The following is a 115,343-nucleotide window of genomic DNA, read 5'->3' on the forward strand; positions in this document are numbered from 1 at the left end:
TCCAGCCCCTGCGACCGCGCACGCGCGACATTGTCATAGGTGCCGAACGGCCGGTTGACGCAGATGCCGGTCAGCGGACGGCTGCATGAGACGAACGCGATCAGGTCGAGCGAGGTGCGGTGGAACCAGGTTGCGCTCGCTTCCAGTGCGCCGCCCAGCGCCTTCTGCGCGACGCCGGCATCCCAGCCGTGCGATCGCTCGGGATCGAGCAGCGCGTTGCCATACTCGCTTTGCAGCTGGAACAGCGTCGGCGCCTTGAAGCCCTCCGAATAGCTGCCGCGGAACGTCGTAGCGCCACCGTTGGGCGACCATACCCCGCTACCCGAAAAGGTCGTCGCCCCGCCGAATATGTTGTGGTCATCGTGGCGCACCCCCGCGGTCGCGGTCAGGCCGTCGATCGGCGTCACGGCCAATTGGCCATAGACGCTGAACAGCCGTGCCCGCCCGCGCGCCTCGGTCCCGAAGCTGGCGGTGGTCGAGCGCGACACCTCGCGCTCGGCGCCGAAGGTCGCGAATACCGCCTTCGTCAGGTCGAGCGTACCCTGATATTCGATCCGATCGTTGCGACCCAGGCCGTAGAAGGTTTCGTCCGGACCGGCATCGCGATCGTAATTGCGGCGATCGGTCTGGGTATGGGCATAGCCGAAGCGGTTGCGGAAACGACCGTCGAACAGCGCGACGTTCAGGCCGCCATAGCCGGTCCACTGCTCCGTATCGCCATATTCGCGCGTGTCGCCGAAGCTGAAGTTCGGCGGCGGGAAACCGTCGAAGTCGGTGCGGCCATTGGCGTAGAATCCACGCAGGTCGACCGACACGTTGCGGGTGATCTCGATCCCGACGCTGCCGTTGGCGCCATAGCTGCGGAAGCCGTCGCGCTCGCTGCCGCGATCATAGGCCGAGATGCCGTCGGTCGTGTAATAGCCACCGCCCAGGCTCGCCGACACCGGACCGACCTTGCCCGAGACATTGGCGAAGCCCTGGCCGGTCTCGTGCCAGCCGCCCTCGGCACGGGCGTTGATCGCGACCTTTTCGGTCGGCTGGCGGGTAATCATGTTGACGACGCCGCCGATCGCCTGGCTGCCCCACAGCACCGACTGGGCGCCGCGCAGCACCTCGATCCGTGCGATGTTGCCGATCAGGAGGTTGCCGAAATTGAAGCCGCCCCCCGGCTGCGACGGATCGTTGATCTTGATCCCGTCGATCAGCGCGACGGTCTGGTCGCTCTCGGCACCGCGGATGAAGACCGACGTCTGCTGGCCCGGTCCGCCGACGCGGGCGACGGTGACGCCCGGCGTCTGGCGCAGCAGGTCGCTGACCGTCGCTGACTGGCGCTGCTCGATCGTCGCGGTGTCGAGCACGGTCACCGCCTGACCGACGGTGCCGATCGGCCGCGCGTCGCGGTTGGCGGTGACGACGACGTCGCTGCCGGCATCGGCGGCTTCGGTCAGGCCGGCGGTCGACTGGGCGCTCTGCGCCGCGGCGGGGCCGGCGGCGATCGCCAGCAGCGGCAGGACGAGGATGGAATGGAAACGGTTCACGATGGACTTCCCCTTTGGACGACAAAGAGCGCAAGGGCGCGCGTGACGGCACACCCCGGTCGCCCGGCTGTTGCTGTCACGCGAGGAAGTTTCCCCGTCCGCTCGGCACACCCCGTCCGCGCGAAAGACAACGGCGACGGGCAGGTCTCCTGGCTCCCGGGTCGTCGCTGTCGCTCCGGCCTTCCCGGATCGGATGATCCAGTGGCACACGAGGGAGCGGCAGCTCGCCGGTCACAGTTGCGGGGGCAGCCCCGGACGGCGAGCACGACGCTCGCTTCCGAGTTCCCTTTTCATCCCATTGCTGGGAACCTGTCGCGGCGCGGCCTTTAGGGGGCAGCGCGGGGAGTTGCAATCCTCCCCCGCCAGGGGGAGGTGGCTTGCGCAGCAAGACGGAGGGGGAGAAACCACCGCGCCGTCGATCGCGCCGCGCTTCCTCCCCCTCCGTCAGCCTGCGGCTGCCACCTCCCCCTGGCGGGGGAGGATGATTTAGGCCGCCAGGAACATCTCTTCCGGCAACGCCATCAGCGTCTCGGCGCCACCTTCGATCTTGCGACGCAGCGCGCCGGCGTCGGGCATGATCCGCTCGGCGAAGAAGCGCGCCGTCACCAGCTTGGCGTCGAGGAAGGCGGCATCGCCCTCACCCGCCGCCTTCAGCCGCGCCGCGGCCTCGGCCATGCGCAGCCACATCAGGCCGGTCGCGACGATGCCGGTCAGGTGCATGTACGCGGTGGCGCCAGCGCCGACGTTGTTGGGGTTCTGCATGCCATTGGCCATGAACCACATCGTCGCCGCCTGAAGCTCGCCCAGCGCCTTGCCGAGTGCGCCCGCGACCTGCTTCACCGCCGCGTCGTCGCTGGCGCCCGCGACTTCCTCTCCGACGATCTTGAAGAAGGTCTGGATCGCGCGGCCACCGTTCTGCGCCAGCTTGCGGCCGACCAGGTCCATCGCCTGCACGCCGTTGGTGCCCTCGTAGATCATCGCGATCCGGGCATCGCGGACGTACTGCTCCATCCCCCATTCCTGGATGTAGCCGTGGCCGCCGTATACCTGCTGCGCGTTGGTCGCGATCTCATAGCCCTTGTCGGTGCCATAACCCTTGATGACCGGGGTCAGCAGACCGATCAGGTCGCTCGACAGCTGCTTCTCCTCGTCGCTCGCCGCGCTGTGTTCCAGATCGACCTGAAGCGCCCCCCACAGGCACAACGCGCGCAGCCCCTCGGTCATCGCCTTCGCTTCCATCAACATGCGGCGCACGTCGGGATGGACGAAGATGGTGTCGGCCTTCTCGCCCGGCTGCGCCGGACCAGTCAGCGCGCGACCCTGGCGCCGATCGCGGGCATAGGCGACCGCGTTCTGATAGGCGGTCTCGGCGACGCCCAGGCCCTGCAGCCCGACGCCGAGCCGCGCCGCGTTCATCATGATGAACATCGCGGCGAGGCCCTTCATCTCCTCGCCGACTAGCCAGCCCTTGGCACCGTCATAGTTCATGACGCAGGTCGCGTTGCCGTGGATGCCCATCTTGTGCTCGATCGAGCCGCACGACACCGCGTTGCGCTCACCCAGCGAGCCGTCGTCGTTCACCAGTACCTTGGGCACCACGAACAGGCTGATCCCCTTCGAGCTGTCGGGCGCGCCCGGCGTCTTGGCGAGGACCAGGTGGATGATGTTGTCGGTCAGGTCATGCTCGCCGGCCGAGATGAAGATCTTGGTGCCGGTAATCGCATAGCTGCCGTCGGCCTGCGGCTCCGCCTTGGTGCGGATCAGGCCCAGGTCGGTGCCGCACTGCGGCTCCGTCAGGTTCATCGTGCCGCCCCATTCGCCCGACACCATCTTGGGCAGGTACTTCTCCTGCTGTTCCGGGCTGCCCTTCACCACCAGCGCGGCGATCGCGCCATGGGCGAGGCCGGGGTACATGGCAAAAGCCATGTTGGCGGAGATCATATATTCCTGGAACGCGGTCGAGACGACATGCGGCATCCCCTGCCCGCCGAAGGCTTCGGGCGCGGCCAACGTGCCCCAGCCGCTCTCGACGAACTGGGCATAGGCTTCCTTGAACCCCGCCGGCGTCGTCACCGATCCGTCCTCGTGCCGGGTGCAGCCTTCGAGATCGCCCGACTGGTTGAGGGGGAACAGCACCTCGGCGACGAAGCGGCCGCCTTCTTCCAGCACCGCGTCGACGGTGTCAGGGGTGGCCGCGGCGAAGCCGGGCAGGTTGGCGTGGCGGTCGAGGCCGACGACATGCTCCAGTACGAAGCGGGTGTCGCGGACGGGCGGGGTGTACTGCGGCATCTCTCTTCAATCCTTTTGGTCGTTGGCGGCCTCGATCAGGGCCACGAAGTCGGTCAGTTCGGCGATCGCCGCATCGATGTCGCGCTTTTGTTCGTCGAGCAGCGCGATCCGGGCGCGGCAGCGGTCGAGCGTCGTCTTGCGCTGCGCGCGCCGGCCGTCGCCGACATCGTACAGGTCGATCATCTCGCGAATCTCGGCTAGGCTGAACCCCACCCGCTTGCCGCGCAGGATCCAGGCAAGGCGGGCGCGGTCGCGATGCGAGTAAATTCGCGCTGTGCCGCGTCGTTCCGGGGCGATCAGCCCCTCGTCCTCGTAGAAGCGGAGGGCGCGTGCGGTAACGCCGAACTCGGCCGACAGGTCCGAGATCGAAAAATGCTCACGGTCCGGCCGTGGCGCTACCACGGCATGCGCGCTGATCGTCGCCATGCCCGGGAAAATACCTCGCGCTTACGTCAACGTCAACCGGTGCAGAGCGGCTTTCCGAAGGGATCGCGCATCATCGCGGCTTCGGACAGCGACCCACCGATCCGCTCGACGCGCAGCGACGCGATCGAGGCGCGGCCCCGGCACAGTGCTTCGCAGGCGTCGAGCACGGTCGCCGGAAATACCAGGCTGTCGCCATCGAAATGCGCCTCGACCCGGCAGTCGCCCAGCGCGAATCGCACCGTCTCGCCGACCCGCATCGCGGTGCCGCGGCCGACGCATTGCTGCCCCGGGCCATAGTCGACGCTGACGCCGACCGCGAAGCCCCCCTTGGCGGCGGGTAGCGCGCACATGCGATCGGTGTCGCGCGACCAGCTGCCGACCAGCGATCCCGCACGCGGATCGTGAATCAGGCCCGCCGCGCCGGCCGCCGCTTCCAACTGAGCGCCAGGTGTCTCGGCCGCCGACGGTTCGCGCGAGCAGGCGGCCAGCAGCAGCGCCGCGGCGAGCAGGACCTTCATTCGACGGGAACGAGCCGGTCGCCGTCGATGCGCCGAAAGAAACAGCTGGTCGCCCCAGTGTGACACGCCGGCCCCGCCGGCTCCGCGACGACCCAGATCGCGTCCTGGTCGCAGTCGATACGCAGATCGATCACACGCATGACGTTGCCCGACGTTTCGCCCTTCTTCCACAGCCGCCCGCGACTGCGCGACCAAAAATGCGCCTCGCCCGAATCGATCGTGAGGCGCAGCGCCGCATCGTTCATGTGCGCGACCATCAGCGGGTTGCCCAAGGGATCGACCACCACCGCCGTGACCAGTCCGGCGGCGTCATATTTGGGGTCGAGGGTCAGCCCCGTGTCGCGATGGTCGGCCATGTTCATGCGCTAACCAAGATAGCCCTCCGCCTCAATCCTCCCCCGCCAGGGGGAGGTGGCAGCGAAGCTGACGGAGGGGGCGGTGGGCGACTCGACTGGAGCAGGGCATCCTCCCCCTCCGTCATGCCCGCGGCATGCCACCTCCCCCTGGCGGGGGGGGGGATTGAGGGTCACCCCTTGCGGATCGCCTCGATCAGCTCGTCCTTGGTCATGGTCGACCGGCCATCGATGCCGATTTCCCGCGCCTCATCCATCAACTCGGCCTTCGTGCGATCCTCGAGCCGCGTCGAATCATGATCGAGCGTCCCCGCCGCCCTGGCGTTGGCGATGCGCGCCGCCTTCTCCTTGGAGTTGCCCTGTTTCAGAAGCTCCTCGTACAGTGCATCATCCTTGATCTGCGGTCCGTGATCCTTCGCCATCGCGCGTCTCCTCTGCCGCGCCAAACCCGCAATGCGACCGATCGCTCCCGGGTTGCGTGACAAACAGGCGACAAAGCCCGATCTCCTTCCTATATGCGCCTCGCACGACGGAAGCGGGCCCTCATGCTGACCACCAATCCATTCGATGACGACAAGCTGCGCGAAGAGTGCGGCATCTTCGGTGTTTCCGCCGCCAGCGGCAGTGGTGCCGCGCTGGTCGCGCTGGGGCTCCACGCGCTCCAGCATCGCGGCCAGGAAGCGGCCGGGATCACCAGCTTCGACGGCCATCATTTCCACACCCACCGCGCGATGGGCCATGTCGCGGGCAACTTCGACCGCGACGACGTGATCCGCGCGCTGCCAGGCAGCGTCGCCTGCGGGCATGTCCGCTATTCGACGACGGGCGAGACGGCGCTGCGCAACGTTCAGCCGCTCTATGCCGAACTGTCGACGGGCGGCTTCGCGGTCGCGCACAACGGCAATATCTCCAACGCAATGAAGCTGCGTCGCGAACTGGTACGCCGCGGTTCGATCTTCCAGTCGACGTCGGATACCGAGACGATCATTCATCTCGTCGCGACGTCGTCGTACCGGACCCTGCTCGATCGCTTCATCGATGCGCTGAAGCAGGTCGAGGGCGCCTATTCGCTGATCGTGATGACGCCGGAGGGGATGATCGCCTGCCGCGATCCGCTCGGCATCCGGCCGCTGGTCATGGGCAAGCTCGACGATGCGGTGATCTTCGCCAGCGAGACCGTGGCGCTCGACGTCTGCGGCGCCGAGTTCGTGCGCGATGTCGAGCCGGGCGAGCTGGTGATCGTCCAGGGTGGTGAGGTCCGCTCGATCAAGCCGTTCGGGCCGATGGCGCCGCGTCCGTGCATCTTCGAATGGGTCTATTTCTCGCGCCCCGATTCGATCGTCGGCGACCATTCGGTCTACTCGGTGCGCAAGGCGATCGGCGCCGAACTGGCGCGCGAGGCGCCGGTCGAGGCAGACCTGGTCATTCCCGTACCCGATTCGGGCGTCCCCGCCGCGATCGGCTATGCGCAGGCGAGCGGCATTCCGTTCGAGCTCGGCATCATCCGCTCGCACTATGTCGGCCGCACCTTCATCCAGCCGGGTGACAAGGTTCGCCACCTCGGCGTCAAGCTGAAGCACAATGCCAACCGCGCGCTCATCAAGGGCAAGCGAGTGGTGTTGATCGACGATTCGATCGTGCGCGGTACGACCAGCCTAAAGATCGTGCAGATGATGCGCGATGCCGGCGCGGCGGAGGTTCACATGCGCATCGCCTCGCCGCCGACCAAGCACAGTTGCTTCTATGGCGTCGATACGCCGGAGCGGACCAAGCTGCTGGCGCACAAGCTCGACCTGGGCGGCATGACCGACTTCATCCATGCCGACAGCCTGTCGTTCGTGACGATCGACGGCCTATATAAGGCGTTGGGCGAAGCGAACCGCGCCGACATTCGCCCGAAATATTGCGACGCCTGCTTCACCGGCGACTATCCGACGACGCTGACCGACCAGGACGAGAGCGGCCCCTCGGTCGATCAGTTCGCGATGCTGGCCGAACGCGTCATCTGAGCTACGGAATGTCCATGACCGACAAGCCTCTCGACGGCCAGCTGGCGCTCGTCACCGGTGCCAGCCGCGGGATCGGCGCCGCCACCGCCAAAGCGCTCGCCGCGGCGGGTGCGCACGTCGTCCTCACCGCGCGCACCGCCAAGGCGCTGGAAGAGGTCGAGCAGTCGATCTTCGACGCCGGCGGCTCCGCCACCATCGCCCCACTCGACCTGACCCAGACCGATAGCATCGGGCGACTGGCGACGGCGATCGGCGAGCGCTGGCAGTCGCTCGACGTCATGGTCCTCGGCGCGGCGACGCTCGGCAGCCTTGCCGCGGTGCCGGCGATCGACCCGAAGGAACTGGCGCACGTCCTGACCCTCAACGTCAGTGCGCCTGCCGCGATGATCGCCGCCTTCGATCCGCTACTGCGCCGGTCGCGGGGCGCGAAGGTGATCGGCATCACCTCCAGCGTCGGCCGTAGCCCCCGCGCCTATTGGGGTGCCTATGGCGCCAGCAAGGCGGCGTTCGAGACGCTGCTGGGCGCCTATGGCGACGAAACCAGCGAGATCAGCCGGCTTCGTGTCGCGATCCTCGACCCCGGCGCCACCCGCACGGCGATGCGTGCCCGCGCCTATCCCGGCGAGGATCCCGCATCGGTGAAGGAGCCCGAGGTCGTGGCGAAGCGGATCGCGGAACTGGCGATCCACGGCTTCGACGCCGGCTACCGCGAGCGGGTTGACGGCTGACGCCAGCCCCGAAAGGCCGTCATGCCGAACTCGTTTCGGCATCTCTCCGGTGGGGCGTGCAGGCCTCTCCTCAAGGAGATCCTGAAACGAGTTCAGGATGACTGTGGTGGATGCTCAGGCCTTCACCAGCGTCACTTGCGCCACATCGATCCCACCGCCGCGGAACCCGCCCTCGCAGTACATCAGATAATAGCGCCACAGGTCGCGGAATCCCGCACCGAGCCGCGCCGGCAAGCGCCCCTCGCGATCAGCTGCGTCGAAGGCCTCGCGCCAGCGCCGTAGCGTCTCCGCGTAATCGAGCCCGAAGTGATTCGGCGCCTCCCACCGCAGGCCGCGCGCTTCGGCAAGCGCGCGAAAGCGGCTTTCGGACAGCAGCACCCCGCCCGGGAACACGTAGCGCTGGATGAAGTCGACGCTCGTCGCATAGGCCGGAAACACGTCGTCGGCGATGCTGATGTACTGGATCGCCGCCCGCCCGCCGGGCTTTAGCACGCGCGCGATCGTGTCGAGATAGGCGGGCCAATATTCCTGCCCCACGGCCTCGACCATCTCGATACTCGCTACCGCATCGAAACCGCCGGTGACGTCGCGATAGTCGGTCAGCGCCACCTCGACGCCGGGCAGCGCACGGGCATCGACCATCGCCTTCTGCTCGGTCGACAGCGTCAGCCCGGTGACGTGCCGCCCCTCGCCTGCCGCCAGGGCCGCGAACGAGCCCCATCCGCAACCGATCTCGAGGATGCGCTCGCCCGGTCTCGTCGCCGTGCGATCGAGGATGGCGCGCAGTTTCGCGGTCTGTGCCGCCTCAAGCGACTCGTCCGGGGAGGTAAACAGCGCGCTCGAATAGGTCAGGCTCTCGTCCAGCCACTCGCGGTAGAAGTCGTTGCCGAGGTCGTAATGCGCCGCGATGTTACGCCGACTGCCGCGGCGGTCGTTGCGGCGGAGCCGATGCCAAAGCCGCGCCGCGAGCCGCGCCGCGCCCCCCGATCGCGCCGCCATGCCGAGGGGCATGCGATTGCGCATGAACAGATCGAACAGCGGCACCGGATCGGGGCTCGACCAGTCGCCGGCCGCCCAGCCTTCATACCAGCCGACCGAGCCCGCCATCGCCAGCCGCAGCAGCGCACGCCAGCGGCGGACGACGACGATCGGCGTTGGCCCCGGCCGGCGCCCGCCGAGCAATCGCTGGGTGCCATCGGGCAGGAACGCCTCGATCCCGCCGTCGTCCAGTCCCGCGTCGATCCGGTCGAGCAGGCGGTGGAACGGTCGCGCCAGGGTGCGCGCCACCAACCCGGGCTTCGTCGTCATGCCCGTCACCGCGCGGCGCGTCCCGCCGCCAGCGCCCGCTCGCGTGCTTCGCGGTGACCGATGATCTTGGCGGGATACTCGTCGGGCCTGCAACCTGCCTCGTCGGGATCGTGGATCGCCGCATCCGATAGCTTGGCAAGCTCGGGCACCCATTCCCGGATGTAATCGGCTGCCGCAAACTTCTCCGACTGGGCGAGCGGCGCCATGATCCGGCCCCACATGTTGGCGTCCACGCCGGTCCCCGCGACCCACTGCCAATTGACCGCATTGTTGCCGTAATCGGCATCGACCAGACAGTCCCAAAACCAGCGCTCGCCCTCGCGCCAGTCGATCAGCAGGTGCTTCACCAGAAAGCTGGCGGTAATCATGCGGACGCGATTGTGCATCCAGCCGCTCTGCCACAGCTGGCGCATCCCCGCATCGACGATCGGATAGCCGGTCTGGCCGGTCTGCCACGCCTTCAGGTCGCGCTTCGCCGCCGCCCCGTTTCGCCAGGGCAGCTTGTCGTATTTGGGCCGCCCGTTCTCGTCGGCGTAACGGGGTAGCGCCAGGGTCACGCCATCGGTGAAGTCCCGCCAGCCCAGCTCACGCGCGAAGCTGTCGTCGGGCGCGTCGTCCTCGACCATGTGCCACACCGCGCGCACCGATATCTCGCCGAAGTGGAGATGCGGCGACAGGCGCGACGAACCGTCCTGCGACGGCAGGTTGCGGTGCTCGTCATAATCCTTGCGGTTGGCGGCGAAGGCCTTCGCCTGCTTCTGCGCGGTCGCCTCCCCCGGCGTCCAGTCGGCGAAGCCGGTCGACCAGTCAGGCTTGGTCGGCAGTAGGTCCCAGTCGGCCAGGTCATCGCTCTTGGGCCATGCATCCGGCGCCTTGATCGAGCGAGGCATCGGCACTGGCTGGTCCGGCGGCAGATGCTGGCGAAGCGCCTTCCAGAACGAGCCGTAAATCTTGAACGGCTGGCCAGCGCCGGTGGTGATCTGCTCGACGGGAGCGAGGTGGTTGCCGTCGTGCAGTACCAGCGCCTCGCCGAGCGCCTCCTCGGCCTTTCGCGACCAGGGCTCGTAATGCTTGATAGCGTGGATGGCGGTCGCGCCGGTTTCCTCCAGCAATTCCTTCAGCACATCGACCGCGACGCCGCGACGTAGGATCAGGCGGCTGCCCTTTGCCTTCAGGTCCTTCGCCAGCGAGGCGAGGCTGTGGTGAAGCCACCAGCGCTGCGCCCCGCCGATCCGCCAGTCGCCGGGCGTCTCGTCGTCGAGGACATACACCGGGATGACCGCCCCTGCCGCAGCGGCCTCGACCAGCGCAGGTTGATCGCGGAGGCGCAGGTCCTGTCGGAGCCACAGCAGGTTCGTCTCGGTCATTGATGCAAGTGCTCGTACAAGGGGTCAGACGGCTAAACGTCGTCGGCCGTCAGTGCGATCCTAGACGCCATCGCTCAACCCCGTTTCTCCACCCCGACCAATCCGACTGGCAATGCCAACGCTTGGTTTGACGGTCGCGCAAGGCCGACTGATCGCTGCAGCATGTCGAACGGCCCAGTACCGTTCTTGCTATGTTCCCGATAAGACTTTATCGCAATGCCATGGCCGACAAGCGACCCGTTCGCGGCGCGACGATCAACGAGGCGAGTCGCCGCTTCAACTTGCCCGCGCGAGAGGCGGACGGCGATTGGCTCGATGCGGTCGAGGCGATCGACGGCATCGCTTCGCCGCTGCGGACGAGCGTGACGATCGAGCATCCACGCACCATCATCAGCCGCAACCAGTCGCCCGACGTGCCGTTCGATCGGTCGATCAATGCCTATCGCGGCTGCGAGCATGGGTGCATCTATTGCTTCGCGCGGCCGAGCCACGCCTATCACGACCTGTCGCCAGGCCTCGATTTCGAAACGAAGCTGTTCGCCAAGCCCAGCGCCGCAGAGCTGCTGCGCACCGAGCTCGCCAAGCCTGGCTATGAGGTGCGGCCGATCGCGATGGGGACCAACACCGATCCTTATCAGCCAATCGAGCGCGACTGGCGGATCACACGATCGATCATCGAGGTACTGGCCGAGACGGGGCACCCGTTGTCGATCACGACCAAGTCGGATCGCGTGGTGCGCGATCTCGACCTGCTCGAGCCGATGGCGCGGCGCGGATTGGCGGCGGTCATGGTGTCGATGACGTCGCTCGATCCCCGTATCGCGCTGACGGTAGAGCCCCGCGCGCCGCATCCCGAGCGGCGGCTGACCGCGGTGCGCCGGCTCGCCGATGCGGGGGTGCCGGTCTATGTGTCGATCTCTCCCGTAATCCCGGCGATCACCGACCATGAGGTCGAACATCTGATCGAGCGCGCCGCCGAGGCGGGTGCGCGTGGCGTGTTCTTCCTGCCGGTGCGGCTCCCCCACGAGGTCGCGCCGCTGTTCCGCGCCTGGCTCGACGACCATTTCCCCGATCGCGCGGGCAAGGTGATGGCGACGATCCGGTCGTTGCGCGGCGGGCGCGAAAACGACCCCAATTTCTTCACGCGGATGCAGGGGCAAGGACCATGGGCCGAACTGCTGGCGACTCGCTTTCGCATCGCCTGTCGCAAGCACGGCCTGCCGCATGGGGCGGAGGCGAGGCTGGCGCTGCGGTGCGACCTATTCCGCGCGCCGGCGGGGGCGCAGGGGGAATTGTTCTGATTGTCGCGCTCGTGCGTTGGGCGAGCGAGGAGAAGAGCGATGATCGATCCCGAGACGGAAGAGCAGTCGGACGGCGAAGCGGAATCGGGTGGTGGCTATGGCAATCATGCTCCCGAGACGGAGAAACTGGAGACGGAGGAACTGGAGGGGGAGTAACGCTTCCCACCCCCTCGTCATCCCGGCCTCGAGCCGGGATCCATCCGTCGGCAAGCGGCTCGGTTCAAGCCGAAGGTGAGCCGCCCGGACAAGTCATGGATCTCGGCTCAGGGCCGGGATGACGAAGGATTGCAAGGCGCCCGACCTGCATTCCCACCCTCACGAGGCGGGGCTGGACACCCCCACCCAGCCCCCTAGTCTCTCCGGCATAGGAGAGAGGCATGCCGCATTACGGCGACTATCAGAACCAGATCTATTTCGCCGGACTGTCGGGAGTCCTGCCGTCGCTGCCCGTCGACACCGCGACGCTGGAGGCGCGGGCCGCGGCGGCGATGGCGCCGTCGTTGCTCAGCTATGTCCAGGGCGGTTGCGGCGACGAGACGACACAGGGCGCCAACGCCAGCGCCTTTGCCCATTGGGGGATGGTGCCGCGGATGATGGTCGATGCGACCAGTCGCGACCTGTCGATCGAACTGTTCGGGCACACCCTGTCCTCGCCGCTGTTCATGGCGCCGATCGGCGTCACCGGCATGTGTACGCAGGACGGCCATGGCGACATCGCCGCGGCGCAGGCGAGCGCGATGACCGGCGTGCCGCTCTGCGCCTCGACGCTGGCCAACGATCCGCTCGAGGCGGTCAAGGCGGCGTGCGGCGAGACGCCCGCCTTTTTTCAGCTCTACACGCCGCGCGACGAGGACCTGGCGGCAAGCCTGGTCGCACGGGCGGAGGCGGCGGGCTATGCCGCGATCGTCGTGACGCTCGATACATGGGTCACGGGCTGGCGACCGCGCGACCTGAACACCGCCAGCTTTCCGCAGCTTCGCGGCCATGTGCTGACGAACTATTTCAGCGATCCCGTCTTCCGCAGCCGGCTGGCCAAGCCGCCCGAGGAGGATGGGCCGGCCGCGGTGCGTCACTGGGCGGCGACGTTCGGCAAGGTGCTGACCTGGTCCGATCTGCCCTGGCTGCGATCGCTGACCAAGCTGCCGATCGTGCTGAAGGGCATCTGCCACCCCGACGATGCGCGGCGCGCAGTCGATGCAGGGATCGATGCCGTCTATTGCTCCAATCACGGTGGTCGCCAGGCGAATGGCGGCATCGCGGCGATCGACCTGCTCGCCGATGTCGTCGCGGCAAGCGGGTCGACGCCGGTGCTGTTCGATTCGGGCGTGCGCTCGGGCACCGATGCGATCAAGGCGCTGGCGATGGGCGCACGCGCGGTCGGGGTCGGGCGGCCCTACAGCTATGGCCTGGCGCTGGGTGGCGCGGCGGGGGCGGCGCATGTGCTGAAGTGCCTGCTGGCGGAGGCGGACCTGCTGATGGCGGTCAACGGCTATCCGACCCTCGCCGACGTGCGCGCCGCCGGCACCCGACGTTTGACATGATCGCCCCGTTTCGGGTCAGCCTGACCCATCATGAGCCACTTCTGGTCGATACGAGGGTAAACGAGCCGTTGAGGAATGCCGCCCCTTCTGGCGTATCTGGCGCCATTGGGGGAACGCATGGGTCGGCTAATGCATCATGATTTCTGGTTCGAGCCGGCAAAGCTCTATCGCGTGGCGACGTCGGGACGGCGGACTCATCTGCTGACCGGCTCAGTCAATGCGCTGATAGATGCTGCGCTGGCGGACGAATCGGGCACCATTCTAATGATCGAGTCGGACAGCGGCGGCATGCTGGTCGATCGCGAGATCGTCCGCGCCGCCTGCGACCTGACCCGCCCGCGCCGGCTATTGCCGACCGACAGCGGCTGGTACGGCGGCCGCCTGCGCCTGATAGACGGCGAGTTGCCGTCGGGCAGCGAGGGGCTGGTCGCGCGCGCGGCCGACGATGGCGACGGCTTGCCGATCACGATCCTGGTCGATCGCGACCATGCCGAGGACGAGCAGGCACTGATCGCCGCCGCCGACGAGCATATCCGAGCGCACGGCCTGCCTGCCGACCGAGTCGTCCGGCTGTCTGGCACCGACTTTCCGGCATAGGGTCCGTCTTCGATCAGCGCGCGGCGACCGCGATCGAGTCATAGCCCGGACGCGACCGCTCGAGCGGCCGACCGTCCCGGGTACGCGCGACGTCGATGACGCACATCGTCCGATAGACCGGGTGCGGTCCGCACGACACGCCGGCAAAGCGGATGTCGTCGGCGAATACCAGCAGGCGATGGCCGCGATCGGACACGCCGTCATCGACGATCAGCTGGCGAACGACGCCGGCGGCATCGGCCGCACCATAGGTGATGACCTCGCCGACGTAATCGCCACCACCGCGCCGCCGCATCCGCTCGCCCGGACCGCTGCCGTCGGCGCTGGCATGGCCGACGCTCCCATCGGACGCCTGTTCGGCGCAATGATCCAGCGCGGCGCTGGCGAGCGGATGACTGTCGGCGAGCGTCGCGACCTGGTGTTGCTGCGCCAGGAACGCGATCGCCTCTTCGACCGGGGCGACCCCCTCCTCCGTGACGACCGCCGGACGGCCGGGCTCATAAACGAGATTGGCTTGGAAGAGGCGGCCATAGCCGCGCAGCTCCGCGGCATAGCGGGCCGGGTCGGCACGCGCGCGATTGAGCTCGGTTAACACTTCCTTTTGGAAGTTCGTGCATTGCGCCGCAACGTCCTGCTGCGCGTGCGCCACAGTCGGGGCGAGAAGCGCCGCAGCAGCTACCAATTTGGCCCGAAACTTGCTAAGCATCGGGGAATTTCCCTCGGCGCTTCCGCTCGCGACCGTCGCAGAGCGTACCCAAGCACCGGGGTTTCTTTTCAATTCATCGCGTTAATATGCTTCCACGATTGCCAGTTAACGCGATCTTGTCCATCATCGGGACGATCGGGGAGATTCTGCAACTCAAAGCCCTTTCGATCGTTGCAGAATCACGTCATGGATCGAAACCATGGCAACAGGGAGTTTGGGGACATGAAAGCCGCGCTGCTATCCAAAGCTGCGCTTTGCGTTTGCCCGCCGGCGATCGTCGCGGCTTCGGTCGTGGCTGTGCCGCCGGTGCGCAAGGCCGTGCATCATGCGACCCGCCCTGCGCCCGTGAAGAAGGCGCCGCCGAAGCGTCACGCCGTGTCGCAGCAGACCGCTGCGCTGCGCCCCACGCTGCCGCCCTGCCCGCCGCTTGCGACCGAAGTGCCGCAGGAGATTCTGACCTATGCGTCGCCGGTCCCGCCCGAGACGCGGACGCAGACCCCTCTCGCCCAGACCGCGACGACCCCGACCGGCGGCACGCCGGTCAACGGTGGGATCACGCCCGTCGTCGGCGGCTTCGTGCCCACCACCGGCGGCGGTGGCGGGAACCCGTCCAACCCGGGTAATCCGTCAAACCCCGGCACGCCCGTGACCGAAACCCCGACGCCGTCGGTTCCCGAGCCGGCCAGCTGGATCCTGATGATCAGCGGCTTCGGCCTGATCGGGGCGATGATGCGCCAGCGTCAGGAACAACGCTACAACGCGAAGCGCAGCAAGCGTCGGCGGATCAAGCGCCGGCACGCCGCGGCCGGTGGCCTGATGGCCGCTGCCGAGCTGAGCGCGCCGCTCGACATTGCCAGCACCGCCTCCGCCGCTGCCAGCTCGACGAAGGTCGCGCTGCTCGCCAAGGCCGCGCTGTGCGTCTGCCCGCCCGCACTGATGGCCGCCACGGTCGCCGCGGTGCCGCCGGTCCGCCAGGCGGTCTATGCCGCGACCGCGCCCAAGCAGGTGGCGCCGGTTACCGCGCTGGCCAATGCGCCGTGCGATCCTACGATCTCGACCGCTGCCGTCGAAGCGGCGCCGCCGATCACGCAGCCGGCCGCCGTCAAGGCCCCCGAATCGATCGCCGAGGCACCCGCAGTGGTCGCATCGGCAGCCGGCGTCATTCCGGCCACGGCGGCGATGGTCAACTGATCCCCCGCTATCGATAGCATGCTGAGGGCCGCGCTGGACACGTTCCGGCGCGGCCCTTTCGCTTGGCCTCGAGAGCATGTCATGGCGGTAGATCCGACGCGGCATCGTCCCGGCGGGTAAGCCTGACCAAGCCTGCTCGGGGATCGGCGACCTTGGCAAAAGCCACCGCAAGCATTCGGCACCTCCCCCGCTAGCGGGATCGAGCCTCTGTCATCATGGGGTTGAGCCGTAACGTGGAACCGATCCACCGTCACTCGTCCCGAGCGACGTCGATCGACAAGCTCCACGCCTATTGGCTGCAGACCCGTGCTTCGGAGTCCGTCACCAGGAACAGGTCAATAAGATGCCATCACACTCTGGCAACGCTCGCGGTAGCGCCCGCGCCTCAAGCATGCCGCGCACGACCGCCACCGGCCGCCAACCGCCTCAATAGACGTTGGCCCTCGGGAACAGCACCACCGCGCAGGTGCGCAGGATGATGTAGAGGTCGAAGCGCAGCGACCAGTTCTCGATGTAGAACAGGTCGTGTTCGACGCGCTTCTCCAGCTTGTCGCTGGTGTCGGTTTCGCCGCGCCAGCCATTGACCTGCGCCCAGCCGGTCATGCCCGGCTTCACGCGGTGGCGCGCGGCATAGTTTTCCATCGCCTCGCTGAACACGCGATCACCGACCCGGGTCGAGGGTGCGTGCGGGCGCGGGCCGACCAGCGACATCTCGCCGCGCAACACGTTGAACAGCTGCGGCAATTCGTCGATACTGGTCGAGCGCAGGATGCGGCCGACGCGGGTGACGCGGGGATCGCGCTTCTTGGCCTGTTCGATCGCGTCGAACTGGAGCATGTCGGTCTTCATCGTCCGGAACTTCCAGATCATGAAAGTGCCGTTGTTGAACCCTTCGCGACGCTGGCGGAAGAAGACCGGTCCCTTGCTGTCGAGCCTGATGAGCAGGGCGATGACCGCGAACAGAGGCGCCAGCAGCGCCACCGCCAGCCCGGCGATCACCATGTCCTCGCACCGCTTGATGACCCGGTCCATGCCGTTGATCGGACGCTCGAACAGCGTCATCAGCGGCAGCTCGCCCAGGATAACGATCGATCGGCCGGCGAAGGCGAAGGTCGACAGATCGGGCGCCAGGCGGATCAGCACCGGCAGCATCGATAGCCTGGCGACGATCTCTCGCACCCGCCGCTCGGTAGCATGGGGCAATGCGATGATGACCTGGTCGATGCCGCCCGCGCGGACCCGGGCGACGAGCGCGTCGAGGTCGCCGAGATGGGGCACGACATGGGTCGCCGCCATGCCGCGCGACGAACTGCGATCGTCGAAGCAACCGACGAGGTCGATCGTCAGCCGCGGGTTCGACAGGATATATTCCGCCAGCTTGTCCGCCGGCGCGCCCGTGCCGAGGATCGCCACGCGCTGGTTGAAGACGCCGCGGCTCTTGAGCGAGCGCGACCACAGCACGCCGGCACCGCGGACCATGACGAGACCGCCGGTGCCCAGCGCGAACCATAGGATGGTCCAGCCGCGCGAGAAATCCTCCGACGCCTTCAGGAAGAAGGCGAGCGTCAGCATGCCGACGGCGCTGCCGAGCCACGCCGACAACAGGCGTGCGAGCGCGACGCGCAGCGAGAAACGCGCGTCGATATCGTAGCAGCCGGCGAGTTCGGCGATCAGCGCGAAGAAGGTGCCGCCGAGCAGGGCCACGCGGCCATAGGGCTCGATCGGGCCCATCGGGGTCACCGACGCCATCACGATCGTCAGCACGATGCCGATGACGACGACGACGAGCCACTCGCCCATCCGGATCACCGCACCCGACAACTCCATCGCTGCCGGCGGTCGTTCGACGGGCGCATCGGCATCGAGGATGGTCTGGTCGATCGATGGAATCACCACCGGTGCGGCAGGCCTGCCGGTCTTCTCACCGATGTCGAACCCCTGATCAGTCACGCTCGGTCCTTATCCAGTTACGCTCGCGGCGCGCGAGCACCCCGAGCGACAACTTCGCCTTCCATAGCGCATAGCGCGGTATTTCTCGCCATCCGCTTACCAGATCGGCGCGGCCATGTAACAAAATCGACAACGGCACCGTAACGATCAGAGCTGTCGTCAAAATTCCCAGCAGGATGAACGGCCCGGGCGATGCCCCGAACAGCGCGGCGACCATCAGCAGCGCGGTCAGCAGCGAATCGAGCAACAACAACAGGATCAGTGGGGGCACGCACAGGTCGAGCGCGAGCCACAGCAGCCCCGGCCGCCGCCGGGCAAAGGCGGCGCGCACCAGCTTGGGCGCGAACTCGCGCGCCGTCGCCTGCGCACCCGATTCCCAGCGTCGTCGCTGGGTGACGGTGCCGGTGTCCGACGACGTCGCGCCGACGATCAGCACGTCGGCGGCGAAGCGCGGCGCATGACCATCGATCGCGGAAACGACGCCGAGCATCATGTCCTCGGCGACATGACCGGTCGCCAGCGGCAGCGTCGCAAACTGGGTCCAGGGAAAGGCCATGCCCGAACCGACGAGCAGCGCCGGCGCGCCCAAGCGCCTCGTCCCCAGCTGTCGGACAAGGTTCTTCACCAGGAACGCCGCGGCGGAGAAGCGGGTCGCCACCGACGCATCGCTGCGCGGTTCGAGCAGGTAGCAGCCCTGCACCGGGCGGCCCCGCGCCACCGCGTCGGCAGCGAGACGGCGGACCCCCTCGGCATCGATCGCGGTGTCGGCGTCGAGGACGACGACGCAATCGGGCGGGTCGGCGGCGAGCTCGTCGCGTCCCCGCGCCAGGGCAAAGCCCTTGCCGCGGTTCACCGGATCGGCGCGCTCGACCACCCGCGCGCCCGCGCCCCGTGCCACCGCAGCGGTGTCGTCGCTGCAATTGTCGGCGACGACAAGCAGGTCGACCTCGTCAGCAAGCGGCGCGACGATCGCGGCAATTCCCGCCGCCTCGTCATGCGCGGGCACCAGCACGACGATCCGCACCGGGTGTGCCGGCGCCGGCACCATCCCGCGCCGCCGCGGCGGCACCGCGCCGAGCAGCACCTCGACGAGCATCACGCTCGTCGCGAGGATGAAGGGTGCGCTCAGCAGGTAGAACAGGACGAACACCGGACGATCCTTAGCGCGTCGACGCCGCGACGACCTCATCGATGCCGTGCCGGATCATCCGGTCGCGATCATGCACCGGATGCCAGTCGAGCGTCGTCTCGGTATCGGTCGCATCGTAGCGCGACTGATGCCCGCGCGCCGCCGAGTCATGCAGGCTGGGGAAGCGACGATTGGGGTGGCGGATCGCATATTTTGCGCCTTCCTTGACCGCATCGGCGATCCAGGTCCGCCACGCCGGCTTGGCCGCGGCGACACTGGCGGTGCCGGTCGCACGGCTGAGCGCGTCGACATACTCGCGCGCACTGAGCAGTGGCGGGCTGGTCAACAGGAACTGGCGGCCGCCGATGCCCGGCGTCGTCATGCCCTTGACCAGTCCGGTCGCGACGTCGTCGACCAGAACGAGCGGCAGCTTGTTGGTGCCGTCGCCCCAATAATGCAGCCGGCCCTCGGTGGCGAAATTGGCGACGCCGATGTGCGCGGGCGGGCTGCCGATGCCGAGCACGATGCCGGGCCGCATCACGACCAGCTCCATCGCCGACTGGCTTGCGATGTCGCGCAGTACCGCCTCGCCAGCGGCCTTCGACCGGGCGTAGAGGTTGCGCGTGGCGATCGCCTTGTCGACGGGCGTCGTGTTGTCGATCGTCGTGGCAGCACTCGCCGAATTATAGGAGTCGATCGTGCCGGTGAAGACGAAGCGACGAACGCCGGCACGCGCCGCCTCTTCGCCGAGCACGCGCGTCGGTTCGATGTCGCTCTGCTGGTAATCGGCCCAGCGCTTGCCGACCGCTTTTGCCAGGTGGAAGACGGTATCGATGCCGACGAGCGCCTGCTTCACTCGCTCGCGGTCGCCGTGCGACCCTTCGAACAGCTCGACCGGCTGGTCGCCGAACTCATGCGCACCCGACTGGGCGTTGCGGGTCATCACGCGGACGGCATAGCCCTGCGACACCAGCTCACGGACGAGGCGGCGACCGATGAAGCCCGTGCCACCGACGACGAGCACGGTCGGCGTCTTGGGCGGTTGCGGCAGCGGCAGGCGTTCGACCGCCATGCTCGGCGGTTCCAGACCGGCCTTGGCAACGATCCGCTCGCACGTTTCGATCACGCGGGCGGCAAAACGCCCTTCGTGCCGCGGATCGACCGACGCGACGCCGCCGTCATAGAAGGCGCTGATGCTGCGATGGATGCTGTCCTCGAAGGGGTTCGCCCACGGCCGCTTCTTTAGCGCCAACACCGTGCGACGAAGGCGATCGGCCCACGCCTGCCGCCCTGCCGGCGCCGCCATGGCGCGCCGTGCCGAAAAGGATTCGATCAGCGGGTTATAGTCCTGCGTGTCGTCGATCCAGCCGAAGTCGCGGCCGAAGTCGATCTGCGCGTTCGCCGCCGATGCGCGCAGGCGCAGCGAGCGGTCGGCATAGCCCGGCGTCAGCGATAGCGTGACCGTCACCGCGGCGTTGCCGGCATGGCCGACGACCTGCCAATGGCGATAGGCGGTCTTGCCACCGGGCAACGTCAGCGAGCGCGACGTCACCACCGCCTCGATGTCGACGTCGCCGGCGAGGTCGATCACGCTCGCGATCAAATGCGGCGACAACTCGAACAGGATGTTGGCCGGGCGGTCGAGCATCCAGGTGTCGAACGGGCCGAACTGCAGCTGCGGCAGCGGGAAGAGCCAATTGGCGGCGATGCAGTCGATCGCGCCCAGCTTGCCTGCCTTCGCCGCCTGGCGGACGTCTTCATACGCGCGCGAGAACAGGAAGTTATGGTTGACGCCAACGGTGACGCCCTTCTCCTCCGCCAGCCGGCACAGCTCGACGCACGCGGCACCGTCGAGGCCCATCGGCTTTTCGAGGAAGACCGACTTGCCCGCCTCCACCATGCGGGTCGCCGCCTGCAGGTGGAAGGTCGGCGGAACGAGGATGTGGACGACGTCGCAATCCGATGCAGCCAGCTCGTCCATGCTGGCAGCCCAGCGCGCGAAGCCGAACTGCTCGGCCGCTGCCCTGGCGCGGCCCGCCGACACGTCGCAGACCATCGACAGCTCGACGTCGGGCAGTGCCGCCACCGCCGTCGCGTGTGATTTCAGGATGTAGCCGGCCCCCAGCATCCCGACCCTGGTAACCGCGCTCATGCCTTCACCCCTTCAGGTCCCTTGTACTCGATAATGCGATAGCTGCCTCGCCAGCGATTGCGCGCGTACTGCAAGACTCCTTGCATATTCGCGAACTTCGTCAGCAATCCGAAGCCCGCGACGCGCAACGCCAGCGACGATGGGCGCCCTGCCCTCAGCGCGCCGCGGTACATGCGATAGCCGATCACGCCGTAAAGGCCGAGCAGCAGCAGCGACGCGCCATGCGTCGGGATCGCCAGCCCCAGCGAGATCGCCGGGATCGCCGCGCCCCACACCAGCGTGCTCGCCAGCTCGCGGCGACAGTCCGCCACCCGGCTACGGCCATGCAGCGCATAGCGCTGGGCCAGCGCATGGCCGGCGCGCACCGCCCGCCGCCACCACGGTTTGAAGCCGGTGATGCCGTTGTCGTGGCTGGCCATCGGCGCGTCGATCTTCATCACCGACCAATCGGCGAGCGACATTCGCACGCCCAGCTCCGAATCCTCGCCGGCGATCATGTGCGGGTCGAATCCGCCCACCGCCCTGAACGCCTCCGCGCGCACCAGCATGATGCCACCGAGGTTGCCAAAGTCGGTGATCGGACCGGCGCCCGACGCCCATTCGAGCGCGCTGAGCTGGCCATACACAGATGTATCGGTGCTCGCCTCGGTCAGGTGGCCGACGACGATCGCGCATCGCGGTTCCACCTCCATCATGCGCCTTGCCGATGCCGGGAAGCCGGGATGAAGCTCGCAATCGCCGTCGAGGAACATGACGAAGCGGGGCGCATCGGGGCCGGCCGCCAAGGCCTCGAACCCGGCATTGCGCGCGCGGGCGGCGGACATCGGGCTGGCGGGGTCGAGTTCGACGACACCAATTCCCGCCGATCGCGCAATCGCGACGCTGCCGTCGCTCGACGCACTGTCGACATAGACGACCCGTCCCTCGACTGCCCGGACCGAGGCGAGCGCGGCGGGCAGATGATGGGCCTCGTTGCGGCCGATGACGACTGATCCGACGGTAGCCATGCTTAGAATTCTTTCATCCACGCCGGCTCATGTCCGGTGGGGCTGTCCCAGGGGGAAATGACGGGGGCAGAGTCTCGGCGGGAGGCGTAAAGGCCTTGGCGGATGAGGTCGATTTCCTCATGCGGCGCATGAGCCCCGCGCGGCCTGATGCCAAGCGCAAACAGCGGCCGCCACACCAGCGCGCCCGTCAGCCATGCCGCCGATGCCATCCAGGCGTGAAGGCGCCCGCCGGTCAGGGCGAAGTACCGCCGCCGCGATCGATACCAATAGCCAGGCAACCGGCGCGGCGCCGAACCGCCGTCGGCCACCCCGGTTGAGACGCCGCCGATATGGTGCACCCGGCTATCGGGCACATGGAGCACCTGCCACCCGGCATCGGTCAGCCGGTGCATCAACTCGACCTCCTCAAAATACAGGAAGAAGCCCTCGTCGAAGAGCCCGGCTTCACGCAGCGCCGCCATCCGCAGCATCACGCTCGCGCCCGTCACCCAGCCGACACGGGTGGTTTGCGCCGAGGCGATGAACGAGCGGCTGCCGAGCAGACGCCTCACGCGGTCGATGCCGAGCCCACGCACAAATTCGGATCGCATCGACGGAAAGTCGAACGCCGACCCCTGTGCCTCCCCCCCCTCGCCGACCAGCAGGCTACCGGCGCACGCGGCGTTGGGCTCGTGCTCCAGCGCGGCGCGCAGCGCGGCGATCGCGCCCGGCTCGATGACCGCATCGGGATTGAGCAGGTGAATGAACCGCGGCGGCGTCGCACGCGCCATCAGCCGCCTGATCGCCTCGTTGTTCGCATAGCCGAAGCCACCGTTGATCGAGAGCGGCAACAGGCTCACCCAGTCGCCCGCCCCCAGCCCAGCAACGCCGGCGGCGATCGTCTCGACCGAGGCGTCACCCGATCCGCCATCGACGACGACGACGTCGAACGAAGGCGAGCGCCGGCGCTCCTCGGCAAGTGCACCGAGGCAGTCGAGAACATGGCCGGGCGTGCGATAGTTGACGATGACCACCGCGACGTCCGCCAGGACGCCGTTCGTAGCCGTCATCCGCCCGACCCCACGGCGAAGGTCGACGTTTCACCGGGAACGGGGCGACAGGCGGGAAGGGAATGATCATCGCGCATCAGAGCAGCCTATATCGCGCAAACATGTTACGAGACCGTATGGTATTTCTCCGCGAAACGCGCCGTTCGCTCATTGCTCTCGCGGCATGCCTGCCGCTGACCGCAGCCGGCGGCAGGTCGGCGACCCCGCAATCGCCCGTCGCGACCGCCGACGCAAGCGACGCAACGCCGCTCCAACGCCGCATTCCGACGATCGGCATGAACCTCGAATCGGCGGACCTGACGTATTACGGAACGGCATTTCCCTTCATCGACCGGATGCGGACGTCCCCGGGGTGGAGCGCCAAGGATCTCAATTTCGACAATCTGCCCCAGGGTACCGTCGTCATGAACCCGAAGACTCACCTTCCAGCCGGTCAGGCCAGCAACATATCGCAGGTCTCCACCGTGATCGGGCTCGACCCCGCGCCACTTCCCGGGCCCGATCGCTACGTCATCACATGGGAAGGCGCGGGCGTCGTGCGGATGGGCTACAAGCTGGCAAGCAACGAAAAGGCCGGCGATCACCGCTACACCTTCGATTATACCGGAACAGACGTCACCGCGAACGTCGTGGTGACCAAACTCGACGATCGCGACCCCATCCGCAATCTCCACCTCGTCCGCGCGGACCAGCTGGACCGATTTGCAGCAGGGCAGGTCTTCTCTCCTGAATTCCTCACCCGCGTTGCGCAATGGAGCGTGATCCGCTTCATGGACTGGGGACGTACCAACGGCAGCACGATCGTCGACTGGAGCCAGATGCCGAGCGACGCGTCGATCTGGCAGGAAACGGGTGCGCCGATCGAGACCATGGTAGCGCTGGCGAATGCCGCCAAGACAGACATGTGGTATTGCATCCCCGCTCACGCCAACGACGTGTTCGTCCGGCAGGCCCTGACATACGTCCGCGATCATCTCGAGCCATCGCTGACGCTTCACCTCGAATATTCCAACGAGGTCTGGAATGGCGCCTTCGAGCAGTTTCATTATGCCCAGGCGCAGGGTGCGGCACTGGGCCAGCGGCTGAAGCTGACGAAGCCGATCGGAACGATGGAATGGTACGGCTATCGTTCGGCGCAGATCGCGAAGCTGACCGATGAGGTCTATGGCACCAGCTCGCGTCGACGCGTCAAGAACGTCGTCGGGACGCAGACTGCGTGGCTTGGGCTCGAGGATGCGATCTGGGACGGCGTGAAGCTGTCGCGGCTCGGCACGCCGGCCAGTCTGTTCGAAGAATATGCGGTAACGACCTATTTCGGACACAGCATCGGCGGTGGATCGGATGCCGACAAGGCCAAGGTACTGGGCTGGGCGCGCCAGGGGCCGGCAGGGCTCGACGCCGTGTTCAGCGAATTGTCGACTGGTGGGCAACTTTCGGACGATTCATCCCTCGACAATTTGAAGAAGCCCCTCGCCTATCACGCCCGCGTCGCGAAGCGGCTGGGGCTCGACCTCGTCGCCTACGAAGGCGGGCATCACCTGACCGCGCTCGGCTACGCCAACAAGGACCAAGACGACGTGGTCGCGTTCATCGGCCGCATCGTCAACGATCCGCGCATGGGTCGGCTGTACACCCAGATGATCGACGAATTTGGTGCAGTGGGCGGCAAGACGCTGGTCGCGTTCAACGATGTCGGCGGGGTGACGAAGTTCGGGGCCTGGGGCGTCAGCGACACGATCTACCAGGAACATTCCCCCCGCTACGACGCCCTCGTCGCGGCGCAGCGGCGGGCGACGCAAAAGCCCTGATCAGCGCGGCGCGCGACCGCCGGTCAGCGTCAGATAGCGGTCCAGCAGCAGCAACCGCATCGCGATCCCCTGGCGATAGGGAGCGTTGGTGGGGGTAAGCGCCAGCGCCCTCGCCCACAGCGGCCGCGCGGCGGCGAAATCGCCCGCGCGAACATAGACGAGCCCGGCGAAGAACGGCGGCGCCGGATGGTCGGGCGACAGCCGGCTGGCATGGCAGAAGGCGAGCAACGCCGGCGGCGACATCCGCTCGCCGTCGTTTGCCGCCAGCGCGGTGCCGAGTGCGGTCCATAGCAACAGGCTGTCGGGAATGCGGTTGATCCCGCCCAGCAACACCCGCACCGCCGCGGCCTTGTCGCCCGAACGCCGCATCGCGTCGGCCGCGATCACATAGGCACCGTCGCCGGTGAAGCGTCCCAGCATCTGGTCGCGCAGCACGGCAAGTTCGGGATCGTCGCTCTCCGCGGCCACCTGGGTCGGCTGCGCCGGGCTGGCGGGCAGCATCGCGCTTCCCTGCAACGCATAGCCGACGGCGCCTAGCGCCAGCGCGGCACCGGTCATCATCCACAGGATGCGCGGCAGCCGCGCGACGATCATCGCGCCCATCGCCAGGGCGACGATCGCCAGTAGCGCGATCCACCCCATCAGCGCCGCCGCACGAAGCTGGCGCGCGCGATCCAGCCGCCGATCGCCAGCAGCACGAACGGCGCGATCCACAATGGCCAGGTCGCGGCATTCAGCGGCGGATCATAGCTGACGTAATCGCCGTAACGGTCGACCAGCCAGGCACGGACCGAATCGGGCGACTCACCCGCGGCGATCCGCCCCCGCACCAGCGCACGCATGTCGCCCGCCATGTCGGCATCGCTATCGGCGATCGACTGGCCCTGGCAGACGACGCAGCGCAACGTCTCCATCAACGCCTTCGCCTTCACCTCGAGCGCCGGGTCGCGCAGCTGGGTGTTGGCCAGCGCGGCGGGCGGCTGGTTGGTCTGCGCCGATGCCGCGACCGAGAACAGCAGAATGAAGAGGAGGCCGCGCTTCACCGGGCGTTCCTCACTGCCTTGGCGATCGCATCGACCTCGTCGGCGCGGATGTCGCCGACATGTTGGAGCACGATCCGCCCCTGCCCGTCGATCACGAAGCTTTCGGGCACGCCCGACGAGCCGAGCGCGAGCTGGACCGAACTCTGCCGGTCGCTGCCGATGCTGGCGTAGGGATCGCCATTGCGGGCGAGGAAGCTTTGCATCGCGGCCGCCGTATCGCGCACGGCGATGCCCTCGATCGGCACGCCCATCGCCTTCAGCCGCATCAACTGCGGCGCCTCGGCGATGCACGGCAGGCACCAGCTGGCGAAGATGATGAGCAAGCGCGGCTCGCCACGCCGGAAGGTCGCTGCCTGCAAACCGGGCTTGCCGGCGACGAGCGCAGGCAGGCTGAAGTCGGGCAGCGGCTTGCCGACCAGCGCGGAGCGGACGGTGCGGTCGGCGGGGCGGATCAGGCCGGCGGCGACCACCGCGAACAGCAGCGCAAAGACACCCAGCGGCAACCACAGCATCACCCGCTTCAAGCCCACGCCTCCTGCATCGCCACGCGCCGGTCGCGCCGCCAACGGCCGTAGAGCGACAGTACGCCGCCCAGCGCGATCAGCCCGCCGCCCAGCCAGATGAAGGTCACGAACGGCTTCCACCACAGGCGCAGCTGCCAACGGCCATCGTCGTTCTGCTGCCCCAGCACGGTGTAGAGCTGGCCGTCGAGCGTCGTCAGGATCGCGCTTTCGTTGGTGCTGGTCACCGGGTCGGTGAAGAAGCGTGACTGCGGGCGCAGCACGCGGACGTCGCCGCCGCGGGTGACCGTCAGTCGCGCCTCCAGCGCCGACCAGTTGTCGCCGATTGTCGGCCGGATGCCGTCGAGCACGACCTGATAAGGCCCGACCGCCACCGGCTGGCCGACCGACGCCGCGACGAGCCGCTCGGTGGTGAAGGCGCTGTCGCACGCCATGCCCGCCATGCTGACCGCGATACCGAGATGCGCGACCGCCATGCCCCAGATCGTCAGCGGCGTTCGTCGCCAGTTGCGGCGAACCAAGGGCTCGACGCTGGCGACCGCGAGCCCAGCCGCGAGCGCGATGCCGAGCAGCGGCAGGAGCCCGACGTCGAACCCGTTGAATACGATCACCCCCGCCGCGGCGAAGCAGGTCGCGGCGATCGGCCACGTCATCCGCTGGAGCAGCCTGCTGCCATCGTCGTGCCGCCAGCGCAGCAGCGGCCCCACGGCCATCGCCACGACCAGCGCCAGCGCGATCGGCCCCGCCGCCTTGTTGAAGAACGGCGGCCCGACCGACAGCTGCACCCCGAACGAGGCGGCGACGAGCGGGTAGAGCGTGCCGATCAGCACGATGCCCAGGATCACCGACAGCAGCAGGTTGTTGAGCACCAATGAGCCTTCGCGGCTCAGCAGCGCGAAGACGTTACCCGCCTTTACCGTCCCGATCCGCGCGCCGAACAGCGCCAGCGCGCCGCCGACGTAGAGGACGAGGAGCGCCAGGATGAAGGCCCCGCGCCTGGGATCGACGGCGAAGGCATGGACGCTCGTCAGGATTCCCGACCGGACCAGGAAGGTGCCGACCATCGACATCGAGAAGGCGACGACCGCCAGCATCACCGTCCAGGCGCGAAGCCCGTCGCGGGTCGCCAGCACGCTCACCGAATGCAGCAGCGCGGTCGCCGCCAGCCACGGCATCAGCGACGCATTCTCGACCGGGTCCCAAAACCACCAGCCGCCCCAGCCCAGCTCGTAATAGGCCCAATAGCTGCCAGCGGTGATGCCAGTCGTCAGGAAGATCCAGGCGCCCAGCACCCAGGGCCGCATCGCCTTGGCGAACGCGGGGCCGACCTCTCGCGTCACCAGCGCGCCGACCGCGAACGAGAAGGCAACCGAAATGCCGACATAGCCCACGTAGAGCGTCGGCGGGTGGAAGGCGAGGCCGGGGTCCTGCAACAGCGGGTTCAGCCCCAATCCGTCGAGCGGCGCCGGATCGACGCGCGCGAAGGGGTTGGAGGCGAAGAGCAGGAAAGCGTAGAAGCCAAGCGCGATCAGTCCCTGCGCGCCCAGCGTCGCGATCAGCGTCCGCTCGTCGAGCCGCCGTTCCAGCAACGCGACGGCGGCCCCCGCCACCCCCAGGATCGTCACCCAGAGCAGCATCGATCCTTCGTGATTACCCCAGGCGCCCGCGAATTTGTACAGCCACGGCTTCATCGAATGGCTGTTCTCGACGACCAGGCGCACGCTCATGTCGGACGCCAGGAAGACCCCGATCAGCGCCGCCATTGCGATGGCCGTCAACAGCCCCTGCCCCACCGCCACCGGCCGCACGCCGGCCGCGACGTCGCCGCGCCCACGCGCGACGACGAGCGCCGCCAGCGCCACCTGCAACGCCGCCAGCGCAGCGGCGAGCCACAGCGCGGCCAGGCCAGCCTCGGCCATCATTTCGTGAGCGACTTTGTCTCGTGCATCGTCCCGGCGGAAGTCTTCGCCAGTTCGGGCGGCATGTATTTCTCGTCGTGCTTGGCGAGCAGGTTGGTCGCCACGAAGGCGCCGTCGGGGCGGAAGCTGCCCTCCGCGACCACGCCCGATCCCTCGCGGAACAGGTCCGGCACGATACCGGCAAAGGTGACCGGCGTCGTGGCCTGGCCGTCGGTGACGGTGAAGCGCACGGTCACGCCGTCCTCGGCGCGCGCGACGCTGCCCTTCTCGACCATGCCGCCCAGCCGCACCGCGCGGCCGACCGGCACGCCGTCGCGCTTCACGTCGGAGGGGGCGTAGAAGAACGCCGCCTGGTCCTTCAACGCCGACAGCGCCAGCAGCGCCGCCGCGACGATCGCCGCGACCGCGAGCAAGGCGAGGACCAGCCGCTGATTCTTGGCCGTCATCGCTCGCTGCGCCGCATCTGGATATAGCTTACCAGCGCCAGCACCGCGCCGCCGCCAATCGTGACGGCATAGGCCGCGATCACGAACGCCCACTGGTTCACGCGCGCGCCATCCGCCGCAACCGCGCTTCCGCCTTGGCACGGGCGAGCAGCGTGCGCATCCGCATCAGGACCACGCCGGCGAAGAACAATGTCGCACCGGTCAGCACGATCGGCAACGGCCACAGGATCGCGCCCGCGATCGTCGATTTGGTCAGCCCGATCGACGGCCCCTGGTGCAGCGTGTTCCACCACACCACCGAATAGCGGATGATCGGCAGCAGGATCGTGCCGGCGATGCCGAAAATCGCGGGGATTCGCCCGTCCCCCTCACGCTCCGCGTCGGCGCGGGCGAGCGCGAGATAGCTGACATAGACGAAGAACAGCAGCAGCATCGACGTCAGCCGCCCGTCCCATTGCCACCAGGTGCCCCAGGTCGGTCGCCCCCAGATCGATCCGGTGACGAGGCACAGCGCCGCGAACGTCGCTCCCGGTGCCGCGATCGCGCGTGCGGCGATCGCCGCCAGCGGATGCCGCCAGACGAGGAAGGCGATGCTGCTGATCGCAATCCCGCTCCACCCGCCCATGCCCAGCCAGGCGGTGGGCACATGGATGTACATGATCCGCACCGTATCGCCCTGCAGATAGTCGGGCGGCGTCAGCGTCAGCCCGACCCAGCTGCCGATCGCGACCAGCGCGATGCCGAGCCAGGTCAGCACCGGCGTCAGCGGCTTGGCGATCCGCAGGAACCGCGCAGGATTGGCGAAGGCGTGGAGGGCTGGCACGGTGAAGGTGCTGATATGGCAGGGCGCGGGAAAAGCAACGTTCGCGTGCACGTGCCGCAACGGCCACGGACTGAAATCAACCAATCTCGTCATCCCGGGCTCGACCCGGGATCCATCTATCCGCGAGCGACTCCGGCAGTAACGGAACCAGCCGCCTAGCCGCGCGATAGATCCCGGCTCGAGGCCGGGATGACAATAGCAATCAACCCCGCCCGATCAGACGCTGCGCGATCGTGTCGGCGACCTCCGCCGCGGGCCGTCCGGTACGGTCGCTCTCGTTCCACACCTCGTTCAGGCGATCCGGGATCTTGGCGATGCGCGCCATCACTTCGGCCTCGTCGCCGCGACCGAGATACTCAAGCCCGACGTTAATGATGCCGCCGGCGTTGATGACGTAATCGGGCGCATAGAGGATGCCCCGCTCGTGCAGCCGGTCGTAATCCTCGAGCGTCGCCAGCTGGTTGTTGGCCCCGCCCGCGACGACCTTCACGCCGAGCGTCGGGATCGTCGCCTCGGTCAGGATCGCGCCCAGCGCGTTCGGGCTGAAGATGTCCGCCTCGACGCCGAGGATCGAGCCCGCAGCCACACATGCCGCGCCGAGCTCGTCCGCCAGCTTCTGCGCCCGCACGCCATCGACGTCGGCGAGCGTCAGCACCGCGCCGTCCTTCGCCAGCAGCTTGGCCAGGCCGCCGCCGACCGAGCCGACACCCTGGATCGCGACGCGAACGCCCTTCATGTCGTCGGCACCCAGCCCGCGCTTCGCTGCCGCCTTCACGCCCAGATAGACGCCGTGCGCGGTATAAGGCCCCGGATCGCCGCCCGCCTCACCGCTTTCGACGGGCAGGCCGGAGACGTATCTGGTCTCGCCGGCGATCACCTTCATCCGCTCTTCGGACATGCCGACATCCTCGGCGGTGACATAGCGGCCTTGCAGCGACTCGACCGCGCGGCCGAATGCCTTCAGCTGCTCGGTGGTGATCGTCTCGCCCGGCTGGCTCGCCAGCACGACGCCCTTGCCGCCGCCCAGCTCCAGGTTGGCCATCGCGTTCTTGTAGCTCATGCCGCGCGACAGCCGCAGCGCATCGGTGATGCCCGCCGCGTCATCGGCATAATGCCAGAAGCGAACGCCGCCCGCCGCCGGGCCGAGGTGAGTCGAATGGATCGCGATCACCGCGCGAAGCCCGCTCGCCGGATCGGTGAAGAGGTGAACGCCCTCGTGATCGTCGAAATCCGCGAAACCCCAGCCGGCCATCATGCTCTCCACCCGATGAAGAAAATTGCGTGGCTGCGTAATATTCTTCCAGACAGCGGAATGCCAGCCTAGAAACGCTATGCGGAGTGAAAGCTAGGGAAATGGGGCGACCGACGGGACTTGAACCCGCAACATCCGGCATCACAAGCCGACGCTCTAACCAATTGAACTACGATCGCCGTGAGGATCGCGGCCCTAGCGGGGCGGATCGGCCCGCGTCAAGACCGTGCGACGGCTTTTAGAAGCTGCCCTCGATCGACAACCGATATCCCTGCGGCCCCTGGACGAAGCCCGCCGCCGCCAGCCGCTGCGCCGCCAGCGGATCGGGCTGCGCCAGCGTCAGCGCCGCGGTATAGCGACCCTCGCCCGTGATCCGCAGCATCACGCTCTCCGTCCCCGGCTGGCTCGCGAGCGGCAGCAGCAGGGCCCCGCCTTCGCACCGCGCGGTCCCCGATACCGAGCCCGGTAGCGCGATCCCGGCGGCGTCGCCGATCAGCGTCGCGCGCACCCGGCCCTCCGCATTTTCGCAGCGGCCGTCGACGAAGCGGATCGACACATCGTCGAGGTCGAGCCGCGTGACCGGCACGGGCGCGAAGACCCGGCCCGTGGGCAGCGAGGCGGTCATGTGATCGATGCCGCTGACGTGGCGGCTGACGAGCAGCGACCCGGCCAGCGGCTGCGTGCCCCGCCCCGCCAGCGTGATCCTCGCCCGCCCGATCAGCAGGTCGAGCGGCGACAGCCCCGCATCGACATCGCCCAGCATCAGGTCGCCGAACCGCGCGTCGTACAGCCGCCCGTCCCACACGATGCCACCGACCCGCCTTGCGGTCAGCCCGGCCTCGCCGACACCCGCCCAGCCAAGGACCAGCCGAAGCGGCAGGAAGAACAACAGCGCCGCCAGCATCATCGCGCCGAACAGCGCCGCCGGGCCGGTGGAGAGGCGGAGCCGCATCATGCGACGCGCGCTTTGAGCACCAGGTCGACCGCGACGGTGCGGTCGCCATTGTCGCGCAACGTCGCAGCATCGACCAGAATGCCCGACCGCTCGAGTCCCGCAAGCCAGTCGTCGAGCGCCGCCGGGCGGGCCGACGGGATCGTCAGATGCACCCGATCGCCGCCCTGCTCGTCGAGCGTCGCAATGGTGAAGCCGGCGGCATCGGCGCGGCTGCGCACCGTATCGGCAAGGCTGCCGGTCAGCGCACGTCGCTGCCCCGCCGCCTTCAGCGCATCGACCGCCGCCGCGGTTTCGCCGAGTCGGTCTACCGCCGCCGCATGCCGCTCCCGCGCGGAGGCGAGGCCGTCGCCGACCGGGCGGATGATCCCCGCCCACACCAGCGTGATCGCGGCCAGACCCAGCATGACGAGGATCAGCCGCTGCTCGCGCTTCGAACGCTGGACGAACCATGATCGGAGAGACGTCATGGCCGTCGCACCGTCATCTCGCCCGTGACCCGGCCGTTGGCCGACTGGAACACACCGGCGGTCACCGCGAATCCGGCCGCCTCCAGCGCGCGCTTCAGGTCGGTCGGCAGCGATTCGCGCGCCGCCGCGACCGACAGCCGCAGGTCGCCGTTGGGCGAGAAGTCCATCCCCGTCAGCTCCGTCCCCGGCACCGCTCGGACAGCGGCATAGACCGCCGCCACCGCCGCGCTGAAGCCAACGCCCGGCCCGCGCACGCCCGACAGCCGCTCGCTAAGCTGGCGATCGACGTCGGTCACCGTCTCGCCACGCGCCAACGCGGTGCGGCCCAGCGCATCGGCACGGGCATCGAGCATATCGGCGCCGATACTGTACTTGGCGATACGCACGACATCGATCGCCAGCGTCGTGAGCAGGATAGACGCGGCCAGCACGCCGAGCCGCCGCACCAGCGGCCAGTCGATCGCGCGCCGCCGCCGCCGCGCGAACGGCCCCTGCCGCAGATCGAGCGGCACCCGCGCCAGCACGGCGTCGCGCGCCGCCGCCACCTCGTCCGCCGTCAGCGCCAGCGGCTCGACATCGCCGGTCACCAGCGGCGTGAGCAGGGGATCGTCGGCGAAGGCGACCGATCGGCCGCGCACCATTCGTTCACCGCCGATCTCGGCAATGACAAAGCCCTCCTCGGGGCGTGGGAGCAACAGCGGCGCAGGCACGATCGCGATCGGATCGATGCCGTCGGCGGCCAGGCTTTCGAGCCAATCGGTCATCGCCGCCGCAGAGACCACCGCGATCGGGCGATCGGCATCGCCCTCGTCCCCCACCGCGACATGCAGCTCGCCGATCGGCGCGGCGCTCGCCTCCGCGACGAGCAGCCGCGCCGCCGCGACCGCCTGCGCCGGGGTGCGCGCGGGCAGCTCCGCCCAGTGCAGCGTCACCGCCTCGGCCGGCGCCACCGCGATCACCGGGCCGTCGGGCGGCGGCGCGTCGCCGCGCACATGGGGAAGGAAGAGCAACGTCGTCATGTCGGATCGCCCCATTGCCGTGCAACGAGCCGCGCGGGAAGACGCGTTGCGTCGATCAGCGCCTGTTCCTGCAATCGCGTCGGCCCGTTGGTGACGTCGATACGCAGCGCGAACCAGCGCGTCGTCACCGCGGACTGGCGTTCGTCGGCGGTTACGCCCTGAAGCGACGCCTGCTTCCAGAATTCGCTGGCGCTGGCGAAACCAAGCGGCGGGCGGCGCAGGATCAGGCCACGCGCCATCGCGACGCTCATCGTATCGGGCGCGAGCATCGCGACGAGCGGCGCCTGCTCGGGCGTCAGCGTGTTCACGTTGATCGCCGCCGGCTCGGCCCGCGGTAGCGTGCAGAGCCAGGGGCGAACCGCGGCATAGACCTCAGCCGTCACGCCGTCGATCGCGCGCAGCTCGCTGGGATCGGCCATCAGCGTGCCCGCGGTGCGATAGGCGGGAACCCGGCCGAGATAGGTGCCGTCCTCCGCGCCGCTCGGCTGCTGGTCCTGATCGCTGTCGATCCAGTCGGCGGCGCCGGCGGACACCCGCTCGGCGACCTGCGCGCCGACGCCGGTCAGGCGCAGCAGGCGGGCGAACTGGACGCGCTGGACGGGATTGGTGGCGTAGAGGCCGGGGCCGGTCGCGGTGACGAGACCGTTGAGATTGAAGCAGTTGCCACCGTCGCTGACGCGCGCCACCGCCACGCCGCCGCCGGGCAGCGGCAGCGCGAACGGCCGCCCACTCCACCCACCCGCCAGCGTCACCCGATCCTGGCTGGGGCCAAGTAGCGCGGTAACGCGCGTCGTCGCCAACGTCTCGGCCGCCTCGGCGAACGCACGCGCCTGCTCGCCAGCGGCGGCATTGCCGGCAAGCCGGGTGGTGAGGCGCAATCGCTCCAGCATCGTCCCCGCCAGCACGGCGACGACGGCGACCAGCATCAGCACGGTGAGCAGCGCGGCGCCGCGCTCGCGCTCAGGCGGGCGCACCGGGCACGGCCCCGAACAAGGGCGGCGGCACATAGCCGCTGCCGACGAGCATCACGATGCGATAGGCGGTGCTATCGGCGCGCGTCAGCGACAGTTCGACGGCGTCGGGCAGGCTCGCGCCCTGGGTGCCGTCCCAGCGATCGCTCCACGCGCCACGAAACCGATAGCGGGCGGACACCGCCGACACATTGCCGAGCAGCACCGCCGTCACCAGCGGCGGCGCGCCATCGACCTGCGGATAGCCGATCCGCTCGAGCGACTTGTCGCCGAGGCGATAGGCGACCTTCTGGATGCCCGGGCGCGGCGCCGCATCGAGGTTGCTCCATCCGGCGCGCACGAAACGCATCGATCCGTCGGCGGCTCCGACGAACGCCGGAAGCATCGTCCCGCCCTCGTCGCGCGAAGGGCGGTCGCGGGCCTGCGCGAGATCGGCGGACAGGATCGCCATCGTCCGGGCCAGCGCACCGATATCGTCGAGGCGCTTCGACTGTGCCGCCTGCGCGCGGACGCTGAAGGCCAGGATCGCGATGCCGCCTGCGGCGAGCATCGAGAAGATCAGGAGGGCGATCATCACCTCGACGAGCGTGAAGCCGGATTCTCCGCGCGCCCCGTCATCCACACCGCGCTCGGCATCCACAATACCCTCGTCATCCCGGCCTTGAGCCGGGACCCATGGCTCCACGGGCGGCTTGCTCGCCATCGACTGAGTCGCTCGCCGCACGATGGATCCCGGCTCAAGGCCGGGATGACGGGATTGGGGGGCAACGTCGGTCATCGCGATGGCGTCGGGCTTGGTGCCGGCACCGCCGCGACGACCGGCACATCCGGCGGACGGATCGCGGTCGCCGTCCCCACCACCTGGCCACGCGCGTTCGCCACAGCGACATCGACCCGGACTACCTCGGCGTTACCCGTCGGACGCACGACCCGCCTCCAGCGCCAGCTGCGCCCCCCGCTCGTCTCGACCCCAGCGGCGGTGCCCAGCGCCGGCGCGCGGGCTTCGGTGATCGCCTCCACCGCGATGGTCCGCGCGACCATATTGCCGACCAGCGTATCGTCGAGCGTCGTCGCGCCGCGGATCGTCGCGCTCTCCAGCCGCACCAGCGCCAGCGCGGCCAGGCTGAACACCGCCAGCGCGACCATGATCTCGATGAGGGTGAAGCCGCCCTCCTCGCCGCGATCAGATCGCATCGGCGCGCACGCTGCCATCGGCGCCGATCGTCACGCTCGCCCGGCTGCCGCCCCGCGACAGGGTGAGCTGCGCCCCGCGATCGGCGAGGCCGGTCTCGTCGAAGGTTACGCGCACCCGCTCGCCGCGGCTGCCGGTGTCGGCGGCGGTGCCCTCGCCCCAGCGCGCGACGCGCAGGCTTTTGTCCTCGGCCGGTGTCCAGGCGCCGCCGACGCGCCGGTCGAAGCCATAGCCGGCGGGTGTGATCCACAGGCTTGTCGGCTGGGCGTCGATCACCGCCAGGTCATGTGCGGCACGCACCCGCGCGGCGAAGCGAGTCGCCTCGTCCATCACCCGCCCGCGCGGATCGGGCATCACCCAGACCGCGACCGCGGCGGCGAGCCCGATGATGGTGACGACGACCATCAGCTCGACGAGGGTGAAGCCGTTTCCCCCCTCACTGGCGCGCGCCCTCCCCACCGTTCGTCCTGAGCTTGTCGAAGGACAGGCCCGGGACAGGTGCTTCGACAAGCTCAGCACGAACGGGAGGGGACTGGGGCGCGACACCGGCCGAGGCTTACTGCCAGCTGCCGATATCGGCGTTGATTCCCTCGCCGCCCTCCTTGCCGTCGGCGCCATAGGTCCACACATCGGCCTCGCCATGCTGGCCCGGCGACGCGTAGTTGTACGGCCGGCCCCAGGGATCCTCGGGCAGCCTCTTGATATAGCCGCCACGCTGATAACGCGAGGCGTCCACGCCGGCAGGCGCGGTCACCAGCGCCTGAAGCCCCTGCGACGTCGTCGGAAAGACGCTCATCTGCAGGCGATACAGTTCGAGCCCGCCCTCGATCTGCGCGATATCGGCCTTCGCTTTCTCGATCCGCGCCTTGTCGCCCGAGGGCAGCACGTTGAGCGCGACGATCGTGGCGAGCAGGCCGATGATGACGATGACGACCATCAGCTCGACCAGGGTGAAGCCGTCTTCGCCGTCCCTTTCGTCACCCCGGACTAGACCCGGGCTCCCGCTGCTCTGCGGCGCGGGAGATGAAACGGGACCCCGGCTCAGGGCCGGGGAGACGGGGGTGGATGTACGCATCAAAAACCTCATTGACCGGCCAGCGTGTTGAGCTGGAGGATAGGCAGCAGGATCGATAGCACGATCGTCGCGACGACGCCGCCCATGACGACGATGATCGCGGGTTCGAGCAGCGACAGCGCGGTCGCGGTGAAGCGGTCGAACTCACGCTCCAGATAATCGGCGGCGCGCTCCAGCATCTCGTCCAGCCGCCCCGCCGCCTCGCCGCTCGCAGCCAGATACGTCAGCAGCGGCGGAAAGACGCCGGCGCGGCGCATCGCGGTCGACAGGCTGCCGCCGCCGCGGATGCTCTCGACGATCTCGTCGCTGGCGACGCGCAGACGGCGGTTGTGGATGGTGCCGGCGGTCAGCGTCAGCCCTTCGAGTAGCGGCAGCCGGCTCGCCACCATCGTGCCGAGCGTCCGCGCCATCCGCGCCGCGTGGAGATCGCGCAGCAGCCGTCCGAGCAGCGGCAGGCGCAGCAGCCAGCTGTCGAACGATAGCCGGATCGCAGGCTCCTTCAACGCCCGCCATGCGCCGAAACCGGCCAGCACCGCGACCAGCAGCATCGCCCACCACCAGCCGACGAGCAGGTCGGACACGGTGATGACGATCCGCGTCAGCAGCGGCAGCTCCTGGCCGACCGTGTCGAACTGCTCGACGACCTGCGGCACGACGAACATCATCAGTGCGGTGACGACGCCCAGCGCGACGATCGCGAGAATCGTCGGATAGGCGAGCGCGGTGATCAGCTTGCCGCGTATCTCCGCCTGCCGCTCCAGCAGCGCGGCGAGGCGGTCGAGGATCGTCGGCAGCGTGCCCGAACTCTCGCCCGCCGACACCATCGCGCGATAGAGCGGCGGAAAGCTCTTCGCCTCGCGCGCCATCGAATCGGCCAGGCGCCGGCCCTCGACGACGCCGGCATGGACCGTCTCGACGATGGCACGGACACGGTCCTGCTCGGTCTGGCGGGTGATCGTGCGCAGGCTCTCCTCGAGCGGCGAGACGCGGCTGAGCGTCGCAAGCTGACGGGTGAAGAGGGTCAGCTGCTTGCCGCTCATCTTCGGCCGCCCGAGTTGCAGGCCGAACAGCGGTCGGCTCGCCGTGGGACGAGGTGAGCCGGGGTCGAGTCGGACGACGTAGAGCTTGCGCCTGTCGAGCAGCGCCCGCGCGGCGTCGGCGTCCGCGGCGGCGAGGTGCCCGCGCGTCTCCTGCCCGCGCGTGTCGATCGCGATATAGTCGAAGTCAGCCATGACCGGCTCCCCTCCCTGCTAGGGAGGGGTTGGGGGTGGGTCGGAAGGCTCGCAGAAAGCAACGCGCAAGGCGGCCACCCACCCCCGGCCCCTCCTTTGCAGGGAGGAGGGAAGACGTGCCCCTACTCACCCGCCACCGGCACCGCTTCGATCACCGGTTCGGCGGCATCGCGACGCGAGACGCGAATCGCTTCCTCGGCGGTGGTCTGCCCGGCCTCGACCAGCGCCCGCGCCGACTGCGCCAGCGTCGGCGCCCGCGCGAAGGCGTGTGCGGCGATCGCCGCCTCGTCGCCGCCCTCGTTGATCAGGCGGCGGACGGTGTCGTCGACACGCACCGCCTCGAACACCCCGACCCGGCCCTTGAAGCCGCTGCCGTTGCACAGCTCGCAGCCGCCAGCCTCATACACCGTCGCCTTCGGATCGACATCGAGCAGCGCCGCGACCGAATGCTCTGCCGGGACGGGCCGCCGACAGGCCGCGCACAGCCGGCGTACCAGCCGCTGTGCGATCACCGCGCGCAGCGTCGAGGCGAGCAGGAAAGGTTCGACCTTCATGTCGCGCATGCGGGTGATCGCACCGATCGCATCGTTGGTATGGACGGTCGACAGCACCAGGTGGCCCGTCAGCGACGCCTGAACCGCGATCTCGGCGGTCTCGCGGTCGCGGATTTCGCCGACCATCACCGTATCGGGATCCTGGCGCAGGATCGCGCGCAGGCCGGCCGCAAACGTCAGCCCGACCTTCGCATTGACCTGGGTCTGGCCGACACCGTCGACGGCATATTCGACCGGGTCCTCGACCGTCAGGATGTTGCGGCTGCCGTCATTGAGCAGGCGTAGCGCGGCATAGAGCGTCGTCGTCTTGCCCGAGCCGGTCGGCCCGGTGACGAGCAGGATGCCGTTGGGCTCGGCCAGCGCCTCGCTGAGCAGCTGGTAGATCCGCGGCGTCAGCCCAAGCGCGGGCAGATCGATCCCCGCATTCTCCTTGTCAAGGATACGCAGCACCACCCGCTCGCCCGCCCGGCTCGGCAGCGTCGAGACGCGGACGTCGAGCAGCTTGCCGCCCAGCGTCAGCCCCATGCGCCCGTCCTGCGGCACGCGCCGTTCGGCGATATCGAGCCGCGACATAACCTTGATGCGGCTGACCACGACCGGCGCGACATGCGCCGGCATGCGCAGCGTCTCGCGCAGCACGCCGTCGATGCGCATGCGGACGACTAGGCCTGTTTCGTATGGTTCGATGTGAATGTCGCTCACGCCATTGCGCGCGGCATCGGCGATGATGCCGTTGATCAGCCGGATCGCGGGGGCGTCGTCCGCGGTGTCGAGCAGATCCTCGGCGGTCGGCAATCCTTCTGCCAGGCTGTCGAGCCCGCCGACGTCGACCGCGGCGAGCGCATTGGCCTGGCCGTCCATCGCGTAATTGTCGGAAAGCAGCCGGTCGAAGGCAGGCGCCGCGACCTGGGTTACCGCAAATGGCCGGGCAAGGAAGCGGCGGACCTCGATCAGCGCCTTGGGATCGGCGCCCTCGCGCAGCGCAACCGTCACCGGCGCGTCGGGTTCGCCATGTTGGACTGCGACGCCGAACTTGCGCGCGAAGGCATAGGGGATGGTGAGTTGAACAAGCCCCTCCCCTTCAGGGGAGGGGCTGGGGTGGGGCGTCGCGTCGGGCGCCGCGCTCTGCGAGGCTCCCCCCACCCCTTTCCCCTCCCCTGAAGGGGAGGGGCTAGCCGAGCCCATCGGCATCACGGCCGATCCCTCGGGATCACCACGCGCGACCGGTTCTGCACCACCGGCGCGCCGATGCGCGGATCCTCGATATTGCCGGGGATCGGCGCCGAGGGGATCGGTGCCGCTGCGCCCATATAGTCGCGGACCAGCTCGTCGATCGACGGTTCGCGCGTCGGGTCCTGCAGGCCCTGCTGCAGCCGCAGATAGCCGTAGCGCTGCTCGGTCACCTTGCGGCTGTCCGCCGCCGAGCGCAGGATCGTCGGGCGAATGAAGATCATCAGGTTGGTCTTGGTCCGCGATCGCGCCCGCGACTTGAACAGATTGCCGAGCACCGGAATGTCGCCGAGCAGCGGGATCTTTTCGATCGTCCGCCGCTCGTTGTCGTCGAGCAGCCCGCCGATCACCGCGATCTGGCCGTCGTCGACCGTCAGCGTCGTCTGCACCTCGCGCTTGTTGAGGATCAGGTCGCTGTTGTCGCTCGATACCGGCCCCGCGATCGAACTGACCTCGAGCCTGAGGTTGAGCTTGATCGCGCCCGAGTTGTTGACCTGCGGCTTCACCCCCAGCTCGATGCCGACATTCTCGCGCTGTGTCGTGCGGAAGGTGTTGTCGAAATTGTTCGACAGCGCCTGGCCCGTCGTGATCGGGATTTCCTGCCCGACCAGGCTGTGCGCCTCCTGATTGTCGAGCGTCACGATGTGCGGGACCTGAAGCAGGTTCGACGCGGTGTCGCTCTTCACCGCATTGATGATCGCGCCGAAGATGGTGTCGCCGATCCGCCCCCCGAAGCCGCCGAAGCCGCCCGACGAACCCAGGATCGAGTTGAGCGCCGACTGCGCCAGCTGGTCGGACACCGCGCTGTTGGTGGAGGTGACGATCGTGCCGTTGGTCGTCGTCGTCGTCGTCGTCGCCAGCTGGCGTGCGCCGATCGCGCCGGCGATCTGGAGGATGTTGGGCGCCGAATTGGCGAAGGTCGACGCCGCGAACGCGCCGCCCGAGGTGTTGCCGAGCAGGAACTGAGCGCCGAGTCGATTGACGGTGGCGTCGGATACCTCGGCGACGATCGCCTCGACCAGCACCTGCTCACGCCGGGTGTCGAGCTGACGGGTCACCTCGGCGAGCTGGCGCTGAATTTCGGCGGGGGCGGCGATGACGATCGCATTGGCGCCAAGGAAGCGGGTGATGACCGCGGCCGTCCGTCCGCCCTGGGTCGTGACCGCGGGCTGGCCGTTGGCATTGCCGCCGCCGCCGCCGCTGGTCGGCTGGCTGACCGGCGCGGCGGCGGGCATCGAGGTGCCGCCGGTCGAATTGCGGCTCATCGACGTCGATGTCGACAGCTGCAGCGTCGACGGCTGCGGCATCTCCGGCGTCTGGCCGACAAGCTGCTGGAGGACGGGGAGCAACTGCTCGGCATCGGCATTCTCGAGGAACACCACCTTGATCTCGGTCCCGCTACGCGCCTTCTGGTCGAGCTCGGCCGCGACCCGTGCCAGCCGCGCGACATTGCCAGCATCGCCGCGCAGTGCGACCGCGTTCGAGCTGTCGATCGCGACCACCGACACCACCGCGCCCGTCGACGGGCCAGCACCCCCCGCTCCGGCGCCGAGCAGCCCTTGGAGCGCCGCCGCCACTTCCTTGGCGTTGGCGTTCTTCAGCGCGATCACGCGGGTCGTCGCATTGTCGGTATCGACGCGGCGCAACACCTCGCGGATGCGGCGGATGTTGTCGGCGAAGTCGACCACCACCAGGCTGTTGGCACCGCGGTTGGCGGTGACGGAGCCCTGCGCACTCACCAGCGGACGGACGGTGTCGATCGCCTGGGTCGCGTCGACCGAGCGCAGGCGGATGATCTCGGTCACGAACGCGTTGCGGTTCGCGCCCGCGGCCCCCACCCGGCTTGGCTGCGAGGCGGCGTTGTCGATCGGCTGGATGCGGAAGGCGCCGTTGGCGGTCGGCACCGCGACGAGGCCGTTGGCGCGCAATGTCGACAGGAACGCCTCGAAATATTCCGACCGGCTGAGCGGTCGGTCGGTGACGACGGTCACCTTACCCTGGACGCGGTTGTCGACGATGAACGTACGCCCGGTCACCCGCGCGGCATCGGCGATGAACGCGCGGATATCGGCGTCGCGGACGTTGAGCGTCTGTTGCGCGGCGATCGGCGCGGACGGCAACGCCAGCGCCAGGGCGGAGGCGAGGAGCAGCTTGGGGCGGAACTTCATGGACGCGGTGCAATCGTGAGGGAGAGCGGCAGCGTCTGGCTGCCGCGCTCGACGGTGATGGGGATGGCGCCGCCGCCGGCGAAGTCGCTGGCGATGCGGTCGAGGTCGCCGGGGCCGGAAACAGGACGCCCGCCGATCGAGGTGACGACGTCGCCCTCGCGCAAGCCCGCCTGACGGAACAGCGCCCCGGTGCCCTGTGGGCGGACGACGAGGCCGCTGACCCGACCGCCGTCGATCCGCGGGATGAAGCCGATTTCCTGGCGGATCTGCGCGGCGCCGACCGCCGGCTGTGCCGGGAACGATGCGGCTGGCGGAACCGACGACGCGTTGGGCGCGGGCGCTGCGCCGGGCGGCGGCGGGGCCGTGTCGCCCTGGACGATGAACAGGTCCTCGTCGGCGCCGCCACGGTCGAGCGTGACATGGTCGAACGCCACCGCCTTCAGCTTGACGCCCGGCACGATCTCGTCGCCGACCGCATAGCTCAGCTGCTGCTGGTCGGGCCCGGCGATGATCGCCGATCCGCCGCCCGACGCCTCGTTCACGCGCGTTCCGAACAGCGTCAGCTGAAGCGAGGTGACGGTGCCCGGCTGGGTCTGGACGGGATCGAGGCGGAAGAAGGGATCGAAGCCGGCGATGACGTCGCCCGGATTGCCCGGCACGGCGAGCGCGGCGGGGCGCCAGTCGCCGAGCGGCGCGACCGGCGTGACGATCGTCCAGAACAGCCGCGAGCCTTGCACCGCGAGCAGCGCCAGCAACGCGAGTTCCGCGATTGAGTAGACATTGACGACGGGAAGGCGCCGCAACCAGCGGCGCGCCCGGGCGTCGAGCTTCAGTTGCATGTGATCGTCAGTCCCGCTCGGCTGCGGCTACGCTTGCCATGTTACAGCGGTGCGTCAAGAAGCTGACACGAAACCGTGACATGCCTGAAGGCAAGGAAGAGCCATGAATACCAGCTTCGCCCCCCGCCGCGACACCACGCCGATCGGCAACGGCCTGGATGGCGCCGCGATTGCCGAGCGCATGATGACTCGCCAAGGCGTGCAGAAGCTGCCCAGCCCCAAGCTCGACCTGTTCGTCCTCCGCGGCTTCCTGCCGAAGGAAATCTGCGACGTCGTCATCCAGCAGATCGACGCGGTCCGCCGGCCCTCCACCATCTCCGACCCCAATGGCGACGCAGCGTTCCGCACCAGCGAGACCGGCGACCTCGACGGCCGCCACCCGCTGGTCCGCGAGATCGAGCGCCAGTTCACCGCGCTATCGGGCCTCGCCCCCGAATATGGCGAGCCGCTTCAGGGGCAGCGCTATGCGGTGGGGCAGGAGTTCAAGGGCCATACCGACTATTTCGAGCCCGATGGCGTCGACTTCGACCGCTTCTGCAGCGTCGCGGGCAATCGCACCTGGACGATGATGGTCTATCTCAACGAGCCCGAAGCGGGCGGCGCGACGCGATTCAAGGCGGTCGACAAGATCATCCAGCCGGAGACGGGCAAGCTGGTCGCGTGGAACAACCGACGCCCCGATGGCAGCCTGAACCCGGCGACCCTGCATCACGGCATGAAGGTGCGGGCCGGGACGAAATACGTCATCACGAAATGGTATCGCGAGCGGCCGTGGGGGTGACCAGACGATAGCAGGCGATATACCGATCTGAATTTTTCTATCGGCAACATCGCTTATGCTAAGTTCACCAATACAACTGCTTTAGTCACGTGGTATCGCCCGATGACATCGACGATGCTATGATTTGCCATTCTCACGACGGGAGCGTGATTATGGCATTGGTAACCGGGACTAATGGCGCCGATATCCTGGAGGGGACATCGGGAAACGACACCATCTTTGGATTGGCCGGCAATGATCTGATTCGGGCGAGCCTCGGTGTGGACAGCGTCGATGGCGGGGATGGCGTCGACACGCTCGACCTGTCGCAGGCGTTCATTTTGTCACTGCCGATCGGCGACAGCTTCTTTGGTCGAGATCTCATTTTCACGAGCGACAGCGTGCGGGACGGGCTCAACGGTTTCAGCACACGATTGAGCGGGATCGAGACGATCAACGTGATCGAGCGAAGCGGCAATCGCATCGATATCGATACCGGCAATTCCCGCTACAATTTTAATATCGAGTTGGGAAACGGCACCCATCAGGTTGTCGGCCAGACCGACGCGGCCAACGAAACCGTCACCATATACTTCACCAACACGACCGATCGCATTTTCGCGACATTCGACAGCGGGTCTGTCAGTGCCAGGGACCGTGGTAACATCGACGTCTTTCAGTTCGGGACGTCTCAACTTCCCAGCCCGTCCGTTGCTACCAAGGCAGTGGAATCGATCGTCGTCCAATCGCTCGATACGGCCCGGGGGTTGGTCTTTGACTCTCTCATTGCGAACGACACGGCCACGTCGCTCACCATCTTCGCCTCCGACTACACCGACCTCATCACTGGCGGGTCCGAGCGCACGACCATCTGGATTCGTGGATCGGCGAGCGATTCGGACCTCTATCGCGGCGGCCTTGGCGCGGACACATTCGCGATTCGGGACGTGTCGAAGATCGGGTTGAACGGGAAGATCACCGACTTCGAGAACGTCGACACGATCGCGTTGGGCTCGCCGGGCGCCGGCGCTGTCTCGCCGACGTTTATAGGGACCAATCGCTTCAGCGGCGCAGCCGGCCAAGTCCGCTACCAGTTCCGTGATTCGACGACCATCATCGAGGCCGACAGCAATGGCGACGGGATTGCGGATCAATTGCTGACCATCGCCGATGGTCGGTTTGAGCTGACGGAGACCTCACTGGGACAGATCCAGGGCAAGTTCCTGTCGGCGGGAATCAACACCATCACCGGAACCTCGGGTGCGGATCGTCTTACCGGGACAGCCGATCCCGACATTATCAACGGCTTGGCCGGCAACGACACGATTGACGGTGGTAGCGGAGACGACACCATCGATGGCGGCACCGGCGCCGACACAATGCTAGGCGGCCCCGGCAATGACGTTTTCTATGTAAACGAAGAATCAGGCGTTCAAAACGGGCGCCGGACAGGCGATCAGGTTGACGGCGGCGACGGTTACGACACGGTCATCTCGTATGTCGACATTACAGTTGGTGATGCGAATGTTGAGGCGATTCGGGCAGCAAGCGGAACCGCGCCAATTAACATTCAAGCGATAGCCAACCAACTGGCGGTTGGAAACGATGGTGATAACAGACTTAGCACTTATGCGTTCAATGATTACATCACCCTTCAGGGCGGCAGAGGGAACGATACATATATCGTTTATCAAACCACGGCTTCGATCGTCGAAAACCCCGGTGAAGGCACCGACACCTTTCTAGTATCCACTAACTATACCAGTTTTGACTATACTCTTCCGTCGGGCGTCGAGATCGAGTTGCTATCGACAGCGACGAATTCCGCATCGAGCACCACGGGCCTCACCGGCAACGCGTACAGCCAGGTCATCGTCGGTGACTATGGCAACAACCGCCTAGCGGGCGGCGGTGTCACCTCGGGCGGCGGTGACGTGCTGATCGGGCTGCGCGGCAATGACACCTACATCGTCGATGCCACCAAGCTGTTCATCATCGAGAACGCCGACGAGGGCAACGACGTCGCCATCGTCACCGCGGCGGCGTCCAACTTCGTGCTCAACGAGAAGACCTCGGTCGAGACGCTCCAGGCCGCAAGCGGCACCGACGCGATCAACATCACCGGCAATCCCGATGCGCAGGTCATCATCGGCAACGAAGGCGCCAATATCCTGTCGGGCGCGGGCGGCGGCGATACGCTGATCGGGCTCGGCGGCAACGACACCTATCAGGTGCGCTCGATGGGCGACCAGGTGGTCGAGGCGAATGGCGGCGGCGTCGATACGGTGTTCGCGACGGTCAGCTATTCGCTCGGCGCCAACGAGATTGAGGTGTTGTCGACCGTGGTGAACGCGGCGACCGATCGGATCGACCTGATCGGCAATTATGCGACCCAGCTCGTCATCGGCAATGACGGCAATAACATCCTGAACGGCGGATCGGGCGGGGTCGACACCCTCATCGGGCTGTTCGGCGACGACACCTATGCTGTGGGCGATGCGCGGGTGACGATCGTCGAAAATGCCGGCCAGGGCACCGACGCCGTCGTCGCCTCGGTCAGCTACCAGCTGCGCACCGGCGTCAGCGTCGAGACGCTCGCCGCGCAGAACCGCGACGGCACCGAGGCGCTGGTGCTGACCGGCAATGAGGTGGCGCAATTCGTCGTCGGCAACGACGGCGCCGACACGCTTGATGGCCGCGGCGGGGCGGACACGCTGATCGGCGGCGGCGGGGCGGACGTGTTCGCCTTCACCACCGCGGCGGCGAGTGGCAATGCCGATACGATCTTCGACTTCCAGGCAGGAATCGACCGCATCGGCCTCGCGACCGACGTCTTTGCGGCGGTGACCGATGGCGGCATTCAGGCGGGTGAGTTCGTAGCTGGCACCGCGGCGCAGGATGGCGACGACCGGCTGGTCTATGACCAGACCACCGGCCGGCTGTTCTACGACGCCGACGGCAATGGCGCGGGCGCGGCGGTGCTGCTGGCCCAGCTGACGGCGGGGACGGCGCTGACGGCGGCGAGCTTCGTCGCCGTTGCACCGGTGGCGGATCTCGCGGCTTAGGCCTCCGGTGACCGGCGAGGTGCGCGGCGGTGGAGGGCATTCCCTGAGGGCGCATTGCCCGGCGGCATGCCCTTCCACCACCGCCTTCGTCGGCGGCCCCCCTCCCCAGCCGAGCTGGGGAGGACGAGCGACGGTCAGAACGTCGTGCTCACCCCCAGCGTGAACAGCCGGCCCTGAATATACCGGTTCGCGAACACCTGGTTGCCGTTCGCGAAGGTCTGGCGCTCCTGATAGCGGGTGCGGGTCAGGTTGCGCGCTTCCGCCTTGATCTCGAATTTGCCGCCGAACGCCTCGACGCCCTGACGCGCGACGAGGTCGAGGCGGATGCCCGGCCGTTCGATGACGTCGGGCTGGAAGCCGACACCCGATAGGTTCGCCGGGCCGCGGTTGGTGACGCGGTCGCTGGCGTAGTTGAACAGCAGCGTGACCTGCGAAAGCCGCGTCGTGTCCTCGATACCCAGTTGGACGTTGACGAGATGATCCGACTGCCCCGTCAGCGGCGCACCGTCGCGGAACTGGAGCGCCGCCGGCCCGAAGCCGCGGGCGCAGCCGCCCAGCGTCTGGTTGAGCACGTTGGGCACGCAGGTCGCGTCAGCGTCGATCGCCGACTTGGTATAGGTATAGTTGGCGACGATCAGCGCCCGGCGGGTCGCGAAGAACTCACCCAGCGTGTGCAGCGGCAGATATTTCTGCACCTCGACTTCACCGCCGTACAGCGTCGCGCGCGGCAGGTTGGTGAAGCCGGTCTGGAGGCGGTCGTCGGCACCGGTGTAGAAGCCGACCTGCTCGATCGGATTGTCGATCCGCTTGTAGAAGCCCGCCGCGGTAATGCGCTGGTCACGCGCGAAGAACCATTCGTAGCGCGCCTCCAGGTTCCACAGCTCGGAGTCGCGGAGCAGCGGGTTGCCGAAGAACAGGCGATCCGAATCGGGGTCGCGGAACTGTTGCGGCGCCAGCTCGCGGAATTGCGGGCGCGAGATCGTCTTCGACGCCGAAGCACGAAGCTGCTGGTCGGCCGCGAAATTCCACGTCAGCGTCGCCGACGGCAGGAAATAGCCGTTGTTGAGCCGCGTGGTTGCGACGCCGATCGGGGTGACCGTCTCGTTACCCTTTTCATAGCGCACGCCGATCACCGAGCGCAGCCCGTCGGTCGCCTCCGCTTCCGCCTGGATATAGCCGGCGTGGACGGTGAGCCCGGCGTCATAGGCATAGGCGCCGAGCGGCGTGTTGAACTGCAGCTGGATCGAGCAGGCGTTCTGGCCGATCAGCGGGCAGGCGTTGTTGAGCGCGTCGGGGCCGAGCAGATAGTCAGGCCGCAGCAGGTTGACCGGATATTGCGGCGCAGTGCCGCCGCCCAGGCTGGTCTGGTAGTTGAACTGAAGGCGGCTCGAGCTGCGCTTCGTGTCCGAATAGAAATAGCCCGCCGAGACGGTGAAGGGCCGCTCGGTATTCAGCTTGTAGGCGGCGTCGGCCTGGCCGGTCCACAGATCCTCGTTGAGGTCGCTGAACACGATCGAGGCGAAGGGCGTGAAGCGCTGCGTCACCTGGAAGGCGCCGTCGCACTGCAGGCCGGTCGCCTGGTTGCCGCCGTCGTTCACGATCGGCAGGCCGTTGGTGGTGCGATTGGCGCACAGATAGTCGAACTGCCGCTCGTAAGGCGCCTTGCGCTTCGAATTGGCATAGGCGCCACGGGCGTCGACGCGAAGCTGGTCGGTCAGGCGGAATTCGCCGACCAGCTGCGACTCGATCAGCTGCCGCTCGAACCAATTGGTGTTCTGCTGGAAACGCAGCCCCGATGGGTTGTTGTAGAGCGTGGCCGCGCTCCCGCGCGCCTGCTTCAGCGTGTCGTGGATGTAGACGTTGGTCCAGCGGACGGTGTTCTCGCCGAACTCCAGCCCCAGTCCGATCAGCGCGTTGGCGACGACGCGGTTGTCGGTCAGCAGCGTGCGATAGTCGTTGCGCAGCGTGCCGTTCTCGGTGACCGAATCCTGCTGCGTCGTCAGGCGGCTGCGCCAGGTATTGCTGGCGGATACCGAGGCGATGACGCCGAGGCGGGTCGAACCGATGTCGTAGACCGATCCGCCCGAAAGCTCGCCCGACCAGTTCGCCGGCAGCTGGTTGTTGCGCTGAAGCAGCGTGGTCGAGGCGTTGTTGAGCAACGCAACCTGGTTCGCCGGGATCAGCCCGGTGCCGTTCGGCGCGTTCTTGATGAAGGCGGGCGTCTTGCGCGTGCCGTCGTCGAAGCCGATCCAGTCGAAATCGCCGCCGTAATAGGTGTAGCCGAGCTCGCTGGTCGTATAATCGTCGGCGCCGATCGTCGCGCCCGCGGAGATGAAGTTCTTGTCGGGAATCGCCTTGGTCGTCAGGTTGATGACGCCGCCGCCGAACTCGCCGGGATAGTTCACCGAATAGGTCTTCTGCACCAGCGCCGACCCGACGATCGTCGTCGGGAAGATGTCGAGCGGCACCGAACGGCGCAGCGGCTCGGGGCTCGGCAGCGGCGAGCCGTTGAGCAGCGACGAGGAATAGCGATCGCCGAGGCCGCGAACGAAGACGAAGCCGTTGCCGACCACCGACAGGCCGGTAACGCGGGTCAGCGCCCCGGCGATGTCGCCTTCGCCCGTCCGCGCGATGTCGGCCGCCGACAGGACGCTGATGACCTGCGGCGTCGCGCGGATCGTGTTGGGGATGTTGCGGCCGACGACGACGATGTCCTCGGCATCGGTGCCGCCCGCGCCGGGCGCCGAAATCTCCACCGCCTCTTCGTCGGCAGCCTGGTTGGCCGCGTCCTGCGACTGCGGCGTGCCGCTCTGCGTCGTCGGCGTCTGCGACTGCGGATTCGCCTGGCCGTCGGGCGAGGTCGCGGTCGTGCTGATCGGCGGCGGCGCCGGCGGCGCGGTCTGCGCGAGCGCAGCCGGCGCGACAAAGGTCGTCGTCAGCAGGAGGAGGGCGGCATAGGGGGAGCGGCGCTGCATGTCCGGATCATCCAGATAAGGGCAATAGGAAAATGCCGGGGCGATCGCGTGCGACCGCCCCGGCACTCAAGGTCCGAGGCGGTCGGCCTCAGCGGCCCTGGCAGGCGAAGTAGACCGAGTTGAACGATGGCGGGCCGAAGTCCTGCTTGGTCGAGTCGGCGGCGCGGATCGTCGAGCGATCCGACTGGCTGACTTCCTGCGCGATGAAGTTGACGCAGGCGACGTTCGCCGGGGTCTTCACCACGCCGTTGACGAAGCGCATGTCCGAACCGCCGCGCTGGCGGATCGCGGCGGGTGCGTTCGCGGTCTGGATGAAGGTGAAGTTGGCGAAGGTCGAGAAGGTGCGCGGCAGCAGGTCTTCGGCGCCGTTCGAGTCGATCTCGGTCGAGAAGCTGTCAGCGGTCGCACCGATCGTCCGCTGGGCGGCGATGATGAACTGCATGAAGCCGCGATAGCCGTTGTCGATGTCGAAGCCGTCGTCGTCGGCACCGGTCACGACGAAATAGCGGACGTTGGTGTTGCCGCCGAAGATCTCGACGCCGTCGTCGGCCGAATTGTGGCTCTGGACGTGATCGATGACCGTGCCCGACCCGGTGCCGCCCAGCGTCAGGCCCTGCAGCTCGTTACCGTCGGAGATGGCGATGCCCGAATAGCGGATCTGGACGTAGGACAGCTGGCCCGACGAGTCGGCCGCGGTCGGCCCGCCGTAGAAGCGACCGGTGACGCCCTCGATCGCCTGCTGACAGGTCGTCGAGCTGCCGTTCGCATTGTTCGGGCCGGTGCCCGCGGCGCAGACGCCGGTCGGTGCGCGGCCGAGCATGATGATGCCGCCCCACTGGCCCTGGGTCGCGTCGGACACGCCGTTGTTCGCCAGATTCTGCTGCGAGGTGAAGATGATCGGATTGTCGCGAGTGCCGACGGCGCTGATCTTCGAACCGCGGTTGATGAGCAGCAGGTCGTTGGTCGATTCCGACGAATCGGCGGCGATGGTCACCCCCGCCTCGATCGTCAGCGTGATGCCGGTGTCGGCGCCGGTGGTGCCGACGTCGTTGCCGACCTCAGTCTGGCCGCGCAGGCGATAGAAGACGCCGGCGATCTTGGGCAGGCGCAGGCTCGACGTGATATTCTGCGGCAGGCGGCACGCCTTGAAGCCCTGGACCAGGCCGTCGTCGATCGTGCCGGTCGGGCATGACGCGCTCGACCCGCCCGAACCGACCGCCGGCACCGCGGTGCAGGCTGCGCCCGATCCGCCGAATTGCGCCGACGACGAGTTGCAGGTCCAACCCTGGAAGCTGGTGTCGCTCGGCCCGTTGAGCGCGCCGACATAGTTGGTGCTCTGGAAGAACGAATTGATCGCCGACGGATCGGCCGCGGTCGTCAGCGAGGTAGCCGCGACCGGATAGACGCCGTTGATCGTCGAACCGACGCCGCTGACGTTGTTGTTGGTGCCGGTGTTGACGATCGCCAGCTGCTCATCGGCGGTGATCGTGATGCCGGCGCTGCCGCCCGCTCCGCTGGTCGAGGCGAACTGCGCTGCGGTGATCGCGCTCGGCGCCGGGGTCGGCGCGGGGGTCGGCGACGGCGACGGGGCCGGCGTCACGATGCTGATGCTGCCCGCACCCGGCGATGCCACGTTGTCGGCGCCGCCACAGGCCGCCAGCGTGGCGCACGACGCGCCCGTCATAAGGATGAGCGCAACGCGCTTGATGCTCGCCATGTCGAAATGCTCCCGGTCTCGAATCTCGTGACGGGCCGCGCAGCGGCGGCCCGGCGGTCGACCTGGAAACAGGTTCCCCCCGTCGACCCCCGCCGGGGCGTTAGGCGATGCGAATGACGGTTCGATGCCGAAACGACGACGGTTCCGCGACAGAGCCATGACGGTTGCGTGACAGTTGCCTCGGTCGATCGCTGGTGCTGGACAGCGCCGCTATTGACGTTACCGTAAGCGTCATGACCGTTCCTGCCATTTTGTCACGCCTGCGGCTGCCCGTCATCGGATCGCCGATGTTCATCATCTCCGGTCCCGAATTGGTGATCGCGCAGTGCAAGGCAGGGATGGTCGGCTCCTTCCCGGCGCTGAATGCCCGTCCGCAGTCGCTGCTCGACGAATGGCTCCATCGGATTACCGAGGAACTGGCCGCGCATAATCGCGATCATCCCAATCGCCCCGCCGCCCCGTTCGCGGTCAACCAGATCGTCCACAAGTCGAACGACCGGCTGGAGGCAGACCTGGAAACCTGCGCCAAATGGCAGGTGCCGATCGTCATCACCTCGCTCGGCGCACGCGAGGATCTTAACACCGCCGTCCATGGCTGGGGCGGGATCACGCTGCACGACGTCATCGACGATCGCTTCGCGCACAAGGCGATCGAAAAGGGCGCCGACGGCCTGATCGCGGTCGCGACCGGGGCCGGCGGCCATGCCGGCAAGCTGTCGCCGTTCGCGATCATCCAGGAGATCCGCCAATGGTTCGACGGACCGTTGGCGCTATCGGGCTCGATCGCGACCGGCGGCGCGATCCTCGCGGCGGAGGCGATGGGCGCGGACTTCGCCTATATCGGCTCGCCCTTCATCGCCACCGAAGAGGCGAACGCGGTCGACGGCTACAAGCAGGGTATCGTCGAGGGGCGCGCGGGCGACATCGTCTATTCTAACCTCTTCACCGGCGTCCACGGCAACTATCTGCGCGCCTCGATCGAGGCGGCGGGCCTCGACCCCGACAATTTGCCCGAGGGCGACCTGTCGACGATGAACTTCGGCGGCGGCAACGGCAGCAAGGCCAAGGCATGGCGCGACATCTGGGGATCGGGCCAGGGCATCGGCGTGGTCGACCGGGTCGAAAGCGTCGCCGATCGCGTCGACCGGCTGGAGCGGGAGTATCTCGCCGCGAAGGAGCGACTGAGGATTTAATTGCCTGACTCCGTCCCATTTTACTCGCTCGTTATTCCCGCAAACCTCCTTGATGTGCCCGCTCCCGTCATCCCCGCGAAGGCGGGGATCCATACTGGCTACCCGTCGTGAGCCTCACCACTCTCCGAGGAATAGGGATTCGCGCCTTCGCGGGAATGACGGGGGATGCGGTAATGACGGGGAGCACCTGCCCCCTCAGAACGCCAGCGTCAGCCGATCCTGCAACTGATGCACCGGGCTGACCGCGCCGCCCGTCAACTGCGCCTCGTCGAGCATCGCCACCCGGCGGTGCAGGTCGGCGCTTGCCGCCACCAGTGCCTGCGCGCGCGAGGGCAGCGCGCCGACCAGATTGGCGTCCAGCATCGGCCCCTGCCCCAGCCGCCGCGCGCCGTCCTGGGCATCACGCGGGCCAAGTTCGCCCGCCTCAACCGCGCGCTGCGTCAACAGCCAGGCGATGACGTGCATCAGCCGCGTCGTGACCTTCAGCGACTCGCAACTGAACCCCACCCGCACGAGCGGATCGAGCGATTCGCGTTCGCGCCGGCCCTCCTCGTCGAAATAGTGACGCGCCTCGTCGGCCAGCACCATCGCCTCGGTATACAGCGAGTCGATAAGCCGGCGCTGGATCCGGGAGTCTGGCAGGCGGACGGTCATGGTCTGTCGATCATGCCAGAGGCGCGCATGCGGATACAACGACGCGATTCGAGGTCGTTGTACCGCATCGGGGCAGGTTCAGGCGATGATGTCGGGGATCAGTTCGTCCTCGAGCTGAGCGATCTCGTCCTTCAGACGCAGCTTGCGCTTCTTCAGACGCGCCAGCTGCAGCGCATCGGGCATCGCCGCCCACGCCAGCGCATCGATCGCATTGTCGAGATCGCGGTGCTCGCTACGCAGTGCCGTGATCCGCGCGATGATCTGCGTTTCGTCCATCGTCCCGTCGACCCTTCACTCAACCGGAGCGGCCGATAGCAAAGCGCGGCCGAGACACCAATCGTCGCAGACATCCCATCGACACGTCGATTCGGGGGTGATCGGGACAAGACATTTTAACCCGACGGGTGTTTACTGCGTGTCCCCAAACCGAATGCATAGGAGGAATTGCCATGCAGACGACGCATCAGACGGCCCTGGAGACCAAGCATGCCGCGCTCGACCGCCGCATCGCCGAAGAGAGTCACCGGCCGCTTCCCGATGCGGTGGCGTTGGCCAATCTCAAGAAGCAGAAGCTGAAACTAAAGGAAGAGTTGACCAGCCTCTGACCAATCGACTCCCGGCGTCCGTGGTCACGGTCGCCGGGAGCGAAACACCATCGACTTGGCATAGATCGGCGTCGAATCGCCCCCGCCGACCGGCTTGCGCGCAAGCTTCGGATCGATCGGATCGTCGAGCGCCACGCCGACACGCCCTTCGGCACACCAGGCGATCTTGCCCTCGACCACGCCGATCCCGCGCAGTCCGACGACCACCGGCGTGCCGATCGGCACGACGCGGCCGATCTCGGCCATCAACCCACCCGGCGACAGATTGCGCACCCGCACTTCGGTGACGTCCGTATCGCCCTCGAACCGGATCGGCGCGACGAGGAACAGGCTGTCGCGCTGGCCGGCACGCTTGCCGGCGTCGCTCGTCGTATCATCGTCGACGGGAAAATCGCGGTCGATGCGGTCCATGGCTGATGCGGTCGTCTCTACCCGAAAACTAGATGCCCGACCTAAGACGGCAATGGTTGCCGAGACCTTAAAATCGAACGATTTCCGTCAGGCGATCGTCCCAACCAGGAACAGTTCGCCGCGTCGGCGAATCAATCCTCGCGGCTGACCTTTTCATGTCGCTCGTGACGCTCTTGCGCCTCGACCGTCATCGTCGCGATCGGCCGCGCCTCGAGTCGGCCCAGGCTGATCGGCTCGCCGGTGACCTCGCAGTAGCCGTATTCACCCTCGTCGAGGCGGCGCAGCGCCGCGTCGATCTTTGCGATCAGCTTGCGCTGTCGGTCGCGGGTGCGCAGCTCGATCGACCAGTCGGTCTCGCTCGATGCACGGTCGGTGATGTCCGCCTCGCGCAGCGAGTCGATCTGCAATTGTGACAGCGTTCCTGCCGATTCGAGCAGGATGGCGTCGCGCCATGCGCTCAGCTTCCGGCGAAAATAATCCTGCTGCCGAAGGCTCATGAAGGGTTCGTCGGCACTGGGCCGATAGCCATCGTCGGCGTCGTTCGCCGGCGGTGGTGTCATTCTAGATTCCGTTACGCGATCGATCACCGTTGCCATTGCCACTCTCCCTTCGACCCCACTGTGTCGCGGGACCGCCCCCAAATGGTCAGGGGCCTATAATCGTGCGCGGCTGCGGCCACAAGCGAGCGACCTTACGGAATTGAGGCGGAAATTGATGGAATCTTGCGTTTATCGTTGAACGTGTCGTCGGCGTCACGGTCCTGGCGCCGACGACATCGGTTGGACCTCAGGCCTTTTGCAGCGCGGCCTCGATCTCGGGGATCGGATGGCCGGTCAAATCCTTGTCTAACTCACCCTTCAGCCGCTTCTCGACCTCGACGTGATAATGCTTGCGCATCTCGCCCAACGTCTTGGGCGGCGCGACGATGATGAGCGATTCGAACTGGTTGTTCAGCGCGCGCTTCTTCAGCAGCTCGGCCGCCTCCGCGGCGAAGCGGTCTTCCTCGAGCTGGTGGAAGTCGGTTTCGGCCATCGTGCCGCGCGACGGCGCGAAGCCGGCACCCTGGCCACGCGAGCCGCCGGTGCCGCCGCCCTGCGCCACGCCGGGAGCGCCCGCCCCCATCTGCGATCCCGAGGCGCCGCCGGCGGCATCGGTCTTCTGGTCGCGGTCGGCAGGGTTCACCTGCTCCTGGGCGTGCTCGACGACGAGGTTGAGATACTGGTCGTCGCCTTCGTTGCGCAGGAACAGCATCTTGCGGCCATCGGCCACCAGCACCATCGCGTTGTTGGGAACATGCACGTCTCTGTCTCCTGCTGTTGTTCTCGTCCTGTCCGACCAACGCCCCGCCAGCCGCCGGGTTGCGCGCCGCGGGCCGCGCCGCCATAGCGCGGCGATGCACGACATCCGCGCGATCCGAGACGATCCGGCCGCCTTCGACGCAGGGCTCGCCCGCCGCGGCGCCGCCCCCCAGGCAGAGGCGCTGCTCGCGCTCGACGAGCGGCGCCGCGTCGCGATCACCGCGGCGCAGGAGGCGCAGGCCAAGCGCAACGAGCTGTCGAAGGCGATCGGCCAGGCCAAGGCGCAGAAGGACGAGCCGCGCGCGCAAGCGCTGATGGCCGAGGTCGCGGCGCTGAAGGACGCGCTGCCCGCGATCGAGGCGGAAGAGGCGGCGCTGTCGGGCGAGCTCGACACGCTCCTTGCCGCCCTGCCCAACATTCCGGCCACCGACGTGCCTGAGGGCGCCGACGAGAGCGGCAACGCGCTGGTCGCCGAGCATGGCAGCCGTCGCGACTTCGCTTTCACCGCCAAGGACCACGATGCGATCGGCCCCGCGCTGGGCATGGACTTCGACACCGGCGTCGCCATCGCCGGTGCGCGCTTCACGCTGCTGCGCGGCGGCATCGCCCGGCTGTCGCGCGCGCTGGGGCAATATATGCTCGGCCGACTGGTCGACGAACACGGCTATCAGGAAGTAGCGCCGCCGCTCCTCGTCCGTGACGAGGCGGTCTACGGCACCGGCCAGCTGCCCAAGTTCGCCGAGGATCTGTTCAGGACGACCGACGGCCGCTGGCTGATCCCCACCGCCGAGGTCAGCCTGACCAACATCGTCCGCGAGCAAATCCTGAAGGAAGGCGAACTGCCGCTGCGCTTCGCCGCGCTCACCCCCTGCTTCCGCTCCGAAGCGGGCGCGGCGGGGCGCGACACGCGTGGCTTCATCCGCCAGCACCAGTTCGACAAGGTCGAGATGGTGTCGATCACCACCCCCGACCAGTCGGACGCCGAACACGAGCGGATGACGGCCCTTGCCGAGGGCGTGCTCGATGCGCTCGACCTGCCCTATCGCCGGATGCTGCTGTGCGCCGGCGACATGGGCTTCACCGCGCGTCGCACCTATGACCTCGAGGTGTGGTTGCCCGGCCAGGCGGCCTATCGCGAGATTTCGTCCTGTTCGACCTGCGGCGACTTCCAGGCGCGGCGGATGAATACGCGCTACCGGCCGGAGGGTGAGAAGGCGACGCGCTTCGTCCACACGCTCAACGGCTCTGGCCTGGCGGTCGGTCGGACGCTGGTCGCGGTGATCGAGAATTACCAGCAGGAGGACGGCTCGGTCGTCGTGCCCGACGTGCTTCGCCCGTGGATGGGCGGCATCGAGCGCCTCGAGCCGCTTCGGTGAAGCGCGCCGCGCCAGCGCTGGGGCTCGCGTCGGCATTGCTCGCCGGCTGCATTCCCAGCGTCGAGCGCGGCTACGACCAGCCCGCCGTCGCGCCACCGCCGATGCAGACCGTCCAGCCGCTGCCACCGCAGCAGCAGGACGACGAGCCGGTCCGCCGCTCGGTGAATGACGATGCGGTGACCAGCCTCCCTGCCCCGCGTCCCGCCTGGGAGGCGGCGCCGGTCTCTGCCGATGCGCGCGAGGTCGCCGCACAGAGCTATACCGTGCGCCCCGGCGATACGCTCCGCAGCATCGCCGAGCGGACCGGCGCCGGATCGGAGGCGATCGCGCGCGCCAACGGCATCGACCCGCCCTTCGTCATCCGCGCCGGCCAGCGGCTACAGATCCCCGCGGGCCGCTATCACCTCGTCCGCCCCGGCCAGAGCGGCATCGCCATCGCCCGCGCCTATGGCGTCGAGTGGTCGCGGATCGTCGCCGCCAACGACCTGACCGAGCCCTATATCCTGCGCTCCGGGCAGCGCATCGCGATCCCCGGCAGCACCGACCGCCCACCCAGCGTCGCCGAGCGCGCCGCCGCCTTCACGCTCGACATCGACGACATCCTGACCGGCGGCGAACCCGCGGTGGCCGCCAATCGTGCGCCCGCCAGGCCGACGCCCAACGCCAGCCGCGTGCTGTCGCCGACCGTCCCCGTCGCACCGCCGCCGCGGCTGGCAAGCGGCGGCTTCGTCTGGCCCGTCGACGGGCGCGTCGTGAAGCGCTTCGGCCCGGGGGCCAGTGGCGAACGGTCGAACGGCATCAAGATCGCCGTGCCGATCGGCACCCCCATCCGCGCGACCGGCGACGGCATCGTCGCCTATGTCGGCACCGGCATCGCCGCGCTCGGCGGGCTCGTCATCATCAAGCATGGCGGCGGCTGGGCCAGCGTGTACGGCCACGCGTCGAAGCTGACCGTGCAGCGCGGCCAGTCGGTCAAGCGCGGCCAGGTGATCGCGCTGTCGGGCGACACCGGCCTCGCCGACCGTCCCGAGGTCCATTTCGAACTGCGCCGCGGCCGAACCGCGGTCGACCCGCAGCGGGAATTGTCCGCCCCATGATCCTCCCCCGCCAGGGGGAGGTGGCAGGCGTAGCCTGACGGAGGGGGCGGTAAGCTCAGCGAGAGCGGGTCGCTTACCTCCCCCTCCGTCACGCCTTCGGCGCGACACCTCCCCCTGGCGGGGGAGGATAAGGAGGAGCCGTCATGCTGAACGTGTTTCAGCATCTCCTGCCCTGCGCGACCGGGATGACGAACCCCAAGATTCGTCCTATGCGCCCGCGCATGCAGTACCAGTCCGATCTCCTGCGCCTGCTCTCCGAGCGCGGCTACATCCACCAGCTCACCGATGCGGACGGGCTGGACAAGCTCGCCGCGACGCAGGTCGTCCCCGGCTACATCGGCTTCGATCCGACCGCGCCGTCGCTCCACGTCGGCAGCCTGGTGCAGATCATGCTGCTCCGCCGGCTCCAGCAGACGGGGCACAAGCCGATCGTCCTGATGGGCGGCGGCACCGGCAAGATCGGCGATCCCAGCTTCAAGGACGAGGCGCGCAAGCTCGCCACGACCGACACGATCGCGGCCAATATCGCGTCGATCAAGGCGATCTTCGCGCAGTTCCTGACGTTCGGCGATGGCCCTGCCGACGCGGTGATGCTCGACAACGCCGAATGGCTCGATGCGCTCGAATACATCCCCTTCCTGCGCGAGGTTGGTCAGCACTTCAGCGTCAATCGGATGCTCAGCTTCGATTCGGTGAAGTTGCGGCTGGACCGCGAGCAGTCGCTCAGCTTCCTCGAATTCAACTACATGATCCTGCAGGCGTACGACTTCATGGAACTGTCGCGCCGCACCGGTTGCCGGCTGCAGATGGGCGGCAGCGACCAATGGGGTAACATCGTCAACGGCATCGAGCTCGCTCGCCGGATGGACGGGACCGAGGTCTATGGCGTCACCACGCCGCTGATCACGACCGCCGACGGCGGCAAGATGGGCAAGACGATGGCGGGTGCGATCTGGCTCAACGAAGAGTCGCTGCCGACGTTCGATTACTGGCAGTTCTGGCGCAACACCGACGACCGTGACGTCGGCAAGTTCCTGCGCCTGTTCACCGACCTGCCGCTCGATGAGATCGCCCGGCTCGAAGCGCTCGAGAGCGCCGAGATCAACGAGGCGAAGAAGGTGCTGGCGACCGAAGCGACCGCGATGTGCCGCGGCCGGGCGGCGGCGGAGGCGGCGGCGGACACCGCACGGCAGACCTTTGAGGAGGGCGCGAGCGGCGCGTCGCTGCCCAGCGTCGCCGCCGGCGCCGACACGATCGGCGTGGTCGATGCGCTGATCGCGCTCGGCTTCGCGGCGTCGAAGGGCGAGGCGCGGCGCAAGATCGCCGAGGGTGCGGTCAAGGTCGACGGCGAGGCCGTGCGCGACCCCGCCCACGTTTTTCACGTCACCCAATCCCTGCGCCTGTCGCTCGGCAAGAAGAAGATTGGACTGATAACGCCTTAGAATATCGAGGCGTTTTGGGTGCGATTAATCTCCCGATAACCAGGCCGCTTGTCGAAGGCTTCATGGGTCTTCCGGTATTTTCCTTATCCTAGGTAAAGGAAAAATTGCTCGATGGCGTCGCAGCCTGCATTGAAGACGATCGAAGCGCGGCAGCAACCGCGCGACGAAGTTTGCTACCGGGCGCGGGGCTTCACGGCCGCCCGGGAGCGACTGCCTCTGCACGTCGTGAATACCTCGGTCGGCGGCTTCATGGCGCGGACCGAGGCAGAGCATGCGCAAGGTGAACGCGTGTCGCTGATCCTCCCCGTGGTGGGCGAGGTCGATGCGACGATCCGCTGGGCGCTCGGCGGCCGGATCGGGTGCCAGTTCGATCGGGCGATCGAGCCGCTGGTCTATCGCGCCATGCTGACCGCGTTGCAGCGCTAGGGGCCTATCCCGAGCGGAGCAGCGCCACCCCCGAATCGCGATCGAACAGGTACAGCGCGATCCGCGCCGCCTGTCCCCGCGGTCCCTCCAGCCCGCCGTCGCGATCGATCAGCAGCCGGGCGTCGTCCTGCGCGCATTGCATCAGGTCGTGGATCATCTCCGGCGTCGCCAGCCGGAACGCCGCCTCGCCCGACTGGCGCGTACCCAGCATATCGCCGGCCCCGCGCAGCCGCAGGTCCTCTTCGGCGATGCGGAAGCCGTCGTTGCTCTCGCGCATCAGCGCCAGGCGCGCGCGCGTCGTCTCGCTCATCGCATTGCCGCGGATCAGCAGGCACACCGACTTGCCACCACCCCGTCCCACCCGGCCACGTAGCTGGTGCAGCTGGGCAAGGCCGAAGCGGTCGGCATGCTCGATCACGATCAGCCGTGCGTTGGGCACGTCGACGCCGACCTCGATCACCGTCGTCGCCACCAGCACCCCGAGCCGTCCGGCGGAAAACTCCGCCATCACCGCATCCTTCTCGATCGGTTTCATCCGGCCGTGGACCAAGCCGACGCGATCGCCAAACCGCTGCCGCAGCGCTTCCGCCCGCATCTCGGCGGCGGCAAGGTCGCTCTTCTCGCTCTCCTCGACCAGTGGGCAGACCCAATAGGCCTGGCCGCCATCGGCCAGATGCCGGCCGAGCGCATTGACGACCTCGTCGAGCCGGTCCTCGCTGATGACCCGCGTCTCGATCGGCTCGCGTCCCGGCGGCATCTCGTCGAGCCGACTGACGTCCATCTCGCCATATTGCGCCAGCGTTAGCGTGCGCGGGATCGGTGTCGCCGTCATCGCCAGCAGGTGCGGGCTTCGCCCCTTTTCCTGAAGCAGCATGCGCTGCGCGACGCCGAACCGATGCTGCTCGTCGACCACCACCAGGCCCAGGTCGCGATAGCGCACCGCCTCCTGAAAGATCGCGTGCGTGCCTACCAGGATATCGATCGACCCGTCGGCCAACCCCATCAGCGTCGCCTCGCGCACGCGCCCCTTGTCGCGGCCCGTCAGCACCGCGACGTTGACCAGCAGCCCGGTGAGCGTCTTCCTCAGCGTCTCGTAATGCTGCCGCGCCAGGATCTCGGTCGGCGCCAGCATCGCCCCCTGCGCCCCCGCCTCGACCGCGATCAGCAGCGCCAGCGTCGCGACCAGCGTCTTGCCCGAGCCGACATCGCCCTGCAGCAACCGCAGCATCGGCGACGCCTGCGCCATGTCGCCCTCGATCTCCGCCACCGTCCGCGCCTGTGCGCCGGTCAGGCTGTAGGGCAGCTTCAGCAGGTCGCGCAGCCGTCCGTCGCCGACCAGCGCCCGCCCCTTACGCCGGCGCGTGTCCTGCCGGACCAGCGCCATCGCCAGCTGGTTGGCGAACACCTCGTCATAGGCGAGCCGCTCGCGCGCCTTGGCGTCGGCGGGATCGGTATGGACCCGAGCCAGCGCTTCGCGCCAGGCGGGCCACTCGCGCGTCGATTTCAACCCAGGCTCGATCCATTCGGGCAGCTCGGGCGCGCGCTCGACCGCCTGAGTGGCGAGCGCTCCGAGTCGCCGCGAGGTCAGCCCTTCGGACAGCGGATAGATCGCCTCGCGCTCGCGAAAGCTCTCGCCCGGTTCACCCAGATCGGGGTGAATGATCTGCAATTCCTGGCCATATTGTTCGAGCCTCCCCGAAACCAGCCGCGCCTCGCCGATCGGCAGCAGCTTCTTCACATAGCCCGAGCTGCCGCCGAAATAGACGAGGCTGACGTAATTGCCATGCGCGTCGGTCGCCTGCACCCGCGTCGGCCCGCGCCCGCGGCTGACGCGATGCTCGCGCGGGGTTAGGGGTATCGCGATCGTGCGGCCGACGTCGGCCTGCATCAGCTCGTCGCGAACGAAGCGATCGATCCAGCCGGTGGGCAGGTGAAAGGCGACGTCGACGACGCGCGCGATCTTCAGCCGCTCGAGCGGCTTGGCGAGTGCCGGCCCGACGCCCTTGAGCGCGGTGACTTCGGCGAACAGCGGATTGAGGATGTCGGGGCGCATGACTACATGACCGCTATAGCCCCGCCGACGAGCGCTTCCAGCACTCGCCGGCTTATCGCCGTTGGGAATTCATGGAACGCGACATCCGCCTTAAACGCCTGAAGTTCCGCGCGTGGCATCGCGGTACCAAGGAAGCCGACCTTATGATCGGCGGCTTTTTCGACGCCCATGGCGCCGGCTGGACCGATGACGAGCTCGACTGGTTCGAGGCGCTGCTCGAGGAGCAGGACGTCGACATCATGGCCTGGGCGATCGGTTCGATGCCCTGCCCGCGCGAATGGGACGGCCCGATGATGCAGGCGATGCGCTCGCTGAGCTACGTGCCGCTGCCACGATAGTCTTCACCCCTCCCTGCAAGGGAGGGGTCCGGGGGTGGGTAGCGAGCATCGCGAGCGCCCGCGCTTCCCCCAAGGCCCGAATGCGGTGCTGGCGCACCGCCACCCACCCCCAGCCCCTCCCTTGCAGGGAGGGGAGAGCTCAAGGCCCCGATGCCCGACCTCAAATCCATCCTCACCGCGACGAAGCCGCTGACCCTATCGGGCGTCCCCGCCGGCTTCCTCCCCGTGCTGCTCGCCGACCTCGCCCGCGCCACATCGGGCCGCGCCGTCTTCATCGCGCCCGACGATTCGGCGATGCGCGCCATCGCCTCGACCGCGCCCTTCTTCGCGCCCGACCTCGAGGTGATCCAGTTCCCCGCCTGGGACTGCCTGCCCTACGACCGCGCCTCGCCGACGCTGCGGATTATGGCTGAGCGCATTTCGGCGCTGCATCGCCTGCAGCAGAAGGCGAAAGGGCCGCAGCTGATCCTGACGACCGTCAACGCCGCCACCCAGCGCGTGCTGACGCCGTTCCGTATCCGCCAGCTCGTCGCCAGCCTAAAGCCCGGCGAGCGGATCGATCGGGACCGCCTCGCCGGCCTGCTCCAGGCGAACGGCTATGTCCGTACCGACACCGTCCACGACCAGGGCGAATACGCCGTGCGCGGCGGCATCGTCGACCTGTTTCCCAGCGGCGAGGAACAGGCGCTTCGCCTCGACTTTTTCGGCGACGAGATCGAGACCGTCCGCACCTTCTCCCCCGACGACCAACGCACCACCGGCCGGGTCGACAGCTTCACGCTGCTCCCCGCATCCGAAGCCTTGCTCGACGAGGAATCGATCAAGCGCTTCCGCAGCCGCTATCGCGAAAAGTTTGGCGCCACCGCGACCGGCGACCCGCTCTACCAGGCGATCAGCGAAGGCCGCCGTCTCGCCGGCATGGAGCATTGGCTGCCGCTGTTCGAGGAGAAGCTGGCGACCTTCTTCGATCATCTCGCCGACGACGACGTCGTCGTGCGCGACTTCGGCACCCCCGCCGCGGTTGAGAGCCGGCTCGAATCGATCGCCGACTATTACGAGAATCGTCAGCGTGCCGAAGGCGCACAGCCCGGCAGCTATCGCCCGCTCGCCACCGGCTCGCTGTATCTTGGCGACGACGAGTGGACGAAGGCGCTCGACCATGCCGTCGCGCATCTGACGACGCCGTTCCACGAGCCCGAGTCGAAGACCGTCCTCGATTTCAACGTCGATGGTCCCCGCGATTTCGGCCCCGAGCGGGCGGCGGGCACCAACGTCTACGAGGCGGTGGCCCAGCACCTCGAGAAGCTGCGCAAGGACGGCAGGAAGCCGATCCTCGCCAGCTATTCGATCGGCGCGCGCGAGCGGCTCGGCAACCTGCTGAAGGATCACGGGCTCAAGGGCGGCAAGATCGCCGACAGCTGGCAGGAAGCGCTCGGCGTCGCCGACACGTCGAAGAGCTTCGGCGTCGCGCTCGTCGTGCTGCCGCTCGATCATGGCTTCACCGCGCCCGGCGTCGCCGTCCTGACCGAGCAGGACATGCTCGGCGACCGGCTGATCCGCCGCACCAAGCGCAAGAAGTCCGCCGACGCCTTCCTCGCCGAGATCGCCTCGCTGACGCCGGGGGACCTCGTCGTCCACGTCGACCACGGCATCGGCAAATATCTTGGCCTCACCTCGATCCCCGTCGGCAAGAGCCCGCACGATTGCGTCGCGGTGGAATATGCCGGCGGCGACAAGCTGTTCGTGCCGGTCGAGAATCTCGAAGTGCTGTCGCGCTACGGCAGTAGCGAGGAGGGCGCGAGTCTCGATCGCCTGGGTGGCGAGGCGTGGCAGCGGCGCAAGTCGAAGATGAAGGAGCGCATCCGCGAGATCGCGGGCGAGCTCATCAAGACCGCCGCCGAACGCGCGCTTCGCCCCGGCGAAATCGCCGAGCCCGACGAGGCCGGCTATCCCAGCTTCGTCGACCGCTTCCCCTATGAGGAAACCGACGACCAGGATCGCGCGATCGACGATGTCTTGGGCGATCTGGGCGCCGGCAAGCCGATGGACCGGCTGATCGTCGGCGACGTCGGCTTCGGCAAGACCGAAGTCGCGCTGCGTGCCGCGTTCGTCGCGGCGATGGCGGGGATGCAGGTCGCGGTGGTCTGCCCGACGACACTGCTCGCGCGCCAGCATTACAACAATTTCTCGGCGCGGTTCGACGGCTTCCCGATCGAGATCGGCCGCCTGTCGCGCCTTGTCCCCGCCGCGGAGGCGAAGCGGGTCAAGGACGGCCTGACCGACGGCAGCATCGACATCGTCATCGGCACTCATGCGCTGCTCGCTAAGACGATCGACTTCAAGCGCCTGGGCCTCGTCATCGTCGACGAGGAGCAACGCTTCGGCGTCACCCACAAGGAGCGGCTCAAGGCGCTGCGCGCCGACGTCCACATGCTGACGCTGACCGCAACGCCGATTCCGCGCACGCTGCAGATGGCAATGAGCGGGCTGCGCGAGCTGTCGGTGATCCAGACCCCGCCGGTCGATCGCCTGGCGGTGCGCACCTACGTCATGCCGTGGGACCCCGTCGTCCTGCGCGAAGCGCTGCTGCGCGAGCATTATCGCGGCGGGCAGAGCTTCATCGTCACCCCGCGCGTTGCCGACCTGCCCGACATCGAGGACTATCTGCGCGAGCAGGTGCCCGAGGTGCGCTACGTCGTCGCCCATGGCCAGATGAGCGCGACCGAGGTCGAGGAGCGGATGAGCGCCTTCTACGACAAGAAGTTCGAGGTGCTGATTTCGACCACGATCATCGAAAGCGGCATCGACATCGCGTCGGCCAACACTATGATCGTCAACCGCGCAGACCGCTTCGGTCTGGCCCAGCTCTATCAGCTGCGCGGGCGAGTCGGCCGGTCGAAGACGCGCGCCTACGCCTATCTCGTCACCCCGCCCGAGCGGCAGATGACCGACACGGCCGAGAAGCGGCTGAAGGTCCTGTCCGACCTCGACTCATTGGGGGCGGGCTTCCAGCTGGCGAGCCACGATCTCGACATCCGCGGCGCCGGCAACCTGCTTGGCGACGAACAATCGGGGCATATCAAGGAGGTCGGCTACGAACTCTACCAGTCGATGCTGGAAGAGGCGATCATGGACGCCAAGGCCGGCGGCCTCGCCCAGCGACCGCGCGATTTCAGCCCCCAGATCACCGTCGACGCGCCGATCCTGATCCCCGACGATTACGTCCCCGACCTCGACCTGCGCATGGGCCTGTACCGTCGCCTAAACGAGCTGGAGCAGGGTCAGGAGATCGAGGCCTTCGCCGCCGAGATGATCGACCGCTTCGGCCCGCTGCCGCCCGAGACGGAAAACCTGATCCGCGTCATCGAGATCAAGAACAACGCCAAGAAGGCCTGCATCGCCAAGATGGACGTCGGTGTGAAGGGTGTGCTGGTGTCCTTCCACGACGACAAGCCGCCCAACGTCGCGGGCCTGCTGGCCTATGTCGACCGCCTCAACGGCGTGGCGAAGCTGCGCCCGGATTCGAAGCTGGTGCTCCAGCGCGCTTGGCCCGACGCGAAATCACGCCTGCACGGCGCGCTGCAATTGTCGAAGGGGTTGGCCAAGGCGGCGGGGTAAGCCCCCCCATCCGTCATGCTGAACTCGTTTCAGCATCTCTTGAAGCAGGCCTACCCCCAACCCCCGTCATTGCGAGCGCCAACGAAGCAACCCAGCGACGGATCGGGACATCCTGGATTGCATCGCTGACGCTCGCAATGACGCTAGGCGAGCCGCCTCAGCTGCTGTGGTCCGAAATGATCCGCCACCCCTCGCTCCGCCGCTCGAACAGCAGCGTCGTCATCCCCGTTTCCGGCGCCTTCCCACCGCCCGGCGTCAGCGTCCAGCGCGCGACCAGCAGTTGGTGGACGTTGCTGATCGTCCGCCACGCTTGGAGCTGAAAACTCAGCTTCCCGCGCGCGTTGCCGCCGCTCGCGAAGCTGGGCCGGTAACGCTCTGCGATCGCGGCCTTCGTCTTGAGCAGCCCCTTGCTCGTCACGTACATCGCGTCGGTCGCGTAGACGCTCATGAAGCGGTCGAGGTCGCCCGCATTCCAGCCCGATGCGCTGGCGTCCATCGCCGCCATGATCGCCGCATGCGGATCCTCCTGCGCCGCAGCCGGAGCCGCCGCGACCAACGCGACCGCCGCCATCATCATCCGCATCGTCGTCCCTCCATCAGCCCTACCAGCCCCGCTTCGTCGACCGGCGGCGCCATCAGGAAACCCTGGTAGTAATCGCACCCGTCCTCGGCGAGCAGCGCGCGCTGCGCCTCGGTCTCGACGCCTTCCGCGATCGTCGCGATGCCCAGCGCTCGCGCCATGCCGATCACCCCGCGCACGATCACCCGATCGCGCGCGCTGCCGTCGATATCGCCGGTCAGCGCGCGGTCGATCTTCAGATAGTCGAGCGGCAGCGATTTCAGATAGGCGAGGCTGGAATAGCCCGTGCCGAAGTCGTCGATTGCAACCCGGCATCCGCCCGCGCGCAGTCGCTCGATCAGCGCCGCGGCCCGATCGAGGTCGCGCATCAGCCCGGTCTCGGTGATCTCGACCGTCAGCCGCTCGCGCGGCCAGCCGCTCGCGTCGATGCGCGCCAGCAGCAGTCCGGCGAAGCCTGGCCGGGCCACGTCGACTGCGGTGACGTTGATCGACAGGCGCAAGTCCCGCAGCACAACCGGCCAGGCCGCCGCCCGCGCCAGCGCCAGTTCCTGAATGTGATCGGACAGCGCCACGCCCAAGTCCGCGCGATCCGCCGCCGCGAACAGCGCATCGGCACCGAGCGGCCCCAGCGTCGAATGCTCCCACCGGGCCAGCGCCTCGGCGCCGGTCACCCGGCCGGTCGCGATCTCGACCTGCGGCTGGAACAGCACGTCGATCTCGCCGCGGTCGATCGCATGATGCAGGTCGATCGCCAGCGTCGTCGCCGACAGCACCGGTTCGGCGGCGGCGATCTGGATGGTCGAGGCCTGGCTGGTCTTGGCGAGCGTCAGGGCGTCGGCCGCGCGGCGCAGGAGTGCCGTGGCCGCCTCTTCCGCCTCGCGCCGGGCGACGCCCAGCCGGCTGCCCAGCACCGCGGTCGTGCCGTCGATCACGATCGGCCGCGCCAGCGCCTCGCCGAGCTGGCCGATCGCCGCGGCGGCGGGGGCCTCGCCGGTCGCCATCGCCATGACGAACTCCGCGCCGCCGACCCGCGCGACCGACGCGTCTGCGCCGAACAGCCGCTCGGCGATACCGGCGATCTCGGCGGCGATCGCGGCGATCAGCACGTCGCCGCCGGGGCGTCCGTGTGCGGCATTGACGATATCGAGCCGCGACAGCGCGACCAGCGCCACGGTCACGTCCCCGTCTCGCCCGTCGATCCAATCCGCCAGCGCCTCCGCTGGTCGGTCGCCCATCCAGGCCGGCGGCAGCACGCGTCGCTCGCCCCTGATCCGGCGCACATGGCGCGCGGCGTAGCGAAGTGCGGTGGCCATCGCCACGGCATCGGCGGGCGTCGACAGATAATGGGATGCGCCCGCGTCATAGCAGCTCGCGGCGGCATCGGGCGCGCCGATCGCCAGCAGCGCAGCCGATGCGGCATGGACGGCATCACCGAGCGGGGCGATGTCGGCAGCCTCGCCCCCCTCGACCACTACGATCGACGCGCCGCTCGCCAGGAACCGGGCAACGACGTCCGCGCCACCCGGATCGGCGACGACACGCCATCCATCGTTACGCGCCGCCGTCACCAGAGTTGGCCCGGCGGGGATCGCGAACAAGGTCTCGTTGGTTCTGCAATCCATGCACCCATGCTTTAGCCCCCGCCCCTCCCTCCGCCAATCGTCCAATATGTCCCGCGCCGGGGCCCACGGCCTTGCCCGCCGGCTCGCAAGCGCTTAGCTCGTTCCATGGCCAGCGTCCTTCCGCCACCGACACGCGCGCTGGTCGACGCGCATGGTCGTTCGATCCGCTATCTGCGCATCTCCGTGACCGACCGCTGCGATCTGCGCTGTCGCTATTGCATGGCGGAGCAGATGACCTTCCTCCCCCGCGCCGCCGTGCTGGCGCTCGAGGAGATCGCGACGATCGCGGAGCGCTTCATCGCACGCGGCGTTACCAAGATCCGCCTGTCGGGCGGTGAGCCGCTGGTCCGGCGCGACGTCGGCGATCTGGTCCGCCGGCTCGGCCGCCACGTCGGCGCCGGGCTCGACGAACTGACGATGACGACCAACGGCACCCGGCTGCGCCAGCATGCCGATACCCTCTACGACGCGGGCATCCGCCGCCTGAACGTCAGCTTTGACAGCCGCGACCCCGATCGGTTCCGCTTCATCACCCGCCACGGCGACGTCGCGCAGGTGCTCGACGGTATCACCGCCGCCCAAGAGGCTGGGCTTCGCGTCAAGATCAACATGGTCGCGCTGAAGGGCCTCAACGAGGACGAGATTCCCTCGATGCTGCAATGGTGCGTCGACGAGGGGCTCGACCTCTCGCTGATCGAGACGATGCCCTTGGGCGCGATCGACGAGGATCGCATCGACCGCTTCGTGCCGCTGACCCGCGTGTTCGACGATCTGTCGACTCGCTTCGCCCTGAACCGCGACGATCATCGCAGCGGCGGCCCGGCGCGCTACTGGCGCGTCGGCGACAGCGACACCCGGCTCGGCCTGATCTCGCCGCTGACCGCCAATTTCTGCGACGGCTGCAACCGGGTGCGCCTGACGACCGAGGGCAAGCTCTACGCCTGCCTAGGCCATGACGATCAGGTCGACCTGAAGGCAGCGCTGCGCACCGGCGGCGTGCCCGCGCTCGACGCCGCGATCGACGAGGGCTTGAGGATCAAGCCCGCGCGCCATGACTTCCGCATCGAGGCCGGCGCTGCCCCCGCGGTCGCCCGTCACATGAGCGTCACCGGCGGATGAGCCGTTACGAGCGGCGGGCGCTGGTCGCCTCGCCCACCCCTCCGGCGCAGGCGGCGGCGGCCGAATTGGCCGATGCCGCGGATTGGGTCGATCCGGCGGAGGCCGACGTCATCATCGCGCTCGGCGGTGACGGCTTCATGCTCCAGACGCTGCACGCGATGCTTGACCGGCGAACCCCGCCGGTGCCGGTGTTCGGCATGAACCTCGGCACCGTCGGCTTCCTGATGAACGAGTGGCGCCGCCACGGGCTCGACGAGCGGCTGGCCAACGTCAAGCCGTTCAAGGTGACGCCGCTCGCCGTCACCATCACCGCGACCGATGGCCGCCATCACCACCTGCCCGCGATCAACGAGGTGTCGCTTCTGCGCGAGACCCGCCAAACCGCGAAGCTCGAGATCACGGTCAACGATCGCGTCGTCATGCCCGAACTCGCCTGCGACGGCGTGCTGGTGGCGACGCCGGCGGGCTCGACTGCCTATAATCTGTCCGCCAACGGCCCGATCCTGCCGCTCGGCTCCAACCTGCTCGCGCTGACCCCGATCAGCCCGTTCCGCCCGCGGCGCTGGCGTGGCGCGATCCTGCCCGACAAGGCGCGCATCACCATCCGCGCGCGCGACGCCGGCAAGCGCCCCGTCTCCGCCGTCGCCGACCAGCACGAGATCCGCGACGTCGCCTGCGTCGAAGTGGCGATGGACCGCGCCCGCGAGCTGACACTGCTGTTCGACCCGGAGCACGCGCTCGACGATCGGATCACGATGGAGCAGTTCATCGCGTGATTTCGGGGTTGCGCTCCCAAAACGCGTCTTTATAGAGCCCCCCCACGGCGCTGTTCCCTGATAGCTCAGCGGTAGAGCTCTCGACTGTTAATCGAGCGGCCGTAGGTTCGAATCCTACTCAGGGAGCCACCGTCCCCGACGACGCGTTGAACGCATCGTACGGGAGGCGGAATGAAACAGGCCAGTGACAGCATCATCATCGACACCCGCGGCATCGGCCTGGTTGAGGTCACGCGTCCGATCGTCGACTGGCTTGCCGCTCAGCAAATCACCCAGGGGCTGCTGACGATCTTCTGCCGCCACACCTCCGCTTCGCTGCTGATCCAGGAAAATGCTGCGCCCGCGGTGAAGCGCGATCTCGCGCGGTTCTTCGCCGAGTTGGTTCGCGAGGATGCGGGCTACGAGCATGACGACGAGGGGCTCGACGACATGCCGGCACACATCCGCAGCGCGCTGACGAACGTAAGCCTTTCGATTCCGGTCGTCAGCGGCGCAGCGGTGCTGGGGACGTGGCAGGGCATCTATCTGTTCGAGCATCGCCGCGCGCCCCACCGCCGAACCTTGGCCCTGCACGTCGTCGGCGAATGAAGGGTTGGGATCGTCGATGAAGCGTTGCGGGACGGAGCCAAGTCGTTCATCGATCGTTCCTGATCCGGGAGATATCACCTGACGGCTCGCCGCCGCAGCGGCGACTGGAGACGAGTAATGCTTCAACTAGGTCGTACCGCCATCCTCACGGCGTTGGCCGCCAGCACCTTGCTGGTCGCAGGCTGCGCCACCGAAACCGCCTATCGTCCGGCGACGGGCCAGGGCTTCTATCGCACCGGCTACAGCGAGCGGCAGATCGAGCCCGATCGCTTCCTGGTCAGCTTCCAGGGTAACAGCGTCACCTCGCGCGATACCGTGGAGCGCTACCTGTTCTTCCGTGCTGCCGAACTGACTCTGCAGCAGGGCTATGACTATTTCGTCATGGCCAACCGCGATACCGATCGTCAGACGCGCACCTATTCGACGCCGGGCCTTGGCGGCCCGTGGGGCTATGGCGGGTTCGGCGGCTATTGGGGTCCGTCGTGGCGCTATTTCGGTCGCGGCTACGGCTGGCGCAGTTGGGACCCGTGGTTCGGCGGCGGCTTCGGCCCCTGGGGTAACGATTTCGACATCCGCACCATCGACCGGTTCGAGGCGAATGCCGAGATCATCATGCGTAAGGGACCGATCCCGCGCGACAACCTGCGCGCGTTCGACGCCCGCCGCGTCGTCGACACGATCGGGCCGAGCGTGGTGCTGCCCAAGGCCAACTGAGCCGATCCGAACCACCTTGCAAGCCGGGGTTCCGCATCAGCGGAGCCCCGGTTTTCTTTTTGCCAAGTGGTGGCTTACGCACGTCGAAGTGAATTCGTTAACCAATGTTGTTCATAGGCTTGCCGTGATATTCCGGCACCGTGGGAGCGAAGTCATGATGCTTCGCTGGAGAGCCGGGGGGCTCGAACGACATGCTCGACGACGACGCGCCGACGATGGTCGGCGAAGCTGCGGCGGAGGTCGCCGACGACAAACGATTCAACGCGATTCCGACGGCGTCACCCGGCGTCGCGGTGCTGCCCGCACTGCTGCTGGCCGCGTGCGGCGGCAGTGACGGCGGTGGCACGACCGCCGCGCCGGCGGCGTCGGCTCCGGTCGTCGTCGCCCCGGTCATGCCGACCGCGACGGAGGCGAGCCGCTTTCTCGCCCAGTCGACGATGGGCGCGACGCGGACGATGATCGACGACGTCGTCGCCAAGGGCTATTCGACGTGGATCGACGCACAGTTCGCGATGCCGCGTGCGACAAGCCATTGGGACTGGCTGAACGCCAACGGCTATAACGTCGCCGCCAACGTCAACAGCGAAACCGGGTTCGACCCGACGATGTGGCGCCAGCTGATCGTCGAGCCCGATCAGCTGCGCCAGCGTGTCGGCATGGCGCTGCTCGACATGCTCGTCGTCGGTATCGGCGGCGTGAACCTGAACTGGAAGCAGTTCGCGATGGCGGCCTATGTCGACGTGCTGCTCGACAACGCCTTCGGGAACTATCGCGCGATCCTCGACGGCATCACCTACAACGCCGCGATGGGATCGTTCCTGACGTTCCTCGGCAATCGCAAGGCGAACGCCACCACCGGTGCTCAGCCCGACGAGAATTACGCCCGCGAGCTGATGCAGCTGTTCAGTCTCGGCCTCTATCAGCTGAACCAGGACGGCACCGTCAAGATGGCGGCGAACGGTCAGCCGGCCGAAACCTATACGCTCGCCGACGTTTCCGGCCTCGCCCGCGTCTTCACCGGCCTCAGCCTCGCGACCACCGATTCGAGCAAGCCCGATCGCTATCGCCAGCCGCTGATCATGAACGCCTCGATCAACGAGACGGGCAGCGCCAGTTTCCTCGGCACCACCGTGTCGGGCGGCGGCACCGCGGCGGTGAAGAGCGCGCTCGACGCGATCTTCGCCCACCCCAACATCGCGCCCTTCGTCTCGAAGCAGCTGATCCAGCGTCTCGTCACCAGCAATCCGTCAACCGGCTATGTCTCGCGCGTCGCCGCCGCCTTCAATGACAATGGCCAGGGCGCGCGCGGCGACATGAAGGCGGTTATCAAGGCGATCCTGCTCGATACCGAGGCGCGCAGCAGCGCAGCGCTGACCGCCGCCAACGCCGGCAAGCTGCGCGAGCCCGTCATGCGCCTCACCGGCTGGGCACGCGCATTCGGCGTTACCTCGCCCTCGAACGCCTGGGCGATCGGCGACACGTCGAGCCAGTCGAACAGGCTCGGCCAGTCGATGGGCCGCAGCCCGACCGTCTTCAACTTCTTCCGCCCCGGCTATAACCCGCCCGCCACCGCGATCGCGAGCGCCGGGCTGGTCGCGCCGGAGTTCCAGATCACCAACGAACAGTCGGTGGTCGGCTACGTCAACTACATGCAGGGGCTGGTTGCCAACGGCACCGGCGACGTGAAGGCGGACTATGCCGCGATCCTGACCAAGGCATCGGACAGCCAAGCATTGGTCGACGAGGTCAACCTCGTGCTCGCCGCGGGTCAACTGTCGTCGACGACGCTCGCCGCGATCAAGACCTCGGTCGACAGCGTGGCCGTAACTGCGACCAACGGTCTGATCAACCGCGTCGGCATCGCGATCCTTCTGACGCTTGCCTCCCCCGAATACCTGACGGTGCGCTGACATGAGCGACTTCATCCACGACCAGTCGCGCCGCGCCTTCCTGCGCCGCTCGGCCGAGCTGGGCCTTGCCGGCGTCGCAACGCCCTTCGTCACCAGCCTTGCGGCGATCGGCGAGGCGGCGGCGGCTACCGCCAGCGACTACAAGGCGCTGGTTTGCGTCTTCCTCTACGGCGGCATGGACTATGCCAACACGCTGACGCCCTACGACAGCGCCAGCTATTCCCAGTATCTCGCCGCCCGCGCCAACATCGCCCATCAGCGCGACGCGCTCGCCGCGACGGCGCTGACGCCCAGCAACTCGCTCGGCGGCCGCCAATATGCACTGGCGCCGACGATGGGTTCGATGAAGACGCTGTTCGATGCCGGCAAGGCGGCGGTGATCCTCAACGTCGGCACGCTCGTCCAGCCGACGACGAAGGCGCAGTATCTGGCCAATTCGGTCAAACTTCCGCCCAAGCTGTTCAGCCACAACGATCAGCAAAGCTATTTCATGGCCTCCAACCCGGAGGGCGCGACGTCGGGCTGGGGCGGCCGGATCGGCGACCTGTTCCAGTCGGGCAACGGCTCGTCGACGCTGACGTGCATCAACGCCAGCGGCAATGCGGTCTATCTGACCGGCAAGGCTGCGGTGCAATATTCGATCGGCACCGGCGGGCCGATCGCGCTCATCAACAATTCCTCGACGCTCTATTCCTCGCAGACCGCGATGGCGACGCTCAAGAGCCTGATGACCGGCAGCAACGCCAACATCCTCGCCAACGAACACGCCCGCGTGTCGAAGCGCGCGCTCGACACCTATGCGCAGGTGTCCTCGGCGCTGAACAACGCGCCTGCGTCCAATTTCACGCTGTTCCCGTCGGGCAACGGCCTTGCCGACCAGCTGAAGATCGTCGCGCGGATGATCTCGGTGTCGCAGGAGCTGGGCGCCAAGCGGCAGGTCTTCTTCGTGAGCCTGGGCGGTTTCGACCTGCACGACAATCTCGTCGCGCAGCATCCCGGGCTGATGCAACGCGTGTCGGATGCGATGAAGGCGTTCTACGACACCACTGTCCAACTCGGCGTCGCCGACAAGGTGACGAGCTTCACCGCCTCCGATTTCGGCCGTACGCTGCTGTCGAACGACGACGGCTCCGACCACGGCTGGGGCTCGATGCACTTCGCGGTCGGCGGCGCGGTACAGGGCAAGCGCCTCTATGGCGCCCCGCCGGCGGTCGGCAACAACACCGCCGACGACGTCGGCCAGGGACGCCTGTTGCCGACGACGTCGGTCGATCAATATGCCGCGACGCTGGCGAGTTGGTTCGGCGTCGGCACCGGCGACCTCGCGACGGTGCTCCCCAACATCGGCAACTACAATCCGTCGAGCTGGAACCTGGGCTTCGTGTGATCCAGCTTTACCCCGGCGAAGGCCGGGGCCCAGGTGCGCTGTTTTCAGTCGGAGAGGGAAGTGCTCAACTGGGCCCCGGCCTTCCCCGGGGTGGGCATGTGGCTACAGCTCCCGCTCAGCGAACACGCGCATCGCCTCCGCCATGAACGCCGCCGTCCCCGGCGCGCCCTCGGGTCCCTCGTTATAGGTCGCGCGGAACCCGGGATCGTCCACCATCATCCGCCCCAGTGCAGCAAAGGCGCCTGCATCCGGCGTCCAGCTGCGACACACCCAGCGGTAATGCGCCCGCGCCACGTCCTGTGCCTCGGCGGAGGCCGGATCGGCCCCCTTCCCCGCCAGCGTGGCGAACGCGCGCCGGTTCGCCGCCATCTCGTCCTTCAAGGTCGAGGGCGCTGGGTCGGTGGCAAGCCGCTTTGCCGCCGCGTCGACCGCCCCATCGCCCCAGCGCTCGCGCGCCTCACGGTTCCATCGCGCCTTCGTCTCCGGCGCGATCCCTGCGTACAGATCCTGGTCGTCCATCATCTCGTCCCTTTCCAGCGAATCGATCGTGCGATCGATGGTGAGGATGAGGTCGCGGTATCGCTCGACCCGCTCGGCCAGCGCGACGCGATGCCCGCGCAGCGCCGCCAGCGTGTCGAACTCCGGATCGTCGAGCACCGCCCCGATCCGTGCCAGCGGCAGGCCGAGCTCGCGATAGAACAGGATCTGCTGCAACCGCAGCAGCTCCGCTCGCCCGTAATAGCGATAGCCGTTGTCGCCGACATGCGCCGGCACCAGCAGCCCGAGCGCATCGTAATGGTGAAGCGTCCTCACGCTCACCCCCGCCGCCCGCGCCACCTGCCGCACCGTCCGCATCACCGCTCCCTCATCGTGGGACGGGGCTATCGGCTATGACGCAGCGTCAGGGTCAAGCGCTTTCGTCGTCAGAAGGCGGGAGGTGCCTCCGCCCCCGCCAGCGTCGCGCCCAGCCGGCGCGCGATCGCGGGCGCGATCCCCCGCATGTCGACCACGCCGAGATCGCCGTGGCGCGGGATGCCCGGCCCCGCCACGATGAGCGTCGACCGCATTGCCGGCTCCCACGGCACATAGCCGTGCATCCCCTTGTAGACAGACGGCCGGGCGATGGGAGCGGCCGGGTCCCTGCCCGTCTCGCTGCCGGGCTTCAGCGCCACGACGAAGCCGGCATCGCCGCCCCCGGCCTTCGCGATCTCGCTGCGATCGAGGATGCGCGCGATTCGATAGGCGGGGTCCGCCGCCATCGTCGCGAGCACGCCGCGCACCTTGGCGATCAGCGCCGGATCATCGGGCCGGGCCAGCCGGATCGCCGCCGTGCCGCCGGCCAGCCACGGCATCGCGTCCCAGCCGGCCACCTGCGACTTCGCGTCGAGCGTGATGAGGCCGGCGTCGATGAACGGACGGAACAGGTTGATGTCGGTGTCGATCGGCAAGAAGCCGTGATCGGAGATGACGACGACGGTGACGTCGGGCATCGCTGCCCGCGCCGCGCGCACCAGCCGCCCGACCAGCGCGTCGCTCGCCTCGATCGCCGCCTTGGCGACGAGCGACCCCGGACCCGCCTGATGTTCGGCATGGTCGATCCCGGCAAGATAGACCGTCATGAACTGCGGCTTTTCCGCCAGCAGCGCTTCGGCGAAGGCGACGCGCCCGGCATCCCCCTCGACCGTCTCGTCGATCCCCTGCGGGTAACGCCGGCCGACCTGGCGCTCGAGCCGGGCGACCAGCCCCGGCGTTGCCAGCGCGGTCAGCAGCTTGGCGTCGTCATCGGTGCCGGTGCGCCATATCTGCGGCAGGTTGGCGTCGATCCCCGCCGCGCCGACGCTGACCGGCCAATGGACGTTGGCGGTCCTCAGCCCGGCGGCATGCGCCGCCTGCCACAATGTCGGCACACGCACGTCGGCGGCATACCAATACCAACCGGACTGGTTCTTCTGCTCGGGATCGAACGTCAGGTTGTTGACGACCCCGTGCCTGGCCGGTGCCACCCCGGTAACCAGCGTGGTGTGGCTGGGATAGGTCAGCGTCGGCAGCACGCCGATCACGCCCCGCGCCGCCGCGCCCTCGTCGCGGAGCGCGGTCAGTGCCGGCAGCTTGAGCCCCCGGGCCTTCGCCTCGGCGATATCGCCGGGACGAAGGCCGTCGAGCGAGATCAGCAGCACCGGCGACGCCGCCGCCGGCGCCGCCAGCATCGCCAGCGCGAAGGCCGCCGCCAGCGCGCGCATCAGAAGCCGCGCCGCAGCGTGACGAACCACTGGCGCGGTGCGCCGGCAAGCAGCGTCTGGTTGTCGCCGCTCGCGGTATAACCGTTAGTACCGATCGTGGAGACGTATTTGCGGTCGTTCAGGTTGGTCACGCTCCCCTCGATCGCCAGCCCTTCCAGGATGCCGCCGACATTCTTCAGGCGATAGCCGATGCTGGCATCGACCAGTACGCGGCCGGCGACCGACTGATCGTTCAGATAGGTGAAATAGCGCTTCGACATATAATCGCCACCGGCGCGCGCGAAGAGCCGGCCGTCGTCGTACACCACCTCACCCTTCGCCATATGCTCGGGCGTGTCGACGATCGTCTTGCCCTTGGTGGGCTGGAGCAGCACACCCGCCGCGCTGCGCACGTCGTCGCGATAGGTCGCCTTCGTGTAGGAATAGCTGCCGAACAGCGTCAGCGGCTGGGCGACGCGATAGGTGGCGGCAAGCTCCGCGCCATAGCTGCGCACGCCGCCGACGTTATTGAGCGTCGGCGGATTGCCGATGATCCCCGCGCCGTTCGAAAAGCTGAGCAGCCGGTTGGAGAAGTCGACATAATAGCCCGCTGCCGACAGCTGAAGCCCGTTCGAGCGCAGGCGGATGCCGCCCTCCGCCGTCTTCGACCGTTCGGGCTTCAGCGTCAAGCGGATCGCGTTGAAGCCCGCCTGCGTCGTCGCGAACGGACCCGAGGTCGCCGACGATACGAAGGCCCGCATATTTGCGGTATAGCTCGCGAACAGCTCGGCGCCGCCGCCCAGCCGGAACAGCACGCCGACCTGCGGCAGGAACCAGTCGCGCGCCTCGATCCGGCCCGCCACCAGCGATCCGGTGCGCAGCGTCGCCTGGTTGCGCACGCGCATCCCCTTCCATCCGCCGTTCAGCGTCAGGGCACCCAGGTCGAGCGTGTCGGCGACGAAATACTGCAGCGTCTCGGTATCGTACTTGCCGTCGAACTGGGTACGATAGGCGTTGCTCTGGAAATCGAGCGCGCGGCGATTGGCCGTCGCGCCGTCGTTCATGCCATAGAAGCGACGCGCTTGGTTGAACGTGTTGCTCTCGTACCAGCCGCCGATCTCCAGCCGGTTGGCGCCGGTGTCGATCGCCAGCCGGGTCAGGTTGCCAGCGCGGTCGATGCTATATTCGGTGGTGCGATAGCCGAGCGGCGACGCGAGCCCGGCGGTCGACGTCGACGACACCGCCAGCGCCGTGCCGTCCGGCCCGAGCGCGCCGGCCGGTGTGGGCGAATAGGGCGTGATCCACGAACCCTGCCCCTTGTTGTGATGGTAATAGCTGGTCGACACGACCGACAGCACCGGCGTCAGCTTCGCGTCGAACGTCACGCCACCCAGCCAGTCGCGGCGCAGGCCCGCCGCATCGTAATAGGCGTCGTCGACGGTGCCGAAACCCGACGGAAAGGCAAAGCCTGCCCCCGTCCACGGCGCGACGAACCCCGTCGTCGAGCCGTTGTTGGCCGCAGCAAAGGCGCTACGCGCGGCCTGGTTCTGGTAGACCTTCGCGATCTGCAGCGCGAGCGGGTAGTTGTCGGAGATATTGTCGGAGCGCAGCCCGCGGCGTGCGATGATGTCGTAGCTCAGGTCCTGGTAATCATTCTCGCGCCGGTCGGAGAAGTCGACGAAAGCGGTGATGCTGCCGCGGTCGCCGAAGTCCTTCACCAGCTTGGCGTTCGCCTGATGCTGGCGTTGCGACCCGAAGCCCTTCCACTTGTCGGTGGTAAGATGCCCATAGGACAGATAGCCCTTCAGCCCGCCACCCAGATCGCCGCTGTCGGCGCGGACGAAGGCGCGGATCGTATCGTTGCTACCGTAGGTACCCGATGCTGCCAGATCGGCCTCGTCCGATGGCTTGCGGCTGACGAACTGGATCGTCCCGCCCAGGTTGCTCGTCGATGCCGTCGCCAGCGCGCCGGCGCCCTGCGCCACGGTGGTCGACGCCAAATTCTCCGAGATCACCGCGCGGCTGATGTGAAGGCCGTTGACGTTGCCGTAGCTCATGTCGCCCAGCGGCACGCCGTCGAGCGTGAAGCCGAGCTGGTTCTGGTTGAACCCGCGCAGCGAGATCCGCGTCGACCATTCATAGGCGCCGAACGCGTCCGCCGACTGGAAATTGACGCCGGGCAGCTTCGCAATCGCCTTCAGCGGCGAGGTGCCGGGAGTCAGCCGCTCCATGTCTATCGCCGACACGGTCTGCACCTGCCGCGTCTGGCCGAAGCCGAGCACGACGACATCGCCCGCTGCATCAGGCGCGGCCGCATCGCCACTCGACACGGCCGTGTCTTGCGCCTGATCCGATATCGTCTGCGCGTCCGCAGCACTGGCGACGAGAATGATCGACGCCGCGCTCAGCAGCCAGGTCCGATAGGTCATGCTTTTATTCCCCCAATAGCCCTTTCGGCCGGTCGGGAGCGCCCTGACCGACGCGTGTTAAGGCTGCGCGACGCGCGCGAGACGGAGCCGTGACGCGGCGACGACGATTTGGTGACGGCGCTCGCCGCATGCCGTCCACCTGCCCCACGCGAAGCGGATTGAGGGGCCATTGGGTTGGCTGGCCAATTGGCCTGATGGCGTTTATCCAGCACGGGAAAAACGGGAGCGGGTCGGCGATGAAGGTGATGCCAGGGTATCGACGGGCGCGCGTCGGCGTTGCTGCGGGGGCGATCGGCGCCGGCATGCTGGCCGCCGCCGCATCCGGTGTCGCTACGGGGCAGGATGGCCTGCCCCAGGTGCAGCCTGTCCAGGTCGATCCCACGCGACCCGATTGGGAGAACCCGGCGGTGTTCGAGCGCGGCAGGATGCCGGCTCACGCGCCCGTCTTTCCGTTCGAGAGCACCACCGCCGCGCTTGCTGGGGATCGAGCCAAATCGACCCGCTTCCTGTCGCTCGATGGCCGCTGGAAGTTCAACCTGTCGCCCGACGCCGATCGGCGGCCGATCGGGTTCGAACGCCCCGAGTACGACGTGTCGGGCTGGCAGAGCATCACGGTGCCGGCAGATTGGCAGGCGGAGGGGTTCGACCAGCCGCGCTACAACAACATCACCTACCCGTTTCGCGCCAACCGGCCGCTGATCCCGCACGCGACGAATCCGGTCGGATCATACCGGCGCGATTTCACCATCCCGGCAGGGTGGCAGGGATCGGACGTGATCCTCCACATCGGCGCCGCCGGCTCCGCCTATGACGTCTGGGTCAATGGCCAGAAGGTCGGCTATGCCGAGGATTCGAAGCTGCCGAGCGAATTCGACGTCACCCGCTTCCTGCGTCCGGGGCGCAATAGCGTGGCGATCCAGGTGTTTCGCTGGTCGGACGGCAGCTATCTGGAGGATCAGGATTTCTGGCGCGTCTCGGGGATCGAACGCTCGGTCTATCTGATCGCCGCACCGGCGGCGCGGATCGACGACATCGTCGTGCGCGCCGGGCTGGATGCGCAATATCGCAATGGCACGCTCGACGTCGGCATGACGACGAGCGCGGCGGCCCGCGGGATGACGGTACGCGCGACGCTGTTCGACGGCACCCGTGCCGTGCTGACCCGCGACCTACCGGTGCTGGAAGGCACGCCGCAGCTGACCGCGACCGTTCCCGCGGTGAAAGCCTGGACCGCCGAGACGCCCGACCTCTACCGCCTGCTGATCGAACTGCGCGACCCCACCGGCCGCATCGTACAGGCGTCGATGCAGCGGATCGGATTTCGCACGGTCGCGATCCGCAATGGCCTGGTCACCGTCAACGGCCGGCCAATCACGATCCGCGGCGTCAACCGCCACGAGCATGATCCGCAGACGTTCCACGTCATCTCCGAAGCATCGATGCGGCGCGACATCGAGCTGATGAAGCGCAACAATATCAACGCGCTGCGCACGTCACACTATCCCAACGACGAACGATTGTACGACCTCGCCGACGAATACGGCCTCTACGTGATGGACGAGGCGAACATCGAGAGCCACGGCTATCTCATCAACGCGCGCCAAACCGGGATCGATCGCAGCAAGATCGAGATCGGTTACGACCCCGCTTGGCGGGCGGCACAGGTGGCGCGGGTCGCCAACATGGTGCGGCGCGATCGCAACCATCCCTCGATCATCTTCTGGTCGCTGGGGAATGAATCAGGCAACGGCCCCAATTTCGAAGCGGCAGCGGCGGAGGCGCGCCGGCTGGACCCGACGCGGCTGCTGTCGTTCCTGGGTTGGACGCAGCTTGAGGATCATCGCCCCAATCGCTTCGTCGACATCTATGCGCCGATGTACGACGGCATCGACAAGATGGTCGATTACGCGCAGCACCGCGAATTCGCCCAGCCGATGATCCAGTGCGAATATGCGCACATGCAGGGCAATTCGGGCGGCAATCTGATCGATTACTGGAACGCCATCTATGCCCATCCCGACCGCTTGCAGGGCGGGTTCATCTGGGACTGGGTCGACCAGTCGATGTATCGCTACACCAAGGATGGCCGGCGCTATTGGGGCGACGGCAGCAGCTACGGCGCCAATCCCGGTGGCGAGATCGAGTTCGGCGATGGCCTGAACCAGCCCGACCGCACGCCCAACCCCCATCTGTTCGAGGTGCAGAAGGTCTATTCGCCGATCCAGTTCGCCGCGATCGATGCGGTCGCCGGACGGTTCGCCGTCATCAACCGGCATGATTTCCGCGACCTGTCGGGCTTCGCCTTCGACTGGAGCCTGACCGCCGACGGCGTGAGCATCGCCCATGGCCGGATTGCCATGCCGGCCGCCGCCGCCCGATCGCGCGAGGAATTCCGGCTGCCGGTCGCGGGCATTCCAAGACGGCCAGGCGTCGACTATCAGTTGATGATCCGCGCCCTGGCCCGCCCCGGGTCGGTGCCATCGGTCCCCGCCGGAGCGGTCGTTGGCTGGGAACAGTTCGCGCTGTCGTCGCCGGCCGAGCGGCTGCCCGCGCCGGCGACGGGTGCGGTGGCGGTTCGCGACAGCGGCGGCGACATCACCTTGGCCACGCCGTCCGCGACGCTGACGATCGACCGGGCGAGCGGCCAGCTGACCGCTTATCGCGTTCAGGGGCGAACGGTGCTGAGCGGGGGCACGCCCCATTTCTACCGGGCGCTGACCGACAATGACATCGGCACCGGGCCGGGCAAGACGCATGGCATCTGGGACACGATGTCGCGCCAGCGCCGCATCGAGGCTGTAGAGGTGGAGCGGCTGGGCGATCGCGGTGCCGGCATCACCGTTCGTGCGACGATGGGCGACGACGCGGTCGAATTCGTTACCCGATATCGCATGGATGCGGCGGGCGTGGTGCGGGTCGAGGGCGACTTCACCCCGCGCCGCGGCGACCTGCCCGACCCGCTGCGCATCGGATTCCTCTATGCGATGCCGCAGGCGTATCGCACTGTCGCCTGGTATGGGCGCGGCCCCCACGAAAGCTACGCGGATCGCAAGACCGGCGCCGCGATCGGCCTGTGGCGCGGCGCGATTGCGGCGCAGAACCATGACTATATCCGCCCTCAGGAGACCGGCAACAAGGTCGACGTCCGCTGGATGGAACTGACCGGCAGCGCGGCGCCGGGGTTGCGTGTCACCGGCGCGCAGCCCCTGTCGATGAACGTGCTCGCGTTCCCCTACGACGACCTGGCGCGCGCCGCACCGGGCACGCGGCGGAGCAGCGACATCGTACCGCGCGATCACGTCTCGCTGTTGGTCGACGCCGTCCAGTCCGGCGTCGGCGGCGATACGCAATGGAACGCCTCTGGCCGCCCGTTGCCGCGCTATCGCATACCGCTGGCGCCGCTGCGCTTCGCCTTCACGCTGACCCCCTTCGCGGGCGCCGGCATGCATGCCGGCGCCGCCCGGCCCGCGCAGGCGACGATCGTCCAGTGACGGTGCCGGGCGTAATCGCCCGGCCGATCCTTATCGGGCCATCGCCCAGCGGGTCGGCTTGTCCGACAGCACCAGCCGCAACTCGCCGCCCGCCACAATGTCCGCCTGACGCAGGAACGGCGTGGTGAGCGGGCGACCGTTCAGCGTCGCCGAGGCGATGTAGATCCGCTCCGGCCCCCAGTTGCGCGCGACGACGCGGAAGGGCTTGCCGCCCTGCGGCGTGATTGTGCCGAGAGGTTGATGCGGCGCGTGGAGATAGAACAGGTCGGTGGTCAGCTTGGGGAACAGGCCGAGCCGGTTGAAGACATAGTGCGAACTCATCGCGCCATTATCCTCGTCGCCGGGATAGGCGTCGGGCGTGAAGCGGCGAAATATCCGGTCCGCCCAATAGCTTGCCAGATCGGGCCGGCCGACGTCGCTGAACAGCCAGGGGGTGGCGAAGCTCGGTTCGTTGGTGATGTCGACGAGGTTGGCGTCGAGCGCATGGCGCAGCCGTTCGACGAACCGGTCGCGTCCGCCCATCGCCTCGACCATCGCCGGCAGGTCGTGGAGCATCGTATAGGAATAGACCCAGGCAGTGCCTTCGTAGAAGCCGACGTTGTTGTACGTCTTGCCGTCCCAGCCGAGCTTCGGATCGATGTCCTGGAACCGGCCATCGGGATAACGGGGCATGATGAAACCGCGATAGCCGTCGCTTTGCGCATCGGCATTCCACACGTTGCGCCAATTGCGCGACCGCGCCGCCAGCATCGTCGCGAGATCGCCCTGCCCCGCCGCCGCCGCCAGCTTTCCGGCGTAGAAATCGTTGAGCGCGAAGGCGGGGGTCGAAGACCCCGATTTCGCCCGCTGGTTGTCGGGTTCGGGGCTGCGATCGCCGACCGCGAACCATCCGTCGATCAGATAGCGCGGCCGGCGTTCCTCTAGCGCGTTATGCAGCAATACCGCAGCGGCGCGCGGCCAGTCGATGCCGGTCACCCCGCGGATCAGGCCTTCGCCAAGGACATTGTCGACCTCGTCCCCGCCCTGGCCGACGTGATAGTTGCGCCCGGCGATGAACGCGGTGTGCGCCGCGCCGTAGCGTTCGAACGTCCGCACGATCGAGGCGACGTTGCCGCGATAGGCGTCGGGACGCAGCAGCGTCATCAGCGGGATCGCGGTGTGATACGTGTCCCAGAGCGTGTAGTAATCGTCCCAGTGCGGCGACGCGCGATCCTGCACCGGCTGGTCGCGGGTGCGATCGCGGGGCTGGACGGCGCTGTGATAGAGCGCGGTATAGAAGCGCCGCTTGTCCGCATCGCCCACTCCGTCGATCGTCGCGCGCGACAGCTCGCGGTCCCAAGCCGCCGCCGTGTCGCGGCGGACGGCGGCGAAATCCCAGCCGGGAATATCCTCCGCCAGCAACTCGGCCGCGCGCTGCGCGCTGGTGAAGGACACCGCGACCTTCATCATGACCGGCTTGTCACCGGCGTCGAACTGCCACCAGGCGGCAAGCTGCGTGTCGGCGGGCGTCGCGGCGCTGGTCGCGCCCGGCAGGTTCTTCGCCCCGCTGCGGATGCCCCAGGCGGTGGGCTTGCGATCGAGCTGGGCGACCATCCAGATGTCCACCTCTGCCGGGTTCCAATAGGTCTTCGCCCGGACACGCGCAGCGATCCGGCCGGTGGATGGGTCAATCGCGACATCGGCGCCGGCGCTCGCCAGTTCGCCGCGGATCTTGCGCGTGACGTCGAACACCATCGTCGCCGGCGCGCCCGACGGATAGGTGAAGCGATACAGCGCGGCGAACGGCGCCGGCGTCACCTCCGCGCGGATGCCGTAGCGGGTCAGCGTCACCCCATAGGCATCCGCCGCGAGCCGCTCGTCGGCTTTGGGCGACAGGTGAGTGGCCTCGTCGAACACCGGCGCCCCGGTCTGCGGCGAAATCAGGAAGGTGCCATAGGTGGTGCGTCCGCCCGACCCCTGGGTATGCAGCTGGGCGAAGCCGCTGATCGGCGCCGCCTTGTCATAGCCGGCGTTGCTGCCGACCAGCGTCTGCGGGCTGGGATGGATCGATCCGGCGGGTCGGGTCGGACCGGGCACCGTATCGCCCTGATCGTCGTTACCCGTGCCAATCAGCGGATCGACGTAGCGTGACAGCCCCGTTTGCTGCTGGGCGGCGGTGTGACCGGCCGGCAGCAGCAATGCCGCGGCCAGCGCGAACGACCCGGAGCGACGCAGGCTGGGCTTCACATGTTCTCTCCCTAACGACTTGCCAAAGCTCGACCGGCGTGTGGCAAAGTGGCATGACCATATGCGGCCATTTCAACGAAAGTGGCAAACCCAATCTGGAGGGGATGACGATGCGCGGTGCTGTCCTGCTGATGACCGGGCTGTTGACGACCGCCGGCGTCGCCGCGGCGGCACCGTTGTCGCTCGACCGCACCACGATCGTCGTCGACAGCCACGGCATGGCGGGGACGGAGCGGATCGCCGCCGACCTGCTCGCCGCCGATCTCGCCAGCGTCGGCGCGGCGAAGCCCGCCATCGTCGTCTCCGGGACGGACACGATCGCAGCATGCCGGGGCACCTGCATCGTGATCGGCCGCTACGACGCCCCCGCTGTCGCGGCGCTGGCGCGCGCCGGCGGTGTCGACCTGTCGATGCTGGCGGGCGCGTGGGAGCGCTATGTCCGCGCGGTCGTGCGCACCGGGAACGGCAACGTGCTGCTGATCGCAGGGTCGGACCGGCGCGGCGCCGTCTATGGCGTCACCGACCTGTCGCGCGCCATCGGCGTGTCGCCCTGGAGCTGGTGGGCCGATGTCACGCCGCGACGCCGCGCCCATGTCGATATCGACGACGCGACCATCGTCTCGCGCGCGCCGTCGGTGCGGTATCGCGGCATTTTCCTCAACGACGAGGATTGGGGGCTCCAGCCCTGGGCGGCCAAGACGTTCGACCCCGCGAAAGGCAACATCGGTCCACGCACCTACGCCCGCGTGTTCGAACTGATGTGGCGGCTGAAGGCGAACACGTTGTGGCCGGCGATGCACAGCGTCTCCACCCCCTTCTATGCCGATCCCGGCAACGCCCCGCTCGCGGACCGATACGCGATCGTCGTCGGCACCAGTCACGCCGAACCGATGATGCGCAACAATCTGCGCGAATGGGACGAAAGCGTGCGCGGCGCGTTCGATTTCACTCGTCGGTCGCAGGCGATCGTCGATTACTGGGCGAAGCGCGTCGCGGCGACCCGCGGGCAGGAAGACATCTACACGCTCGGCCTGCGCGGGCTGCACGACGGGCCAATGCAGGGCGCGGGCTCCACCGCGGAGCGCCAGGCGATCCTCGAACGCGTCTTCGCGCAACAGCAGTCGCTCCTCGCCAGGACACTGAACCGCCCGATCTCGGATATCCCCCAGGTGTTCGTCGCCTATCACGAATTGCAGGAAGCGTATGACGCCGGGCTGAAGGTGCCGGGTGACGTGACGCTGATGTGGACCGACGACAATTACGGCTGGCTTCGCCGCGTGACCGGGGACGCCGAACGGCGGCGGCCCGGCGGGTCGGGCGTCTATTACCACCTGTCCTATTGGGGACGGCCGCACGACTATCTGTGGCTCGGCACCACCCACCCCGAGCTGATCCGCGAGGAGATGGGTCGCGCATGGGATAGCGACGCGCGGCGGATGTGGATCGTCAACGTCGGCGATATCAAGCCGATCGAATATCTGACGCAATATTTCCTCGACCTGGCGTTCGACGACCGGCTGTTCGCCACCGATCCCCAAGCGCATCTGACGCGCTTCATGGCCGAACAGTTCGGCGCTGCCGATGCGGGCGAGATCGCCGACATCATGATGCGCTCCTACGATCTGGCCTGGGAGCGGAAGCCCGAGTTCATGGGGTTCGGCGAAACCGAGTGGGTCACGCCGAACCAGCCGAGCGGCTATGTCCAGGCCGATGGCGAGGAGGCCGAGGCGCGGATCGCTGCCTATCGCGACCTTGCCGCACGCGCAGAGGCGGTGGCGGCGCGAATGCCCGCGGATCGACGCGACGCCTTCTTCGAGCTCGTCCTCTATCCGGTTCGCGGCGCGGCTGGCCTCAACACGCAGATACTGTCGCTCGACCTCGCGGCGCTCCATGCCCGCCAGCGTCGCGGCGGTGCCAATGTCGACGTCGATCGCGCCCACGCCGCGCGCGCCAGGTTGGTCGCTGACACTGCCGCCTACAATGCGCTGGCGGGCGGCAAGTGGCGCGGGATGATGGACCTGGCGCCGCGCCGGCTGCCGGTGTTCGAGGAGCCGCTGTGGCCGCGCTGGTCGATCGGCACCGAGCGTGGCTGCCGCACCGCCGCCTGGGGGCAGTGGATCGGCGACGAGAATGCGCTGACCTTCACCGCCGGCCAGCCCGGCACGCGAACGGTCACCCTTTATGGCCAGCGCGCGGGCGAGGCGGCGTGGCGGATGGAGGCGGCATCGTCCGGGCTGTCGCTCGGCGCGACATCCGGCGTACTGACCGCGGCGGGCGCCTATGCCCAGCGGCTGACGGTGGCCTATGACGGGCGCGGCGCCGGCGGCACACTGACGCTGCGCTGCGACGGGGCGCCCGTGACGATCCACGTCGCGACCCAGCCGGCGATGACCGGCGCCGGACCTGGCATCGCGGTCGAGCGCGACCGCCGCGTCACGTTGGGGGCGATGGCAACGGCGGAGCGCGGGGGGTGGCAGGCGATCGCCGGGCTTGGCAGTCTCGGCGGATCGCTGCGTGCGCCGCTCGATCTCGCCGCAGGGCAGCGCATCGCGCCGGCGCGCTGGCGCTTCGCGACGCGGACCGCGGGCGATGCCGTGGTCCGCATCGTCGGCCTGCCAACGCACCCCGTCACGTCCGACCGCGCGCTGCGGATCGCGGTACGGATCGACGATGGCGCGGCGGTGACGCTCGACCTCGCCACCCGCGGGCGCAGCGATCAATGGCGCGCGAACGTCCTCACCAACACCGCGGTCGCGACCGTGCCGCTGGCAGGATTGGCTCCCGGCGGCCACCAGATGACGATCGCGCCGCTCGACCCCGGCGTCATGATCGACCGCATCGAGGTGCAGTTCGACCGTGCGCGTCCGCTCTATGGAGCGGATCGCTAACGCCTCACCAGTCGGTCGTGATCGGGCCGGCGATCGTGCGATCCGGCCGCCCACCGACGGCGCGGGACCGGAACCCGGTCACCCGGTCGAGGTGGAAGCTGCGCCCGGCGGGCAGGCGCAGCGCGTCGGCGTCGAAGCCAGCCACGTCCTGCATCCAGAACGCCGGGCGAGCGTCTGGCGCGCGCGTCTGGATCTCGACATGCGATACGGCGATGTTGCGGGCGTGGCGGATGAAGAACCCCGTGGCCGGCAATGGACCGAACATGTCGGGTTCGGGATAGCCGGCCTCGTTGGCGGGCGGATCGATCGCGGCGGCTGCAGCGGAGGCGCCGCCGACCTGCTCGACGAGGACATTGGCGATGCGGATATCCTCGACCGGATGTCCGGCGATCCCGGCGATGATCGAGGGCATCGGCGCCGCGCCCGATACGACAATATTGTCGATCGACACGCGCTTCAGCGTTCCCGGCACGATGCCGGCGGGACCGCGCAGCCGTCGACCGAGGCGAAGGAACAGCGGCGCCGTGGTGACGTCGCGCATCGTCACGTTGCTGATCGCCACATCCTCCAGCCGGGCGCCGTCGACCGTTTCCAGCGCGATGCCGCGGCAGGTGTCGAAGTTGCAATTGCTGATCGCGATGTTGCGGAACCCACCGTTCGATTCGGTCCCCAGCTTGATGCGGCCGTGCGTGCTCTTGGGCGCGGGCGGAAACGGTCGGAAGCTGCCGTCGAGCACCGAGCCGATCGCATAGCTGCCGCTGACGGTGCAGTCGGAGATCGTCAGATTTTCCGTCCAGCGTGGATAGCCGAGCGCGAACGACGATTTGGGGCAGATCGCATCGTCCCACGGCGCATTGACCGTGCAGCGGCTGATATGGACGTTGCGGCAGCAATCGATGTCGAGGCCGTCGCGATTGGTGTCGATCAACAGATTGTCGATCGTCATATTATCGCATCCGGTGGCGAGCAGCGCGAACCAGCCGCCCTCCAGCACGCGGAAGTCGCGCAGCGTGACGTTGCGGCACAGCTTCAGCGCGATCGCTTTGTCGCCGACGCCCGGCCGCCCGGAGATCGGCCGACCGACGTCATAGTCGTGCCCGCGCCCCAGACCCTTGCCCCAGATCAGGCCCGGCCCCTCGATCGCGATGTCCTGAAGCCCCTCGCCCCAGATCAGCGCGTTGCGCCAATGGCCGTGGCCGTGATCCTGATAGGCCGCATAGTCGGACGGCAGGTCCGGCGCATGGTCGTAGCCGCCGCTCGCCATCCCCTCGATCGGCGTATCGGCCGCGAGCAGCACCGCGCCCGCATCGAGGTGGAGCGTGATGTGGCTGCGCAACCGGATGCTGTACGATCGATAGGTGCCCGCCGGGATCCACACCGTACCGCCCCCGCGCGCCGCGGCATGGTCGATCGCACGATTGATCGCGACGCTGTCGAGCGCGCGACCGTCACCCTTCGCCCCGAAGCCGCGCACGTCGACGATCGAGCGCCCCTGCGCCAGCGCCGCCGCCAGGGGGTGGCCGATCCCCAACGCGGCAAGCGCCACCGCGCCCGACAAGACGCCCCGCCGATCCAACAACACCGCGCTCATATCGTCATCCTTTGCCGGGCCGCACCGACACACAAAATGGCGGCGCCCATGACTTTCGTCGGACGCCGCCAGTCGGGGAAGAGGTAGAGGCGGATCAGAAGGTCGCGCGCGCCGTCAGCGTGACGGTGCGGCCGTCGTAATCGGCCCGGCGGATCAGCTGCGGATCGTTTTCATATTCCACGCGGATTGCGTTGGTCAGATTATACGCGTCGAGCGAGAGCGAGAGGTTCTTCGACACGTTGTACGATGCCGACATGTCGAGCTGCCCACGCGCGCGCACCTGGCGCGCGGCACCCGTGAAGGTGCCAGCCGAGGCGAGGTCGTACTTGCTGCGCAGGTTGTACACCAGCCGCAGCCCGTAATCGCCGGTTTCGTAATAGCCGATGACATTGGCATTGTGCTTCGACACGCCCGGCAGCGTCGCGGTGGCACCCGACGAGGTCGTGCCGCTGACCGTGGTATAGGCATAGTTGATGCCGCCACCCAGGTTGCGGAGCAGGCCCGGCAGGAAGTCGAGCGTCTGCTGGACGTTGAATTCCAGGCCGCGCACCGTGATCGGGCTGTCCTGGTTCACGAAGCCGGTCGCCGCGACCAGGAACGGCGTCGGCACCGCGCCGCCGGTATAGATAAGGCTGCTCTGGCACTGGTCGCCGTTGACGGTCAGCGTACCGAGGCCGAGCACGCGGGCATCGGACGGGCAGAGCCGCTTGGGATCGCTGATCTGGGCGATCAGGCCGGTGATCCGCTTCTGGAAGGCGGCGACCGAAACGATGCCGTTGGGCCGGTTGTACCATTCCAGCGATGCGTCGAACGACGTCGCGTCATACGGCTTCAGATCGGGATTGCCGAGCGTCACCGAATAGACGCCGCCGTTGGGGCTGCCGACGATCGTCGCCGGGGTGAACTGGCGCGGCTGGGGTCGGACGTAGGTGCGATAGGCGGCACCGCGCAGCAGCAGCTTGTCGGTCAGGTCGGCGACGACGATGAACGAGGGCAGCAGCTTGCCGTAATTCTGCTTGTAGGTGTTGTAGCGGAAGTCGGCGGGCGACCCGATCGTGCCGGTCAACGAGATGCGGTCGAGCGCGTCGATGACGTTGCGGGTATATTCGTAGCGCAGGCCGCCGTTACCGCGCAGCGTGATACCGCCCAGATGAAGCTCGTACTTCACCTGGCCATAGACCGCCGCCAGATCGTTGCGATTGGTGAAGTTGTACAGCGCGTAGTTATTGTCGTTGTAGCGGATGTTGTAACCCTGCGGCGACAGCTGGCCGCCCGGATAGACCGTCACGGGCTGAAGCTTGGGCAGGGCGGTGTCCAGCGGCACCGTCTGCCAGTTGGTCGTCACGCCATCGACCAGGCCGCCGAAGAAGCCGTCGCTGCCCGGCGACTGTTCCAGGAACGACGAATTGATGTTCTGCGTCTGGATGCCGAACGCCGAGATGCGATAGCCGCGCGAGATGAAGATGTTGCGCTCCAGACGCCCGCCAACCTGGATGCCGGAGATGACGCTGTCGTGGAACGTCCGTTCGACATCGGCCTGATAGGCGTACAGCCGGTTGGCACCATAGGACTGGGTACCGGTGAACTGGATGCGGTTGCGCCGTGCCGATGCCGTCGCCGAATCGTAGAACGAGGTGGGATCGCCCACCCCGCCCCAGAACCAGCCGTTGGCGGCCGTGGTGGTCACCGCGGGATTGGGCGACACGCTGAAGTTGATCGCCGACACGTCACCCGCGCCGGTGCGGATCGTGCCGGTGACGCCGTTGCCGGCCGCCGTCTGCACGGTGTTGAAATCGAACTGCTGCTCGATCGAGTTATTGTCGGCGCGCGAGACGGTGCCGAGGCCGGTCACCTTCCAGTCGTCGTTTTCCCACGCGCTGCGGGCATTGATGCCCCACGAACGCTGGAGCGTGCCGAGACCGCGGGTCGACGAGACCATGTCGCCGTTGGCATAGTTGATGTCGGTGACCAGGTTGCGCCCGTCGGACAGCTGCACCGGCGCCGTCAGCGGGGTCAGCACGCTCGCCTGGTTGTTCGACATGATGAGCAGATACTGCTTCGTGTTGGGCAGGCTGCGATCGGTGTAGAACCCGGTCAGGCTGATGCTGGTCTGGTCGTCGGGCTTCCACTCCGCCCCGGCTGCGCCGGTCCACAGATTGCCCTCGTTGACGCGCGCATATTGGCGGAAGGCGGAGTTGTAGAGCACGCCCGCGGTCGACTTCGTGCCGGTACACGACGGGCAGGCCGTCGAGGTCGCGTAATAGGTGCCGAGCGTCGATGCGTTCGCCTGCGCCTGGGCGGCGGTGAAGTTGGTGTAGCTGTTGAACAGGATCGAATCGCGGCGGAAGCTTTCGCGCTTGTACGCCAGCACGCCGAACACCCCGAAGCTGTCGGAGAAGCGGTGATTATAGGCCACCGTCGCGGCGGGCGCGAAGCGTTGGCCGAGCTGGTTATATTCGCCTGACAGCTTGACGAATCCGCCTTCCTTGCGCTTGAGCGCGGTCGCGATTTCCAGATCGACGTTGCCCGACAGGCCGCCCGACTGGGCATTGGCGAGCGGCGACTTGTCGACGACGATCGCGCTGAAGATGTCGGCGTTGAATGCGCCCAATGGCGCGGCTTCGGACAGGATCGGTTCGGCGAAGGCAACGCCGTTCAGCGTCAGCCGCGCATATTCGCCGGGCAGGCCGCGCAGGTTGATCGTCGCGTTGCGCCCTTCCGCCTCGCGATTGATCTGGACGCCGGGAACGCGCTGCAGCGCCTCGCCGACGTTCAGGTCGGGAAAGCGGCCAAGGCCGTCGGACGAAATGCCGTCGGTGATCGCGACTTCACGGCGCTTCGACGCGATCGCGTCGGTATAGCTCTGGCGGAAGCCAGTGACGACGATGTCGGACGAGTCGGAGGTCTCGACCTGTGCCTCCGCCGGGCGATCGGCGGCGGTGGTCTGGTCGGGGTTGTGCGGCGTCGCGACGGTCGGGGTGGCAGGATTGCCGGACTGGACCTCGGCACCGACCGCCTGGGCCATCGCACCGCTTCCGGACAGCATCGTGGCAGCCAATAGCATCGCACCGATCGAACGGCGGCCTGGACGCGCAGCGTACATTTATACCCCTCCCTAACGGGGGCCGAGCTGCGCCCCCCTTCTCATGAAACCATTACAGGCTGGACGCTTCTTATGCCGTCCCTCACCACACGAATTGGTCATTCGTTTTGGTCTGGCCAATCTAACATGGCTTAGTCTTGTGTCAATCCACTTGCCGTGGGATTGGTCGGTGCATGAGGGCGCGCACGGAAAAGCTGTACCAGAAGGTCGTCAACGCGATCACGGCCGCCATCGAGCAGGGCCGTTACAAGACGGGTTCCCGGCTGCCAGGCGAGCGCGAGCTGGCCGAAGAATTCGCGGTCAGTCGACCGACAATTCGCGAGGCGATGATCGCGTTGGAGATCCGCGGCCTCGTTGAGGCGCGGCACGGGTCGGGGCTGTACGTCACCGTGCCGCCCAGGCGGACCGCCGAGCCGGCCGAGCTCGATATCGGCGCTTTCGAGCTGCTCGAGGCGCGTATCCTGTTTGAGGGCGAGACCGCGGCGCTGGCGGCGACGGCGATCGACGATGCCGGGCTTGCTGCGCTCGACCGAGTGCTCGCCGAAATGGCCGGATGCGATCCCGGCGGCGCCGAGGCGATGGCCGCCGATCGGCAATTCCACCTGCTGATCGCCGAGGCGACCGGGAACACCGCGATCGGTATGATCGTCGAGACGCTGTGGAACCTGCGCGACCATTCGCGGCTGAGCGCGCATATGTTCGCCGAGGCGCGGCGCGAGGGTGTCAATCCCCGCGTCGAGGAGCATCGCCTGATCGTCGACGCGCTGCGCAGCCGCGATTCGGCAACGGCACGCGCCGCGATGCGCAGCCACCTGAAGCGCGTCGTCGACGACCTGTTGGAAGCGACCGAAGTCGAAGCGATGCGCCGCACCCGGTCCGAGCTGGAGGAGCGCCGCGGCGTCCTGAACCGACGACTCGACGCTTGAGCCGATTGCCGGCTCAAATGCGGAGCATGATGCCCCGCCGCGCCAGCAGCCAGCCGAATAGCCAGCATATTCCGGTATAGGCGATCGCGCACAGCAGCGAGCCGGGCGCCCCCGGCGCGAGCTGCTGGAACACATTGACGCCGACCCACTGATAGGGGTCGGGCGCGGGCAGCAGGCGCAGCGCGATGACGAGCAGTTCCGAAAAGAGATAGATGGCGAGCGGGTTGCGGCCAAAGACGAGGAAGAAGCGGACCATCGCGTTGTCGGGCCGCGGCTCGACGAGCTTCACCAGCAGCGCAAGCGCGCAAAGGTCGATGCCGACCGTCAGCAGCACGAACGATCCGCTCCACAGTTTCTTGGCGATCGGCAGCATCCCGGCCCAGCACAGCGCCGCCACGATCAGCGCGAGGCCCATCCACACTAGCGTCCGCATGCCGATGCCGCGGCGAATGCCACGCGCCGCCAGATAGCCGGCGATGACGTTGACCGTTGCCGGCACCGTGCCCAGCAACCCTTCGGGATCGAAGCCGCCGTCCTTGCGATACAGATGCGCCTTGCCGATCAGCCACAGGTCGAAGCGGGTGCCGGCATTGCCCATCTTGTCGAACGCCATACCGGGCGGGCTGGCCAGCAGCAGGATCAGCCAATGGCCGATCAGCAGCACAGCGGACAGTGCCAGCAGCCCGCGCCAGCCGAGGACACGGCACGCTATTGCGGCCAGCGCATAGCAGAGCGCGATGCGCTGCAGGACGCCCGGGATGCGCGTCTCGGCGAAGGGACTGGTGAAGGGGAACCAGTACATTAGCACGCCGAGCGCGAACATGATCGCGCTGCGCCGCGCCACCGCGATAAGAAACGGCGGCCACGGCCGGTCAGCCAGGCGGACGAAGGCGAGGGCGCTGCCGACCGCGAACAGGAAGCTGGGGAAGACCAGATCGGCGAGGGCGAAGCCGATCCATCGCGCATGCACCAGCGTCGCATAGGCAGGGGCGCCCGGGCCAGCGGTGTTGACGACGATCATCAACGCCACGGTCAGGCCGCGAAAGACGTCAAGCGAGGTGAAGCGCCGCGCGGTCATGGCAGCGCGGTCATGATCGCGCGCGCCTCGCCGACCGGATCGGCGGGCCGGGCACGCCGGTAACGTGCCCCGTTCTGCGCCCATGCGGCTTCCCACGCGGCGATCCGCGCGCGCGACGCTGTGTCGTCGAACGGCCGCCCCGCCACCGCCGCCGCGCGGATGTCGGCCAGAAATTGCGACCAGCGCGGCAGATAGTAATCGGCATACATGCCCTGCCAGGCCTTGGACGCATAATCGGCAAGGTGCCCTTCCCCGCCCCACACCCCGATCTGCGCCTTGGCGGCGGCAAGGTGATAGGTAGCCTCGGCTGGGGTCGTTCCCGCCGCACGCGCCGCGTCGGTCCAATCGGCGAGCGTTTCCTGCTGGTTGCCGAGCAGATGGTCGACCGCCAGCGTCATTCGCCGCACCTGCGCGGTCGCCCGATCGCCTTCGGCAAGGTCACGCCGGGTATAGGCCGCGACCGCGCGCTGGATCTGGCGGTCGATCGCCATCGTCGCATAATGGCGGGTGAGGTCGACCAGGTCTTGGACCAGCAACGGCGCCCGCAGCGACGCCGGGGGCAGCGCCAGCAGCCCGTCGATCCCGCGGCGCAGCGCAGCCATGTCTCCCGGCCGGTCGTCGAAGCCGACGACCGTCGCGGTCGGCCGCTTGAACAACAGATAGGCGCCCGCGCGCTCGTTCCACCAGCGCGGGCTCCAGTAGCGCGTCCGGTAGACGCCCTGCTCGATCGCCCGCCATGCAGTCAGCAGCGCCGGGCTTGCCTCGCCGTAGCGTGCGCGAAAATGCCGAACCAGCCAGTCGCCGTCCTGCCGATCAGGCCAGGCAGCGTCATAGGCGCGGTCGTAGACGATCGAGTTGCTGTGCAGGCCTTCCGGGAACATCCCAAAGCCGGCCAGCCGGCCTCGACCCGGATCGGCCTGCACCGCGGCGACGTCGCGCGCGTAGAAATCTAGGTCGCCATAGACGGGATTGCTGCCGCCATAATTGTGGACGTAGCCATAGACCCAGCTCTTGCCGTCGAACGCCGACGAATTGCGCCAGACCCCGGGATAGCGGTCGTTGCCGATATCCAGGATCAGCATCCGATCGTCGGGCACCGCCGACAAAAACGCCTTGATCGCGTCCGGCGTCCAGAAATTCTTGTCGGCACCGAACAGCCAGCCCTGCATGACCCACACCGCATCGGGCTGGGTCGCGACGATCGATCGATAGAGGCGCCGGCCGTAATCGGCGAGGCGACGATCGCGCTGGGCCGCAGGAACGGCGCTGGCGGCGGCGCGGCTGTTGGCGGTGCTGTCGCCATAGCTTTGGCCCTGGGCATCGCCGCCATCGTCGGCAACCGGCGGGATCATCTCGTTGAAGGCATCGGCAAGGTAATAGCGCCCGGCGCCATAGGTCTCGCGATACAGCCGCTGATAACGGGCGGCGAGCGTCGCGAACAACGGATCGGCGGGATCAAGCCAATAGGTCGGAGGGAATCCCTCCCACGCGCGCATTCGGTAGATGCGCGCGTTCGGATGACGATCGGCAAACGCCTTGGGTACATAGCCGGCGAAGGCGGGCAGCACCGGTTGCATCCCCAGCGCGCGCATCCGCGCCAGGATCCGCCGCTGCAGGTCGCGTTTTGCGCCGATCCATCGCTGCGGCAGCGGTGCGCGATAGCCGGCGATGTTGCCCATCCGCTGCCAGGGCAGGAACGGCGGCGCCGACAGATGATCCCCGACCTCGGCCGCGCTCAACCCCTGTTCCTGCCACAGCGCCTGCCAGACCGCCTCCTGCCCCTCCATCGCGAGCGGCATGTCGATGCCGTGGAGCGCCATCCAGTCGATCTCGCGCTGCCACCGCGGCCAGTCCCAATAGGGCGTGGTATAGCCGAAGGTGCAGGTGTTGAGATACAGCCGGTGCGCAAACGCAGTTGCTACGCGGCGTGCTGCACGATCGGGCAGCCGCGCCGGCAAGGCGATGCGATCGCCTTCCCAACTCACCGACGCGGCACCGATCCCCTCGAGATAGGCATAGGCGCCGCGCACCAGAGCCACCGGCGACGACGCGATCACGGTGACGCGGCCGCGGCTGGCGGTGACGCTGTAGCTGTCGCGGTCTCCTGATCGGGCAGGGACCAGGCGAAAGTCGAACTCGCTCGCCCGCGTGCCGATCAGCCGTTCGAGCACCGCATGCGCCGCCACCGTCCTGGCATCGCGAGGAGCTGCGTGAACGGGCACGGCGAACGACGCGGCGACTCCGATGGCAACCGTCACCGCACCGATCCGCATGCACCCCACCCCACACCTCCACCGCAGCTTTCCGCCGTCGTGCCGGTCATACCAGTTGGTTAGTCCAAAACAACGAAGGGTTTTGGTGCCCGCCTATCACGATGGCGATTGCCCGACACACCGGCACATGGCCGGGTGGACGCCCGCCGCGGGCAATCGGCGACGAAACGCCTCTCGCATCTTCGATGCAGACGGCATGAATATTTGGCTAGCTTTGGTAGCCAACCCGCAGGAGCTGGGGATGGGCCGATTATCGCGAGCCCCCCGAAGGGACACGAAAACGCGGTAGAAAAATTGGCGCGCCCGGAACGATTCGAACGTCCGACCCTCAGATTCGTAGTCTGATGCTCTATCCAGCTGAGCTACGGGCGCGCATTGGAGGCGCGCTGATAGCAGCTGTTCCGGATCGCGCAAGTGCGTTGCGTGCGATTCTTTCGTTCCGTATGGCAAATCGCATGAAAGCCATCGTCGCGCCGCTTGCTCTGATCCTCCTGACGGCGGGCTGCGCGCGCGACGACGGCAGTTATCCGTCGCTCGGCCATCGCGCGGTAGAGGACCGCGGCTTCGCCGAGCCCAAGGTGCCGGTCGCGGTGGCGACGCCCGATCCGGCGCTCGATGCCAAAATCGCCGACATCACCGCTCGCCTCGCTGCCGCCGCCAAGGATTTCGACGCCGACGCCAAGGTCGCCGAGCCGCGCGCCCGCGCCGCCAAGGGCGCTGCGGCGGGTAGCGAGGCGTGGCTGAGCGCTCAGGAATCGCTGGCGACGCTCGACGATCGCCGCGCGCGCACCTCGGGGCTGGTCGGCGAGATCGATGATCTCGCCGCCGCCCGTGCCGCCGCCTTGCAGCCGGCCTATCCCGCGCTCGACGCGCTGCGGGCGAAGGCGCAGGCCGAGGTGGAACGCCAGAACAGCGCCGCGGACCGGCTGCAATCCTCGGTCGCGCCCGCCTGACCTACCAGCGCAGCAGCGGCAGGATCGACGCATAGTCGTCGGTCCACGGCGCCATCCGCTTGACCGGGACGAGCGGGCGCCAACGGCGGTCTTGTCGGCGTAGCGCGGCGATCGCTGCGGGATCGCGCGACAGCGCCACCCACTGGCTGCCGTTGGCGCCCGCCTCGAGCAGCGACGGCCGATCGTACAGCTCAACCGCCTGCCAGCCCCCTGCCCGCGCCGCCGCGTCGACCACCGGCTCCAGATCGAGGAAGCGGTTGGAGATGTGGACGAGGAGCAGCCCGTTCGGCGTCAGCACCCGCGCATAGGCCGCGAACGCTTCCCGGGTCATCAGGTGCATCGGGATCGAATCGGACGAGAAGGCATCGAGCGCCAGCAGGTCGAGGCTGGCGGGCGGATCACGCGTCAGCGAGAGTCGCGCGTCGCCCATTTCGATGTCGGCATCGGGGCGGCAGCGGCGCAGGAAGGTGAAGCGCCCAGAATCGCGCGCGATCCGCACGACCTCGGGATCGATCTCGTAGAAGCGCCATTGCTGCCTCGGCCGGGCATAGCAGGCGAGCGTCCCCGTCCCCAGCCCGACCACGCCGATCCGCGCGCCCGTACCGTACAGCGACGATGCCAGCGTCATCGCCTGCCCGACCCCGGAGCTCGGCGCATAATAGGTCGTCGGCGACGTCTCGCGCGCGGCGCTGCCGGTCAGCTGGAGGCCATGGATCGTCGTGCCATGGTCGAGCTCGCGCCACTCGGCCGTGTCCCGGATCGTGTAGACGCCGAAGTAGCTGCGGCTGCGCGCGTCGCTGCCGAGCGACAGGTGAAGCGCATCGCCGCCGCCGAACATCAGCAGCGCCGCCGCCAGCACCAGCGTATAGGCCGCGCGTACGCCGATGGTCGCCAGGCCGACCGCGGCGATCACGACAAAGGTGAGGCCCTGATGCCCCTCGCCGAACAATTGCGGCGGTCCGCGAAACGTCAGGCCGGTCAGCACGACGAGGACGAAGACCAGGAACAGCCAGGCGATCCGCCGTGCCGTCGCGTCGTGCCATACCCGCCGGATCGATCCGGTCAGGAACAGCTGCGGCACCAGCGCCCCCGCGGCCAGGATCAGCAGCGGAAACTCATAGGTCCAGTCGAACAGGATCGGCGCCAGCAGGCCAGCGAAGACGCCCCCCAGCGCGCCCCCTACCGCCATCGCCAGATAAAAGCCGGTCAGCCGATCCGCGGCCGGCCTCGCGCGATAGAGCGCGGTGTGCAGCCCGACCGACACCATGAACAGCAGCACCAGCGCCACTGCGACATTCGCCAGCGGCTGCTTGTTGAACCCGCCCATGATGACGCCGCCGAACAGCAGGATCGTGATTGGCGCGACACGAGTCAGGAAATCGGCGGTATCGCGCTTGTCGGAAAAGGCGATGGTGAAGCTCAGCAGGTACAGCCCCAGCGGCAGCACCCACAGCAGCGGCATCGCGACGATGTCGGTGGTGATATAGGTCGATGTCGCCAGCATCAGCCCCGACGGTACAAAGGCGAGCGCGATCCACCACGCCACCCGACGCGGCACCGCGCGTGGGCTGACCGGCACGATCCGGGCCGCGCTTTCGGCCGGCAGCGTCCGTGCGCAGGCAACGACCAGCAGGATCACCAGCGCATAGCCCGCGGTCCACGCCAGGCTCTGCACCCTCAGCGGCAACAGCGGCTCGACGACCAGCGGATAGGCGATCAGCCCGGCGAAGCTGCCCAGGTTCGATGCCGCATAGAGCGCCCATGGCTCGCGCCCGCCACTCGCCAGCGCAAACCAGCGCTGCACCAGCGGCGCCTGCGCCGACACCGCGAGGAACAGTGGGCCGATCGACGCGACCAGCAGCCACGGCACCCACCAGGCGGGGGAGCTGTCGGCAGGCATTTCACCGCCGATCAGCCCGATCGGCAGCCACAGCGCGGCGACGATCAGGAGCGCCAGGTGTACCCCCGCCTGCACCCGCGGCCGCCATCGGCCCAGCCAGTGCGCATAGGCGTAACCGCCCAAGAGCAGCGTCTGGTACACCAGCATCGCCGAATTCCACACGGCCGGCGCCCCGCCCAGCCGCGGCAATGCCATCCGTGCGACCATCGGCTGGACGAGGAACAGCAGGAACGATCCGGTCAGGATCGTCAGCACATAGAGCCAGCGCCCTGACCGGACAGCGGCGCTCACGCCGGACGGTCGATCGTGTAGACGAGGTGGCGGCAGAGCGGATGGCCCGGCGTGAAAGCGGGATGATCGAAGTCCAGTTCGGGACGGTGCGCCATGCCAAGCCGCCGCATCAGGCCCCAGGACGCCGTGTTGGCGGGCACCGTCCAGGCGGCGACCCGCGCCGCCGGCGTGTGGCTCCAGGCCCAGTCGATCGATGCCGCCGCTGCCTCGCGGGCATAGCCCTGCCCCCAGGCGTCGCGTCGCAACCGCCAACCGACCTCCCATTCCGCAGGCACCGGCGTTCCCGGATGGCCGCCGCGACGTATCCCGCAAAAGCCGAGGAACGCCCCGTCGCCGCGCCGCTCCACCGCCCAGAAATCGCCGCCGTTCGCCGCCGCCTTGGCGACATAACGATCGATCGCCGCATCGCTCGCGGCGCGGTCGATCACGCCGCCCAGATGCCGCATCACCTCGGCATCGGCGCCCATCGCCGCGAAGGGGGCGCGGTCCTCGTCGCGCCAGGGGCGGACGATCAGCCGCTCGGTCTCGATCACCGCGCCAGCAGCTTGGCGACCAACGGCGCGTGATAGGTCAGCACGCCCGAACAGCCGGCGCGCTTGAACGCCATCAGCGTCTCCAGCACCATCGGGTCGCGCTCGGCCGCGCCGGCCGCGACCGCCGCCTCGATCATCGCATATTCGCCCGACACCTGATACGCGAACACCGGTACTTCGAACGCCGCCTTCACGCGGGCGACGATGTCAAGATACGGCAGCCCTGGCTTCACCATCACGCTGTCGGCGCCCTCGGCCAGGTCGGCGCCGACCTCGCGCAGCGCCTCCTCGCTATTGGCGTAATCCATCTGATAGGTCTTCTTGTCGCCCTTTAGCAGCCCACGGCTGCCAACCGCGTCGCGGAAGGGGCCGTAGAAGGCACTGGCGTATTTGGCGGCATAGCTCATGATCTGGACATTGTGATGGCCCGCCTGCTCCAGCGCATCGCGGATCATGCCGATCCGGCCATCCATCATGTCCGACGGCGCGACGATGTCGGCGCCCGCGTTCGCCTGGTTCAGCGCCTGCCCCACCAGCACCTCGGCCGTCGCGTCGTTGACGACATAGCCCGCCGCATCGACCAGCCCGTCGTGGCCATGGCTGGTATAGGGGTCGAGCGCGACGTCGGTCAGCACGCCGATCTCGGGCACCGCCTCCTTCAGCGCGCGGATCGCGCGGCACATCAGATTGTCGGGGTTCAGCGCCTCGCGCCCATCCTCGGTCCGCAAGTCGCGCGGGGTATTGGGGAACAACGCGACGCACGGAATGCCCAGATCGCGCGCCTCGCGCCCGCGGTCGACGATGCGGTCGACCGACCAGCGCGACACGCCGGGCAGGCTGGCGATCGGCTCCTCGACCCCTTCGCCTTCGGCGACGAACAGCGGCCAGATCAGGTCCGCCGGGGTCAGGACGGTTTCTGCGTGGAGGCGGCGGCTCCAGGCCGCGGCGCGGGTGCGGCGCAGGCGAAGCGCGGGATATGGCGCGTGCATCGCCGCCACTTGGGCGCTCAGTCCGCCATCTGCAAGCGTTACGGGTCCGAAACGCCGGCCGGGGCGTTAGGGGGCCATGACCGAGATCCGTTCCGCCGCGCTCGTCGTCAACGCCAAGTCGCGTAAGGGGCAAAAGCTTTTCGAGCGAGCCTGCCGACGGCTCCACGGACTACCTTTTCCAGTCGATGCGCATGCGGTCGAGGATCCCAGGGATCTGGAGCGGACCGTGAATGACGCGCTGGCGAAAAAGCCCGACCTGATGATCCTGGGCGGTGGCGACGGCACCGTCAGCGGGCTCGTCGATCTGCTCGTCGGCCACGACGTCATTCTCGGCGTGCTGCCGCTCGGCACCGCCAACAGCTTCGCGCGCACGCTCTGCATCCCACTCGACATCGACGGCGCGATCGACGTGCTGCGCACTGGCGAGCCGCGGCGGATCGACCTCGGCATGATCGACAACGACTATTTCGCCAACTGCGCGGCGATGGGGCTCAGCCCGCAGATCGCGGAGACGGTGCCGCACAATCTGAAGAAGGTGCTCGGCCGGCTCGGCTATCTCGGCTGGGCGGCGCTTCAGTACCTGAAGTTCCGCCCGTTTCAGCTGATCGTCGACAACGGCAAGGAGGTGCAGCGCCTTCGCGTGGTCGAGGTGCGCATCTCGAACGGCCCCTATCACGGCGGCACCTGGCTGGTGGACGAGGCGTCGCCCAATTCGGGCGAGATCGTCGTCCAGGCGGTTCGCGGCCATTACCGCCGAACGCTCATCAAGAACTGGGCCGCGAGCTTCCTGGGGCTCGAGGCGCGCCATCAGGACACCGTCAGCTTCCGCGGCCGTGCGCTTCAGATCACGACCGAGCCCAAGCTGCCGATCTCGATCGACGGCGAAGTTCTGGCGCGGACGCCCGTCACCGCGCGCATCGCCGCCGGAGTGATCCGGGTGATGGCGCCGGTGCAATGCGACCCCACCCCCGGCTCGCCTCCAGCCGAGTAGGGGGACATCGCTCCATCGCTCACGCCGCCGGCTTCAGTGCCCCAGCAGGCTCGTTGTCAGCGTGGGCATGCGGAGGGTTCTCGTCGACCGGCATCATCGCCCCGGAGCGCCAGTCGGCCTTGGCATAATAGATCGACGCCAGCACCAGTGCCGTTCCCGAGCCCAGCGGAAAGCTCCACCACAGCGCATCGACGCCCCAGCGCGGCTCCATCATCGTCGCGAAGCCCAGCCGTACCGGGAACATCGCGACGAACAGGATCGCCAGCGGCCCCCACACCGCGCCGTTCGCCCGCACCGTACCGAACAGCACCATCGTCGCGCCGAACAACAGAAAGCTCCAGATCGCGATCACGTTGATGTGCTCGCCCAGCGCCAGCGCCGGACTGCCCGCCGGCAGGAAGATCGACAACAGCGGCCGCGCGAACAGGATGACCAGCGCCACCACCGCGCCCGTGATCGCGACGTTGATCGCCAGCCCCGCATAGGTGATCCGCGACACCCGGTCCCAGGCCTGCGCACCGATGTTCTGCGCCGCCATCGCGCTGACGCCGGCGCCGATCGCCATCGCCGGCATCTGGACATAGCCCCACAGCTGCTGCGTCACGCCATAGGCGGCGACGGTGGACAGTCCGTGCCGATTGACCAGTCCGACCATCGCCAGGCCGGCGGTCGACATCGTCAGCATCTGCGCGCCGATCGGCACGCCCTTGCCGACGATCGTCTTCACCAGTGTCCACTGCGGTTTCAGATAGGCAAGCTCTCCCCCTCGCAGCCGCAGCGGTAACCCTCGCCAGTCGACCCACGCCACCAGCGCCGCCAGCGCCACGACGTTGGCGATCAGTGTTGCCGTCGCCGATCCCGCAATCCCCATGCGTGGAAACGGGCCCATGCCGCGGATCAGCAGCGGGTTGAGCACAACGTCGAGCCCGACGTTGAGCACCATGAAATAGAGCGGCGTCAGTGAATCGCCGGTGCCGCGCAGCGCCATGAACATCAGCACCAGCGTCATCATCGCCGGCAACCCCAGGAAGATGATGCGCAGATACGCCAATGCATCGATCTTCGCCCCCGCCGGCGTCGCCAGCACGTCGAGGATTCCGGGCGCGAACAGATAGCCCAGGGTCGCGATCACCACCGACCCGCCGACGATCAGCCCCACCGCCGACCCGAACGCGCGCCGTGCGCTCTCGACGTCGTGCCGGCCCCAGGCCTGGCCGACCAGCACCGTCGCCGCCATGCCGAAGCCGAAGACGGCGCCGAACATCAGGAACATGATGATGTTGGCATTGGCGGTCGCCGCGACCGCATCCTCGCCCAGCGATTGTCCCAGCCAGATCGTGTTGATCGATCCGTTGAGCGACTGGAGGATGTTCGACCCCAGCGTCGGCAGCGCGAACAGCAGCAGCGTCGACGCGATCGGCCCCTGGGTCAGATCGCGCTGGGGAGATGTGCCGTTCGCCATTCTAGTTTCTTTTCCTTCCGTCATCCCGGCTTTGAGTCGGGATCGCGCTTCTCATGCTCGGCAAAGCGGGACCCCGGCTCAAGGCCGGGGTGACGCGAAGGTTCCTGGGCTACCCCAATCGCGCCAGGGCCGCCGACAGCCGCTCGGCCTCGCTCGTCTTCTCGGCGTGGTCGGCCTTGGCCTTCTCGACCGCCTCGGGCTTCGCCCGCTCGACGAAACTCGGATTGCCGAGCCGGCCGGCAAGCGAGTCCCGCTCCTTCTCCGCCGCCGCGATCGCCTTGGTCAGGCGGGCGCGTTCGGCGTCGAGGTCGATGACGCCTTCCAGCGGCAGGACGAAGGTCGCCTCGTCCACCACCACCTGTGCCGCACCGCCGCTGGCGTCGCCAGCGGCCTGATCGACCCGCGCCATCCGCGCCAGCACCGGCGCCTGCCGCGCCAGCCGCGCCGTCGTCTCGGCGCCCGCATCGCGGACATGCAGCGGCAGCCGCGCGCCCGGCGGCACGTTCAGCTCGGTTCGCGCCGCCCGAATTTCCCCAACCAGCCGGATTAGCCAGTCGACCTCGGCCTCCGCCGCCGAATCGAGGCTGCGCGCATCCGCCATCGGCCAGCGCGCGACGATCAGGTCGTGGTTGCGCGGCGCCATCGCGTGCCACAGCTCCTCGGTGATGAAGGGCATGAACGGGTGGAGCAGGACGAGGATCTGGTCGAGCACCCAGCCGGCGACCGCGGTCGTCTCGGCGTCGATCTGACCTTTGATCAGCTCCAGATACCAGTCGCAGAACCGACTCCACACGAACTGATAGATCGCATTCGCCGCCGCATCGAAGCGATAGTCCGCCAGCGCCAGGTCGATCCCCTGAATTGTCCGTACCGTCTCGGCGACGATCCACTTGTTGACCGCTGACGCCGCGGCAGGCGGCTCCAGCGTCGTCGATCCGCCGATCCCGTTCGCCTGGCAGAAGCGCGCCGCATTCCACAACTTGGTCGCGAAGTTGCGATACCCCTCAACCCGCTTCTCATCCATCTTGATGTCGCGGCCCTGGCTTTCCATCGCCGCCATGAAGAAGCGCAGCGCATCGGCGCCATAGCGCTCGATCAGCCCCAGTGGATCGACCGTATTGCCCTTCGACTTCGACATTTTCTGCCCGTCGGCGGCGCGCACCAGCCCGTGCAGATAGAGCGTGCGGAACGGCACATCCTTCAGGAAGTGCATTCCCTGCATCATCATCCGCGCATCCCAGAAAAACAGGATGTCGAAGCCCGAGATCAGCACATCGTTGGGATAGCGGCGCTGCCATTCCGCTACGCTACGCCCCTCCCCTTCAGGGGAGGGGTTGGGGTGGGGGAGTGCCGCGGACACTCCCCTCTGCGAGGCATCCCCCACCCCTTGCCCCTCCCCTGAAGGGGAGGGGTTTGCATTCTCCGGCCACCCCATCGTCGCGAACGGCCACAGCGCCGACGAGAACCACGTATCCAGCACATCGGGATCGCGCGTCAGCGTCACCCCCTCACCCGCCTCGGCCTGCGCCTCGGCTTCGGTCTCCGCGACGAAGATGCGCCCGTCGTCGGCGAACCATGCCGGGATCTGATGCCCCCACCACAGCTGGCGCGACACGCACCACGGCTGGATGTTCTCCATCCAGTTGAAGAACGTCTTTTCCCAGCTCTTGGGCACCATGCGGATGCGGCCGTCGCGCACCGCCTCGATCGCGGGCTTCGCCAGCGTCGCGGCATCGACATACCACTGATCGGTCAGCCACGGCTCGATGACGACGCCCGAACGGTCGCCGTATGGGGTCTGGATCACGCGATCCTCCACCTGCTCCAGCACGCCCGCCTCTTCCAGCAGCTCGACCACCCGCTTGCGCGCCTCTGCACGATCGAGCCCGATCAGCTGGTCGGGGATCAGCCCGTCGGCGGTCTGGATCACCTGCGCCTTGGCATCGAGCATGTTGAGCATGTCGCGCGCCGCGATCCCGGCGCGCTTGCCGACCTCGAAGTCGTTGAAGTCATGCCCCGGCGTGATCTTCACCGCGCCCGATCCCAACTCGGGGTCGGCATGCTCGTCGGCGACGATCGGGATCAGCCGGCCGGTGATCGGCAGGCGGACCTCCTTGCCGACCAGCGCGGTGTAGCGCTCGTCGGACGGATTCACTGCGATCGCCATATCGGCCAGCATCGTCTCCGGCCGCGTCGTCGCGACCGAGATCGTGCCGCTGCCGTCGGCGAGCGGGTATGACAGGTGCCAGAACTTGCCCTGCACCTCCTTGGTCTCGACCTCGAGATCGCTGATCGCGGTGCCGAGGCCCGGGTCCCAATTCACCAGCCGCTTGTCGCGATACAGCAACCCCTGGCGATGCAGCTCGACGAACACCTTCAGGACGGCCTTGGAAAAGCCTTCGTCCATCGTGAACCGCTCGTTCGACCAGTCCATCGAACAGCCCAGCCGACGCAGCTGGCGCGTGATCTGCCCGCCGCTCTCCGCCTTCCACTCCCACACCTTGGCGACGAATTCGTCGCGGGTGTAGTCGGTGCGCTTCTCGCCATTGGCGCCCATCTGGCGCTCGACCACCATCTGCGTCGCGATGCCGGCATGGTCGACGCCGACCACCCACATCGCATCCTTGCCCTGCAGCCGCGCGTGACGCGCGAGAATGTCCTGCAAGGTGTTGTCGAGCGCGTGGCCGATATGCAGGCTGCCCGTCACGTTGGGCGGCGGATTGACGATCGTCCACGGCTCTGCCCCCGGCCGCTCGGGCCGAAAGAGGCCGTTCGCCTCCCAATGCTCGTACCAGCGGGTCTCGATCGCGGCGGGGTCGAAGGTCTTGGGCAGTTCGGTCATGCGCGTGGCCTTAGCCAAACTCACCCGCCCCCGTCACCCCCGGGCTAACCTTCGCCACTACCGTCATGCTGAACCAAGTTCAGCATGACGAACCTGGTCAGGGCCGGCTATTCCCCGTCCACTTATCCATCCACCCCAGCACCTCGCGATACCATTGCCGCGAGTTGCGCGGCTTCAGCACCCAGTGGTTCTCGTTCGGAAACACCACCAGCCGCGACGGAATGTCGCGCCGTTGCAGCGCGGTGAACGCCGCCAGCCCCTGCGTGTACGGAATGCGGAAGTCCTTCTCGCCGGTGATCACCAGCATCGGAGTTTTCCACTTGGCGACGTAGTTGACGGGGTTCCATTTCTCGAACGCCTGCGGGTCCTCGTAATAGGTCTTGCCGCCGTGCTCCCATTCGTCGAACCAAAGCTCCTCGGTCTCGTACGCCATCGCGCGTGCGTCGAAGACGCCATCGTGCTGGACGATGCACTCGAACCGGTCGGGCCACTGCCCCTCGATCCAGTTCATCATATAGCCGCCGTACGACGCACCCAGCGCGCAGGCCCGATCGCCGTCGAGCCACTGGTACTTGTCGGTCGCCGCCTTCAGCCCGTCCTTCAGATCCTCGAGCGGCCAGCCGCCCCAGTTGTTGCTGATCGAATCGGTGAAGCGCTGGCCGTATCCCGTCGACCCGTGGAAATCGACCGCGACCAGGCCATAGCCGGCGCCCGCGAACACCGCCGGGTTCCAGCGATACGACCAGCTGTTGTTGCTCGACCCCTGCGGCCCGCCATGGACCATGAACGCGATCGGCACCTTGCCCGTCGCGCCATAGGGCTTCACCGCATAGCCCCACACGGTGTCGCCGTTCGCGCCCTTAAAGCTGAACCGATCGACGCTCGGCATGTCGATCCCCGCCAGCTTCGCGGCATTGACGCTGGTCAGCCGCTGCGGCGCGCCGCTGCCCGTCACGCGATAGAAGTCGTCGGGCGCGGTCAGGCTGTTCATCGCGATCACCGCGCCGCCGGGCGTCACCGCCACGGCCGAGACGTTACCCTGCTGCGTCAGCCGCGTGACCTGTCCGGTCGCCGCATCGACCCGCCACAACGGGTTTTCCTGCGTATCTTCCGCCGTCACCAGCAGCGAGCGCGAATCGGGCGCCCACGCGATCGAGCCGATGCTGCGATCCCAGCGCTCGGTCAGCGACACCGTCTTGCCGCTGGTAAGGTCGCGCACTGTCAGCACCTGGCGATCCGCCTCGAACGCCGGCCGCCGCATCGCGAACCAGGCGAGCTTGCGGCCGTCGGGCGACACCACCGGCTGATTGTCCATCGCCTTGTTGTCGGCGGTCAGATTGACCGGTGCCGACGATCCGTCCGCCGGCACCTGGAAGATGTCGAGATTGGTCGAGATCGCCTCGATCCGCCCCGCCTCGCGCATCGCGAAGTAGATCGTTCGGCCATCGGGACTCCAGCTGACCTCTTCGCCGCCGCCGAACGGCTTCGACGGCGTATCGCCGACCAGCGCACCGACGATCGCCTTGCCATTGCCCGGCGCCCCCGCTGCGGAAAGCGGCAGGACGAACAGCTGTTGGCGCGTGCCGTCGGCCCATGTATCCCAATGGCGAACGAACAGCTGGTCATAGGTCCGGCCGTCGCCCGCATCCGCGGCCTTCTTTACCATCGCCGGCTCCAGGCTCGGCGCGCCCGGCTTGCGATCGGCCCAGACGACCAGCTTGTCGGCAGTCGGCGCGACCTTGAACCCGTTCATGCCGCCGGAAAAGCTCGTCAGCTTGCGGGGCGCACCGCCTGCGACCGGAACCGACCAGACGGCGCTATCCCCGCCCTTGTCGGACGCGAAATACACGGTCGCGCCGACGATCTGCGGATCGGTTTCGTTGACGTCGGGCTCGGCGACCAACTTCGTCGGCGCCGCGCCCGGCTTGCTCAGGTCGAGCCGCCACAGGTCGAACCGGCCGCGATTGTTGGCGATGTCGGTCTCGCGCTGCGCCCATACCAGCCAGCGGCCATCCTTCGACACCGTCGGCGATCCGACCCGGCTCAGCATCGTGACGTCGTCGATCGTCAACTGGCGTGCGGCGAGGGGAGCGGCGACGGCGGTGGCGGCCAGCGCCGCAAACATCAGTTTCTTCATGGGACTGGACGCTAGGCCGGAAGCCGTTCGCCGGACAAGCCCCAGCCCGCCCAAGGCGCTACGTGCGCGCCCCCGGCCGGTCGAGCACCGCGCGAATCCGCTCGTTCAGCTCGGTCCGGCGATACGGCTTGCGGATCAGCTCGAACGACTTCGATCCCTCGTCGATCGCCTCGTCGGCATAGCCCGTCGTCAACAGCACCTGAATGCGCGGGTAATCACGCCGCACCGCCTGGGCGAGACCCACGCCGTTCATCCCGCCGGGCATCAGGATGTCGGTGAACAGCAGCCGGTAATCCGAATCGATCGCCAACTGGTCCAGTGCTTCGCGCGCGCTGTGGGTCAGCGTGACGGTGTAGCCCAGATCCTCGAGCATCTCCTTGCCCAGCTCACCCACCTCATGCTGGTCTTCGACCATCAGAACGCGCTCGCGCTTGCCGTCGTCAGGCCGCGGGTGCGCGGCGGTCGGCTTCTGCTCGGCCCTGCCCGCACCCGAAGCGCGCGGGAATAGCAGCGCGAACGTCGCCCCGCCGCCGGGCCGGTCGAGCAGCAGCGCCGCGCCGCCCGACTGGCGCATGAAGCCATAGACCATTGACAGCCCCAGCCCCGTGCCCCGGCCAAGCTCCTTGGTCGTGAAGAAGGGATCGAAGATCTTGTCGGCGATCGCGGGATCGACGCCGGGCCCGTCGTCCGACACCGTTACCATCGCATATTCACCGGGGTCCAGCTTCAGCTGGCCGAACGCCGCGTCGGGCAGCACCACGTTGCGGGTCTCGATCGTGATCGTGCCCTTGCCGCCCAGCGCGTCGCGGGCGTTCGCGATCAGGTTGAGCAGCGCCATCTCGGCCTGCACCGGATCGAGCCGCGAATTCCACAGGTCGTCGGACAGCTTGCGCCGCACCTCGATACCCTCGCCCGCGGTACGGTCGATCACCGGGCGGAAATCGCCGATCAGCGAGTTGAAGTTGAGCAGGCGGTTGCGCAGCTCCTGCTTGCGCGCGAACGACAGCAGCTGCTGCGTCAGCGTCGCGCCGCGATTGGCGGCCGACGCGATCGCCTCGACCGCGCGCTTGGCACTGCGGTCGGCATCGGCGACTTTGTTTTCCAATATGTCGACATAGCCCAGGATCACCTGGAGCAGATTGTTGAAATCATGGGCGATGCCGCCGGTCAGCTTGCCGACGGCCTCCATCTTCTGCGCCTCGTGCAGCGCCTCTTCCGCCTCGCGCCGCCGCGAGATGTCGAGCTGCGAGCCGAAGAAATAGACGACGTTGCCCGCGTCGTCGAAGACCGGCGACACGAATAGCGCATTCCAGAAGGTCGAGCCGTTCTTGCGATAGTTGAGCAGTTCGAGCGCGATCTCCTCGCGCTTGGCGATCGCCGCGCGCAACTGATCGACGGCGTGGCGGTCGGTCTCCGGCCCTTGCAGGAACCGGCAATTGCTGCCGACAATCTCTGCCTCGGTATAGCCGGTCATGAAGGTGAAGGCGTCGTTGCAGAAGACGATCGGATTGTCGGGTTGGTTGGGATCGGTGACGATCATCGGCATGCGCGTCGTGCGCACCGCCGCGAAGAAGATGTCGTTACCCGATTCGTGAGGACGCGTGACGTCGCTGATGTGCGGCGCGGGCGCCATCGAGTCCTGCGCCCCGACGCGAAGACCTTGGTCGTGCGGGTTCATACCGGATTGAACCCACCGTCATCGCCCGCGTTCCCCGCCATCAACCCTGCTGGCCGGTGATTCGTGCGATCTCGCGGGCGACCATCGATTCGACCAGTTCGGGCAGGTTGGCGTCGAGCCACTCGCGCAGCATCGGCCGCAGCATCGCGCGTACCATGCCCTCGAGCGTGCCGTCGCCGTCGCTCTCTGGGCGCACGACGAGCTTGCTCAGCGCCTCGAGCGAACCGCGGCTGGCGGCGGCGGTCTGCGACGACAAGATCGGCTCGGGCGCCGCCTGCGGCGCGGGCTGATGCTGGGCAGGCGCCGGGGTCGGGGGCGTTTCCACGGGCGCTGCGGCAACCGGCGCGGGCGGCGGTGCCGGCACCAGTTCGCTCAGCTCCAGCACTTCTTCCGGCTCGGGCGGTGGCGGCGGAGCGGCGGGGGCAACCGTGCTCGCGGCCGGGCGCTGCGGCCGACGCTGGCGAACCTGCCCCTCGCCTTCCTCGGCGATGATACGCTTGATGGACGAGAGGATCTCCTCCATCGACGGTTCCACGCTCATGTCCCCCATGCCAGGCGTTCCGTACTCCGCCCGATCGGCCGTTATTGGCGGTTCGGGGCCTGCGCACCTGTGGTCAACGCCCGGCTCCTGTCAACCGGCGCGTCCAGTACGGGATCGAGCGAGCGAGTCACCGTCGCGTCCTGCGCCGGCGTCGTCGCGGTCGACGGGGCCACCGGCGTTGGCTCGCCGTCGCTGCCGAAGTCGCTGATCTTGCCGCGCACGCGGCGATAATTGACCGTCGGATCGTACAGCGTGCCGCCATCGAGACCCAGGTCGCGCGCCTCGGCATTGCCCATCGCCGCCAGCAACGCGAAGCCGGCGACATAGGCGTCGCGCCGCGCGCTCACCAGCGTCACCTGGCTGTTGAGCAGCTCCTGCTCGGCATTGAGGATGTCGAGGATCGTGCGCGTACCGACGCTGTTTTCGGCGCGGACGCCCTCCAGGCTCAGCTTGTTGGCGTTCACCGCGGTCTCAGCCGATGCGATCACCTGCTGCGACGATTGCCACGCCGCATAGGCGCTGCGCGTCTGCGATATGACGGCGCGCTCGGTCGCGGTCTGGTTCTCGAGCGCCTGACCGCGCAGCGCTTCCGCCTGGCGTATCTGCGCCGCCGGGCGACCGCCCTGGAACAGCGGCAGCGTCAGCTGAGCACCGACCGTCGCCGCGGTCGCGGAATTGGGGATACGCTGGCCGTTCGCGACCGTCGGCACCGAGCCGAGATAGTTGAAATACGTGCCCGTCGTCACCGCCGCGATTCGTGGCATGCGATTGGCCTTCGCCACGCCGATGTCATAGCGCGTCGCATCCGCTGCGCGCTTCGCGGCGAGCAGGTTGGGGTTCTTGGTCAGCGCCTCGGACACGGCGGTGCCCGGCGAGTTGGGCAGGTTGGGCAGCGCCGGCGGCTGTTCCAGCGTGCCGGGCGGATCGCCGATGACCGCGATATAGTTTTCGCGGCTGCCGATCAGCGTCGCTTCCGCCGACTGCAGCTGCGCCCGCGCCGTGGCCAGCCGCGCTTCCGACTGAGCGACGTCGGTGCGCGTCAGGTCGCCGACCTGGAACCGGTCGCGGCTGGCGTTGAGGTTCACTTCCAGCACGCGGACGTTCTGGCGATTGAGCCCGACGATCGCCTCGTCGCGGATCACGTTCATATATGCCGCGACGACATTGGTGAACGTATTCGCCTCGGTCCCGCGCAGCTGTGCCCGGCCGGCCTCGACCCGCGTCTCGGCCGCGCGCACCGCATTCTTCACCGCGCCGCCCTGGTACAGGGGGATCGAGAAGTTGATCTGGCCGTTACCCAGCCGTTCGGGGTTCAGGAAGTTGTTGTTCGCCTGCACGACGTTGTCGGTCGCGGTGCCGTTGAGGTTCAGCGACGGCAGTCCCGAGGCGCGCGCGATCGGTACGCCCTCGTCGGTCGCGCGCAGCTGCGCCCGCGCACCGGTCAGCGTCGGGTTCGACGCATAGGCCTTGGCCAGCGCCTCGCGCAGCGTCTCCGCCCCCGCGGGCACGCCGATCAGCGGGCCGGCCGCAGCCAGCAGCAGGATAACGGTACGGCGCATCTGACCCCTCAGAATTGAAATGCAGGCGGGCGACTGAAGCCCGGAAGAACCACGCAATCGCTGTCGACGAACGGCAACAGGCCGAAACCGCCATCGGTGCGCCGGCCGCTGGTCAGCCGGGTCACGCCGCGATCGACGATACCCGCGGCCACGCGCCCGCCGGGCGCCACCTGCGCCACCAGCGCATCGGGCACCGTCTCGATCGCGCCATCGACGATCAGCACGTCATAGGGCGCGCCCACGGCATGGCCCTCGGCCAGCGGCGCTTCGACCACCGTCACATTGGCGATCCCGGCAAGCGCCTCGCGCGCCATCGCCGCCAGCGTCGCATTCTCCTCGACCGCCACCACCTCGGCGACGATCTCGGCCAGGATCGCAGCGGTATAGCCGCCGGCCGCACCGATCAGCAGCACCCGGTCCTCGCGGTTCAGGTCCGCCTCGGTCAGCAGCCGCCCCGTCGCGAGCGGCGGATTCTGCATCCGCCCCTCGCCCAGCGGCAGCGCGGTGTCGCGATAGGCGATCTCACGCACGTCGGCGGGCACGAAGCGCTCGCGCGGCACCCGCGCCATCGCTGAGACGACCCGCTGGTCGCTGACCGCGTTGGTGCGCAACTGGCTGGAGACCATCGCGCTGCGCATCGCCTCGGTCCGGTTGGTATCGACGCTGACGTTCATGAGCTTCCCTGTCGCACAACTGTTTTACGGATGCAATACACTGGAGGTATGACTGCCGCGTCTTAGAACGCCACCGCCGTCGCGCCAAGCGCCGACACGAGGCGGTTGACCCCGCCGCCAAAACACCATAGCCGCCCTCCACCGCATCGAGGCCCGATGGCGGAGTGGTGACGCAGAGGACTGCAAATCCTTGCACCCGGGTTCGATTCCCGGTCGGGCCTCCATTTTTCGCAAGCCGTCACGCCAACCACGCCGCCAGCGCCGCTGCCAGCGGCACGTCGGGCGCCGGCATGGGCAGCGTCGCCAGCATTCCCCGATCCGCCCAGCACAGCGCCACCGCATCGAGCGCGCGCGGTTCGCCGCGCCACTCGGCACAGCGGTACAACAACAGCACCAGCGGCCGCCCGCCCGCCTGAGTCGGTGCGAACGACACCGGCGTCAGCGCCGCCTCGTCGACCACGACCCCCAGTTCCTCGGCCAGTTCGCGTACCAGCGCCGCCTCGGCGCCCTCACCCGGCTCAACCTTGCCGCCCGGAAACTCCCACAATCCCGCCAGCGATTTGCCCGGCGGGCGCTGCTGCACGAGCACGCGGCCCTCGACATCGATCAGCGCCGCCGCGACCACGATCAGCATCATGTCAGTCATTCGTTAAGCGTCTCCGGCTAAAGCGGGAATCGTGAAGAAGCGCGCGTTCCTCCCAGCCATGTTGCGGCGCCTTGCCCGCGACGATCGCGCCGCGACCGCCGTCGAATACGGCCTGATCCTCGCGCTGATCGTCCTGTCGATGTTCGCGGCCCTGCACGAGATGGCAGGAACCACCGTCGGCATGTGGAACAACGTGTCCACCAAGGTCCAGAACGCACGGTAAGTATATGAAGTGCAAGGGACTGACCTTAAACCTTTTCTCAACCCTCCATCGCTAGTCACGGGGTTGCTGCTCCGGCCCGTACCGGTTCAGCCGGGTGACTGAAGTGACTAGATCCATGGAGACCGGAATGCAGACCATTCGCAAGTTCATCAAGAACAACAAGGGCGCGACCGCCATCGAGTACGGCCTGATCGCTGCCCTGATTGCCGTCGCCGCGATCGCCGCGATGCAGGGCCTTGGCAACCAGCTGAAGACCACCTTCGGCAACGTCACGTCGAACATGAAGGCCTCGTAAGAGCGTCTCGTTCGACTGATACGCGAAGGGCGGCGGAACCCGGGTTCCGCCGCCCTTTTCGCGTGTCCGCATCACAGCAACGCCCCGCCCCCTCCGTTCGTGCTGAGCTTGTCGGAGGACGGGTTCCGCGCACGCCCTTCGCCAAGCTTAGGGCGAACCGAAGGATTTGACGGCTTACGCCCTTACAACCGCCCCATTGCCAGAAACTTCTCGCGTCGCCCGCGCCGCAGCTGATCGGGTGTCTGCCCGTCGAGCGACGCCAGCGCGCCCTCGATCGCGGTTCCCAGCGACTCGATCGCGGCTGCCGGGTCACGATGGGCGCCGCCCAACGGCTCGCCGACGATCGTATCGATCACCCCGAACGACTTCAGGTCCTGCGCCGTAATCCGCATCGCGTCCGCCGCATCCGCCGCCTTGTCCGACGTCCGCCACAGGATCGAGGCCGCGCCTTCGGGGCTGATGACCGAATAGACCGCGTGCTCGAACATCATCACCCGGTTGCCCGCCGCCAGCGCCACCGCGCCACCCGAGCCGCCTTCGCCGACGATCGACGCGACGACGGGAACACCCGCCGCCAGGCACGCCTCGGTCGAGCGCGCGATCGCCTCGGCCTGGCCGCGCTCCTCGGCCTGGACGCCGGGAAAGGCGCCCGACGTATCGACCAGCGTCACCACCGGCAGCCCGAACCGGTCGGCCAGCTCGACCAGCCGGATCGCCTTGCGATAGCCCTCGGGCTTGCCCATGCCGAAATTGTGGCGGAGGCGGCTTGCCGTGTCCTGCCCCTTCTCATGGCCGATCGCCATCACCCGACGGCCGCGGAACGTCGCGAATCCGCCCAGGATCGCCTGGTCGTCGGCAAAGGCGCGGTCACCCGCCAGCGGGATGAACTCGCTGAACAGCCCCGCGACGAAGTCCTTGAAATGCGGCCGTTCCGGATGCCGGGCGACCTGGGTCTTCTGCCACGGCGTCAGCTTGGCGAAGGTATCGCGCAGCAGCTTGTCGGACTTC

92 protein-coding genes, 4 tRNA genes, 1 pseudogene and 1 riboswitch (2 of these 98 cut by a window edge) are annotated in these 115,343 nt (G+C 67.8%); of the genes and pseudogenes, 32 read left to right on the forward strand and 65 right to left on the reverse strand.

What is annotated here, in order from left to right; translation table 11 throughout:
* The 6 genes from GGQ80_RS04455 to GGQ80_RS04480 all read right to left on the reverse strand — a co-directional run.
* Positions 1 to 1,538, reverse strand: the 5' portion of a protein-coding gene (locus tag GGQ80_RS04455) for a TonB-dependent receptor domain-containing protein (protein WP_183982686.1). It extends 397 nt beyond the left edge of the window; 1,538 of the gene's 1,935 nt are visible here — the first part of the coding sequence; its start codon is at positions 1,536 to 1,538; its stop codon lies off the left edge, out of view.
* A gap of 122 nt (positions 1,539 to 1,660) precedes the next feature.
* A riboswitch (cobalamin riboswitch) is annotated at positions 1,661 to 1,866 on the reverse strand.
* A gap of 158 nt (positions 1,867 to 2,024) precedes the next feature.
* Entirely contained in the window at positions 2,025 to 3,827 is a 1,803-nt protein-coding gene (locus tag GGQ80_RS04460; protein WP_183982687.1) for an acyl-CoA dehydrogenase C-terminal domain-containing protein, read from the reverse strand.
* A 6-nt stretch (positions 3,828 to 3,833) separates the two neighbouring features.
* Positions 3,834 to 4,253, reverse strand: a complete 420-nt coding sequence (locus GGQ80_RS04465; RefSeq protein ID WP_183982688.1) for a MerR family transcriptional regulator — start codon at positions 4,251 to 4,253, stop codon at positions 3,834 to 3,836.
* Between the two features lie 32 nt (positions 4,254 to 4,285).
* Entirely contained in the window at positions 4,286 to 4,771 is a 486-nt protein-coding gene (locus tag GGQ80_RS04470; RefSeq protein ID WP_183982689.1) for a hypothetical protein, read from the reverse strand.
* Complete coding sequence (hisI, locus tag GGQ80_RS04475; RefSeq protein WP_183982690.1) at positions 4,768 to 5,127, reverse strand: phosphoribosyl-AMP cyclohydrolase; 360 nt, start codon at positions 5,125 to 5,127, stop codon at positions 4,768 to 4,770. The genes GGQ80_RS04470 and hisI overlap by 4 nt, the downstream gene beginning before the upstream one ends.
* 170 nt (positions 5,128 to 5,297) lie before the next feature.
* Positions 5,298 to 5,546, reverse strand: a complete 249-nt coding sequence (locus GGQ80_RS04480) for a Rho termination factor N-terminal domain-containing protein (protein ID WP_183982691.1) — start codon at positions 5,544 to 5,546, stop codon at positions 5,298 to 5,300.
* A gap of 123 nt (positions 5,547 to 5,669) precedes the next feature.
* Between GGQ80_RS04480 and purF the strand changes: the two genes are divergently transcribed.
* Positions 5,670 to 7,133, forward strand: coding sequence for an amidophosphoribosyltransferase (gene purF, locus GGQ80_RS04485; protein ID WP_183982692.1), 1,464 nt, complete (start codon positions 5,670 to 5,672; stop codon positions 7,131 to 7,133).
* A 14-nt stretch (positions 7,134 to 7,147) separates the two neighbouring features.
* Positions 7,148 to 7,861, forward strand: coding sequence for an SDR family NAD(P)-dependent oxidoreductase (locus tag GGQ80_RS04490; RefSeq protein WP_183982693.1), 714 nt, complete (start codon positions 7,148 to 7,150; stop codon positions 7,859 to 7,861).
* Between the two features lie 114 nt (positions 7,862 to 7,975).
* Here the strand turns inward: GGQ80_RS04490 and GGQ80_RS04495 are convergent, their stop codons facing one another.
* A complete protein-coding gene (locus GGQ80_RS04495) occupies positions 7,976 to 9,169 on the reverse strand; it encodes an SAM-dependent methyltransferase (protein ID WP_183982694.1) in 1,194 nt (397 codons plus the stop codon).
* Positions 9,170 to 9,174: 5 nt separating this feature from the next.
* Positions 9,175 to 10,536, reverse strand: coding sequence for a cryptochrome/photolyase family protein (locus tag GGQ80_RS04500; RefSeq protein WP_183982695.1), 1,362 nt, complete (start codon positions 10,534 to 10,536; stop codon positions 9,175 to 9,177).
* 221 nt (positions 10,537 to 10,757) lie between these two features.
* Here GGQ80_RS04500 and GGQ80_RS04505 point away from each other — a divergent pair, with 221 nt between their 5' ends.
* The 3 genes from GGQ80_RS04505 (at position 10,758) to GGQ80_RS04515 (ending at position 13,975) form a co-directional block, all read left to right on the forward strand.
* On the forward strand, positions 10,758 to 11,837 hold the full coding sequence (locus GGQ80_RS04505) for a PA0069 family radical SAM protein (protein WP_183982696.1): 1,080 nt from the start codon (positions 10,758 to 10,760) through the stop codon (positions 11,835 to 11,837).
* Positions 11,838 to 12,214: 377 nt separating this feature from the next.
* Complete coding sequence (locus tag GGQ80_RS04510; protein WP_183982697.1) at positions 12,215 to 13,378, forward strand: alpha-hydroxy-acid oxidizing protein; 1,164 nt, start codon at positions 12,215 to 12,217, stop codon at positions 13,376 to 13,378.
* Between the two features lie 117 nt (positions 13,379 to 13,495).
* The gene (locus GGQ80_RS04515; RefSeq protein ID WP_183982698.1) at positions 13,496 to 13,975 is read left to right on the forward strand and encodes a hypothetical protein; all 480 of its coding nucleotides are present in this window, start codon (positions 13,496 to 13,498) and stop codon (positions 13,973 to 13,975) included.
* Positions 13,976 to 13,988: 13 nt separating this feature from the next.
* On the opposite strand, the gene GGQ80_RS04520 is transcribed toward GGQ80_RS04515, so the two are convergent.
* Positions 13,989 to 14,570, reverse strand: a complete 582-nt coding sequence (locus tag GGQ80_RS04520) for a CAP domain-containing protein (protein WP_221364187.1) — start codon at positions 14,568 to 14,570, stop codon at positions 13,989 to 13,991.
* A 402-nt stretch (positions 14,571 to 14,972) separates the two neighbouring features.
* Here GGQ80_RS04520 and GGQ80_RS18580 point away from each other — a divergent pair, with 402 nt between their 5' ends.
* Positions 14,973 to 15,872 carry a PEPxxWA-CTERM sorting domain-containing protein gene (locus GGQ80_RS18580; RefSeq protein WP_221364188.1) on the forward strand — a complete coding sequence of 300 codons (900 nt, stop codon included), beginning with the start codon at positions 14,973 to 14,975 and terminating at the stop codon, positions 15,870 to 15,872.
* 426 nt (positions 15,873 to 16,298) lie between these two features.
* Here GGQ80_RS18580 and GGQ80_RS04530 read toward each other — a convergent pair whose 3' ends face one another.
* Genes GGQ80_RS04530 through GGQ80_RS04550 form a run of 5 tightly spaced genes read right to left on the reverse strand, consistent with a single transcriptional unit; the run spans position 16,299 to position 23,159 of the window.
* The gene (locus tag GGQ80_RS04530; protein WP_183982700.1) at positions 16,299 to 17,822 is read right to left on the reverse strand and encodes an undecaprenyl-phosphate glucose phosphotransferase; all 1,524 of its coding nucleotides are present in this window, start codon (positions 17,820 to 17,822) and stop codon (positions 16,299 to 16,301) included.
* A complete protein-coding gene (locus GGQ80_RS04535) occupies positions 17,815 to 18,972 on the reverse strand; it encodes a glycosyltransferase family 2 protein (RefSeq protein ID WP_343050837.1) in 1,158 nt (385 codons plus the stop codon). The genes GGQ80_RS04530 and GGQ80_RS04535 overlap by 8 nt, the downstream gene beginning before the upstream one ends.
* A gap of 10 nt (positions 18,973 to 18,982) precedes the next feature.
* A complete protein-coding gene (locus GGQ80_RS04540; RefSeq protein ID WP_183982701.1) occupies positions 18,983 to 21,103 on the reverse strand; it encodes an NAD-dependent epimerase/dehydratase family protein in 2,121 nt (706 codons plus the stop codon).
* The gene (locus GGQ80_RS04545) at positions 21,100 to 22,110 is read right to left on the reverse strand and encodes a glycosyltransferase family 2 protein (protein ID WP_183982702.1); all 1,011 of its coding nucleotides are present in this window, start codon (positions 22,108 to 22,110) and stop codon (positions 21,100 to 21,102) included. Before GGQ80_RS04545 ends, GGQ80_RS04540 begins: the two co-directional genes overlap by 4 nt.
* A 2-nt stretch (positions 22,111 to 22,112) precedes the next feature.
* The gene (locus tag GGQ80_RS04550; protein WP_183982703.1) at positions 22,113 to 23,159 is read right to left on the reverse strand and encodes a glycosyltransferase family 2 protein; all 1,047 of its coding nucleotides are present in this window, start codon (positions 23,157 to 23,159) and stop codon (positions 22,113 to 22,115) included.
* Between the two features lie 116 nt (positions 23,160 to 23,275).
* On the opposite strand from GGQ80_RS04550, the gene GGQ80_RS04555 reads away from it, so the two are divergent.
* On the forward strand, positions 23,276 to 24,967 hold the full coding sequence (locus GGQ80_RS04555) for a hypothetical protein (RefSeq protein WP_183982704.1): 1,692 nt from the start codon (positions 23,276 to 23,278) through the stop codon (positions 24,965 to 24,967).
* On the opposite strand, the gene GGQ80_RS04560 is transcribed toward GGQ80_RS04555, so the two are convergent.
* The 20 genes and pseudogenes from GGQ80_RS04560 to GGQ80_RS04655 form a co-directional block, all read right to left on the reverse strand.
* A complete protein-coding gene (locus GGQ80_RS04560; RefSeq protein ID WP_183982705.1) occupies positions 24,968 to 25,609 on the reverse strand; it encodes a tetratricopeptide repeat protein in 642 nt (213 codons plus the stop codon). It abuts the gene before it with no gap.
* On the reverse strand, positions 25,609 to 26,010 hold the full coding sequence (locus tag GGQ80_RS04565) for a cytochrome c-type biogenesis protein CcmH (protein WP_183982706.1): 402 nt from the start codon (positions 26,008 to 26,010) through the stop codon (positions 25,609 to 25,611). The genes GGQ80_RS04560 and GGQ80_RS04565 overlap by 1 nt, the downstream gene beginning before the upstream one ends.
* Positions 26,007 to 26,534, reverse strand: coding sequence for a redoxin family protein (locus tag GGQ80_RS04570; protein ID WP_183982707.1), 528 nt, complete (start codon positions 26,532 to 26,534; stop codon positions 26,007 to 26,009). Before GGQ80_RS04570 ends, GGQ80_RS04565 begins: the two co-directional genes overlap by 4 nt.
* Positions 26,531 to 28,453, reverse strand: coding sequence for a heme lyase CcmF/NrfE family subunit (locus GGQ80_RS04575; protein ID WP_183982708.1), 1,923 nt, complete (start codon positions 28,451 to 28,453; stop codon positions 26,531 to 26,533). Before GGQ80_RS04575 ends, GGQ80_RS04570 begins: the two co-directional genes overlap by 4 nt.
* A complete protein-coding gene (gene ccmE / locus GGQ80_RS04580; RefSeq protein WP_183982709.1) occupies positions 28,450 to 28,896 on the reverse strand; it encodes a cytochrome c maturation protein CcmE in 447 nt (148 codons plus the stop codon). The genes GGQ80_RS04575 and ccmE overlap by 4 nt, the downstream gene beginning before the upstream one ends.
* Before the next feature lie 97 nt (positions 28,897 to 28,993).
* Complete coding sequence (ccmC, locus tag GGQ80_RS04585; protein WP_183982710.1) at positions 28,994 to 29,812, reverse strand: heme ABC transporter permease CcmC; 819 nt, start codon at positions 29,810 to 29,812, stop codon at positions 28,994 to 28,996.
* 109 nt (positions 29,813 to 29,921) lie between these two features.
* Positions 29,922 to 30,974: a Leu/Phe/Val dehydrogenase gene (locus GGQ80_RS04590; RefSeq protein WP_183982711.1), complete on the reverse strand. Its 1,053-nt coding sequence runs from the start codon at positions 30,972 to 30,974 to the stop codon at positions 29,922 to 29,924.
* A 99-nt stretch (positions 30,975 to 31,073) separates the two neighbouring features.
* A tRNA-His gene (locus GGQ80_RS04595) sits at positions 31,074 to 31,150 on the reverse strand.
* A 59-nt stretch (positions 31,151 to 31,209) separates the two neighbouring features.
* Positions 31,210 to 31,926, reverse strand: a complete 717-nt coding sequence (gene gspN / locus GGQ80_RS04600) for a type II secretion system protein N (RefSeq protein WP_183982712.1) — start codon at positions 31,924 to 31,926, stop codon at positions 31,210 to 31,212.
* On the reverse strand, positions 31,923 to 32,393 hold the full coding sequence (gspM, locus tag GGQ80_RS04605) for a type II secretion system protein GspM (RefSeq protein ID WP_183982713.1): 471 nt from the start codon (positions 32,391 to 32,393) through the stop codon (positions 31,923 to 31,925). Before gspM ends, gspN begins: the two co-directional genes overlap by 4 nt.
* Positions 32,390 to 33,412 (reverse strand): type II secretion system protein GspL, encoded by a 1,023-nt coding sequence (gene gspL / locus GGQ80_RS04610; protein WP_183982714.1) that lies wholly within the window; start codon positions 33,410 to 33,412, stop codon positions 32,390 to 32,392. The genes gspM and gspL overlap by 4 nt, the downstream gene beginning before the upstream one ends.
* Positions 33,409 to 34,419: a type II secretion system minor pseudopilin GspK gene (gene gspK / locus GGQ80_RS04615; protein ID WP_183982715.1), complete on the reverse strand. Its 1,011-nt coding sequence runs from the start codon at positions 34,417 to 34,419 to the stop codon at positions 33,409 to 33,411. Before gspK ends, gspL begins: the two co-directional genes overlap by 4 nt.
* Positions 34,373 to 35,023 (reverse strand): type II secretion system minor pseudopilin GspJ, encoded by a 651-nt coding sequence (gene gspJ / locus GGQ80_RS04620; protein ID WP_343050842.1) that lies wholly within the window; start codon positions 35,021 to 35,023, stop codon positions 34,373 to 34,375. The genes gspK and gspJ overlap by 47 nt, the downstream gene beginning before the upstream one ends.
* Positions 35,024 to 35,157: 134 nt before the next feature.
* The gene (gspI, locus tag GGQ80_RS04625; RefSeq protein ID WP_183982716.1) at positions 35,158 to 35,577 is read right to left on the reverse strand and encodes a type II secretion system minor pseudopilin GspI; all 420 of its coding nucleotides are present in this window, start codon (positions 35,575 to 35,577) and stop codon (positions 35,158 to 35,160) included.
* Positions 35,567 to 36,034 (reverse strand): GspH/FimT family pseudopilin, encoded by a 468-nt coding sequence (locus GGQ80_RS04630; RefSeq protein WP_343050844.1) that lies wholly within the window; start codon positions 36,032 to 36,034, stop codon positions 35,567 to 35,569. The genes gspI and GGQ80_RS04630 overlap by 11 nt, the downstream gene beginning before the upstream one ends.
* Before the next feature lie 97 nt (positions 36,035 to 36,131).
* Positions 36,132 to 36,548: pseudogene (gspG, locus tag GGQ80_RS04635) on the reverse strand (type II secretion system major pseudopilin GspG); the annotation flags it as partial.
* Positions 36,549 to 36,658: 110 nt separating this feature from the next.
* Positions 36,659 to 37,882 carry a type II secretion system inner membrane protein GspF gene (gene gspF, locus GGQ80_RS04640; protein WP_183982719.1) on the reverse strand — a complete coding sequence of 408 codons (1,224 nt, stop codon included), beginning with the start codon at positions 37,880 to 37,882 and terminating at the stop codon, positions 36,659 to 36,661.
* A 122-nt stretch (positions 37,883 to 38,004) separates the two neighbouring features.
* Positions 38,005 to 39,621, reverse strand: coding sequence for a GspE/PulE family protein (locus tag GGQ80_RS04645; protein ID WP_183982951.1), 1,617 nt, complete (start codon positions 39,619 to 39,621; stop codon positions 38,005 to 38,007).
* 5 nt (positions 39,622 to 39,626) lie between these two features.
* A complete protein-coding gene (gspD, locus tag GGQ80_RS04650; protein WP_183982720.1) occupies positions 39,627 to 41,834 on the reverse strand; it encodes a type II secretion system secretin GspD in 2,208 nt (735 codons plus the stop codon).
* The gene (locus GGQ80_RS04655) at positions 41,831 to 42,673 is read right to left on the reverse strand and encodes a type II secretion system protein N (RefSeq protein ID WP_183982721.1); all 843 of its coding nucleotides are present in this window, start codon (positions 42,671 to 42,673) and stop codon (positions 41,831 to 41,833) included. The genes gspD and GGQ80_RS04655 overlap by 4 nt, the downstream gene beginning before the upstream one ends.
* 103 nt (positions 42,674 to 42,776) lie before the next feature.
* On the opposite strand from GGQ80_RS04655, the gene GGQ80_RS04660 reads away from it, so the two are divergent.
* Both GGQ80_RS04660 and GGQ80_RS04665 read left to right on the forward strand, forming a co-directional pair.
* The gene (locus tag GGQ80_RS04660) at positions 42,777 to 43,454 is read left to right on the forward strand and encodes a prolyl hydroxylase family protein (RefSeq protein WP_183982722.1); all 678 of its coding nucleotides are present in this window, start codon (positions 42,777 to 42,779) and stop codon (positions 43,452 to 43,454) included.
* A 152-nt stretch (positions 43,455 to 43,606) separates the two neighbouring features.
* The gene (locus GGQ80_RS04665) at positions 43,607 to 46,498 is read left to right on the forward strand and encodes a beta strand repeat-containing protein (RefSeq protein WP_183982723.1); all 2,892 of its coding nucleotides are present in this window, start codon (positions 43,607 to 43,609) and stop codon (positions 46,496 to 46,498) included.
* Between the two features lie 134 nt (positions 46,499 to 46,632).
* Here GGQ80_RS04665 and GGQ80_RS04670 read toward each other — a convergent pair whose 3' ends face one another.
* Both GGQ80_RS04670 and GGQ80_RS04675 read right to left on the reverse strand, forming a co-directional pair.
* A complete protein-coding gene (locus GGQ80_RS04670) occupies positions 46,633 to 49,473 on the reverse strand; it encodes a TonB-dependent receptor domain-containing protein (RefSeq protein ID WP_183982724.1) in 2,841 nt (946 codons plus the stop codon).
* Between the two features lie 88 nt (positions 49,474 to 49,561).
* Positions 49,562 to 51,190, reverse strand: coding sequence for a hypothetical protein (locus GGQ80_RS04675; protein WP_183982725.1), 1,629 nt, complete (start codon positions 51,188 to 51,190; stop codon positions 49,562 to 49,564).
* A 233-nt stretch (positions 51,191 to 51,423) separates the two neighbouring features.
* On the opposite strand from GGQ80_RS04675, the gene GGQ80_RS04680 reads away from it, so the two are divergent.
* On the forward strand, positions 51,424 to 52,383 hold the full coding sequence (locus GGQ80_RS04680; RefSeq protein ID WP_183982726.1) for an NAD(P)H-dependent flavin oxidoreductase: 960 nt from the start codon (positions 51,424 to 51,426) through the stop codon (positions 52,381 to 52,383).
* A 195-nt stretch (positions 52,384 to 52,578) separates the two neighbouring features.
* Here the strand turns inward: GGQ80_RS04680 and GGQ80_RS04685 are convergent, their stop codons facing one another.
* Together GGQ80_RS04685 and GGQ80_RS04690 are read right to left on the reverse strand one after the other, a co-directional pair.
* Positions 52,579 to 53,037: a DUF1465 family protein gene (locus GGQ80_RS04685; RefSeq protein WP_183982727.1), complete on the reverse strand. Its 459-nt coding sequence runs from the start codon at positions 53,035 to 53,037 to the stop codon at positions 52,579 to 52,581.
* A gap of 78 nt (positions 53,038 to 53,115) precedes the next feature.
* Positions 53,116 to 53,313 carry a YdcH family protein gene (locus tag GGQ80_RS04690; RefSeq protein WP_183982728.1) on the reverse strand — a complete coding sequence of 66 codons (198 nt, stop codon included), beginning with the start codon at positions 53,311 to 53,313 and terminating at the stop codon, positions 53,116 to 53,118.
* A gap of 173 nt (positions 53,314 to 53,486) precedes the next feature.
* Between GGQ80_RS04690 and GGQ80_RS04695 the strand changes: the two genes are divergently transcribed.
* Entirely contained in the window at positions 53,487 to 53,642 is a 156-nt protein-coding gene (locus GGQ80_RS04695; RefSeq protein WP_183982729.1) for a DUF465 domain-containing protein, read from the forward strand.
* A gap of 24 nt (positions 53,643 to 53,666) precedes the next feature.
* On the opposite strand, the gene GGQ80_RS04700 is transcribed toward GGQ80_RS04695, so the two are convergent.
* The 3 genes from GGQ80_RS04700 to GGQ80_RS04710 form a co-directional block, all read right to left on the reverse strand.
* On the reverse strand, positions 53,667 to 54,053 hold the full coding sequence (locus GGQ80_RS04700) for a PilZ domain-containing protein (RefSeq protein WP_183982730.1): 387 nt from the start codon (positions 54,051 to 54,053) through the stop codon (positions 53,667 to 53,669).
* A 131-nt stretch (positions 54,054 to 54,184) separates the two neighbouring features.
* A complete protein-coding gene (dksA, locus tag GGQ80_RS04705) occupies positions 54,185 to 54,649 on the reverse strand; it encodes an RNA polymerase-binding protein DksA (RefSeq protein WP_183982731.1) in 465 nt (154 codons plus the stop codon).
* Between the two features lie 190 nt (positions 54,650 to 54,839).
* The gene (locus tag GGQ80_RS04710; protein ID WP_183982732.1) at positions 54,840 to 55,352 is read right to left on the reverse strand and encodes a baeRF12 domain-containing protein; all 513 of its coding nucleotides are present in this window, start codon (positions 55,350 to 55,352) and stop codon (positions 54,840 to 54,842) included.
* 94 nt (positions 55,353 to 55,446) lie between these two features.
* Between GGQ80_RS04710 and serS the strand changes: the two genes are divergently transcribed.
* The 4 genes from serS (at position 55,447) to GGQ80_RS18725 (ending at position 59,692) form a co-directional block, all read left to right on the forward strand.
* Positions 55,447 to 56,727 carry a serine--tRNA ligase gene (gene serS, locus GGQ80_RS04715; protein WP_183982733.1) on the forward strand — a complete coding sequence of 427 codons (1,281 nt, stop codon included), beginning with the start codon at positions 55,447 to 55,449 and terminating at the stop codon, positions 56,725 to 56,727.
* On the forward strand, positions 56,724 to 57,824 hold the full coding sequence (locus GGQ80_RS04720) for a peptidoglycan DD-metalloendopeptidase family protein (RefSeq protein WP_343050845.1): 1,101 nt from the start codon (positions 56,724 to 56,726) through the stop codon (positions 57,822 to 57,824). The genes serS and GGQ80_RS04720 overlap by 4 nt, the downstream gene beginning before the upstream one ends.
* A 221-nt stretch (positions 57,825 to 58,045) precedes the next feature.
* Positions 58,046 to 59,266 carry a tyrosine--tRNA ligase gene (gene tyrS, locus GGQ80_RS04725; protein WP_183982953.1) on the forward strand — a complete coding sequence of 407 codons (1,221 nt, stop codon included), beginning with the start codon at positions 58,046 to 58,048 and terminating at the stop codon, positions 59,264 to 59,266.
* A 225-nt stretch (positions 59,267 to 59,491) separates the two neighbouring features.
* Positions 59,492 to 59,692, forward strand: a complete 201-nt coding sequence (locus tag GGQ80_RS18725; protein WP_343050846.1) for a PilZ domain-containing protein — start codon at positions 59,492 to 59,494, stop codon at positions 59,690 to 59,692.
* A 4-nt stretch (positions 59,693 to 59,696) separates the two neighbouring features.
* Here the strand turns inward: GGQ80_RS18725 and recG are convergent, their stop codons facing one another.
* Positions 59,697 to 61,745 (reverse strand): ATP-dependent DNA helicase RecG, encoded by a 2,049-nt coding sequence (gene recG / locus GGQ80_RS04735; protein WP_183982735.1) that lies wholly within the window; start codon positions 61,743 to 61,745, stop codon positions 59,697 to 59,699.
* Between the two features lie 71 nt (positions 61,746 to 61,816).
* Here recG and GGQ80_RS04740 point away from each other — a divergent pair, with 71 nt between their 5' ends.
* Positions 61,817 to 62,083 (forward strand): FAD assembly factor SdhE, encoded by a 267-nt coding sequence (locus GGQ80_RS04740; RefSeq protein ID WP_183982736.1) that lies wholly within the window; start codon positions 61,817 to 61,819, stop codon positions 62,081 to 62,083.
* 150 nt (positions 62,084 to 62,233) lie between these two features.
* On the forward strand, positions 62,234 to 65,701 hold the full coding sequence (gene mfd / locus GGQ80_RS04745; RefSeq protein WP_183982737.1) for a transcription-repair coupling factor: 3,468 nt from the start codon (positions 62,234 to 62,236) through the stop codon (positions 65,699 to 65,701).
* A gap of 157 nt (positions 65,702 to 65,858) precedes the next feature.
* Here mfd and GGQ80_RS04750 read toward each other — a convergent pair whose 3' ends face one another.
* On the reverse strand, positions 65,859 to 66,284 hold the full coding sequence (locus GGQ80_RS04750; protein WP_183982738.1) for a YybH family protein: 426 nt from the start codon (positions 66,282 to 66,284) through the stop codon (positions 65,859 to 65,861).
* Positions 66,275 to 67,903: an EAL domain-containing protein gene (locus GGQ80_RS04755; RefSeq protein WP_183982739.1), complete on the reverse strand. Its 1,629-nt coding sequence runs from the start codon at positions 67,901 to 67,903 to the stop codon at positions 66,275 to 66,277. Before GGQ80_RS04755 ends, GGQ80_RS04750 begins: the two co-directional genes overlap by 10 nt.
* 105 nt (positions 67,904 to 68,008) lie before the next feature.
* On the opposite strand from GGQ80_RS04755, the gene moaA reads away from it, so the two are divergent.
* The 7 genes from moaA (at position 68,009) to GGQ80_RS04790 (ending at position 74,397) form a co-directional block, all read left to right on the forward strand.
* Entirely contained in the window at positions 68,009 to 69,022 is a 1,014-nt protein-coding gene (gene moaA / locus GGQ80_RS04760; protein ID WP_183982740.1) for a GTP 3',8-cyclase MoaA, read from the forward strand.
* On the forward strand, positions 69,019 to 69,798 hold the full coding sequence (locus GGQ80_RS04765; protein WP_183982741.1) for an NAD kinase: 780 nt from the start codon (positions 69,019 to 69,021) through the stop codon (positions 69,796 to 69,798). Before moaA ends, GGQ80_RS04765 begins: the two co-directional genes overlap by 4 nt.
* Positions 69,799 to 69,852: 54 nt before the next feature.
* A tRNA-Asn gene (locus GGQ80_RS04770) sits at positions 69,853 to 69,927 on the forward strand.
* Between the two features lie 42 nt (positions 69,928 to 69,969).
* Positions 69,970 to 70,386, forward strand: coding sequence for a secondary thiamine-phosphate synthase enzyme YjbQ (locus GGQ80_RS04775; RefSeq protein ID WP_183982742.1), 417 nt, complete (start codon positions 69,970 to 69,972; stop codon positions 70,384 to 70,386).
* 117 nt (positions 70,387 to 70,503) lie between these two features.
* Positions 70,504 to 71,100, forward strand: coding sequence for a CC0125/CC1285 family lipoprotein (locus GGQ80_RS04780; RefSeq protein ID WP_183982743.1), 597 nt, complete (start codon positions 70,504 to 70,506; stop codon positions 71,098 to 71,100).
* A gap of 191 nt (positions 71,101 to 71,291) precedes the next feature.
* Positions 71,292 to 73,010, forward strand: a complete 1,719-nt coding sequence (locus GGQ80_RS04785; protein WP_183982744.1) for a DUF1800 domain-containing protein — start codon at positions 71,292 to 71,294, stop codon at positions 73,008 to 73,010.
* 1 nt (position 73,011) lies between these two features.
* Positions 73,012 to 74,397, forward strand: a complete 1,386-nt coding sequence (locus GGQ80_RS04790) for a DUF1501 domain-containing protein (RefSeq protein WP_183982745.1) — start codon at positions 73,012 to 73,014, stop codon at positions 74,395 to 74,397.
* A 102-nt stretch (positions 74,398 to 74,499) separates the two neighbouring features.
* Here GGQ80_RS04790 and GGQ80_RS04795 read toward each other — a convergent pair whose 3' ends face one another.
* From GGQ80_RS04795 to GGQ80_RS04805, 3 genes are all read right to left on the reverse strand, one after another.
* Complete coding sequence (locus GGQ80_RS04795) at positions 74,500 to 75,252, reverse strand: MerR family transcriptional regulator (RefSeq protein WP_183982746.1); 753 nt, start codon at positions 75,250 to 75,252, stop codon at positions 74,500 to 74,502.
* 68 nt (positions 75,253 to 75,320) lie between these two features.
* On the reverse strand, positions 75,321 to 76,637 hold the full coding sequence (locus GGQ80_RS04800; protein WP_183982747.1) for an alkaline phosphatase family protein: 1,317 nt from the start codon (positions 76,635 to 76,637) through the stop codon (positions 75,321 to 75,323).
* Positions 76,637 to 79,045, reverse strand: coding sequence for a TonB-dependent receptor (locus GGQ80_RS04805; protein ID WP_183982748.1), 2,409 nt, complete (start codon positions 79,043 to 79,045; stop codon positions 76,637 to 76,639). The genes GGQ80_RS04800 and GGQ80_RS04805 overlap by 1 nt, the downstream gene beginning before the upstream one ends.
* Before the next feature lie 236 nt (positions 79,046 to 79,281).
* On the opposite strand from GGQ80_RS04805, the gene GGQ80_RS04810 reads away from it, so the two are divergent.
* On the forward strand, positions 79,282 to 82,536 hold the full coding sequence (locus tag GGQ80_RS04810) for a glycoside hydrolase family 2 TIM barrel-domain containing protein (RefSeq protein ID WP_343050849.1): 3,255 nt from the start codon (positions 79,282 to 79,284) through the stop codon (positions 82,534 to 82,536).
* A 30-nt stretch (positions 82,537 to 82,566) separates the two neighbouring features.
* Here GGQ80_RS04810 and GGQ80_RS04815 read toward each other — a convergent pair whose 3' ends face one another.
* A complete protein-coding gene (locus tag GGQ80_RS04815) occupies positions 82,567 to 84,762 on the reverse strand; it encodes a GH92 family glycosyl hydrolase (protein WP_343050850.1) in 2,196 nt (731 codons plus the stop codon).
* Between the two features lie 110 nt (positions 84,763 to 84,872).
* On the opposite strand from GGQ80_RS04815, the gene GGQ80_RS04820 reads away from it, so the two are divergent.
* Positions 84,873 to 87,650 carry a glycosyl hydrolase 115 family protein gene (locus tag GGQ80_RS04820; RefSeq protein ID WP_183982749.1) on the forward strand — a complete coding sequence of 926 codons (2,778 nt, stop codon included), beginning with the start codon at positions 84,873 to 84,875 and terminating at the stop codon, positions 87,648 to 87,650.
* A gap of 4 nt (positions 87,651 to 87,654) precedes the next feature.
* Here GGQ80_RS04820 and GGQ80_RS04825 read toward each other — a convergent pair whose 3' ends face one another.
* Positions 87,655 to 89,241, reverse strand: a complete 1,587-nt coding sequence (locus GGQ80_RS04825; protein WP_183982750.1) for a rhamnogalacturonidase — start codon at positions 89,239 to 89,241, stop codon at positions 87,655 to 87,657.
* Positions 89,242 to 89,335: 94 nt separating this feature from the next.
* Positions 89,336 to 92,344 carry a TonB-dependent receptor gene (locus GGQ80_RS04830; protein WP_183982751.1) on the reverse strand — a complete coding sequence of 1,003 codons (3,009 nt, stop codon included), beginning with the start codon at positions 92,342 to 92,344 and terminating at the stop codon, positions 89,336 to 89,338.
* A 173-nt stretch (positions 92,345 to 92,517) separates the two neighbouring features.
* On the opposite strand from GGQ80_RS04830, the gene GGQ80_RS04835 reads away from it, so the two are divergent.
* Entirely contained in the window at positions 92,518 to 93,270 is a 753-nt protein-coding gene (locus tag GGQ80_RS04835) for a FadR/GntR family transcriptional regulator (protein ID WP_183982752.1), read from the forward strand.
* A 13-nt stretch (positions 93,271 to 93,283) separates the two neighbouring features.
* Here GGQ80_RS04835 and GGQ80_RS04840 read toward each other — a convergent pair whose 3' ends face one another.
* The 3 genes from GGQ80_RS04840 to GGQ80_RS04850 all read right to left on the reverse strand — a co-directional run bounded on the left by GGQ80_RS04840 (position 93,284) and on the right by GGQ80_RS04850 (position 96,993).
* Positions 93,284 to 94,348 (reverse strand): acyltransferase family protein, encoded by a 1,065-nt coding sequence (locus GGQ80_RS04840; RefSeq protein ID WP_183982753.1) that lies wholly within the window; start codon positions 94,346 to 94,348, stop codon positions 93,284 to 93,286.
* Entirely contained in the window at positions 94,345 to 96,606 is a 2,262-nt protein-coding gene (locus tag GGQ80_RS04845; protein WP_343050854.1) for an alpha-N-acetylglucosaminidase, read from the reverse strand. The genes GGQ80_RS04840 and GGQ80_RS04845 overlap by 4 nt, the downstream gene beginning before the upstream one ends.
* A 310-nt stretch (positions 96,607 to 96,916) precedes the next feature.
* Positions 96,917 to 96,993, reverse strand: a tRNA-Arg gene (locus tag GGQ80_RS04850).
* An 83-nt stretch (positions 96,994 to 97,076) separates the two neighbouring features.
* Between GGQ80_RS04850 and GGQ80_RS04855 the strand changes: the two genes are divergently transcribed.
* Entirely contained in the window at positions 97,077 to 97,574 is a 498-nt protein-coding gene (locus tag GGQ80_RS04855) for a hypothetical protein (RefSeq protein WP_183982755.1), read from the forward strand.
* A 1-nt stretch (position 97,575) separates the two neighbouring features.
* Here the strand turns inward: GGQ80_RS04855 and GGQ80_RS04860 are convergent, their stop codons facing one another.
* From GGQ80_RS04860 to hemB, 3 genes are read right to left on the reverse strand one after another with little or no spacing between them, the layout of a single operon-like run.
* Entirely contained in the window at positions 97,576 to 99,765 is a 2,190-nt protein-coding gene (locus GGQ80_RS04860) for a fused MFS/spermidine synthase (protein ID WP_343050855.1), read from the reverse strand.
* Positions 99,762 to 100,298, reverse strand: a complete 537-nt coding sequence (locus GGQ80_RS04865; RefSeq protein WP_183982756.1) for a GNAT family N-acetyltransferase — start codon at positions 100,296 to 100,298, stop codon at positions 99,762 to 99,764. The genes GGQ80_RS04860 and GGQ80_RS04865 overlap by 4 nt, the downstream gene beginning before the upstream one ends.
* A complete protein-coding gene (hemB, locus tag GGQ80_RS04870; protein ID WP_183982757.1) occupies positions 100,295 to 101,287 on the reverse strand; it encodes a porphobilinogen synthase in 993 nt (330 codons plus the stop codon). Before hemB ends, GGQ80_RS04865 begins: the two co-directional genes overlap by 4 nt.
* A gap of 76 nt (positions 101,288 to 101,363) precedes the next feature.
* On the opposite strand from hemB, the gene GGQ80_RS04875 reads away from it, so the two are divergent.
* Positions 101,364 to 102,278 (forward strand): diacylglycerol/lipid kinase family protein, encoded by a 915-nt coding sequence (locus GGQ80_RS04875; protein WP_183982758.1) that lies wholly within the window; start codon positions 101,364 to 101,366, stop codon positions 102,276 to 102,278.
* Positions 102,279 to 102,297: 19 nt separating this feature from the next.
* Here the strand turns inward: GGQ80_RS04875 and GGQ80_RS04880 are convergent, their stop codons facing one another.
* From GGQ80_RS04880 to GGQ80_RS04910, 7 genes are all read right to left on the reverse strand, one after another.
* Positions 102,298 to 103,740 (reverse strand): MATE family efflux transporter, encoded by a 1,443-nt coding sequence (locus GGQ80_RS04880; protein ID WP_183982759.1) that lies wholly within the window; start codon positions 103,738 to 103,740, stop codon positions 102,298 to 102,300.
* A gap of 109 nt (positions 103,741 to 103,849) precedes the next feature.
* Positions 103,850 to 106,582 carry a valine--tRNA ligase gene (locus tag GGQ80_RS04885; RefSeq protein ID WP_183982760.1) on the reverse strand — a complete coding sequence of 911 codons (2,733 nt, stop codon included), beginning with the start codon at positions 106,580 to 106,582 and terminating at the stop codon, positions 103,850 to 103,852.
* A 97-nt stretch (positions 106,583 to 106,679) separates the two neighbouring features.
* Positions 106,680 to 108,719: a S9 family peptidase gene (locus GGQ80_RS04890; RefSeq protein ID WP_183982761.1), complete on the reverse strand. Its 2,040-nt coding sequence runs from the start codon at positions 108,717 to 108,719 to the stop codon at positions 106,680 to 106,682.
* A 58-nt stretch (positions 108,720 to 108,777) separates the two neighbouring features.
* Complete coding sequence (locus tag GGQ80_RS04895) at positions 108,778 to 110,352, reverse strand: histidine kinase famiy protein (RefSeq protein ID WP_221364191.1); 1,575 nt, start codon at positions 110,350 to 110,352, stop codon at positions 108,778 to 108,780.
* Between the two features lie 85 nt (positions 110,353 to 110,437).
* Positions 110,438 to 110,947 carry a DUF2497 domain-containing protein gene (locus tag GGQ80_RS04900; protein ID WP_183982763.1) on the reverse strand — a complete coding sequence of 170 codons (510 nt, stop codon included), beginning with the start codon at positions 110,945 to 110,947 and terminating at the stop codon, positions 110,438 to 110,440.
* Positions 110,948 to 110,979: 32 nt separating this feature from the next.
* A complete protein-coding gene (locus GGQ80_RS04905; RefSeq protein WP_183982764.1) occupies positions 110,980 to 112,497 on the reverse strand; it encodes a TolC family outer membrane protein in 1,518 nt (505 codons plus the stop codon).
* Positions 112,498 to 112,505: 8 nt separating this feature from the next.
* Positions 112,506 to 113,171: a protein-L-isoaspartate O-methyltransferase family protein gene (locus GGQ80_RS04910; protein WP_183982765.1), complete on the reverse strand. Its 666-nt coding sequence runs from the start codon at positions 113,169 to 113,171 to the stop codon at positions 112,506 to 112,508.
* Positions 113,172 to 113,321: 150 nt separating this feature from the next.
* On the opposite strand from GGQ80_RS04910, the gene GGQ80_RS04915 reads away from it, so the two are divergent.
* Positions 113,322 to 113,395: transfer RNA gene (locus GGQ80_RS04915), tRNA-Cys, on the forward strand.
* A gap of 14 nt (positions 113,396 to 113,409) precedes the next feature.
* On the opposite strand, the gene GGQ80_RS04920 is transcribed toward GGQ80_RS04915, so the two are convergent.
* Positions 113,410 to 113,817 carry a (deoxy)nucleoside triphosphate pyrophosphohydrolase gene (locus GGQ80_RS04920; RefSeq protein WP_281375323.1) on the reverse strand — a complete coding sequence of 136 codons (408 nt, stop codon included), beginning with the start codon at positions 113,815 to 113,817 and terminating at the stop codon, positions 113,410 to 113,412.
* Between the two features lie 58 nt (positions 113,818 to 113,875).
* On the opposite strand from GGQ80_RS04920, the gene GGQ80_RS04925 reads away from it, so the two are divergent.
* Together GGQ80_RS04925 and GGQ80_RS04930 are read left to right on the forward strand one after the other, a co-directional pair.
* The gene (locus tag GGQ80_RS04925; protein WP_183982958.1) at positions 113,876 to 114,040 is read left to right on the forward strand and encodes a Flp family type IVb pilin; all 165 of its coding nucleotides are present in this window, start codon (positions 113,876 to 113,878) and stop codon (positions 114,038 to 114,040) included.
* Between the two features lie 127 nt (positions 114,041 to 114,167).
* Positions 114,168 to 114,335 carry a Flp family type IVb pilin gene (locus GGQ80_RS04930; RefSeq protein WP_183982766.1) on the forward strand — a complete coding sequence of 56 codons (168 nt, stop codon included), beginning with the start codon at positions 114,168 to 114,170 and terminating at the stop codon, positions 114,333 to 114,335.
* 182 nt (positions 114,336 to 114,517) lie between these two features.
* On the opposite strand, the gene GGQ80_RS04935 is transcribed toward GGQ80_RS04930, so the two are convergent.
* Positions 114,518 to 115,343, reverse strand: partial view of an acetyl-CoA carboxylase carboxyltransferase subunit alpha gene (locus GGQ80_RS04935; RefSeq protein WP_183982767.1) — the 3' portion only. The gene runs 122 nt beyond the window's last position; only the last 826 of its 948 coding nucleotides appear in the window; its start codon lies beyond the right edge, outside the window — the gene reads right to left on this strand; its stop codon occupies positions 114,518 to 114,520.

This window comes from Sphingomonas jinjuensis (genome assembly GCF_014197105.1).
GTDB classification, from domain to species: Bacteria; Pseudomonadota; Alphaproteobacteria; order Sphingomonadales; family Sphingomonadaceae; genus Sphingomonas; species Sphingomonas jinjuensis.

Excerpts from the sequence above, each read along its gene's own strand:
- GGQ80_RS04460 (WP_183982687.1), bottom strand. The coding sequence starts at position 3,827 with ATGCCGCAGTACACCCCGCCCGTCCGCGACACCCGCTTCGTACTGGAG.
- GGQ80_RS04465 (WP_183982688.1), bottom strand. The coding sequence starts at position 4,253 with ATGGCGACGATCAGCGCGCATGCCGTGGTAGCGCCACGGCCGGACCGT.
- GGQ80_RS04470 (WP_183982689.1), bottom strand. The coding sequence starts at position 4,771 with ATGAAGGTCCTGCTCGCCGCGGCGCTGCTGCTGGCCGCCTGCTCGCGC.
- hisI (WP_183982690.1), bottom strand. The coding sequence starts at position 5,127 with ATGGCCGACCATCGCGACACGGGGCTGACCCTCGACCCCAAATATGAC.
- GGQ80_RS04480 (WP_183982691.1), bottom strand. The coding sequence starts at position 5,546 with ATGGCGAAGGATCACGGACCGCAGATCAAGGATGATGCACTGTACGAG.
- purF (WP_183982692.1), top strand. The coding sequence starts at position 5,670 with ATGCTGACCACCAATCCATTCGATGACGACAAGCTGCGCGAAGAGTGC.
- GGQ80_RS04490 (WP_183982693.1), top strand. The coding sequence starts at position 7,148 with ATGACCGACAAGCCTCTCGACGGCCAGCTGGCGCTCGTCACCGGTGCC.
- GGQ80_RS04495 (WP_183982694.1), bottom strand. The coding sequence starts at position 9,169 with ATGACGACGAAGCCCGGGTTGGTGGCGCGCACCCTGGCGCGACCGTTC.
- GGQ80_RS04500 (WP_183982695.1), bottom strand. The coding sequence starts at position 10,536 with ATGACCGAGACGAACCTGCTGTGGCTCCGACAGGACCTGCGCCTCCGC.
- GGQ80_RS04505 (WP_183982696.1), top strand. The coding sequence starts at position 10,758 with ATGGCCGACAAGCGACCCGTTCGCGGCGCGACGATCAACGAGGCGAGT.
- GGQ80_RS04510 (WP_183982697.1), top strand. The coding sequence starts at position 12,215 with ATGCCGCATTACGGCGACTATCAGAACCAGATCTATTTCGCCGGACTG.
- GGQ80_RS04515 (WP_183982698.1), top strand. The coding sequence starts at position 13,496 with ATGGGTCGGCTAATGCATCATGATTTCTGGTTCGAGCCGGCAAAGCTC.
- GGQ80_RS04540 (WP_183982701.1), bottom strand. The coding sequence starts at position 21,103 with ATGAGCGCGGTTACCAGGGTCGGGATGCTGGGGGCCGGCTACATCCTG.
- GGQ80_RS04545 (WP_183982702.1), bottom strand. The coding sequence starts at position 22,110 with ATGGCTACCGTCGGATCAGTCGTCATCGGCCGCAACGAGGCCCATCAT.
- GGQ80_RS04550 (WP_183982703.1), bottom strand. The coding sequence starts at position 23,159 with ATGACGGCTACGAACGGCGTCCTGGCGGACGTCGCGGTGGTCATCGTC.
- GGQ80_RS04555 (WP_183982704.1), top strand. The coding sequence starts at position 23,276 with ATGGTATTTCTCCGCGAAACGCGCCGTTCGCTCATTGCTCTCGCGGCA.
- GGQ80_RS04560 (WP_183982705.1), bottom strand. The coding sequence starts at position 25,609 with ATGGGGTGGATCGCGCTACTGGCGATCGTCGCCCTGGCGATGGGCGCG.
- GGQ80_RS04575 (WP_183982708.1), bottom strand. The coding sequence starts at position 28,453 with ATGATGGCCGAGGCTGGCCTGGCCGCGCTGTGGCTCGCCGCTGCGCTG.
- ccmE (WP_183982709.1), bottom strand. The coding sequence starts at position 28,896 with ATGACGGCCAAGAATCAGCGGCTGGTCCTCGCCTTGCTCGCGGTCGCG.
- ccmC (WP_183982710.1), bottom strand. The coding sequence starts at position 29,812 with ATGACGAGATTGGTTGATTTCAGTCCGTGGCCGTTGCGGCACGTGCAC.
- GGQ80_RS04590 (WP_183982711.1), bottom strand. The coding sequence starts at position 30,974 with ATGATGGCCGGCTGGGGTTTCGCGGATTTCGACGATCACGAGGGCGTT.
- gspN (WP_183982712.1), bottom strand. The coding sequence starts at position 31,926 with ATGATGCGGCTCCGCCTCTCCACCGGCCCGGCGGCGCTGTTCGGCGCG.
- gspM (WP_183982713.1), bottom strand. The coding sequence starts at position 32,393 with ATGACGTCTCTCCGATCATGGTTCGTCCAGCGTTCGAAGCGCGAGCAG.
- gspL (WP_183982714.1), bottom strand. The coding sequence starts at position 33,412 with ATGACGACGTTGCTCTTCCTTCCCCATGTGCGCGGCGACGCGCCGCCG.
- gspK (WP_183982715.1), bottom strand. The coding sequence starts at position 34,419 with ATGTGCCGCCGCCCTTGTTCGGGGCCGTGCCCGGTGCGCCCGCCTGAG.
- gspI (WP_183982716.1), bottom strand. The coding sequence starts at position 35,577 with ATGCGATCTGATCGCGGCGAGGAGGGCGGCTTCACCCTCATCGAGATC.
- gspF (WP_183982719.1), bottom strand. The coding sequence starts at position 37,882 with ATGGCTGACTTCGACTATATCGCGATCGACACGCGCGGGCAGGAGACG.
- GGQ80_RS04645 (WP_183982951.1), bottom strand. The coding sequence starts at position 39,621 with ATGGGCTCGGCTAGCCCCTCCCCTTCAGGGGAGGGGAAAGGGGTGGGG.
- gspD (WP_183982720.1), bottom strand. The coding sequence starts at position 41,834 with ATGAAGTTCCGCCCCAAGCTGCTCCTCGCCTCCGCCCTGGCGCTGGCG.
- GGQ80_RS04655 (WP_183982721.1), bottom strand. The coding sequence starts at position 42,673 with ATGCAACTGAAGCTCGACGCCCGGGCGCGCCGCTGGTTGCGGCGCCTT.
- GGQ80_RS04660 (WP_183982722.1), top strand. The coding sequence starts at position 42,777 with ATGAATACCAGCTTCGCCCCCCGCCGCGACACCACGCCGATCGGCAAC.
- GGQ80_RS04665 (WP_183982723.1), top strand. The coding sequence starts at position 43,607 with ATGGCATTGGTAACCGGGACTAATGGCGCCGATATCCTGGAGGGGACA.
- GGQ80_RS04670 (WP_183982724.1), bottom strand. The coding sequence starts at position 49,473 with ATGCAGCGCCGCTCCCCCTATGCCGCCCTCCTCCTGCTGACGACGACC.
- GGQ80_RS04675 (WP_183982725.1), bottom strand. The coding sequence starts at position 51,190 with ATGGCGAGCATCAAGCGCGTTGCGCTCATCCTTATGACGGGCGCGTCG.
- GGQ80_RS04680 (WP_183982726.1), top strand. The coding sequence starts at position 51,424 with ATGACCGTTCCTGCCATTTTGTCACGCCTGCGGCTGCCCGTCATCGGA.
- GGQ80_RS04685 (WP_183982727.1), bottom strand. The coding sequence starts at position 53,037 with ATGACCGTCCGCCTGCCAGACTCCCGGATCCAGCGCCGGCTTATCGAC.
- GGQ80_RS04690 (WP_183982728.1), bottom strand. The coding sequence starts at position 53,313 with ATGGACGAAACGCAGATCATCGCGCGGATCACGGCACTGCGTAGCGAG.
- GGQ80_RS04695 (WP_183982729.1), top strand. The coding sequence starts at position 53,487 with ATGCAGACGACGCATCAGACGGCCCTGGAGACCAAGCATGCCGCGCTC.
- GGQ80_RS04700 (WP_183982730.1), bottom strand. The coding sequence starts at position 54,053 with ATGGACCGCATCGACCGCGATTTTCCCGTCGACGATGATACGACGAGC.
- dksA (WP_183982731.1), bottom strand. The coding sequence starts at position 54,649 with ATGGCAACGGTGATCGATCGCGTAACGGAATCTAGAATGACACCACCG.
- serS (WP_183982733.1), top strand. The coding sequence starts at position 55,447 with ATGCACGACATCCGCGCGATCCGAGACGATCCGGCCGCCTTCGACGCA.
- tyrS (WP_183982953.1), top strand. The coding sequence starts at position 58,046 with ATGCAGTACCAGTCCGATCTCCTGCGCCTGCTCTCCGAGCGCGGCTAC.
- recG (WP_183982735.1), bottom strand. The coding sequence starts at position 61,745 with ATGCGCCCCGACATCCTCAATCCGCTGTTCGCCGAAGTCACCGCGCTC.
- GGQ80_RS04740 (WP_183982736.1), top strand. The coding sequence starts at position 61,817 with ATGGAACGCGACATCCGCCTTAAACGCCTGAAGTTCCGCGCGTGGCAT.
- mfd (WP_183982737.1), top strand. The coding sequence starts at position 62,234 with ATGCCCGACCTCAAATCCATCCTCACCGCGACGAAGCCGCTGACCCTA.
- GGQ80_RS04750 (WP_183982738.1), bottom strand. The coding sequence starts at position 66,284 with ATGCGGATGATGATGGCGGCGGTCGCGTTGGTCGCGGCGGCTCCGGCT.
- GGQ80_RS04755 (WP_183982739.1), bottom strand. The coding sequence starts at position 67,903 with ATGGATTGCAGAACCAACGAGACCTTGTTCGCGATCCCCGCCGGGCCA.
- moaA (WP_183982740.1), top strand. The coding sequence starts at position 68,009 with ATGGCCAGCGTCCTTCCGCCACCGACACGCGCGCTGGTCGACGCGCAT.
- GGQ80_RS04765 (WP_183982741.1), top strand. The coding sequence starts at position 69,019 with ATGAGCCGTTACGAGCGGCGGGCGCTGGTCGCCTCGCCCACCCCTCCG.
- GGQ80_RS04775 (WP_183982742.1), top strand. The coding sequence starts at position 69,970 with ATGAAACAGGCCAGTGACAGCATCATCATCGACACCCGCGGCATCGGC.
- GGQ80_RS04780 (WP_183982743.1), top strand. The coding sequence starts at position 70,504 with ATGCTTCAACTAGGTCGTACCGCCATCCTCACGGCGTTGGCCGCCAGC.
- GGQ80_RS04785 (WP_183982744.1), top strand. The coding sequence starts at position 71,292 with ATGCTCGACGACGACGCGCCGACGATGGTCGGCGAAGCTGCGGCGGAG.
- GGQ80_RS04790 (WP_183982745.1), top strand. The coding sequence starts at position 73,012 with ATGAGCGACTTCATCCACGACCAGTCGCGCCGCGCCTTCCTGCGCCGC.
- GGQ80_RS04795 (WP_183982746.1), bottom strand. The coding sequence starts at position 75,252 with ATGCGGACGGTGCGGCAGGTGGCGCGGGCGGCGGGGGTGAGCGTGAGG.
- GGQ80_RS04800 (WP_183982747.1), bottom strand. The coding sequence starts at position 76,637 with ATGCGCGCGCTGGCGGCGGCCTTCGCGCTGGCGATGCTGGCGGCGCCG.
- GGQ80_RS04805 (WP_183982748.1), bottom strand. The coding sequence starts at position 79,045 with ATGACCTATCGGACCTGGCTGCTGAGCGCGGCGTCGATCATTCTCGTC.
- GGQ80_RS04810 (WP_343050849.1), top strand. The coding sequence starts at position 79,282 with ATGAAGGTGATGCCAGGGTATCGACGGGCGCGCGTCGGCGTTGCTGCG.
- GGQ80_RS04820 (WP_183982749.1), top strand. The coding sequence starts at position 84,873 with ATGCGCGGTGCTGTCCTGCTGATGACCGGGCTGTTGACGACCGCCGGC.
- GGQ80_RS04825 (WP_183982750.1), bottom strand. The coding sequence starts at position 89,241 with ATGAGCGCGGTGTTGTTGGATCGGCGGGGCGTCTTGTCGGGCGCGGTG.
- GGQ80_RS04830 (WP_183982751.1), bottom strand. The coding sequence starts at position 92,344 with ATGTACGCTGCGCGTCCAGGCCGCCGTTCGATCGGTGCGATGCTATTG.
- GGQ80_RS04835 (WP_183982752.1), top strand. The coding sequence starts at position 92,518 with ATGAGGGCGCGCACGGAAAAGCTGTACCAGAAGGTCGTCAACGCGATC.
- GGQ80_RS04840 (WP_183982753.1), bottom strand. The coding sequence starts at position 94,348 with ATGACCGCGCGGCGCTTCACCTCGCTTGACGTCTTTCGCGGCCTGACC.
- GGQ80_RS04855 (WP_183982755.1), top strand. The coding sequence starts at position 97,077 with ATGAAAGCCATCGTCGCGCCGCTTGCTCTGATCCTCCTGACGGCGGGC.
- hemB (WP_183982757.1), bottom strand. The coding sequence starts at position 101,287 with ATGCACGCGCCATATCCCGCGCTTCGCCTGCGCCGCACCCGCGCCGCG.
- GGQ80_RS04875 (WP_183982758.1), top strand. The coding sequence starts at position 101,364 with ATGACCGAGATCCGTTCCGCCGCGCTCGTCGTCAACGCCAAGTCGCGT.
- GGQ80_RS04880 (WP_183982759.1), bottom strand. The coding sequence starts at position 103,740 with ATGGCGAACGGCACATCTCCCCAGCGCGATCTGACCCAGGGGCCGATC.
- GGQ80_RS04885 (WP_183982760.1), bottom strand. The coding sequence starts at position 106,582 with ATGACCGAACTGCCCAAGACCTTCGACCCCGCCGCGATCGAGACCCGC.
- GGQ80_RS04890 (WP_183982761.1), bottom strand. The coding sequence starts at position 108,719 with ATGAAGAAACTGATGTTTGCGGCGCTGGCCGCCACCGCCGTCGCCGCT.
- GGQ80_RS04895 (WP_221364191.1), bottom strand. The coding sequence starts at position 110,352 with ATGGCGCCCGCGCCGCACATCAGCGACGTCACGCGTCCTCACGAATCG.
- GGQ80_RS04900 (WP_183982763.1), bottom strand. The coding sequence starts at position 110,947 with ATGGGGGACATGAGCGTGGAACCGTCGATGGAGGAGATCCTCTCGTCC.
- GGQ80_RS04905 (WP_183982764.1), bottom strand. The coding sequence starts at position 112,497 with ATGCGCCGTACCGTTATCCTGCTGCTGGCTGCGGCCGGCCCGCTGATC.
- GGQ80_RS04910 (WP_183982765.1), bottom strand. The coding sequence starts at position 113,171 with ATGAACGTCAGCGTCGATACCAACCGGACCGAGGCGATGCGCAGCGCG.
- GGQ80_RS04920 (WP_281375323.1), bottom strand. The coding sequence starts at position 113,817 with ATGACTGACATGATGCTGATCGTGGTCGCGGCGGCGCTGATCGATGTC.
- GGQ80_RS04925 (WP_183982958.1), top strand. The coding sequence starts at position 113,876 with ATGTTGCGGCGCCTTGCCCGCGACGATCGCGCCGCGACCGCCGTCGAA.
- GGQ80_RS04930 (WP_183982766.1), top strand. The coding sequence starts at position 114,168 with ATGCAGACCATTCGCAAGTTCATCAAGAACAACAAGGGCGCGACCGCC.